Here is a 115,343-nt window from a genome sequence, read left to right on the forward strand (position 1 = left end):
TTCGAGAATTGCCAGGGTCATGACCCGCACCTGATCACGCAGGAACAGGCGCATGTCATTCGCTGACTGATCGTTGCGTGAACGGCCTGCACGCAATTTGCCGCCCAGTGTGCCAAGGCGTTCTGTCAGCAGACGCTCAATGAACGTATGCACATCTTCGTCGGCGGCAATCGGCTCAATGCTGCCCGCAGCGAAGTCCACATCGATGGTGCGCAGCGCTTCAACGATGCGTGCAGTTTCGTCGGTGTCCAGCAGCCCGGCGCGGTTCAATTCATTGGCATGCGCCTTGGAGCCAGCAATGTCGTACGGCGTCAAACGGAAGTAGGCGCGTGGCGAGCGTGACAGGTTTGCCATGGCTTCTGCCGGGCCGGTTTTGAAGCGCGCGCCCCAAAGGCGATCAGTTGCGTCAGACATGTAAATTCTCCGTTGGCACGTTGATTGCTCAAACCCTTTTGTGTGTTATCAACTGCGATGTGAAGATCGCGGGGCGAGCAAGGAATAAGTGGGCTTACACTTAACGTTGAATCGATCAATTGGGAGGGATGCTAGAAAAAACCAACGCGCGGGGAAATGTTTTAAATGGCAAGTCAACTTACTGAAACTGGAAACCTGCCAAAAAGAAGTGGTGAAGCGGCGATGTCAATGGCCAGCGCCATGGACTTGAAACTCTTCAAGGTTTTTAGGGCAGTGGTTGAAGCGGGAGGGTTTACCGCCGCACAGGTAGAACTGAATATCAGCCTGGCGGCAATCAGTAAGCAGATATCGGATCTTGAAATTCGATTGGGCATGCGCCTATGTACGCGAGGGCGGGAAAAGTTCTGCCTGACCGAACAAGGCAAGATCATTTATGACGCCAGCCTTGACCTGTTCATGGCGCTGGACAACTTTCGTGATCGCCTGGGTAATGTGCGTGGTGAGTTACTGGGTGATTTGAACATCGCGGTCATTGATAACACCGTTTCAGACCCGGACTCTCCCTTGATTGAAGCTCTGAAAGCCTTGCAAATAAAGGCTCCAAAGGCCAAGGTGCGTCTCAATGTGGCGCCGCTGGACGAAATCGAACAAGGTATTCTGAAGGGCCGTTTTGCGGTGGGCATTGTGCCGGTTTACAGCGGCAAAGATGACTTTCAGGTGATGCCGTTGTACGACGAAATATCGGAGCTTTACTGTTCGAGCGGTCATCCATTTTTTGCCATGAATGATGAAAATATCGATGAGCAGTGCCTGTCTCAGGCAGAAATCGTTGAGCACGCTTATGCGGTTCATGCAGGCAAGCCGAAACTAATGAGTAGCCGCGAAGTGACCGCGGTGGCCACTCAGGTTGAGGCCGTGGCGATCCTGATTAAAACCGGTCGTTACCTGGGTTATTTGCCTGTTCATTGGGCGAGAAGTTACGTTGAACGTGGTGAGATGCGCGCCATAAAGAGGCAGAAATTTGCCATAGCCACACCAGTGAAATTGTTGTACAGGCAACAGGTGCCACGTAATCCTTTAGTGGATGCTTTTCTACAGATAATGCAGGAAAGTTCAGCTGTTAATAACAAAAGTTAATAAAGCTTAAATAAGTGCACGCTGTCGGTGCGCGTTACTTAAATACCCGTTTATTGTGCACCTTAACTGAACATTATGGGGTGGATTGGCTGTTACTCGACGCTTCGCGCAGGCGTTGCAGGAAAACCGATTCGGCTTTTGTCAGGCGTTGTTCCTGATTCCACAGCAGGCTGATGTCCACGGAGCCAACGCCGTCTTCAGGCGGCAGGCGCCACAGATGCCCGGCACTCAATTCTTTCTGGCAGATGTGCTGCGGCAGGCAGGCGATGCCAAAACCCGCCAGCACCAGACGTAACACCTCCTGGGTATTGGCTGACGAGGCGACGATTTGCCCGGTCAACTGATGCAGGTCGCGAAACTCGGCCAGCGATGACAGCGTGCCGCCCAGCAGATCCCCGGTGAAAATAATCAACGGCTCGTTACGCAGGTCCGGGAGGCTAAGGTCCTCACGTCCATATAAAGGGTGCGCGTCGCTGCAATAAAACGCGTAGTGCTCTTGAGTCAGGCACTGCTGGCCGAGCCAGGCAGGGGCGCTACGGTTGACCGCAAGGCCGACACTGGCGGTTTTCTGAGCGAGAGAACTGAGAATCGCATCGCTTGATTGCACGTCGATTTCCAGGGTGATGCCAGGATAGTCGCGATGCAGCTCCAAAAGAAATCTGTCGTAGGCCGGGCAGCGAATGCCGCTCACCGTGAGCAGGCGAACTTTGCCCACCACCTGATCGCTGCTGCGTTCAAGGGCCGCATCCAGTTGCGTGAAGTGGCCTTGCACTTCGGCCGCCACACGCAGTGTTTCGATACCTGACTGGGTGAGCAGAAAGCGTGGCCCACGGCGCTCGATCAGCGCCGCACCGAGTTGCTCTTCCAGGCGTTTGATCGCCTGGCTTACCGCAGGCTGGGACAGGTGCAGACGCACTGCGGCGCGGCTGATACTCAGCTCCTGTGCCACGACCTGAAATGTACGCAACAGATTCCAGTCCAGTCGCTCGCCCAATGGTCGCGAAGAGGGGCGGGGGACGGCTACCGGGCTAGTTGATTGAGTCACTGCACAGCCTTTATTGGTGAAAAAAATAATGAATATAAGTAATGGCGAATTGAACTGCGTTGCCCTTTGCTCTTAAAAAGGCTGCACAAATTGCGCCATGACCTTTTTGATGGAACCCACGATGTCCGCTTCTGCCAGCCACAATCGGCTACCGCTGCACATGCCCGAGACCGAGCGCGCCGCCCGTTGCGAGCTCGCTGCGCTTTATCGTTTGCTGGCGTACTACCGCATGACCGACCTGATCGATACGCATATTTCCTTGCGGCTGCCGGGCGACAGCGGGCACTTTCTGATCAACCGCTATGGCACCTTGTTCGAGCGCATGAGCGCCAGCACGCTGGTGAAGATCGACAGCGAGGGCAACGTCGTCGACGAGTTCTACCCCGAGCATCGCGTCAACCGTGCAGGCTTCGTCATTCATTCGGCGATTCATGCCGCGCGCCCCGATGCGCACTGTGTGATTCATACCCACACCGCAGCGGGCATTGCAGTCTCTGCGCAACTGGCGGGGCTGTTGCCGTTGAGTCAGCATGCCTTGAAGTTCTACAACCGCCTGAGCTATCACACCTACGAAGGCATCGCCCTTGATGTCGCCGAGCGTGAGCGTCTGGTGGCCGATCTGGGCAGTACCAATGCAATGATTTTGCGTAATCATGGTTTGTTGGTGGCAGGTAGTTCTGCGGCTGAAGCGTTCTCCAATATTTACTTTCTGGAGCGTGCCTGCCAGGCGCAGGTTCAGGCGTTGGCTGGCGGTACCGAATTGATACAGCCCGATCCTCATGTGTGTGAACACACCGCGCAGCAGTTCGAGGCCGATGACAGCGATGGCATTACTGACCTCGCCTGGGAGGCTGCACTGGAACTGATCGCCAGCCAGCGTCACGAGTATTGCTCATGAAGCCCCTGGTACTGCTTGGATCAGGCGGCGGCCTGGGTCGGGTTCGTGAACATCTTCTGGCGCTGGATTCGTCGCTGACGATTTTGCGGCCGCGCGAAGCGGGTGCGCAGGAGGCTGAAGTTGCACTCTGCTGGAACCCGTCAGCGGGCGATCTGGGAATGTTCCCTCACTTGCGTCTGATTCATTCCATTGCTGCCGGTGCTGATCAGATCTTCAAGGACCCGAGTCGGCCCGCACACGTTCCTGTCTGCCGCATCATCGATCCAGACCATCGGCTGGGCATGATTGAGTACGTGTTATGGGGTGTTTTGCACTACCACCGTGGCTTTGATCAGATGCTGAAAAATCAGGCCCGTGTGCTGTGGGACCGGCCAGGACAGCAACCTGCCAAGCAAACCCGAGTGGGCGTTATGGGGCTTGGCGAGCTGGGCCGCGCCGTTGCGGTGCAACTGGCGGGGCTGGGTTTCGATACGCGGGGCTGGGCACGCCGTCCGCAGCAGATTGAAGGTGTAAAAACCTTCCAATTAGCTGAATTCAATGAATTTTTGAGCGGTTTGGACATCCTGGTCTGTTTATTGCCTCTTACCACAGAGACAGTCGGCATTCTGAATCGCGAGACCTTCGCACTCATGACGAAAGGCTCGGTGGTTATTAACTGTGGTCGTGGCGAACATCTGCGTTGCGATGACTTGCTGGCTGCGCTGGACAGCGGTCAGTTGCGTAGCGCTTTGCTGGATGTTTTCGAGCAGGAACCGTTACCCAAGGAAGATCCATTCTGGCGCCATCCGCAGATATGCGTGACGCCGCACATTGCTTCATCCGCTTCCTACGAAGTGATAGCTGAACAGATTCTGGGGAACCTGAAACGCCTTGATGCGGAGCTACCCTTGGCGAATCAGGTGAACTCGGAACAGGGCTACTAGGGAGAGTAGTAACAAGCCAGACCTGGAGGGGGCTTCTTGGGGAGAAGAAGCCGGGGCTGGCTGTGTGTGTCTACAAGCTGCTTATCCAATGAGCTTCTTGATAATAAGAAAGCCATCGCGAATGTATTGGCGAAAGAAACATTCCCTTCTGAATCTGCCAATAAATGTCCGCTCGCCCAACGAAGGCAGGCGGATGCGATAACCAACGGAGCAGCAGTAATGAATGTTTGCAAACTAAGTGTCATTGCCTTGGCAGTGGCAGCGGGATCTGTGCAGCCGGTTTTTGCTGAATCGCAGGCAGACGCCAAGGGGTTTTTGGAAGGCACCAAGCTGAACGTCAAGGCGCGCAACATGTATATGAACCGTGACAACCGCGCAACTAACGCGACCAAAGCTTACGGCGAAGAGTGGGCGCAGGGCTTCATTGGTAACTTCGAGTCCGGCTTTACCCAAGGCACCGTAGGTTTCGGTCTTGATGCCATTGGCCTGTACGGCATGAAGCTGGACACCGGCGGTGGTCGTTTCGGCGGCGGCACCGGTTTGTTGCAACCCACTAAAGATGGCCAGGGCGTTAAAGACAACTACGGCTATGCGGGCGCAGCAGTGAAAATGCGCATCTCCAAAACCGTACTCAAATTTGGTGATCAGGTCGTCAACAACCCTGTGTTCGCCACCTCTGACAGCCGTCTGCTGCCGGAAACGGCTCAAGGTCTTTTGGTCACCAGCAACGAGGTTGATAACCTCACGCTGCAAGGCGGCCACTTCACTGCACTGAGAAGTCGTAACCAGAGTTCCCACGATAACGCGGGCCTGGATGTGATCAATTTCGGCGGCGGTTCTTACAAGTTCAACAAGAACCTGTCGACCAGCGCTTACTACTCCAACGTCGAAGATATCTGGCGCAAATACTACGGCAGCCTGACCTATGCGTTAGCGCTGACGCCGCAAGATGCTGTGAAGTTTGACCTCAACGCTTACGACACCAAGAGCATTGGCAAAGAAGAGTTGGGCAAATACGACAACACCATCTGGAGCCTCACGGCGTCGTACAGCATTGGCGCGCACACCTTCCAGGTGGGTCGTCAGGTAGTTAACGGCACCAAAGGCTACGACTACGGTATCGACGGTAATAGCACCATCTTCCTCGGCAACTCTGTTCAGTATTCCGACTTCAACCATGAAGACGAGAAGTCCTGGCAGGCTCGTTACGACCTGAACATGGCGACCTATGGCGTGCCGGGTCTTAGCTTCATGACGCGGTATGTGAAAGGTACCGACTTCAAAACCGCAACCAGTGATGATGCCAAGGCCTGGGAACGTGACGTTGAAGTCAAGTACGTCTTCCAGTCCGGTCCTGCCAAGGATCTGAGTTTGCGTGTACGTGCCGCCAGCTACCGTAGCCCGTCTTCTGATGGCGCCGGTAAAGTCGATGACACTCGTCTGATCATCGAATACCCGATCAGCATCCTGTAATCCATTTCGATCCCCATCGAAAGGTCGCCCGCCCCGGATTCATCCCCGGGGCGGGCTTTTTATTGGTGCGCTTTCAAGTATTCAGCATGCGGTAGTCACGACCGCTTTTGATCAGCGCATCAATGCTTGCCAGGCGCGGCGTCCAGCCGAGCAATCGGCGTGCTTTCTGCGAGTCAACCTCCAGCGATGCACACAGCGTCGAATACATCGGGCCTCTACCTAATAGCCTGGCTCCGTGGCGCAATAACGACTCAGGCACAGGCACAAGTCGGGCGGTGGAACCCATTCCGTTCGCCAGGTGCGTCACCAATTGAGCGGTGGACATGTCAGCGCCGTCGGACACCAGAAAAAGCTCGTTGGCCGCCGCCGGGTGCTTGATACACAGCGCAATGAAGTCCACTAGATTCTCCAGGGCAATCATGCTGCGCCGGTTATGGATGGCGGCAAACGGCATGGGTACACCCGAATGAACCCATTGCATCAATCGTGAGAAATTCCGCGGAGCGTGTCCTGCGTAAACCAGTGGCGGGCGGATGATCACCCACTCCATGGCTGTCCCTTGTAACAGCTTTTGCAACGCGTGCTCAGCTTCAAGCTTTGACTGTGCGTAGTCATCCGTCGGGGCGGGCAGGGATATTTCGTTGAACGGGGCGTGGTGGGTTGTCGAGCCATTGACGCCGACTGAACTGATGAAAATGAAACGTCGGGTGCCTGCCGATAACGCCTGCCGTGCCAGGGCCAGTGTGCCGTCGACATTGGTACTTCTGAGTTCTTTAAGCGAAGTGCCGGGTGCGGCGAGATGGGCAGCAACATGAATGACGGTATCTACGCCTTGCAGAGCGGCGGACCAGTCGGTCGCTGCATTCGCTGTGCCTACGTGAATCAGGGACGCCGCTGATGGCTCCCGGTTTTCGTGACGTGTCGAACCTGTCACTTGGTATTCAGAGTCCGTGGCAAGCCTGTGCAGTAGTGCTTTACCGATAAAACCTGTTGCGCCTGTGACGAGAATTTTCATGGTCTTCCTGACATGTCATGTGCAATAGCTGGAAGCAGAATAGTCGCAAGATCGGGTATTGCTGATTGTTGGCGGCACAGACCCGTTGCCAAATGTGTAGCGGTGGCGTATTTCAATTTCCGGCGCCCAGGCCTTTCATGCTCAACGCCTCCAGCAATGCCGCCGCATACCCTGGCAACGCATCGAAATCCAGCGCGCACAGGAGCAATTGCCGGTCGGCCCATGCGTCGCTCAACGGCACACTTTTGAAGTCATGCTGCCCTTGCCAGCGTTGCACTGCTGCTTGCGGCACGATGCTCAATCCTGCGCCGTGGCTAGCCATTCGGATCGCTGCGTCAAAGCCTTCAGCTCGCACCCTGATGCGCAGCCGCTTACCGACATGCAACGCTTGCGCCTCCAGGTGCAGCGCCAGCGCACTGTTGGCCGACAGGCCAACGAACTCGTAATCCAGCGCCTGGCTGAAATACAGGTGCTCTTCAAGCGCCAATGAATGATTCAGCGGCATGATCAGGCTCAATGGGTCCGCTCGAAACGGTCGGGTTTGCAGGTCACTGGCGTCGATTGCGTCGGAAATAATCCCGATGTCGGCCGTGCCATTGCGCAACGCATGAAGGATGCGCAGGCTGGATTGTTCATCGACATCGATGTCGATGTTCGGATGGCTGACCAGGAAGTTCGCCAACAGCTCTGGCAGATGCTCGCTGAGGGTTGAGCTGTTGCACAGCAGGCGCACTTGTCCCTTGAATCCCTTGGCATAGTCCGCGAGATCAAACTGCATGCGCTCGACCTGTTGCAGGATCAGTCGTGCGTGTTGTGCCAGCGCCTTGCCCGCAGGCGTGGGCGTAACGCCGCGCCGACCGCGTTCTAGCAGCGGAATGTTCAGCGAGGTTTCCAGCCCGCGAATGCGCGCACTCGCTGATGCCAATGACAGATGACTGCGCGCTGCTCCGGCGGTGATATTGCCGCTTTCCAGCACATTCAAGAACAGGCGTAGGTCAATCAGATCGAAGTGCATGTGGGGTTTTCCGGTATGGCTCATCTCAAAACAAAGCAAACCACCGCATGGAAATACATTTTTCTGTAGGAACTGCCGAAGGCTGCGAAGCGTTGACCCTGACACGAAGCCATCGCAGCCTTCGGCAGCTCCTACAGGTAATCAGACAGCGGCAAGTAAATACAGCCTCTGTCACTGCCTGAGGCTGGCTCAGTATATGGCGAATTTTCCAATACGGTCTGTGCTGCCAATATAAAGCCATGAACGACATTATCGAGCACTACCAAACTCTCGGCTGGACCTTGTCAATACTGGTGATAGGGACTTTTCTGCTGGCCGGAACCGTGAAGGGTGTAATCGGCCTTGGCTTGCCGACTGTGGCCATGGGATTGCTCGGGATGGTTATGCTTCCGGCGCAGGCAGCCGTATTGCTGATTATTCCTTCGACCGTGACCAATGTCTGGCAACTGATGACTGGCGGTCATCTGACCCCTTTGCTCAAGCGGCTTTGGCCCATGTTGCTGATGATTACTTCAGGCACAGTTTTGGGGTCCATGGTCATTGGCATCAGCAGCGGCCCATTGATGACCCGGGCGTTAGGCGCGGCCTTGTTGCTTTACGCCTTGAGCGGGCTCTTTTTACCGACGCTGCGCATTGCGCCACGTCATGAAGTCTGGCTTGGCCCTGTTTGCGGTTTTGTCACCGGCGTGATCACCTCGGCCACCGGGGTGTTTGTGATCCCGGCCGTGCCTTACCTGCAAGCATTGGGTTTGGAGCGCAACGCGTTAGTGCAGGCGTTAGGGCTGTCGTTCACAGTCTCGACGCTGGCGTTGGCCGGTGGCCTGTTCTGGAATGGCGCACTGGGTGGCGGCGAGCTGGGCGCTTCTGTTCTGGCGCTGATCCCCGCGCTGCTGGGCATGTGGATTGGGCAATGGCTGCGTCAGCGGATCAGTGCGCAGACGTTCAAGCGCGTGTTCTTTATCGGCATGGGAATATTGGGTTTGCATCTCATGCTCAGCTAGTAGCGTTCAATAATGAAGGGCTTATTCGTGCTTGTGGGTCAAAAGTTATTTGATCTCGTCGGCCTTATTCTGACAAGCCTCAGCCTGTATCTTTCGCCCATCAAATTTAATGACCCTCCCTTTTACTTGATGGGGTAACGCATGAAAAAGATTCTGTTGTTGAACGGCGGCAAACAATTCGCTCACTCCGATGGTCGGTACAACGCCACCCTGCACGAAGCGGCGGTGGCTTATCTGGATCGCTCCGGGTTCGACGTCAAAGAAACTTTCATCGATGGCGGTTACAACATCGCGGATGAAGTGCAGAAGTACCTGTGGGCGGACGTCATCATTTATCAAATGCCAGGCTGGTGGATGGGCGCGCCGTGGACCGTCAAGAAGTACATCGATGAGGTCTTCACTGAGGGGCATGGTTCGCTTTACGCCAACGATGGCCGTACCCGATCCGATGCGTCGCAGAAATACGGCAGCGGCGGCTTGCTCAAGGGCAAGCAGTACATGATTTCTGCAACCTGGAACGCGCCACAGCAAGCGTTTGAAGACCCGACTGATTTCTTCGAAGGCAAAGGTGTGGATGCGGTGTACTTCCCGTTCCACAAAGCCAACGAGTTCCTCGACATGACCGCCTTGCCGACTTTCCTGGCCGTGGATGTCATGAAGATGCCGAATATTGAAGCCGACGTGAAGCGTTACGAAGCGCACTTGGCGCAGGTTTTTGGGTTGTAAGGCTGATTGAAAACTCTGTAAAGCCTCGCTCCAACAGTATTTGCACAGTCGGCATTAAACGCCTGCTCAAATTAGCGCTACTATCCCGCGTATTTTCGAGCGGAGTACAAGGATGAAAGCCCGGTCTGACGAATTACAGGTATTTGTTTCAGTCATCGAAAGCGGTTCAATTTCTGCCGCTGCCGAGCAGATCGGGCAGACGCCATCGGCCATCAGCCGCACGCTGTCGCGCCTTGAGGCCAAGCTGGAAACCACCCTGATCAACCGCACAACGCGGCGCATGGACCTGACCGAGGAGGGCAAGTATTTCCTTGAGCAGGCCCGGCAGATCCTGGCGCAAATGGAAGACCTCGAAGAGCGCCTGTCACTGCGTCACCAGACCCCGGCCGGGCGTTTGCGGATCAACGCGGCATCGCCATTCATGTTCCATTCGGTCGTGCCTTACGTGGCCGAGTTTCGCCAGCGTTATCCGGAGATCCAGCTGGAGCTCAACACTAACGATCTGATCATTGATCTGCTGGAGCAAAGTACCGACGTCGCCATCCGGATCGGCAACCTCGCTGATTCAACCTTGCATGCCCGCTTTCTGGGCAGCAGCCCGCTGAATATTCTGGCCAGCCCGGCTTATCTTGAGCGTCATGGTCAGCCGAAAACGGTGGCAGCTCTGGCCAGTCATACACTGCTGGGCTTTACCCACACCGAAACCCTCAATCACTGGCCGTTACGCCATGCCGAAGGTGATCGTTTACTGATCCAGCCAACTATTTCCGCGTCCAGTGGCGAGACCCTGCGCCACCTGGCGCTAGCGGGTGAGGGCATCGTTTGTCTGTCGCACTTCATGACCCACGAAGACATCCGGCTGGGCCGCCTGAAAGTCATCCTGCCGACCGCCAACAGCGGTCACCGCCAGCCGATTCATGCGGTGTACTACCGCAACTCACAGCTGGCGCTGAGGATTCAATGCTTCCTGGATTTCATTCAGGAGAAAATGGCGGGGTATGTGGTTTAGCGGGCCCTGCAAATGACCTCGCGGCTGAAGCCGCTCTCATAAAACAAATAACTATCTGAATTAAAAAGCTTTTTCTGTAGAAGTGAGCTTGCTCGCGATAGCGGTAGATCAGTTAATAAAATGTCGTCTGACTGACGCTATCGCGAGCAATGTGGATCGCCACCCCGGTCACTCCTACAGGTTTCATGTTTGCTGCGTGAAGGGAGCACCTCCATTTGCGTTTATGCGCGCTCTGGTCATTAATCAATCTCGTCTGACCTTCACATTAAGGAAGTCTCATGCGAGTGGTTATGTTCAAGACACTGGCTTTGTCAGTGGCAATCATCAGTTCCTCTTCAGTATTCGCCGTCACGCTGGAAGGCGGTGCGGTGGCGTCGCCTGATGAGTACGGCGCCAAGGTCGCGGCGGATGTGCTGCGCAAAGGCGGCAACGCGGTGGATGCCGCCGTCGCTACGGCGTTCACGCTCGCCGTGACCTACCCAGAGGCGGGCAACATTGGTGGCGGTGGTTTCATGACCTTGTTCATGGATGGCAAACCGTATTTCCTCGATTACCGCGAGACTGCACCTAAAGCTGCCAGCCGCAACATGTACCTCAACGAAAAGGGCGAGGTCATTGAAAACATGAGCCTCGTTGGCGCTCGCGCAGTGGGCGTGCCGGGCACGGTCATGGGGCTTTGGGAAGCGCATCAGAAATTCGGCAAGCTGAAGTGGGCTGAACTGCTGACACCTGCGATTGGCTATGCGCAGAACGGCTTCAAGGTCGCTGAAAAACAGTACATGTACCGCCAGGAAGCCTTGGAGCTTTTCAAAGGCACGACCAATTTCAATGACTATTTCGGCAGCATGAAGGTGGGTGAAACCTTGCGCCAACCTGAGCTGGCCAAGACCCTGGAACGCATCGCCAACAAAGGTGCGGATGAGTTCTATAAAGGTGAAACCGCTGATCTATTGGTCAAGCAGATGGAGCAGGACAAAGGCCTGGTGACCAAACAGGACCTTGCTGATTACAAAGCGCTTTGGCGCAAGCCGCTGCACGTCAATTGGCAAGGCAACACCTTGTATACCGCGCCGCTGCCCAGCTCTGGCGGTGTGGCGTTGGCGCAGCTGATCGGCATCAAAGAGCAGCGGGCTGACGATTTCAAAGGCGTGGCGCTGAATTCCGCCAAGTACATTCATCTGCTGGCGGAGATCGAAAAACGTGTATTTGCCGATCGCGCTGATTACCTGGGCGACCCGAACTTCACCAAGGCACCCGTTGCAGAGTTGATCGACCCGAGTTATCTGGTCAAGCGCGCGAATGAGATCAACCCGGCCGCAATTTCCCCGACCGAAAACGTCAAACCGGGGCTGGAACCGCATCAGACCACGCACTTTTCCATCGTCGACAAACAGGGCAACGCGGTCAGCAACACTTACACGCTGAACTGGGATTACGGCAGCGGCGTGGTGGTGAAGGGCGCGGGCTTCCTGCTCAACGACGAGATGGACGATTTCAGCTCCAAGCCGGGCGTCGCCAACGCGTTTGGTGTGGTCGGTGGCAGCGCCAATGCCATTGAACCGGGCAAGCGCATGCTGTCGTCGATGAGCCCAAGCCTGGTAACGCGTGACGGTCAGGTAACGCTGGTGCTGGGCACACCCGGTGGCTCGCGGATTTTCACTTCGATCTTTCAGGTGCTGAACAATATTTACGACTACAAGCTCCCGCTGAAGGAAGCCGTAGGGGCGCAGCGCGTGCATCACCAGTTATTGCCCAAGGACACCATTTACTACGATTCCCACGCACCGCTGACCGGCAAAGTTGCCGACGAGCTGAAAGCAATGGGTTACACGCTCGAAGACCAGGGCTGGGAGATGGGTAACGTGCAGGCAATCAAAGTGGACGGCACGAAGCTGGAAACAGCCTCGGATCCGCGGGGCAGGGGAGTCGGGATGGTGGTGCGGTAAGAGGGCGCTCTGCCTTTGGTAGGAGTGAGCTTGCTCGCGATGACGTTTTAACAGACAGCATCACCCTGGCTTAATTAACGCTCCCGCGAGCAAGCTCACTCCTACAGGAACCAATGATGACGTGGGACCGGCTTTAGCCGGGAAGAGGCCGGAGCAGACGCTGAATCATCTGCAGAAACACCGCCTTCCCGGCTAAAGCCGGTCCCACGTCGTCAATCAGCTTGCGGACAAACATAGAATCCCCACAGGTATTTCAGCGCCTGTGAGAGCGGCGCTTTTACTTAATGATGCTCACGCGTCGCGCGGAATTTCACGTCTGCCCAGCGCTCTTCCATCAAGGCCAGGTTAACCCGTGTTGGCGCGAGGTAGGTCAGGTGACCGCCGCCGTCCATTGCCAGGTTTTCCACGGCTTTGACTTCAAACTCTTCAAGCTTCTTCTTGTCCGCGCAATCGATCCAGCGGGCCGAGTAGACAGTGATTGGCTCGTAAGCGCATTCGACTTTGTATTCTTCCTTCAGGCGGCTTGCTACCACATCGAACTGCAGCACACCCACGGCGCCGAGAATGATGTCGTTGCTGCGCAGCGGGAAGAACACCTGCGTGGCGCCTTCTTCGGCCAGTTGCTGCAAGCCCTGACGCAATTGCTTGGACTTGAGCGGATCCTTCAGGCGCACGCGACGGAACAGTTCCGGGGCGAAGTGCGGGATACCAGTGAAGCCCAGGCTTTCGCCTTCGGTGAAGGTATCGCCGATCTGGATCGTGCCGTGGTTGTGCAAACCGATGATGTCGCCCGCGTAGGCTTCTTCGAGCATTTCACGCTCGGAGGAGAAGAAGGTCAGCGCGTCGCCGATGCGCACGTCTTTGCCCAAGCGGACATGGCGCATTTTCATGCCCTTGTCGTAGCGGCCCGAACAGATACGCATGAACGCGATACGGTCGCGGTGTTTCGGGTCCATGTTCGCCTGGATCTTGAACACGAAGCCGGTGAATTTCTCTTCAACCGGTTCAACGGTGCGCTCATTGGCAACACGGGCCAGAGGCTTGGGTGCCCAATTCACAACCGCATCCAGTACGTGGTCAACACCGAAGTTGCCCAGCGCCGTACCGAAGAACACCGGGGTCAGTTGACCGTTGATGAACTCTTCCTGATTGAACTCGTGGCAGGCGCCTTGCACCAATTCCAATTGCTCGACGAAACGGTCGTACTCGTCGCCCAGGTGAGCGCGGGCTTCGTCCGAATCCAGCTTCTGGATGATCTTGGTTTCAGTGCGCTCGTGGCCATGGCCTGCGGTGTAGACAATGATGTAGTCGTCAGCCAGGTGGTAAACACCCTTGAAGTCGCGGTAGCAACCAATCGGCCAGGTCACTGGCGCAGCCTTGATTTTCAGGACCGCTTCGATCTCGTCGAGCAACTCGATAGGGTCGCGAATATCGCGGTCGAGCTTGTTGATGAAGCTGACGATCGGCGTGTCACGCAGACGGCAAACGTCCATCAGCGCGATGGTCCGAGGCTCAACCCCTTTACCACCATCGAGCACCATCAGCGCCGAGTCGACGGCAGTCAGGGTGCGATAGGTATCTTCGGAGAAGTCTTCGTGGCCCGGGGTGTCGAGCAGGTTGATCATGTGATCGCGATACGGGAACTGCATGACCGAAGTGGTGATGGAGATGCCGCGTTGCTTCTCCATTTCCATCCAGTCGGATGTCGCGTGACGATCTGATTTACGAGATTTCACCGTGCCAGCGACGGAAATGGCCTTGCCCATCAACAGCAGTTTTTCTGTGATGGTGGTTTTACCCGCATCCGGGTGGGAAATAATGGCGAAAGTGCGGCGTTTCGCGACTTCGGCGGCCTGTTGGGTCATGGGAAATCGCCTGGCAGGTGAGTCAAAAAAGGGCGCAGATTATAGCCTAAGTCGAGGCAATAACCGTACCGTTGAGTAGATGCGCGGTGGCCAATTAGCATCTTTCATGGGAACCTTTCAGGTCGTGGAGACGTCCATTCCCCCGTCAAGGCCAGTAAAACGGCCAACGTCAGGGGCTGATTCATCAGCATTGTTGGCTTGACGAAGCTGCGCTAATGGCTTGTGTTTTCGCCGAGGGCAACCTCAATGGCGACCCACCCGCTGCTCTTCGCGAACGTTATTCCTGATCACCTGCAAGGGTCGGTCAACGGCAACGCGTTCGCCGACTGAAATAAGGAGTCCGCCTGTGGCTAATCGCTATGGCAAGGGGCTGATTGGAGGTGCGGTTGTAATCGCACTCCTGGCCCTGCTGATCCACTGGATCGGCATCAGTACTATCAAGCAATACCAGGATGACCTGCTTTTCTATCTGCAAGCGCACCTGGTTCTGGTTCTGGTTTCAATGTTGGCGGCCCTTGTGGTCGGGATCCCGGCGGGCATTGCCCTTAGCCGACCCAGTATGGTTGGCCGCGCCGAACGCTTCATGCAGATCTTCAACATTGGCAACACCGTTCCACCTCTCGCCGTTCTGGCCATTGCCCTCGGGATTCTCGGGATCGGTAGTGGACCTGCGATCTTCGCGCTGTTCCTCGCCTCGCTGTTGCCCATCGTGCGCAACACCTATGAAGGCCTTAAAAACGTTCAGGGTTCACTCAAAGAAGCGGCTGTCGGCATCGGCATGACGCCGCGTCAGGTTTTGTGGCGGGTGGAATTGCCCAACGCCGTGCCGATCATCGTCGGTGGTGTGCGTGTCGCGCTGGCCATCAACGTGGGGACTGCACCGCTGGCCTTCCTGATCGGCGCCAACAGCCTCGGCAGCCTGATCTTCCCGGGCATCGCCTTGAACAATCAGCCGCAACTGGTGCTGGGCGCAGCGTGTACCGCTCTGCTGGCATTGCTGCTCGATGGTCTGGTGACACTCGCCAGTCGTACCTGGCTGGAACGCGGCCTGACTCGCTGAGCGAAAGGATTACCGATGAAAAAATTATGCTTGTTTCTAGGCTTTGCCATGCTGTTCCCGGCATTTGCCCAGGCAGCGGACAAACCGCTGCTGCGCATCGGCGCTCGTGTGTTTACCGAGCAGACCATGCTCGCTGAACTCACCGCGCAGTACCTGCGTACCAAAAACTACGACGTGCAAATCACTGGCGGTCTGGGCAGCAACCTGGCCCGTAGCGCACAGGAAAGCGGTCAGCTGGATCTGCTGTGGGAATACACCGGCGTTTCGCTGGTGGCTTACAACCACATCGATGAAAAGCTCGACAGCGAACAAACCTACGCACGGGTGAAAGAAGTCGACGCCAAGAAAGGCCTGGTCTGGCTTTCGCCGTCGAAATTCAATAATACCTACGCCTTGGCGTTGCCGCAGAAAGTGGCGGACAAATACCCGCAGGTCAACACCATGACCGACCTGACCAAAGTCCTCAAAGACGAAGCCAAAGAGGGTCATGTCGTAGCGCTGGACACCGAGTTCGCCAACCGTTCCGACGGTCTGATCGGCATGGTCAAGCATTACGACATGAATCTCGGTCGTGAAAACACTCGGCAGATGGACGCAGGCCTGGTCTACACCGCGCTGCGTAACGGCCAGGTATTTGCCGGGCTCGTCTACACCACCGACGGCCGCTTGAACGCCTTCAAGCTCAAAGTGCTGGAAGACGACAAGCATTACTTCCCGGACTACACCGCCGCCCCGGTGATCCGTCAGGAGTATCTGGACAAGCATCCGGAAATTGCCACGTTGCTCAAGCCGCTGGCTGATCTGCTGGACAACCAGACCATGATCGACCTCAACGCCCGTATCGACGTTGGTCATGAAAGCCCATCCACGGTTGCCGCAGATTTCCTGCGTCAGCACCCACTTAACTAAGGAAGGAGACGATATGAGTATTTTTAGCGCCTTCTCCCACCTGGATTGGGCACAGGTCATTCAACTGACCTGGCAGCACATCACGCTGGTCGGCATTGCCGTGACACTGGCCATCGTTGTCGGTGTTCCACTGGGTGTGTTGATGACCCGCTTCCCGGCGCTCGCTGGCCCGCTGCAAGCCAGCGCCACCGTGCTGCTGACCGTGCCATCGATTGCACTGTTCGGCCTGCTGCTGCCGTTCTACTCCAAGTTCGGCCAGGGCCTTGGCCCGATGCCCGCTATTACCGCCGTGTTTCTGTACTCCCTGCTGCCGATCATGCGCAACACGTATCTGGCACTCACAGGTGTGGAACCGGGTATCCGCGAAGCCGCCAAAGGCATTGGCATGACCTTCGGCCAGCGCTTGCGCATGGTTGAACTGCCTATCGCCGTACCGGTGATCCTCGCTGGCGTGCGTACTGCCGTGGTGATGAACATCGGCGTCATGACCATTGCCGCCACCATCGGTGCTGGCGGTCTGGGTGTACTTATTCTTGCTTCAATCAGCCGCAGCGATATGTCGATGCTGATCGTCGGCGCGGTACTGGTCAGCATTCTGGCCATCATCGCTGACCTTCTCCTGCAATGGCTGCAACGTGCGCTGACTCCAAAAGGATTACTGAAATGATCGAACTACAGAACCTGTCCAAGACTTTCCAGAGCAACGGCAAAGAAGTGAAGGCTGTCGATTCGGTCAGCCTCACCGTCAACGAAGGCGAGATATGCGTCTTCCTTGGTCCTTCGGGTTGCGGCAAGTCCACCACGCTGAAAATGATCAACCGACTGATCATGCCGACCTCCGGCAAGGTGCTGATCAACGGTGAAGACACCACTGATCTGGATGAAGTGACCCTGCGTCGCAACATCGGCTACGTGATTCAGCAGATCGGTCTGTTCCCGAACATGACCATCGAAGAAAACATCGTAGTGGTCCCAAAACTCTTGGGCTGGGACGCCAAGCGTTGCCACGACCGTGCTCGCGAACTGATGAGCATGATCAAGCTGGAGCCCAAGCAGTACCTGCATCGCTACCCGCGTGAACTGTCCGGTGGTCAACAGCAGCGTATTGGTGTGATCCGTGCTCTTGCCGCTGACGCGCCTTTGCTGCTGATGGACGAACCGTTCGGTGCGGTCGATCCGATCAACCGCGAGATGATCCAGAACGAATTCTTCGAAATGCAGCGCGCGCTGAACAAGACCGTGATCATGGTCAGCCACGACATCGACGAAGCCATCAAGCTGGGCGACAAAATCGCGATCTTCCGCGCAGGCAAACTGCTGCAGATCGACCACCCGGACACCTTGCTGGCGCACCCGGCAGACGAGTTCGTGTCGAGCTTCGTCGGCCAGGACAGCACCCTCAAGCGTCTGCTGTTGGTCAAAGCCGAAGACGCTGCGGACAACGCCCCATCGGTCAGCCCGGAGACCCCGGTGGCCGATGCGCTGGAAGTGATGGACGAAAACGACCGTCGCTACATCGTCGTCACCGATGCCGAGAACAAGGCCATGGGCTATGTGCGTCGTCGCGACCTGCATCGCCAGACCGGCGACTGCCTGCAGTTCCTGCGTCCGTTCAACGCCACCGCGGCCTACGACGAACACCTGCGCATCCTGCTGTCGCGCATGTACGAGTTCAACCGCTCATGGCTGCCGGTGCTGGACGCCGAGAATGTGTTCCTGGGTGAAGTGACTCAGGAATCGATCGCGGAATACCTGAGCTCGGGTCGTTCACGTGGCGGCAAGACCAGTATCGTTTCGCCGGCTGAGATTGCGGCTGACGCTCAGGCCTGATGTAAAAGCCCCGCGCTGCAATGGCGCGGGGCTTGTGGACTTGAGTTGAAATACTCTCTCTGTAGGAGCGCACGAGCCCCGCGAGGCCGCGATGGCGGTGTATCAGACAGATCGCGATCGCTGCCTCGAGGGGCTCGTGAGCTCCTTCAGAGTCGTCATATATCATCGACTGCTCTAATGACCTAGAAGACCACTTTGGTTATAGACGAATTTGGCTATTTTATTTTTTGTCATAACCTCCAGCTGCATTTTTCTTATATTGCGTACCGCAGGGGTCATTATAAGAATTTCTGCATCCAATCGTGCTTTCTTGAGGACCATCCCAGCGGCCTGACGCCTCAATAGAGCCTGATGGTGGAATGCGCAGGAGTTCGTAGCTGCGTTTCTCAACGATGTCGAGCAAATACTTCCTCTGGTAGCTGTCACTAAAAAGATAACGTACGCCATCGGTGTTCTTTAGATCAAAACCCTGGAAGTCGTCATCTCGACCGGACATGAAATCATTGGTTTCGAACAGGATTACAGGGGTGCTCTGCGCACCGGCTGAATTGAGACAGCTGTTAAAAGCTGCGGATCGCTCTTTCCCTGAAATCCAGATCTGACTGAAACTCTCGTCCTCAAACTCAATGTGTCCCGCAGTTTCGGACGGGGAAGTTCTCAACGACTGGACACATTCTTCGACCTTTTCGGTTCCAGCGTCAGCGGCGTTGGCTGAGGTAGAAGCGAGTATTGGTAAGCCGGTCATGACCAGACCAAGGTAAAGTAATTTTGCAGTGCTCATGAGGCTTCTCCTGTCCATGGATCATCCTGCGATGATGCGTATCGAGTTAGATTCCTGTAAGCCTTAATGGCTTATGAATACTGTGATAGCGGGGGAGATATTTTTCTACTGTCAGAAGTGACAGGTTTTCCGTGATTCCATTACCGGCTGTCTGTATTTGGATGCGCAGCGCCGATGCTCCCAGAAGATGAACTGATGACGTAACGGGATTAACGCAATCCCCCGTGGGAGCGAGGCTTGCCCGTGATTCAGGTGCCAGATTTAGCAGGCCCACCGCGTTATCGTTTATCGCGGGCAAGCCCTGCTCCCACATGGATCGCAGCTTCGCAATTAAATTGTTTCCATGCCAACCAACGATCTTTCAACTAACCCCTGCGCAATCTCGACCAGATGCACCACCGAAAATGCCAGGTCGCTCTCACACGGTGAGATGGTCGCTGGATTCGTAGGCGGTGGCGGCTGCGCAGCGCAGAAGTTCGCTGGCGCGTTGGAGGTCTTGTTCGAGAGTGGTGTTCGTCATGATGTTTTCCCTTGTCAGGTTGGAGCCATCACTTGTCGCTCTCACACGGAAGTGGGTGGCAGCTATGTACAGGGTGAGAGACCAGTCAAAGGGAAACCGGCCAGACCTAAGTCTGCCTGCACACAGCCGCCATATCTGGCAGGCTGATGCACCCTTTTTTGCAACCGGGCTCTCACACCCGACCACTGATTTACAGTGGCGGAGCGCAGGCTAGTTCCGGGCAATGGCGGGCGCAAGCGGGTTTGAGTTTCTAGGAAACTTCACACGGGAGATAGGGACGAGGCCTGCGCAATCGTCACATTTTTTGTAGGAAACCTGGCCCCTGTAGGGGTGAGCTTGCTCGCGATAGCGGTATATCTATGAAAAAGGATGCCCCTGATCAGACGCCATCGCGAGCAAGCTCACTCCTACAGGTCTATGTGATATTCACGATCAAATCGTGTCCAGAATGAACATCAAGCTGTCACACGGGTCCGTTACTACAGTGGGGCATACGTGTCGATTCGGCAGAAACGTCTGCAAATGCGACATTTTTTGTTGATCTCTAACCCCTCAGGTCCTAAAGTTCGCGCCGAACGTCCAAGCTGGAAACGATCCATCCGGCTCAAGTACTGACGACGAGACAGCAAGGCCACGGGAGGCGACCTCCAGATGGCCTTTTTTGCTTTCGGCGGACATGCCTTGGGAAGTAGGCGAACCAAAGTGGGGATACACACGGAGGACGTTCATATGCACCCATTTATTCATTTGTTTGCCCAGTGGAGTCCGTAGCATGCCGATCCAGGTCGAAGACTATTTCCAGCGCGACACCTTCAACAAAATGAAGGCGTTTGCCGACAAGCAAGAAACCCCGTTCGTGGTTATCGATACCGCGATGATCAGCCAGGCCTACGATGACCTGCGCGCAGGTTTCGAATTCGCCAAGGTGTACTACGCCGTCAAAGCCAACCCGGCGGTCGAAATCATCGACCTGCTCAAGGATAAAGGCTCGAGCTTCGACATCGCGTCGATCTATGAGCTGGACAAGGTCATGGACCGCGGTGTCACTCCAGACCGCATCAGCTACGGCAACACCATCAAGAAATCCAAGGACATCCGCTACTTCTACGAGAAGGGCGTGCGTCTGTTCTCCACCGACTCCGAAGCTGACCTGCGCAACATCGCCAAGGCTGCACCGGGTTCGAAAGTCTACGTGCGTATCCTGACCGAAGGCTCGACCACGGCTGACTGGCCTTTGTCGCGTAAGTTTGGCTGCCAGACCGACATGGCCATGGATCTGCTGATCCTGGCTCGTGACCTGGGCCTGGTGCCTTACGGCCTGTCGTTCCACGTCGGTTCGCAACAGCGCGACATCAGCGTCTGGGACGCTGCGATTGCCAAGGTCAAAGTGATCTTCGAGCGTCTGAAAGAAGAAGACGGCATCACCCTCAAGCTGATCAACATGGGCGGCGGCTTCCCGGCCAACTACATCACCCGCACCAACAGCCTGGAAACCTACGCTGAAGAAATCATTCGCTACCTGAAAGAAGACTTCGGCGATGACTTGCCGGAAATCATTCTGGAGCCGGGTCGTTCGCTGATCGCCAACGCCGGTATTCTGGTCAGCGAAGTAGTGCTGGTGTCGCGTAAATCCCGCACCGCAGTAGAGCGTTGGGTGTATACGGATGTGGGCAAGTTCTCCGGCCTGATCGAAACCATGGACGAAGCCATCAAGTTTCCAATCTGGACCGAGAAGAAAGGCGAGATGGAAGAAGTGGTCATCGCCGGTCCGACCTGCGACAGCGCCGACATCATGTACGAGAACTACAAGTATGGCCTGCCACTGAACCTGGCCATCGGTGACCGCCTGTACTGGCTGTCCACTGGCGCGTACACCACCAGCTACAGCGCAGTAGAGTTCAACGGCTTCCCGCCGCTGAAATCGTTCTACGTTTAAGCGCCACGCTGAACAATAAAAACCCGCGAGTGATCGCGGGTTTTTTTATGAGTGCAGGTTCGTTCGCACGGACATGCGTGGGGTCAGCGTTCTGAATGTTTACAACGCCGCTTGAGCGTTATTAACCATGCCTTGGGCCTGGGTCAGGCGACTGCCCATCAGATTCATCTGGAGAATGAAGGTTCTCACATTGCTCTTGTCACTGATGAGCAACAGCTGTGTTCTGGAGTCGTTCAGGGTTTCGCGCAAGCGGATGCAGTAACCAAGCACATTACCGGCTGCTTCCAATGCAAAGGTATATTCAGCCCGTGAGGCGTCAAGGCTGCGATTGGCTAGATCCAGTTGTTTTTGCACTGGCCCGGAAAATGTTGAATCAGGTTTTCGATGCCGGGCTTCATGCTCTGCAACCTTGACCTTCATGAAGTCAACCGTGCGCGGGATAATGTCAGTGGCGCTTTGCTGAAGGAATTGAAGGTCCTTGACCGCTGTATAAAGCAAGCCATCAAAGTGGGTGAGCTTTTGCGACAGGAAATACGTGACATCGTAGGTTTTACTGGAAGGGCTGATGCCGAGTTTGCCGCTCATGTTGAATGGCTGCGCATGAAGCAACAAGGTATTCAGATTTTCTCGGACACTGTCGGTACCCTCTGGCCGCTTGTAGAGCTTGAGCTGGGTAACCAACTCGTTGGCGTCGCTGATAAGCAGGGTAATGTCCTGATGTAACTGGCGTAGCGCTTTTGCGTTCGCTGGCCATAACGGGATGTCGCGTTTGGCGCGTGCAGCAGTATCACTCATCGCTGGATGCTGGCCGCTGCCTGTTAGTGGCAGAGCAAGATTTTTCAAGAAGCTGTCGATGGAAGCGGAAAAGCCTTCAAGATAGAGTTTGAAGTTATTCAGCCCGACGACATCAGATTCACTAATTAACGCCATGGTTATGCTCGCTTATGTTGTGATGCTGGACGCAGATGCTCACCACAAGGAGGGCGCCCCCCCTTGCGGATCATCGTTTGAGTCGGTTTAGCGGAGGGCGGGCAAGTAACCCATGACTGCTTTGGCGTCTTCAATCCATTGCTGGACATAATCATCATCGCTGATTGTTGCCCGCGTGTACTTATTCACGAACGACTTCAACGACGTGACGATTTTCGAGTATTCCTGAGCATAGATAACGCGGTTATCGTCAAAGCCGTGGATAGACTCGATGAATTTGGTGCGCTGCCCCACCAGCCGCAGCTCTTCATTCTTCGCATTGATTTGCTGTGTTACTGCATCGATGCGCTTGTACAAATTGTTTCGCAGGCTTAACAGGCCGTAATAGTTCAAAGCGGCGTCAAGGTCAGCAAGGGACTTCTGCAACAGGTCAAGCGCTGCTTTGACAATAGCGGCGTGTGGTCCTGCCAGTTGAAGCGCAGCGAGTGCTTCGGCATTCAAGATGGTCTCTTCACCAATCTGGGCCAGGCCTTTGGATTCGAGCGCCTTGATCGCATCGTTCAAGGTGAGAAGTTCACCGTTCAGTCCGGTTTTACGTTCTGCAAGCGCGGCTATGTCAACGGGCAGCTGGGTGGCTTGGCTCTCAAGCCCGGCGAGGGACGTCAGGATTGATTGGCGGTTGAACGTCTCGTTAATTGACTTCAAATGATCGGCCATTGTTTTTGCTTCATCGTTTGTGGCGACGATCCCGGCCTCAATCACCTCCGAAATACGGTTGAGGATAAATTCCCGGTGATCGTCATCTTCAGCGTCTAAAAGCTCATCTTGGTACCGCGCGATATCGTCAACGGGGAACTCCAGGTTGTATGAAATTTTCTGGGCAGACTCCAACAAAACGAAGTGTGCCCGATTCAGCGTAGTGTTCAGGTTAGTGAACTTGCCAAAGAGGTTCGGCAGGTAATCCGTTTCGGTGTGATACACCGTGGCATCGACCATTTTTTCGTTGCAGGCGACTTTTGCATTGCGCATGGCTTGGGTATCGGGCTCATCAAGGGCCAGAGAATTTTTCATGATCATTAGGCTCCTGCCTTGTCGAGCTCCCTTTGGAGCATATTCTTCCTGGAATTCTTTATCGGCCTGAGCGAAGACTTCATACAAGCGCTCCGCTTCGACAGCTACCGTTTCCCAAGGCCGGACCACTGAGCGGAAGTGATGCATAAACTCGTACAGTCTGAGCGCGTCATTGATGGCATCGACACCTTGTTTGGAACGATCAATGTAAATAGTGATCTTGTTCCACACGTTGGCCAGATTCTGGGTGGCAATGTCTGCGTCAACGACAATGACATCCAGGTCCAGCAGATCCGCTCGTACGCGATGTAAGGAGGCGAGGACCTTGTCTTTGGTTCGCATTTCTGCGATTTTGGTTTCCTGCTCTTTGCGCAGTTTATTGCGGTCCGTGCGAAGTTTTTCCGCTTCAACTCCGTTGTAAATTGCGACGGCCACCCCGACAATATTCAATTTGGACGCTGCTTCGAGTGCCTCTCTCACGGATTTTTTGTAGGCGTCGTTGAGTTCCTGGATTCGAATCGCGCGATCTTCGATATCTTTACTGAGTATCTTTATGAGGTTGGCAAGGTTGCTGTTGTTAATTGCGCCAACCTTGTTCTTTATCTCGGGCAGGACTTTCTCAGCGAGCTCGCGGCTGAATATATCAAGACGTTTTTTAATGTTGTGCGCGTCGACTTGTTGCTGTCGCACGGCGTCGAGGATGTTGTTCAGGAATATGCTGAATAAACTAACGGTGTCCTTATCCGATGCGTCAAGATTGAACTCGCTGAGGCGGCCGCTGAGTTCATCTTTAAGGTTTCGAATGTCTTCGAGTGTTCTGATATTGTACGGGGCGAGTTTGTTCAGAGCCTTTACATCACTGCAGATATCGTCCATGGTAAGGGCATTGTTTTCGATATCACCGGCGAATATTTGCAGCTTGCTGGTTACTGCGATCAGGTCTGTCCGTAACGGGTTCCACGTCCGGGCGTGTTTGTTGATCAGCTCGAAGCTATCCCGGAAGTCCTTTGGTTCCAGGCCATTGCCTGCGCCTTCGCCTTCTTTGTAGCCAAGGTAGCTAATCACAGCACTCAACGTCGTTGGAAGCGCGAGGCCTGCCATTTCGTAAACTTTGATACTCTTGATCTGTTCTTTCGTCAGAATTAACCCAGGGGGGCGAGTTGAATCCTCCAACCGACCGAGGGATGCATCCATTAAAACTTGTGGCGCTTTGCCTGCTTCGTCGACTGTGGTGTCATCAGTCACTGGGGCATCAGTTTTATAAGCCATTTCATTAATCCTTTAATGAATAGAATGCTGGACAGTGTGTAGATGCTTTCAAGTGTGCAGTTTCCTGCTGCACACTCGCTAGGCTAGGTGCCCGGTGAGGGTTGGTCAAAACAGCAAGTAAGTCCAGATTTGTATTGAGTTAAGATTTAATGTTTCAACCGTTTACCATGTTCTCAATATCCGTATTCATCTCGCCGTTACAGTCCCTGAGTTAACGCCTTTTTGTTATTCAGACCCTCATTTTTGGCGAAGCGTCTTACCCAATTTGTCTGGACGGTCACCTCGTCTCTACGTTGTCTCCTACACGCTGCGTCGCCCAAGGCACGGCAGCGGGTAGATACAACCGTCCTCGCGTCTTTCAAGAACCAGATACAGATGAGAACTCATCCCTTTTAGGCGCATAATGCGCCGCATTGCGGGTCCATGAGGTCGTAAGGGTGCTGAAGAAGATTCTGTTTCAAGTCCACTGGTTCTTCGGCATCACGGCCGGGCTCGTGCTGGCGTTGATGGGTATAACCGGGGCTCTCTATTCGTTCGAGGATGAGATCCTTGAGTGGATCAACCCTGATGCGTTGATCATCGAGGTGCGTGGCACACCTTTGCCACCGGTAGAGTTGGTGCGCAAACTGGAAGCCGAAACGGGGCTGACCGTGGCGATCCTGCGCGTCCAGGTCGTGGGCGACAAAGCTGCACAGGTTTATTTCACGCCGCCACCCGGTGAGCGGCGCGGGCCGATGCGCAATTTCAACCCGTACACCGGTGAAGTCACGGGCGACGCTGCCGGTGCTGGTTTTTTTGATTTTGTTTTGCGCCTGCACCGATTCCTCGCCATGGGGGAATATGGCAAACAGGTGACCGCTGTCTGCACGCTGATTCTGATTTTCTTCTGTCTGTCCGGGCTTTATTTGCGCTGGCCACGCAAAGCGCTGAACTGGCGTATCTGGCTGACCATGGACTGGGCCAAAAAGGGTCGTAGCTTCAACTGGGACCTGCATTCGGTATTTGGCACCTGGTGCCTGCTGTTCTATCTGTTGTTCGCCGTCACCGGTTTGAACTGGTCTTACGACTGGTTCAGTAATGGTATGCACGCGTTGCTGGGTGATGCGCCAATAGGCGAGCAGCGGCGGGGTGGTGGTATGCGCCCTGTCGGTAAAAGCGAGCCAGCGCCGAAGGCTGATTATGTCGCGATCTGGAACAGTATTCAGGCGACGGCAGGTCCAGCATTGGCGTCGTACAACATTCGCCTGCCCAATACTGCCGGTCAGCCAGCGACCATTTTCTACCTGCTCAAGGATTCGCCACATCCACGGGCGCTCAACCAAATCACTCTCGACCCTGTTACTGGCAATGTCAGCGCGGTGTCCCGCTATGCCGAGAAAAGCTTCGGCGCGCAGTTGCTGGTCAGCAATTACAGCCTGCACGTTGGCAGTTATTTCGGCATGCCGGGTCGCATCATCATGACCGTGGCGTCGCTGATGATGCCGCTGTTTTTCATCACGGGCTGGTTGTTGTATCTGGATCGTCGACGCAAGAAGCGCGATGTGCGCAACGCCCGTGCGGGAGTCGCCAGCAACATTGAAGGGCCTGCATGGCTGATTGGTTTTGCCAGTCAGAGCGGGTTTGCCGAACAGTTGGCCTGGCAGACGGCCGGGCAATTACAGGCGGCCGGAATGCCGGTGAATGTTCAGCGCCTGGCGGATGTCACCGAACAGGATCTGAGCCAAAGTCGTAACGCGCTGTTTGTGGTCAGCACGTTCGGCGACGGTGAAGCGCCGGACAGCGCCCGGGCTTTCGAGCGCAAGCTGCTTGGCGCAGGGCTATCACTGGATAACCTCAATTACGCCGTGCTGGGGCTTGGCGATCGGCAGTATCAACATTTCTGTGCGTTTGCTCATCGCTTGCAGGACTGGTTGAAAGAGCGGGGCGGCCAGTCGCTGTTTGCCTCCGTGGAAGTGGACAGCGCCGACCCGGTCGCCCTGCAGCATTGGCAGCAGCAGTTGGGGCAATTGACTGGCAGTACGCCTGCGGTTCTCTGGCAAGCGCCCGCTTATGACAACTGGGTTTTGTCGCAGCGCGAACTGCTTAATCCGGGCAGCAGCGGTTCGAAGGTGTTTCTGCTGGGCCTGACACCGCCGCTGTTGAACACATGGGAGGCTGGCGACCTGGTGGAGGTGATGCCACGCAACAGCCCGCAAGCCGTCGAAGACTTTCTCGCCGGGCTGGGTATTGCGGTGAGCATGCATGTGCATATTGGCGGGTTGGAAGAACCCGTTGAAGTCGCACTGGCCAGCCGACAGTTGCCTCATCATCGGGCACATCTGGTAGGGCTGCATGCTCAAGCATTGATTGATGCATTGGTACCCTTGGCCCCGCGTGAGTACTCAATCGCGTCGATTGCCGAGGATGGCGTGCTGGAGTTGATCGTGCGTCAGGAGCTGCATCCGGATGGAGGTCTGGGGCTGGGTTCCGGTTGGCTGACGGAGCATGTTGCGCTCAACGAAGCAGTCAGCCTGCGAGTGCGGCGCAACAGTAGCTTCCATCTGCCCGCCGAGCCTCGACCATTGATCCTGCTGGGTAACGGCACCGGGCTGGCCGGGTTGCGCAGTCTGCTCAAGGCGCGCGTCGCACAGGGGCAGTTGCGCAATTGGTTGCTGTTTGGCGAGCGTCATCAGGCCCATGACTTTCATTGCGGTGACGAATTGCGGGCGTGGCTGGCGGCAGGAAAACTCACGCGGCTGGACCTGGCGTTTTCTCGTGATCAGGCTGAGAAGATTTATGTGCAGGATCGCTTGCTGCAAGCCGCGGACGAGTTAAAAGCGTGGCTTGCGGACGGCGCAGCGATTTACATCTGCGGCAGCCTGCAAGGCATGGCGGCAGGAGTGGATGCGGCGTTGATCGAAGTCCTGGGTGAGCAGGCGGTGGGAGAGTTGATCGAGGAAGGGCGGTATCGAAGGGATGTTTATTAGATTTATGGCCGGAGTGAGGACTTGTGGGAGCCGGGCTTGCCCGCGATGCATGAGGCGCAGGCAGTAGCCACACCGAGTAATCGTTCATCGCGAGCAAGCTCAGTCCCCACAGGTTCTGCGTGGACTCAGATAGTGACTGTAGGAGCCGGGCTTGCCCGCGATGCATGAGGCGCAGGCAGTAGCCACACCGCGTAATCGTTCATCGCGAGCAAGCTCGGCTCCCACAGGTTCTGCGTGGACTCAGATAGTGACTGTAGGAGCCGGGCTTGCCCGCGATGCATGAGACGCAGCCATAAGCCACACCGAGTAATCGTTCATCGCGAGCAAGCTCAGCTCCCACAGGTTCTGCGTGGACTCAGATAGTGACTGTAGGAGCCGGGCTTGCCCGCGATGCATAAGGCGCAGGCAGTAGCCACACCGAGTAATCGTTCATCGCGAGCAAGCTCGGCTCCTACAGGTTCATCATCAACCCTTAAATTTACGCCGCCACAAACTGCTCAGCGTAATGGCAGGCAACCTGGCGGTTGTCGACCAGACGCAGGGCCGGTTCTTCGGTGGAGCAACGCTCGGTCGCGTACGGGCAGCGCTTGTGGAAGGCGCAGCCGCTTGGCGGGTCGAGCGGGTTAGGCAGTTCACCGACGATCTTGATCTTCGGCTTCAGCGGATCCGGATGAATCGTCGGGGTCGCCGACAACAATGCCTGGGTGTACGGGTGCAGTGGACGGTTATAGATCTCTTCCTTGGGACCCATTTCTGCCGGGCGGCCCAGATACATCACCAACACCGTGTCAGCAACGTGACGCACCACCGACAGGTTGTGGGAGATGAACACGTAGGCCGTATTGAATTCCTGCTGCAGGTCCATGAACAGGTTCAGCACCTGTGCCTGAATCGACACGTCCAGCGCGGAAGTCGGTTCGTCTGCTACCAGCACTTTTGGTTGCAGCATCATGGCGCGAGCCAGGGCGATACGCTGACGCTGACCACCGGAGAACATGTGCGGATAACGCTGATAGTGCTCAGGGCGCAAACCGACCTGAGCCATCATCGCCTGCACTTTCTCCCGACGTTCCTTGGCAGACAGATTGGTGTTGATCAGCAACGGCTCGCCGAGCTGATCACCAATTTTCTGCCGTGGGTTGAGCGACGCGTAAGGGCTCTGGAAAACCATCTGCACGTCTTTGCGCAGTTGCTTGCGTTGATCCTTGGTGGCACCGGTAACTTCCTGACCGGCGATTTTCAACGAGCCGGAAGACGGCTCTTCAATCAGGGTCAAGGCGCGGGCCAGGGTCGACTTGCCACAGCCGGACTCACCGACCACAGCCAGCGTCTTGCCTGCTTCAAGTTCGAAAGACACGCCATTAAGGGCGCGTACCAGTGCGTGACCTTTGAACAGGCCACGGGAGACTTCGTAGTGACGGGTAAGGTCGCGGGCGGTAAGAACGACGCTCATTACGCCACCTCCTGATTCAACGGATAGAAGCAACGCGCCAGGCTGTGAGCTTTTGGATCAAGGCCTGGACGCTGGGTGCGGCATTTGTCCTGCACGTAAGGGCAGCGCGGCGAGAGCAGGCAGCCTTGAGGGCGGTCATAACGACCCGGAACCATGCCCGGGAGGGTCGCCAGACGTTCGGCGCCCATGCTGTGTTCCGGGATCGCCGCCAGCAGCGCTTCGCTGTAGGGGTGTCCCGGTACGTCGAACAAGCCCGGTACCTGACCCACTTCAACGGCCTGGCCTGCGTACATCACGCAGACACGCTGTGCGGTTTCAGCCACAACCGCCAGGTCGTGAGTAATCAGCACCAGCGCCATGTCCTGCTCTTTTTGCAGGCTTAGCAGCAGTTCCATGATCTGCGCCTGAATCGTCACGTCCAGTGCAGTGGTGGGTTCGTCAGCGATCAGCAGTTTGGGTTCGCCAGCAATCGCCATGGCAATCGCCACACGCTGGCTCATGCCGCCCGACAGTTGATGCGGGTACGCATTGAGACGCGATGCAGCGCCCGGGATTTCAACTTTCTGCAGCAGTTCAAGGGCACGTTGACGCGCCGCCCTGCCTGACAGGTTCAAGTGTTGACGCAGCACCTCTTCGATCTGGAAGCCCACGGTGTAGCTGGGGTTCAGTGCGGTCATTGGGTCTTGAAAGACCATTGCCAGGTCTTTGCCGATGATCTTGCGACGCTGCCGGGAGTTGAGCTTGAGCAGCTCATGGCCGTCGAAGTTCAGTGAGTCAGCGGTGATCACGCCGGGGTGATCGATCAGGCCCATCAACGCCATCATGGTCACGGATTTACCCGAACCCGACTCGCCGACGATGGCCATGACTTCGCCTTTCTCGACGCTCAACGACAGGCCGTCGACAACAGGCACTGCGCTGGCATCGCCGAAGCGGACGTTGAGATTCTTGATTTCCAGAAGTGACATGCGAATCTCCTCAGGCGGCATTTTTGAGTTTCGGGTCCAGCGCATCGCGCAGCCCGTCGCCCATCAGGTTGATTGCCAGCACGCTGAGCAAAATGGTCAGACCCGGCAGGCTCACTACCCACCAGGCGCGTTCGATGTAGTCGCGGGCCGAAGCGAGCATGGTGCCCCACTCAGGTGTTGGCGGTTGCACGCCCAAACCGAGGAAGCCCAACGCGGCGGCGTCGAGAATTGCCGAGGAGAAACTCAAGGTCGCCTGTACGATCAACGGCGCCATGCAGTTTGGCAGCACGGTGATGAACATCAGGCGCGGCAGGGTAGCGCCAGCCAGACGCGCAGCCGTCACGTAATCGCGGTTCAGTTCGCCCATCACCGCCGCGCGGGTCAGACGGACATACGAAGGCAGCGAAACGATGGCGATCGCGATCACAGTGTTGATCAGGCCAGGGCCGAGGATGGCGACAATCGCCACTGCCAGCAGCAGCGAAGGCAGGGCAAGCATGATGTCCATCAGGCGCATGATTGTCGGGCCGAGAATGCGCGGGAAGAACCCGGCCAGCAGGCCCATCAGAATGCCCGGAATCAACGACATGACTACCGACGACAAACCGATCAACAGCGAGAGCTGTGAGCCTTTGATCAGACGCGAGAGCAGGTCACGGCCCAGTTCGTCGGTGCCCAGCAGGAATTGCCATTGACCGCCTTCGAGCCAGACCGGCGGGGTCAGCAGGAAGTCGCGGTATTGCTCGCTCGGGTCATGCGGCGCGACCCAAGGGGCAAACAGCGCGCAAAACGCGATCATGATCATGAACAGCAGGCCGGCTACCGCGCCTTTGTTTTTCGAAAAGGCTAGCCAGAATTCTTTGTACGGCGAGGGGTAAAGCAGGCTTTGATCGACTGCTACCGCAGGAGTAGGTGTGCTCATAGGTAAGGATCTCAGCGCTGGTGACGGATGCGTGGGTTGGCAAAGCCGTAGAGGATGTCCACCACGAAGTTGACCAGGATCACCAGGCAGGCGATCAGCAGAATGCCGTTTTGTACCACTGGGTAGTCACGGGCACCGATCGCTTCGATCAGCCACTTGCCGATACCCGGCCAGGAGAAGATCGTTTCGGTCAGAACCGCACCGGCGAGCAGGGCGCCGACTTGCAGGCCGAACACGGTCAATACCGGGATCAGCGCGTTACGCAGGCCATGCACGAACACCACGCGAGCAGGCGACAGGCCCTTGGCACGAGCGGTCCGTACGTAGTCTTCACGCAGTACTTCCAGCATCGAAGAACGGGTCATCCGGGCGATCACCGCCAACGGGATGGTACCGAGCACGATGGCAGGCAGAATCAGATGATGCAGGGCATCAAGGAAGGCGCCTTCTTCATCGCTGAGCAACGTGTCGATCAGCATGAAACCGGTTTTTGGCGGGATGTCATACAGCAGGTCGATACGCCCGGAGACCGGTGTCCAGCCCAGCGTCACCGAGAAGAACATGATGAGGATCAGGCCCCACCAGAAGATCGGCATTGAATAACCCGCCAGGGAAATACCCATCACCCCGTGATCGAATAACGAACCCCGTTTGAGTGCCGCGATGACGCCCGCCAGCAAGCCAAGAATGCCCGCAAAGATCAGCGCTGCAATCGACAGTTCCAGAGTGGCCGGGAACAGCGCGGTGAATTCGGTCCACACGCTGGTCCGCGTGCGCAACGACTCGCCGAGATCGCCTTGGGCGAGCTTGCCGACGTAGTCGAGGTATTGCGCATACAGAGGTTTGTTAAGGCCAAGGCGTTCCATGGCCTGGGCGTGCATTTCCGGATCGACCCGGCGTTCACCCATCATGACTTCAACCGGGTCGCCCGGAATCAGGCGGATCAAGGCAAAGGTCAGCAAGGTGATGCCGAAAAACGTGGGTATCAACAACCCCACTCGGCGGGCGATAAAACTAAACATCTTTGTGTGTACCTCATCAGCCGGTTAGGCGTATTCCAGCGGGGCTCTGGTTAGAGCCCGCCGGATTATTTTTCTACTTCACCCTGGTAGTGGCGAAGTTGTTATTGGTCAGCGGGCTAATTTGGTAGCCTTCGACGTTGCTACGCATTGCAGTAAACAGTTTTGGATAAGCCAGGCTCAGCCAGGGTATGTCTTTGGCTACGATCTGCTGGGCTTGTTCGTAGAGTGCAGCGCGTTCAGCCGGGTCGGTCTTTTCCCGAGCCTTGGAGATCGCCTCTTCAAACGCCTTGTTACACCAGCGGGCGTAATTTTCACCATTCTTCGCGGCTTCGCAACTCAGGTTAGGTGTCAGGAAGTTATCCGGGTCGCCATTGTCGCCAGCCCAGCCTGCAAACACCATGTCATGTTCGCCTGCCTTGGCCCGTTTAAGCATCTCGCCCCATTCCATGACGCGCAGGTTTAGCTTGAGCCCGATTTTTGCCAGGTCCGCTTGCAGCATTTGCGCACCCAGAGCCGGGTTCGGGTTAGTCACTGCGCCGCCATTACGCAAGAACAGGCTGAACTCCTGACCTTCCGCTACGCCTGCTTCTTTAAGCAGTGCCCGTGCTTTTTCCAGGTCATGTGTCGGGTTTTTAATATCGTGGGCATAGCCGAGCAGGGTCGGAGGATACGGGTTTACCCCTTCAGTTGCCTTGCCTTCGCCGAACAACGCCTTGATATACGCTTTTTTGTCGAACGCCAGGTTGATCGCTTCACGCACACGCACATCGCTCAGGTACTTATGCGTCGTGTTGATGGCGATGTAGCTGGTCATCATGGCTTCCATCTCGTCGATCTTGAGCTTGGGGTCAGCCTTGATGGTTTCGATGTCATCCGGTTTCGGGTAAAGCGCAACCTGACACTCGTTGGCCTTGAGCTTTTGCAGGCGCACATTGCTGTCCAGTGTGATCGCAAAAATCAGCGCTTCACTGGGCACTGCACCCTTCCAGTAATCCGGGTTGGCTTTATAGCGAACTTGAGCGTCTTTGGCATAGCGAGTCAGGATGAACGGGCCTGTGCCGATGGGTTTGCTGTTCAGTTCTGCGGTTTTGCCCGCTTTGAGCAACTGGTCGGCGTACTCGGCGGAATAGATCGAGGTGAACGGCATGGCCAGGTCACGCAGGAACGGCGACTCAGGACGCGTCAGGGTGAATTTGACGGTGTGGTCGTCGATCTTTTCGATGCTCTTAAGCAGGTCATTGAAGCCCATGCTTTCAAAATACGGGTAACCGGTCAGAGATTTTTCGTGCCAAGGGTGCTTCGGGTCCAGCTGACGCTGAAAGCTCCAAAGGACGTCATCGGCGTTCATCTCGCGGCTTGGTTTGAAATACTCGGTGGTCTGGAACTTGACGTCTTTGCGCAGGTGGAAAGTGTAGGTCAGGCCGTCGTCACTGACGTCCCAGCTTTCAGCGAGGTTCGGTTCAGTCTCGGTGGTGCCGGGCTTGAAACCGACCAGTTTGTCGAGGAACGTTTCTGCCGTGGCATCAGCCGTGACAGCGGTGGTGTATTGAACGATATCGAAGCCTTCAGGGCTGGCTTCGGTGCACACCACCAAAGGCTTGGCCGAGACGCTCATTGCCGCACTGAGCAGTGCCAGAGCGATAGAGTTGCGTAGCGATAGCAGTTTCAATGGGAAACCTCCGTTGATTGAGCGTCAAAGACCGATCCGCCGCGGTGTTGGCCCCCGCGGCGGATCGGTCAGGTCACGAACTACAGGATGTTGAATGGAATCGTGGTTACCAGACGGAACTCGTTGATGCTGCCATCAGACTGGTTGGCGCTTGCACGGTGCGTCGTGTAGGTCGCGCGGATAGCGGTAGCTTTGAGCGGGCCGGACTGTACAGCGTACGAGGAGCCGATGCCGTACTCGTAGTGGGTCTCTCCGTCCATCGCGCGCACGTCGCTGTAGGCGGTGCCTTTGTAGTGGGTACCGTCGATGTCCCAGCCACGAGCCTGGTAGATGTTGAACTTCAGGCCTGGCACGCCGTACTCGGCCATGTTCAGCACGTAGGCGACCTGCAGGGATTTTTCGTTCGGGCCGTTGAAGTCCGAGAGCAGGGAGTTGGCCAGGAAGATGGCGTTGGTTTCGTGTGCGTAGTCGAAGTATTCGTTACCGGCAACTTCCTGGTAGGCGAGGCTCAGGCTGTGAGCTTTGTGCGTACCGGTGAAGGAGAGGCTGTAGGTATCGTTATCGATTGGACCCATTTTGCGCTGGCCCGAATCTTTGGTCTTGTAGTAGTTCAGGTTGGTGCTCAGGCCCACAACATCGGTGTCGCCCATTTCATGGGTGAAGCCGAAGTAGTACTGGTGCCAGAAGTCTTCAAGGTTCGACGCATAGAAGCTGGTGGTCAGGCTTTCGAACGGCTTGTAGTCGCCACCAAGCATGTCCAGACGATCAGAGGTCTGGCTGCGGTCGCCGTACTCGGAACGGAATTTTTGCTGGCTCTGTTCCATACGTGGCGACACGCGGTCGAAGCTACCGGCTTGCAGCGACAGGTTGTTGAACTCGTCGCTTTGTACCGCGAAACCCTGGAAGCTGGAAGGCAGCGCACGGTTGCCAATGTAGGCGATAACCGGGGTGTTAACCGACTGACGACCCATGGTCAGGGTAGTGTTGGAAACACGCGCCTTGACGTTGCCCAGACCCATTTTGCTCCACTGACCTACTGCATCGCCGTCGCTGTCGGCCAACGTGCGGTTGGAGCTGCCAGCGAAGTCGCCAGTGTCGCGATCCAGTGCAATGGCGTTGTACAAGGCCAGCTCGGTTCCGAAGCCAACAGTGCCCTGGGTGAAGCCCGAGGTGTAGTTGACGATGGTGCCTTGTTGCCAGTTGATACGACGCTCGGTGGTTTTACGCACGCCGTCATCGTTGTAGCCGAACGAGCCACCGCGACGCTTCAGTTCATTGGCATACCAGTTACGAGTCGTACCGGTCAGGTGTGAATCTTCAATGAAACCACCCGCCTCAGCCTGTGCACTTTTCGAGCTCAGTTGAGTTGGCACGAATGCCTGACTGACGGGTTCTGCCTGGGCTATTGCGCTCAATGAAGCAATAGACAAAGCGACTGCTGCGGTACTGACTTTTCTCACGATTGAAGCTCCCTTTACTACTTTATAGTTGCCAGTTTTTTTGGTCTGGCTCTGGTTGTATGAGGCTTTCTGCCCCGTTTTTTTTGGATACATCTGCTAACAAAACGAATTTCTGGAACGGTGATACTCACCGCCCCTGGTCAAGGGCAGTGAGTGTCTGTTGGTCTTTTGCTTAGTCGGCGACGCTGACGCCGGTGAAAGTGTTACGTCCGAACGGGCTGACTTTGAAACCCTGCACTTCTTTACGCAGCGGCTGGTTAACCGTGGAGTGAGCGATCGGCGTGATTGGCACTTGCTGTTTCAAGTACTGCTGGGCCTGTTTGTACAGGTCGGTACGCTTCTCTCTGTCCGCGGTGGCAACAGCGGCCTTGACCAGTGCGTCGTATTTCTCGTCGCACCACATGGAGTAGTTGTTACCGCCAATGGCCGCACAGCTATACAGCGTGCCCATCCAGTTGTCCGGATCACCATTGTCACCAGTCCAGCCGATTAGCGAGATATCGTGCTCACCCGCCTTGGTGCGCTTGAGGTATTCGCCCCACTCGTAGCTGACGATCTTGACCTTGATACCCACCTTGGCCCAATCGGCCTGGAGCATTTCAGCCATCAGTTTGGCGTTGGGGTTGTAAGGACGTTGTACCGGCATTGCCCAGAGGGTCAGCTCGGTACCTTCCTTGATGCCCGCAGCGCGCAGCAGCTCTTTGGCTTTTTCAGGGTTGTACGGGTTGTCCTTGATGGTCTCGTCGTAAGACCACTGGGTCGGCGGCATCGCATTGACGGCCAGTTGGCCAGCGCCCTGATACACGGCGTTGATAATCGCCTGCTTGTTGACGGCCATGTCCAGCGCCTGACGCACTTCCAGTTTGCCCAATGGCTCATGGCGCACGTTGTACGAGATATAACCCAGGTTGAAGCCAGCCTGTTCCATCACCCTCAGGTCTTTGTCTTCCTTGAGCTTCTGGATATCGGCCGGGCGTGGGTTGAGCGAAACCTGGCACTCGTTGGCCTTGAGCTTCTGCATCCGTACCGAGGCGTCGGTATTGATGGCGAAAATCAGGTTGTCGATTTTGACGCGGCTCGGGTCCCAGAACTCTTTGTTGCCCTTGTAGCGAATTTGCGAGTCTTTCTGGTAGCGCTGGAATACAAAGGCGCCGGTACCGATAGGCTTCTGGTTGATGTCGTGCAGGTTGCCGGACTTCATCAACTGGTCTGCGTATTCAGCGGACAGGATCGAGGCGAAGTTCATCGCGACGTTCTGGATGAACGCGGCATCAACCTTGTTCAGGGTGAAGACCACGGTCAGCGGATCGGTTTTTTCCACCGACTTGATGTTCTTGTTCAGGCCCATGCCGTTGAAGTACGGAAATTCGGTCGGGTAAGCGACACGAAACGGGTGATCCTGTTTGAGCATGCGGTTGAACGTGAACAGCACGTCATCGGCGTTGAACTCGCGGGTTGGTTTGAAGTACGGCGTGGTGTGGAACTTCACCCCTTCGCGCAAGTGGAAGGTGTAGGTCAGGCCGTCTTCGGAAACATCCCACTTGGTGGCCAGTGCCGGGATGACTGCTGTGCTGCCCTGTTCGAATTCTGTCAGGCGGTTGTAGATCGGTTCGGCGGCGTCGTTATCGGTGCCGGCCGTGTACTGGGCGATGTCGAAACCTGCCGGGCTGCCTTCCGAGCAAAACACCAGATTGCTTGCGGCTTGAGCCGCAGGCGTCATGGCCAGCAAACCAAGGCTGAACAACGACGACATGGCAATGGTTTTACGCATGATGATCCTTATCCTTCAAGTGAGTAGTTAATGCCCAACAATTGCCAGGCAAAGCATTGCCTGCAAGCTGGAAGCCTTCTCGACTGCTCAGTAACAAAATGAAATAGCTTGGCCCGCGCCCTCGAAGGTATGTCCGTTGGGCGAGACTGTATGTAGTACCTGGTGCCTAAAAGCGCGTGGGAAACTTCTGTATGTAGTTAGCGCACTTTATGTAGGAGCTGCCGAAGGCTGCGATAGCGTTATATCTGACGCACCGCGATTCGCAGCCTTCGGCAGCTCCCACAGGGAAATACGAATATTTATATATCCGACAAAAGGAGGTAACTGCGCTGTTTGACAGCGCAGTTACTTGGTCTTACTTGCCGGTAACGCTAACGCCGTAGAACGAGTTCAGACCAAACGGGCTGATCTTGAAGTCCTGTACGGAAGTGCGCATTGGTTGGTAAACCGTCGAGTGCGCGATAGGCGTCATTGGCACGGCCTCTTTGAGGAGGTGCTGTGCCTGTTTATACAGTTCGGTACGCTTGGCCTGATCGGTCGTTTCCTTGGCCTGGTGGATCAAGGTATCGAACGGCTTGTCACACCATTTGGCAAAGTTGTTGCCGTTGATGGCGTCACAGCCAAACAGGGTGCCGAGCCAGTTGTCCGGGTCACCGTTGTCACCGCTCCAGCCAATCAGCATTGCGCCGTTTTCACCGGCTTTGGCGCGCTTGATGTACTCGCCCCACTCATAGCTGACGATCTTGGCGTTGATACCGATTTTCTTCCAGTCGGACTGGAGCATCTCGGCCATCAGTTTGGCGTTCGGGTTGTAAGGACGCTGAACCGGCATCGCCCACAGGGTGATTTCGGTGCCTTCCTTGATGCCAGCCTGCTTGAGCAAGGCCTTGGCTTTTTCAACGTCAAACGGCGCATCTTTGATAGTGGTGTCGTAAGACCACTGGGTTGGCGGCATGGCGTTCACAGCCAGTTGGCCCGCGCCCTGATACACCGCATCAATGATGCCTTGCTTGTTCACGGCCATGTCCAGGGCCTGACGAACTTCCTTGATGGCCAGAGGGTTTGGCTGATCGCTACCCTTGATCTTGTCCATGGTGTTGTAAGCGATGTAACCCAGGTTGAAGCCTGCCTGATCCGGCATCTTCAGGTCCTTGTCGGCCTTGAGTGGAGCAAGGTCGGCAGGGCGAGGGTAAGCGGTGATCTGGCATTCGCCTTTCTTGAGCTTCTGTGCACGAACCGAAGCGTCGGTAGTGATGGCGAAGATCAGGTTGTCGATTTTGACGTCTTCAGGCTTCCAGTAGTCCTTGTTCCCGGTGTAACGGATATTGGAGTCTTTCTGGTAGCTCTTGAAGACGAAAGGACCGGTGCCGATAGGCTGCTGATTGATCAGCTCCGGCTTGCCTTCCTTGAGCAGCTTGTCAGCGTATTCAGCAGACTGGATGGAGGCGAAGCTCATGGCCAGGTTCTGGATGAAAGCAGCGTCGACTGTGCCTAGCGTCATCTTGACTGTGTGGGCATCAACCTTCTCGATCTTGGTGATGTTGGTGTCCATCGCCATGTCGGTGAAGTACGGGAACTCGGTCGGATAGGCTTTGCGGTACGGCATATCCTTGTCGATCATGCGATTGAACGTGAACAGCACGTCATCAGCATTGAATTCGCGGGTTGGCTTGAAGTACGGGGTGGTGTGGAACTTGACGCCTTCACGCAGGTGGAAGGTGTAAGTCAGGCCATCCGGGGAGACGTCCCAGCTAGTGGCCAGGCCTGGTACTACAGCGGTACCGCCACGTTCGAACTGGCTCAAACGGTTGAAAACCGTTTCCGCTGCTGCGTCGAAGTCAGTACCAGTGGTGTATTGGCCTGGGTCGAAACCGGCCGGGCTGCCTTCGGAGCAGAACACGAGGTTCGATGCCGCTTGAGCGAAAGGAGCTGCAGTGATCAAGCCTGCACTGAGTAGAAACGGAATGACCGCGTGTTTGAGCATGGTGGCCTCAGGTTGTTGTCATTTTTAAAATAGAGGATCTGACCTTGTGAGCCGATCTTGCCGATACTTATGCAGGGGCCATACCCAAAGCAAGATGTTGACGCCAAGGAAGTCTCAAAGTGTGGCACGACCGTACAGGAATGTCGCATAAGTGTAATTTCTGACGCATTTGATCGTTTGCGCGTCGCATTCGGGAAGGTTTTGCGCACCAATCGTGCGCAGTCAAACGTGTTGAATGCACTCGATTGGCGCGGCAGTGTTACCAATTTTTCGAATGGTCCGGTTATTTGGTCAGGCTTACACCATAAAACGGCGTGAGGCCGAAGGGGCTGAGTTTGAAGTTCTGTACTTCCTTGCGCATCGGCTGGAAGACCCGGGAGTTGGCAATCGGTGTGATCGGCACTTGCGCCTTGAGGATCTGCTGCGCCTGTTGATAAAGCTTGATGCGCTCGTCGCGATCGGTTGTCAGCTTGGCTTTCTGTACAAGTTTGTCGTAGGCGGGGTCGCACCACTTCGCGTAGTTGCTGCCTTTCACGGCTGCGCAGCTGTACAGCACACCGAGCCAGTTGTCCGGGTCGCCGTTGTCACCCGTCCAGCCGTAGATCATTGCATCGTGCTCGCCAGCCTTGGCGCGCTTGATGTACTCGCCCCACTCATAACTGACGATATTGGCTTTGATGCCGACCTTGGCCCAATCGGCCTGAATCATCTGGGCCGACATGCGTGCGTTGGGGTTGGAAGCGCGTTGTACGGTCATCGCCCACAGATTGATCTGCGTACCCGGTGCTATCCCGGCTTCCTTGAGAAGCTGTTTGGCTTTTACCGGATCGTGCGGTGCATCCTTGATAGTCGGGTCATAACTCCATTGGCCCGGAGGAATGGCGTTCTGAGCCAGTTGCCCGGCACTTTGGTAAACGGCCTTGATGATCGCCGGTTTATCAATGGCCATGTCCAGCGCCTGGCGCACTTTGAGTTGATCCAGTGGCGGATGGGTCACGTTATAGGCCAGGAAGCCGAGGTTGAAGCCCGGCTGGCTAATGACTTTGAGGTTTGGATCCTTCTCCATCTGCTCAATGTCCTGCGGACGCGGATAACCGCTGACCTGGCACTCGCCTGCCTTGAGTTTCTGCAGCCGAACCGCTGCATCGCCGTTGATGGAGAAGATCAGGTGATCAAGCTTCACATCTTCGGGTTTCCAGTAGGTGGTATTGGCGTCATAGCGAATTTGCGCATCTTTCTGGTAGCGCTTGAAGACGAAGGGCCCTGTGCCAACAGGCTTCTGATTGAGCTCTTCAGCTTTGCCCTGCTTGAGCAACTGATCCGCATACTCCGCCGATTGCACGGATGCAAAGCTCATGGCCAGGTTCTGCACGAACGCTGCATCGACGTTGTTGAGGTTGAACTTCACGGTCTGGTCATCGACTTTCTCGACGCTCTTGATCGTGGTGTTCATCCCCATATCAGTGAAGTAAGGAGACTCTGACGGGTATGCCTTGCGGAACGGGTGGTTGGCGTCCAGCAAGCGCTGGAAGGTGAACAGTACGTCGTCGGCGTTGAAGTCCCGGGTGGGCGTGAAGTAATCAGTGGTATGAAATTTCACGCCGGGACGCAGGTGAAAGGTGTATGTCAGGCCGTCGTTGGAGACGTCCCAGCGTGTCGCCAACCCCGGCTCGACCTCAGTGCCGCCGCGCTTGAACTGCGTCAGGCGGTTGAACACCGTTTCTGCTGAGGCATCGAAGTCTGTGCCGCTGGTGTACTGGCTTGGATCAAACCCCGCCGGGCTGGCTTCTGAGCAATAGACCAGCGTGCTCGCTGCGTGAGCCAATGGCGCGCAGGCCAGAAGGGCGGTGGTCAAAAGCAGTGGTTTGAATACATGTTTTCCCATGGAACCCTCGCGAGTGCGGCAGTGGCTGCCTGACTTTCATCAGGCAGTTGGACAGCGCAGGATGTCGTACTGTCGTGCCGCTCACAAGCCTCGCATGTCGAGAGTCGAAATTGCTTCCGATAACTGTTTTAAGCCTCTTTGCTACTGCCCATCGCCTTGGCGCTTTGGCGTTGTTTTATCTCTGCGACATCCTTGAGCCCGATGGCGCTACCGAGTTTCTTGAGATAGTCCCACGAGTTCAGACTTTCCTTCGCAAAGGCCTGGAACCTCGTGTGTACGACTTCCTGAAGTTCCTTGTGCAGTCTTTCGAGGTCAGTCAAAGAGCTGGCCCGTTTGATTTGCTCGGGGTTTTTGCTCGCCCAATCAAGAAAGATATCGTCCAGAAGGTAGGTGTCCTCCGGGTGTACAAAATAGCTGAGGGCGATATCGGTCGGTTTCATCTCCGAGCCAAACCGCCAGTAATTGAGCATGGCGCCCGCCACCTGCTTGATAGCGCTGGAAGCGCAGCTCGCCGCCAGTTTATGCAGCGGATGATCGGCATGATCTTTGGACAACTGGGAGTGCGTGGGATCTGTGGACCCGGTTCGATGGGGATCGGCCACGGTATGGGTCTGTATATCGTCGATACTGTTGCCGATGATTTGCAGTATTCCCTGGAAAATCGTGCTATAGGCGTTGCCCGCTAAACGCAAGGGGCTGGAGATGACCCAGTAGTAGAGTTCAAGCAGATTGAAGCCGGGATTAGCGCTGGCCTTGTCACGGGCGGCAAGGAAGTCTTGAAACGTCTCCAGCAACCACGCTTCGTTATGTTCATTGAGCAGAATCAGCAGCATTTGCTCCGACTCGGAGCGATCGCCGGGCTTGGTCGGGGCGAAATCCCATATCTGGCCTGGTGCCAGGAGCTTAGCGATAGGGCCTGCCAGGCTGGCGATTATGTCAGTGCCTCCAAATGTACCGGTCACTACTGGGAGTTTGTGTTTGCAGTCGGCCGGGCCTGTCCACGGCAGTACGTCCTTATGATTCAGGGCAATGAGGTTTAACTCGACAAAGTTGGAGTGCGCGAAAAAGTCTTCGAGTATATGCAGCGCTCCGCCCAGCTTGCGCAAACCTTCGGGGGTGTAACCCTCTTTCATGGCGGCGTACAGTTCTCTGTACATCTTCGCGCCTGAACGATGTATGTACGACTTCATCGATGTGTCGTAGTCGACTTCCAGCAGTGGATCATCTTCCAGCACCCAGGCTTCAAACTCCGGATCGCGCTCAGTGGGATCCGCCGGATAGGGATTTTTGACTTTCGGGTTGTCGATGTGATGGCTAGGGCGGTAGACCCCCAGTTTCTGCTCGGTCACTCTGTAGCTGGAATTGTCTTGGGCCCTTAACTCGGGAAATTTTCTGGCGGCCATTACATCGACCACCGCGGTCAGTGCTTCGCGCGACATGACCGCGGGGAAGTCTTTCTTCTGATCTTTGCCCCGGACGATCTTGGGATCCAGTAATTGCGCATGATCCCGAAGCCAGTTACCGAAATACATGGCTCGCAGGTCTTCTTTGGCAAAGCCAACCGCCTCCAGGCCTGCTTCGATTCGTTCGTGGCTGAAAAGGCCGTTGCCGCTGCCATCTGCTTCAAATGCTTCGCGGTCGGGGTCCATCGCGTCGCTCTCCAGCCGCACGATGTCACTCTGTCTTTCCCGTACCGCTTGCATGCCCTGGGCGTAATTGATTTTGATGAGGTGTTCGGCTTTATCCCCCTCGACGTAGAGGCCGAGGATCAGGTCGTCTTCTTCCTGCTGCCTGGCCCCTGCCATGTGCAAAGCAAAACGGGAGCCTTCTTCGCCGGCGGAATCCGAATGCAGAGACGCTGTGCTGGCTGCGTGGCGGGGGGCAATGTCCCGGCGGATTACATCGTCCAGGTGGTGCCCGAACTCATGAAGCAGCACGGCCAGCAGCTCCCAGGTGGCATCGGGGTGTTTGACGATGTGCTGCATTGCCGCCGCATGAATCCTGATGGTCCGGTCGCGGTTGTTGTAATCGGCTGGATAGGTACCCGACGAGACAATCTCGTAGCGAGGGAGGGGGACGGTCCCTGCGATCAGAGCTTTCTGCAGTTCCAGATACACCCTGGGAGGGATGTCCACGCCAAAAACACTCGCCATTTCCATGATGAATTGAGGCGCAGCGTACGTTCGGGCCAAACCGGTCAGGAGCCTCAGGGCAAAGGTACTGTCCAGGCGCTGTCGGCTCGTGCCTGATGAAGAGGCGAATGCGTTTTTGCCGACCGCCTCGCTGCCATGCATCAGGTGATTAATGTAGCGGGTGTTTTTTTTCGGTGAGGCAGTTTGAGGATTCATCCGTGAGTCCTTGGGGGGGGGCAGACGCATAAGGTCGCGTCGCATTGAAATGATTTGGGTGAGGCCGGATGAAGTTTATAGACGGGGCCTGACCGAAAAAGCAGGACCTGCCTTCAATTGCTGTAGGTGGGGGATTCAAGCGGGGTACGAGTGGTGAGCGATGATCCGGAGAGGTGGCGGCAACCTGGGGCTGCCGCCGGCTTATCAAGCAATAGTTATCAAGGGATGGCGACTTCGATTACGCCATCAGCAGTCACTGTTACATCGCTGGTGCCCGCTTCGACCTCAGGCGTCGGCGCTGCCGAGTCGCGAGCTGCTTTCATCATCATGACGGGAGCACGCAGATAGGGCTGTGGGTAACCGGACGTGTTGAAGTTCAGGTTGACCACTTTGTAGCCCGTGCCGCCCAGTGCCTCGGTGACCAGTTGGGCCCGTGCGCGAAACGCCGTGACGGCTTCCTTGAGCAGGGTGTCTTCACTGGCCTTGCGGGTAGGTTTGGAGATAGAGAAGTCCATACCACCCATCTTCATATCGCCGAGCAGTTCACCGGTCAATTTGGACAGCGCGGCGAAGTCGGCGCTCTCCAGGCGTAGCTCGGCGCGCTCGCGCCAGCCGGTGATCTTCTGGCCCTTGTCGTCGTAAATCGGGTAGCTGTTGCGATTACCCTGGCGAATGGTGACGTCCTTGACCTGACGTGCCTGGCCAAGCGCCTTGTTCAGGGTTTCGGTAATTTCGGCCGCCAGTTTGGCCGGGTCGGTATTCTGCGCTTCGCTGTACAGCGTGACGTTCATCAGGTCACGGGTGACCTCCTGATTGACCTCCGCATGCACAGAAACCTGGTTGTAGTTAACGCTGTCTGCCAGGGCTGGAACGCTGGTCAGGGCAGCGGCGCCGAGGGCGAGCAGGGCGGCGGTAGAGCGAAGGCTGAACATTGGAAACTCCTTGTTATGAGGCGTGTCGTTGTCGAACAGGCCTGCACCGCAGGTTGCTGCGGCGCAAAGCTTTAAGACTGTGAGTAAGGAATGTGGTTCCGGCAGCGTCATGGCTGCCAGCCACCTGATCGCCGAAACGAAAGGTAAATTATTCATGAAACCTGTGGTGGTTTGCCGCAGTTTGCGCAGTTTTTGTTGTTGCTTGGTTATACTCGCTGCGATCCGCCTGGAGCACTCATCAGGAGAGCTCATGCTCGCCCCCGTTCAAATGTTGTCCGCTACGCGCCAGAATCTCTGGCGTCTGACGTTTATCCGCACGCTGGTACTGGCTGCCCAGGCCGGCTCCGTGGGCATTGCGTACCTGTTCCATTTGTTGCCACTGCCGTGGATGCAACTGGCGATTACCCTCGGATTCTCGATGATCTGGTGTGCGGTGACGGCAGTTCGCCTGCGCACGTCGTTGCCAGTGACCGAGCAAGAGTACGCCGTGCAGCTGGCTTTCGACCTGTTTATTCACAGCGCGCTGCTGTATTACTCGGGCGGTTCAACCAACCCCTTCGTTTCTTACTACCTTGTGCCGTTGACCATTGCGGCGGTCACGTTGCCATGGCGCTATTCGCTGATGCTGTCGGGCATCGCGCTGGCGCTGTACAGCTGGCTCCTGGGGCATTCCTTTCCGCTGGACACCTATCCGATCTCCCGGGAAAACATGCAGATCTATGGCATGTGGCTGAGCTTTGCCCTGGCCGCAGCCGTCATCACTTTTTTTGCGGCAAAGATGGCCGAGGAGTTGCGACGTCAGGAGCAACTGCGCGCCGAGCGCCGTGAAGAAGGGTTGCGCGATCAGCAATTGCTGGCTGTGGCGACGCAGGCAGCCGGTGCGGCCCATGAGCTGGGCACACCGCTGGCGACCATGAGCGTACTGCTCAAGGAAATGCGCCAGGACCACAATGACCCTGCGTTGCAGGATGATCTGGAAGTCCTTCAGGAACAGGTCAAACAGTGCAAGCAGACCCTGCAGCAACTGGTGCGTGCCGCAGAGGCCAACCGCCGTCTGGCAGTGGAAATGCAGACCGTCAGCCATTGGCTCAATGAAGCGCTTGATCGTTGGCACTTGATGCGCCCTGAGGCCAGCTACCGGTTTCAGTTGCTTGGCAAGGATGCAGCGCCCATGCTTGCGCCGCCGCCTGACCTGACTCAGGCGCTGCTCAACCTGCTTAATAATGCTGCCGATGCCTGCCCCGAGGGCCTGGAAGTGAATCTGAACTGGGACAGTACGGAAATCTGTATCAGCATCCGCGACCATGGGCCCGGCGTGCCACTGGCAATCGCCGAACAAATCGGTAAACCTTTCTTTACTACCAAAGGTAAGGGCTTCGGCCTCGGCCTTTTCTTGAGCAAGGCCAGCGTGACCCGCGCAGGTGGCTCGGTAAAACTCTACAGTCATGAGGATGGCGGCACGCTCACCGAGCTGCGCTTGCCCCGTGACGCCCGAGGAGATGATGTATGAGCGATGAAACCCAGGTTGAAGGCGAAGAACTGCCGCATCTGTTGCTGGTTGATGATGACGCCACTTTCACGCGTGTAATGGCGCGGGCAATGTCCCGTCGCGGTTTCCGTGTGAGTACCGCCGGTTCCGCCGAAGAAGGTTTGATCCTGGCTCAATCGGACATCCCTGAATTCGCTGCGCTGGACCTGAAAATGGACGGCGATTCCGGTCTGGTGCTGCTGCCCAAGCTGCTTGAACTGGACCCGGACATGCGCGTAGTGATCCTCACCGGTTATTCGAGCATTGCCACGGCGGTCGAGGCCATCAAGCGCGGTGCCTGCAACTACTTGTGCAAACCTGCCGATGCCGACGATGTACTCGCAGCGCTGTTGTCGCAGCATTCGGACTTGGACACGCTGGTGCCGGACAACCCGATGTCGGTTGATCGCTTGCAGTGGGAGCACATCCAGCGTGTGCTGACCGAGCACGAAGGCAACATTTCCGCTACCGCCAGAGCGCTGGGCATGCACCGCCGTACCTTGCAGCGCAAGTTGCAGAAACGCCCCGTACGCCGCTAACAGTTGCTGTTTGTCATGGATGATCGCGCAGTGCGTCCGCCGCTAACGCCCGGACGCTGAACTTCACCAGAAGTCGAGTCGTCACCATGAGTAGCAATGCCGAGTATTCCACTGTCAATGACAGCGTGCGGGAGAAGTTCTTCTCTCGCGTCTGGAAACTGATCACCCCTTACTGGCGAAGCGAAGAAAAGCGCCTGGCCTGGGTTCTTTTGATCGCCGTGATAGTCCTTTCGCTGTTCAGCGTGGCCATTTCCGTGGTGCTCAACAGCTGGTATCGGGACTTCTATAACGCACTGGAAAAGAAAGACCTCGCGGCCTTCACGCAGTCGATTCTGTATTTCTGCGGCATCGCCACCGTCGGGATTCTCGGTGCCGTATATCGCCTGTATCTGACGCAAATGCTCACGATTCGCTGGCGGCGCTGGCTCACCGAGCAGCATTTCACCAAATGGCTGAGCCATAAAAGCTATTACCAGCTGGAACAGAACGGTTACACCGATAACCCCGACCAGCGTTTGTCCGATGACCTCAACCAATTCACCAGCAACACATTGAGCCTGGGCCTTGGCTTGATGAAGACGGTGGTCAGTCTGGTGTCCTTTTCTATCATTTTGTGGGGCGTCTCCGGCAGCATCGAAGTGCTCGGCGTCACGATCCCGGGCTACATGTTCTGGGCTGCGTTTCTCTACGCGGTGGTGGGCAGTTGGCTCACACACGTGATCGGTCGCCGGTTGATTCCCCTGAGCAACCAGCAGGAGCGTTATGAGGCAGACCTGCGTTTCTCACTGGTTCGCGTGCGGGAAAATGCCGAGAGCATCGCGTTGTCTGATGGCGAGCCCAACGAGAACCAGCGCCTGAGTTCACGCTTCGGCATGGTCTGGAGCAACTTCTGGTCGATGATGCGCGTGCAAAAGCGCCTGACGTTCTTTACTGCGGGTTACTCACAGATTGCGATCATCTTCGCCTTTGTCGTGGCTGCACCGCGCTACTTTGCCGGCAAGATCGAGCTGGGCGAACTCATGCAGATCAACTCCGCCTTCGGCAGTGTGCAAGAGAACTTCAGCTGGTTCATTGACGCCTACGCCACGCTCGCGTCGTGGCGTGCGACATGTGATCGTCTGCTGAGCTTTCGGCAGGCCCTGGATCAGAACGAAGCTCATGTTTCAGCCATCGAAATCAGCCATGCCGGTGACTCGCTGAGTCTGGCCGGGCTGGCGCTGCAACTTGGCGCAAGCCGACAGTTGCTGAACAACACGAGCCTGAACGTTGCAGCCGGTGAGCGGGTCATGGTGGGCGGCCGCTCCGGCAGTGGCAAAAGTACCTTGTTGCGGGCACTGGGTGGGTTATGGCAGGACGGCAAAGGGCATATTCAGCTTCCCGCTGAACGTTATTTATTCCTGCCGCAGAGGCCTTATCTGCCCATCGGCACCTTGCGTGAGGCCATGAGTTACCCACAGGCCGTGGAAATCTACCCGGCAGAGCGCTTCGCGCAGGTGCTGAAGACCTGTCGGCTGGAGCATCTCGTGTCGCGTCTTGATGAGAGCAATCACTGGCAACGCATGTTGTCTCCAGGTGAGCAGCAGCGGGTGGCCTTTGCTCGCGCGCTATTGTTCAAGCCTCGCTGGCTTTATATGGATGAAGCCACGTCGGCCATGGACGAAGAAGACGAGGCTTTGCTGTATCAGGCGCTGATTGATGAGTTACCGGATGTAACCCTGATCAGCATCGGCCATCGCAGCAGCCTGAAGCGTTTTCACAGGCGGCTGCTGCGAATCGAGGGCGGGGATTTACGCGAACAGCCGCATTCTCTGCCTGTTGTATGATCGGTTCGTACTATTCAGTCGTTTTTACGAATGTGATCGTATAACCCGGTGAGCTATCATCACTTCTTTCATTGCTTGAGATTGACGTTGGATATGGAAAATCAAAGCGCACTGCCTCGCGCACGCCGCAAGCACCGCAGCCTTGCGCAAGAGCTGGTTACTGAACTGTCCGAGCGGATTCGCAGCGGGCTGCTCAAGCGTGGCGACAAGCTACCGACCGAATCGGCCATCATGGAAGAGCAGGGCGTCAGCCGCACGGTGGTGCGTGAAGCCATTTCACGTCTCCAGGCATCCGGCCTGGTAGAAACCCGTCACGGCATCGGTACCTTTGTGCTGGATACGCCGAGCCCCAGTGGTTTCAGGATAGACCCGGCGACCATCGTCACCTTGCGTGATGTGCTGGCGATTCTCGAGTTGCGTATCAGCCTTGAGGTCGAATCGGCCGGGCTGGCGGCGCAGAGACGTACTGACGAGCAATTGCTGGCGATGCGTCAGGCGCTGGACGCATTGAATGAAAGTGCTTTGCATGCCACTGATGCGGTGGGTTCGGACTTCCAGTTCCACCTGCAGATTGCGCTGTCGACAGGCAACCGCTATTTCACTGACATCATGACCCACCTGGGTACCAGCATCATCCCGCGTACCCGCCTGAACTCGGCGCGCCTTGCGCATGACGATCAGCAGCATTACATGAACCGTCTGAGCCGTGAGCACGAAGAAATTTACGATGCTATCGCTCGCCAGGACTCCGACGCCGCCCGCGCCGCGATGCGCCTGCACCTGACCAACAGCCGCGAACGCCTGCGCCATGCCCATGAAGAGGCAGAATCGCAAAGGGCTTGATTGAGTGCTGCTGGATGGCGCGCCTCAATACCTGTGGGAGCAGAGCTTGCTCGCGATAAGGCTGGATGCGGTTCATTTCAGATCGCATCCAGCCTTATCGCGGGCAAGCCCAGCTCCCACAGAACTTGCGTAGTCCGGCAGGGCCGCTCGCCCAGGTGATCATACGACCTTAGTCTATTCAATTTCCCGCCAAGGCCCATTCTTCCGGGGCCTGCGCTACCATCTGCTACCGCTCACGGAAAAAACCGAAAATCCCTGTTGAGTGATTTTATTATCAGTTGTACGATGACTTACGACATCGGCAGACGACCGGTGATCCATTCACAATAAATGCTCCCAGGGTGTTCGAATAATGAATCCACAAGAACTGAAGTCCATCCTTTCCCACGGTCTGCTGTCCTTCCCGGTTACCGACTTCAATGCGCAGGGCGACTTCCATCGCGCTGGCTACGTTAAACGTCTTGAGTGGCTGGCCCCGTACGGCGCAAGCGCTCTGTTCGCTGCCGGCGGTACAGGTGAGTTCTTCTCCCTGGCAGCCAGCGAATATTCCGAAGTAATCAAAACCGCGGTCGATACCTGCGCTACCAGCGTGCCAATCCTGGCTGGCGTTGGCGGTTCGACCCGTCAAGCCATCGAATACGCTCAAGAAGCAGAGCGTCTGGGCGCCAAAGGCCTGCTGCTGCTGCCGCACTACCTGACTGAAGCCAGCCAGGACGGCGTTGCTGCCCACGTTGAAGCCGTTTGTAAGTCGGTGAAAATCGGCGTGGTTGTTTACAACCGTAACGTCTGCCGCCTGACTGCCCCGCTGCTGGAGCAACTGGCTGAGCGCTGCCCTAACCTGATCGGCTATAAAGATGGCCTGGGTGATATCGAACTGATGGTTTCGATCCGCCGTCGTCTGGGCGATCGCTTCTCGTACCTGGGTGGTTTGCCGACCGCTGAAGTCTATGCTGCTGCCTACAAAGCGCTGGGCGTTCCGGTGTATTCCTCGGCAGTTTTCAACTTCGTACCGAAGCTGGCGATGGACTTCTACCACGCTATTGCCAAAGACGATCACGTTGCCGTTGGCAAATACATCGACGATTTCTTCCTGCCATACCTGGACATCCGTAATCGTAAGTCCGGTTATGCCGTCAGCATCGTCAAGGCGGGCGCGAAGATCGCTGGTTATGACGCAGGTCCAGTGCGTACACCACTGACTGACCTGACTGCCGAAGAGTACGAAATGCTCGCCGCGCTGATGGACAAGCAAGGTAAGCAGTAACACACCACGGAAACAAAGCCGCTGAGCGATCAGCGGCTTTGTGCCATGGGCGGTTTGCCAGCGACACAAGGGCTGATGAAGTCTGCATCGGCTTGTAAGGAAGCGCATTAACTGTGGGTGGGGAGCGTCGTACACACGACCATTTCCAAGGGGCCGACAGGCGCAAGCAGCGTAAAAAATAGATTTACCCGCGTAAAAAAAATAATTAGTGGGAGTTCACACACATGCAACAGTCCAAGCCGACTCACGTCCGCTATTTGATCCTGCTCATGCTTTTTCTGGTGACCACGATCAACTACGCCGACCGCGCCACCATCGCTATCGCGGGCTCCAGCCTGCAAAAAGACCTTGGTATCGACGCCGTCACTCTCGGGTACATCTTCTCTGCTTTCGGCTGGGCCTACGTGGCTGGTCAGATTCCAGGCGGCTGGCTGCTCGACCGTTTCGGTTCCAAGAAAATCTACGCATTAAGCATCTTCACCTGGTCGCTGTTCACCTTGCTGCAAGGCTATGTAGGTGAATTCGGCGTCGGCTCCGCCGTCGTTGTGCTGTTCATGCTGCGTTTCATGGTCGGTCTGGCCGAAGCGCCTTCCTTCCCTGGCAACGCGCGTATCGTGGCAGCCTGGTTCCCGACCGCTGAACGCGGCACGGCATCTGCCATCTTCAACTCCGCGCAATACTTCGCCACCGTACTGTTCGCTCCGCTCATGGGCTGGATCGTCTACAAGTTCGGCTGGCAGCATGTGTTCGTCGTGATGGGTGCTATTGGTATCGTGTTCTCGGCGATCTGGATGAAAGTCATCTACAGCCCGCGCCAGCACCCGCGTATCAACAAGGAAGAGTTTGATCACATCGCCAACAACGGCGGCATGGTCGACATGGATCAAGACCAGGGCAAAGGTAAAGGCAAGAGTGGCGGCCCTAAATGGGACTACATCCGTCAGTTGCTGACCAACCGCATGATGCTCGGTATCTATCTGAGCCAGTACTGCATCAACGGCATCACCTACTTCTTCCTGACCTGGTTCCCGGTGTATCTGGTTCAAGAACGTGGCATGACCATCCTCAAGGCGGGCATCATTGCCTCCCTGCCAGCGATCTGTGGTTTTATCGGTGGTGTATTGGGCGGTGTGATTTCCGACTACCTGCTGCGCAAAGGCCACTCGCTGACCTTCGCTCGCAAGGCTCCGATCATCGGCGGCTTGCTGCTGTCGACGACCATCGTTGCCTGTAACTACGTTGATATCGAGTGGATGGTCGTTGGCTTCATGGCCCTGGCATTCTTCGGTAAAGGTGTAGGCGCGCTGGGTTGGGCTGTTATGTCCGACGCTTCGCCGAAGCAGATCGCCGGTTTGAGCGGTGGCCTGTTCAACACCTTCGGTAACATCGCTTCGATCACTACTCCTATCGTGATTGGTTACATCATCAGCTCCACTGGCTCGTTCAAATGGGCTCTGGTGTTCGTGGGTGCCAACGCTGTGGTAGCGGTGTTCAGCTATATCTTTATTGTTGGCGAGATCAAACGCGTTGAACTGAAAGAGCCTCCAACCAAGGGGCCACTGACTGGCGAAGACGCCAGCGAACTTTCTCAAGCTAAATCCTGAGGAAACCGTGATGAACCTGATTCAACATGCCGACTCCCCACGCTACATCAGGCTGCATGAGCTGGATAACGTGGTGGTAGTAGTTAATGATCAAGGTGTGCCTGCCGGTACTGAATTTGATAATGGTCTGGTGACCGTCGATAACGTTCCGCAGAGCCACAAGGTCAACACCGTCGATATCGCTGAAGGCGAGCCGATCATTCGTTATGGGCACACCATTGGGTATGCCCTGCAGCCGATTCCACGGGGCAGTTGGGTCAGGGAAGATCAACTGCGTATGCCATCGGCACCGGCTCTGGACAGCCTGCCGATGTCAGACGCGGTGCCGGAAAGAGGCGCACCGCTGGAAGGTTTTACCTTCGAAGGTTATCGCAACGCCGACGGTACTGTCGGCACGCGCAACATTCTGGGCATTACCACCACCGTGCAGTGCGTGACCGGGGTGCTTGACCATGCGGTCAAGCGCATCCGCGAAGAGCTGTTGCCCAAGTACCCCCATGTCGATGATGTGGTGGCACTTACTCATACTTACGGTTGTGGTGTGGCAATTACCGCGACCGATGCTTACATCCCGATCCGTACCGTGCGTAACCTTGCGCGTAACCCGAACCTGGGTGGCGAAGCGCTGGTGATCGGTCTGGGCTGCGAAAAACTGCAGGCCGGGCAAGTCATGCATGAGGACGACCTGTCCGTCGATCTCAGTGATCAGTGGATGTATCGCCTGCAGGACTCCAGCCATGGCTTCAATGAAATGATCGAGCAGATCATGGAATTGGCCGAAGTGCGCTTGAAGAAGCTGGATCTGCGTCGCCGTGAAACCGTGCCAGCCTCGGAGTTGATTCTCGGCATGCAGTGCGGCGGCAGCGATGCGTTTTCGGGCATCACCGCCAACCCGGCGCTGGGTTACGCCTCGGATTTGCTGCTGCGCGCAGGCGCAACGGTGATGTTTTCGGAAGTGACCGAAGTGCGCGACGCCATCTACTTGCTCACCTCCCGCGCGGAGACGCAGGAAGTGGCCGAGGAACTGGTGCGGGAAATGGACTGGTACGACCGTTACCTGGCAAAAGGCGAGGCTGATCGCAGCGCCAACACCACGCCAGGCAACAAGAAGGGCGGTCTGTCGAACATTGTCGAGAAGTCCCTGGGATCGATCGTCAAGTCCGGCAACAGCGCTATCAATGGCGTGCTTGGCCCCGGCGAGCGCTTCAAGCGTAAAGGCCTGATTTTCTGTGCAACACCGGCCAGTGACTTTGTCTGCGGCACGTTGCAATTGGCAGCCGGGATGAACCTGCATGTGTTCACCACCGGTCGTGGTACGCCGTATGGCCTGGCAATGTCACCGGTGGTCAAGGTGTCGACCCGTACAGAACTGGCGCAGCGCTGGCCTGATCTGATCGACATTGATGCTGGCCGTATCGCGACTGGCCGTGCTTCGATTGAAGACCTGGGCTGGGAGCTGTTCCACTTCTACCTGGACGTGGCCAGCGGCAAGAAAAAGACCTGGACCGAGCATTATCGTCTGCACAACGACATCACCTTGTTCAACCCGGCGCCGATTACATAATCTCCCGGTTTCTGTAGGAGCCAACTTGTTGGCGAAGGGCCTGACGCGGTGTTGTGTCAGGTACGCTGCGCTCGCGAACAAGTTCGCTCCTACCCGGCCTGCGGCTCACTATTTTCAAGGTAGGAGGCAACTTGTTGGCGAAAGGTCCTGACGCGGTGTTGTGTCAGGTACGCTGCTTTCGCGAACAAGTTCGCTCCTACCGGTCCAGGGCATCGTTACGTCGCCGCTGGTCTTCTCACTTTCAGGTCCTCTGAACTTACATCTTCCCGTCGCTCTCACTTGTTAGGTCCGGGCATTTTTGCCCCCTTGGTTCTCATCGCCTGCAAGGAGAGAAAAATGCGCGCACTGACTTATCACGGCGCTCACGATGTACGAGTCGATACCGTCCCTGATCCGGTCATTGAAGAAGTCGATGACATTCTGTTGAAAGTCACCGCAACGGCCATTTGTGGCTCGGATCTGCACTTGTACCGCGGCAAGATTCCGGCAACAGAGTCGGGCGATATTTTTGGCCATGAGTTCATGGGCATCGTCGAAGAAGTTGGCTCTCAGGTGACAACGGTCAAGCCTGGCGACAGGGTGGTTATTCCGTTTGTGATTGCCTGTGGCAGTTGTTTCTTCTGCCAGCTGGATCAATTCGCAGCCTGTGAAACCACGAATACCGGGCGTGGCGCGATCCTCAATAAGAAGTCCATTCCACCGGGTGCGGCATTGTTCGGTTTCAGCCATCTTTATGGCGGTATTCCGGGCGGTCAGGCTGAGTATGTGCGGGTGCCCAAAGGCAACACCGGGCCATTCAAAGTCCCTGGCACGCTCTCCGATGAAAAGGTGCTGTTCCTTTCCGACATCCTGCCTACTGCCTGGCAAGCGGTGCTCAACAGCGGGGTGGGTCAAGGCTCAAGCCTCGCCATCTATGGCGCTGGGCCGGTAGGTCTGCTCAGCGCAGCCTGTGCGCGAATGCTCGGCGTTGAAAAAATCTTCATGGTCGATCACCACCCGTACCGCCTGAGTTACGCGCAAAGTACTTACGGCGTGATCCCGATCAACTTCGACGAAGACGATGACCCGGCTGACACCATCATTCAGCAGACGCGTGGCATGCGAGGCGTGGATGGGGTTATTGATGCTGTGGGGTTCGAAGCCAAGGGCAGCACCACCGAAACCATTCTGGCGACGCTGAAACTGGAAGGCAGTAGCGGCAAGGCCTTGCGCCAGTGCATCGCGTCGGTACGCCGTGGCGGTGTCGTGAGTGTGCCGGGGGTGTATGCCGGTTTCATTCATGGCTTCCTGTTCGGCGACGCGTTCGATAAAGGCCTGACGTTCAAGATGGGGCAGACCCATGTGCAGCGCTATCTGCCTGAACTGCTGGAGCACATTGAAAGTGGCGCGCTGGCACCAGAGGCGATCATTACTCATCGCATGTCGCTGGAAAATGCCGCCGAGGGCTACACACTCTTCGACAAAAAGCAGGAGGAGTGCCGCAAGGTGATTCTGGTGCCGGGGCTTAATGGTCCGGAGGGCGATTGATTCTGCGGGAGATTCTATGTTTGCCCGAAGCTGATATGGGGCCGACCGCCATTCCGAAGACACAGGCGTCTCGGCCCGTCAGACATACGGTGTCATCGTTCATCGCGAGCAAGCTCAGCTCCCACAGAATCCAAGGATCCCGCTTGGGCAGTCCTGCGAGGTCAAGAGCAACAACCTTCTGCTCCCACAGCAAATAACCTCCCGCTGGTGTGCACCACTGGGAGTTTATTTGCTGTGGGAACGAGGCTGTTTGTGTCTCAGGAATACTTCGCCGAATGGTGCGGGTAATCCACAAGACGGGCACCGATCACCATTTCGCTGATCCAGTTAGTCAGCATCGAACTGTAAATACTTTGGCTCAGATCACTGCTCAACGCATGGTCAGCACCATCCACCAACCGATAGGTGAGGGAGTGGGCCAGCTCGAATGCGCCACGATAGCTCATCAGCGTAGCGTGCGGCACATAGTCATCCTGCTCGGACTCGATCAGCAGCACGTCGCCCTGAAACTCTTTACAGGCCGCCAATGCACGGTTGTCCGCGGCGGTCACGGCTGAGCGGCGATAGTGCGCAAGCTTGTCGCGGTCCAACTCTTGTTTGGGCATTTCCCAATCTGCGTCCCAGTACAGCGCAGGCACCCGCAAGGCGAGCCATTTGACGGGGCGCATGGAGCTGAGGATGGTTGCCAGATAGCCGCCGTAACTGCTGCCGATGACAGCAATGGCTTCGTTGTCGACAGCCGGGTGACTGACCAGTCGGTCGTAGGCGGCGAGCAAGTCGGTCAGGCTCTGCTCACGCGATACTTTGCCGCGCATCTCGTGAGTGCGTTCGTGCCCGCGCAAATCGAAGGTCAGGCAGACACAACCCAGGCCGGTGATGTTCTTGGCGCGCGCCAGGTCTCGTTGCTGGCTGCCGCCCCAGCCGTGGACGAAAAGAATGCCGGGAATTTTTGCGCCGGGGGTCAGAATCGTCCCGGAAATCGATTGGCCATCGACTGCAATCTCAATGCTTTCACTGCTCACACTCATAAGGTTTGACCTTTGTGAATTTGCTGATGAAACCAACGTCGGGGTCGTCGCCTTCGTAAAGTACGCTGGCATCCGCCGGGATCGTGGTCTCGCCATAGATTTCGTGAGTCGACGCGCAGATGCGTTGCAACGCCGGATCTGCAGCAAAGGCGAGAAGCGCCTCTACTTCGGCAGGGCTCGCACCGCCAATTCGCCAGGACTGTTCGAGCACACCCGAGCAGCGTTCGCCCTTGGCATTGGTGCCTTGTGCGATGTCGTAGTTGCGCCGAGAGGCGATGAAGTCCGGGAAGTGCTCAAGGGCGGCATTTTCATAATGCATGGCCTGGCTGACGGCGCGCCGGACCGGCTCCTCCAATTCCAGCGCAAGCAGCGCTTCATAACCGCCGCGCACCACCCACAGGGTAGAGCCGCCGTAGACCGTTTCACCGTTGTTGTCTTCGGTCAGGCATTGAGTTCCGTGATAGCTGGCGGTGATTCCGGCGACCTGAACCTGGCCAACACTCAGTGTGATGACGTCAGTGAGGTCTTCCTCGATCACCAGGCCCCACGTTGCAACCTCCTCCATGTTTTGCTCGGCGAGAGCGGCGTTGAGCTCACCTTGATCGGTGGCAACGATTTGCCCGCGTCCTGCTGTGGCTAACACCGGCTTGATCCGCGCAGAGCCGTTGGCCAGAACCAGTTTGCCTGCGCGCATCGCGTCCGCTTCATTGAAGACGGTAAAGCCCGCGAGAACCGAATCGGCGGCCTCCTCATGAATCTGCCGCGACCAGCCCGGCGGCTGCGCCGTGGCATCGTCAAGCAGCGGATGGGAGATGGCTTTGGTGGCCATGAAAGGCTCGGCAATCAAACCGCCGAACAGATCGTCGGCAGACTGAATGTTCAGCGCGCTGTTTTCCTGCTTGCCAATCAACGTGTCAGACGGGATGAAGTAAAGGCTCATGCCCTTGTGGATGGCGCTGTCGTACAGACCGAGAAACTCGCAGCCTAATAGTGTCGCGATTTTCTCTGCCAGTTTTTGATGGACAACCACTTCGTGGGTCGCGAGTTTTTTATGGGTGGGCAGAAGAACTACTGCAGCTTTTTCAGTGCTCGTTCCGGATCCGCTCATGGACGACTCCCTGTGTACGCCGGTGGCTCGCTACGCGGTTTTTTATGCGTCGACTTCATGTTCTATGAATCGCGGTGCCGCTCGAGAGTTCCCGTCGGCTGATCACCGGCCTCCTGATCAAAGCTGGCTTTTAGCGGTTGCTCCCAGCGATTCACTATCGCCAATGGCGCTGTATTCCTTACGCAGCGCGCGGAGCTCTTTATGGTCCAGCTTATCCAGGCTCAACAGTGCGTTCTGTGCGTCCTTGGTCACGCGAAGCAACTCATCGATTTTGATGTGCAGCACATCGTTGTCGCGGTTCTGGGTGTTCTGGATCAGGAATACCATCAGGAAGGTGATGATGGTAGTGGAGGTATTGATGATCAGTTGCCAGGTGTCGTTGTAATGAAACCAGGGGCCGGTGATGGCCCACAGGCAAATAAGGGCAATGGCCGCGATGAATGTTCGTGCGCTTCCAGCCCACTTGGATAAACCTTGGGCAAATCGGGAAAACTTCATGCTGTGCAGCCTTTCATGGATTCTGTTCACTTAGAGACCACACATGAATCATGAAATTTCTTCTTACAAATACTTTCATCCAGACCAACGGCGAAAACTTCATCTACAGTGAAATTGTTTTGCAACGCTGAAGTGTTTACATCCCCGTATCAAGTGAGTGACAGGAGAGATGTTATGCCGATGATCGCGAGATGGGCCCTGCAAGGGATCGCACTGTTCCTGTTTGCCTGGATGGCGGCGATGGCAGGGCAGTGGAGCAGCAAAATTATGGATGGCACTCGCTCGGACCGGCTTGCGGTAGTGGCTGAAGGTGCGCTGATGAATGAGAAGACAGTCGCCAGCAATGAGACGGCGAGCAGCGCGCACTAGACCTTAGGGTTTCTACAACCTGCTGAATTTAAATGATTTTATTGAGGGGTGGCGGCTGTGCTTTATCGCTACCGCAGTCTCGCAGCCAACAGGGATCCGTAGGAGCGAGGCTTGCCCGCGAACCGAACGACGCGGTATTACAACCCACCGCATTATCGTTCTTCGCGGGCAAGCCTCGCTCCTACACGTCCGATGCCTGCTGCGTGACTGCGCACAGAAGGCGTCTCCCGCATTAAATCGCAGGCAAAAAAAGACCCGCTACGAGGCGGGTCAGGAGATTCAACAGGAGTGACGCTAGGTTAAAAGCGATCCCGTGAAAATCATGTGAAAAGGATGTCGTAGAAACGAAAAGCCCGGCAATTTAGCCGGGCTTGTTTATTTTCCGTGTTTATCGCTTTCGCTTAACGCGCATGTGCCGCCGTTTGTTTAACCGAGGTAGCAGTAAACTGCCCTGGCAATGTATGAGGGGCATTAATGCGTGATGTCATTTTGTTAGCAAATTCACGTGCTTCGTCCAGGCTGCGACATTTAACCGGGTAATTGTCCAGCTTCACGACCCAATTGGCGCCGTGAGTCCCTTCTTCTATTTGGATAAGCATAAGCAAGCATCTCCATCAGTGAGGTGAACGAAACGCCGATCAACGGCGGCTGAAAACGTCGGGAAAATCCTGCACCGAAAATGGCAAGTGAGCTACACAAAAATTACCAAACCGATGAACGTAACGTGCCCGTATTTATTGACCGAAACACCCTTTATCCAGACGACAAAAACGCCGCTCTGCCTATGCGCAGTAGCGGCGTTTTAGTATCAGGTTTTAACTGATGCTTAGTTCAAGTGTGCCTTCAACTCAGTACCGGCCTGACGCATCGCGGCTTGTACTTGCGGAATCTGGCTCAACGGGTTGAGCAGGCCGTAGTCGTGGATCATGCCGTTGTAACGCACGGTGGTTACAGCAACACCGGCAGCATCCAGTTTGCGGGCGTAGGCTTCGCCTTCATCACGCAACACATCGGCACCTGCGGTCTGTACCATCGCTGGCGGCAGGCCGCGCAGTTGTTCGATTGTCGCTTTGAGTGGCGAGGCGTGGATCTGCGCCCGCTCGGTGGCGCTGGTGGTGTAGTTGTCCCAGAACCATTTCATCATGCCCTTGGTCAGGAAGTGACCTTCAGCAAATTCGTTGTACGAACCGGTCTCGAAGTTCGAGTCGGTCACCGGCCACAGCAACAGCTGGAAGCGTAGTTTCGGGGTGTTCTGTTCCTTGGCCATCAGGCTGACCACGGCTGCCATGTTGCCGCCGACGCTGTTACCGGCCACTGCCAGACGCGAGCCATCAACGCCTATTTCCTTGCCGTGCTCTGCTACCCATTTGGTTGCGGCGTAAGCCTGATTGATGGCAGTCGGGTAGTGCGCTTCGGGAGATGGCGTGTAGTTGACGTACACCGCTACCGCGCCGGAGTTGACCACCAGATCATGGATCAGGCGTTCGTGAGTGGCGAAGTCGCCCAGTACCCAACCGCCACCATGGAAGAACATGAACACCGGCAGATCACCTTTGACATTGGCCGGGCGGACGATTTTCAGATCAATCGATTCGCCTGCCACTTTGATGCTGCGGTCGCTGACTTGCACACCCGACAGATCAACCTTTACCGATTGCTGTGCGCCGGTGAGCACGGCGCGTGCATCTTTGGGGCTCAACTGTTCAAGCGGCTTGCCGCCACCTGCGGCCAGGGCGTTGAGGAAGCCTTGGGTCTGGTGCTCGATGTACGGGGTTTCAGCAGCGAAAGCGGTGTTGATAGACAGAGCGAGTACGGTCAGTGCAGTGGCTTTTTTGATGATGTTCATGGCAATAGTCCTTTGAATGCTAATGGTCGTCAGAGTCGTTCGATGTTGATCAGGCGATAGCCAGTGTTTTGCGGCTGCGTGCATCCAGGCTGAAAGCCCCTGCGCCGTTGGCAGCGATCTGCAGCAGGCCACCAGCGATGGCGACGTTTTTCAGGAAGTTGATCAACTGGCCCTGATCAGCGAAGTTGTTGTGGAAGACCACTGCGGTAACCACGGTGAAACCGGCCATCAGCAGTGCAATCAGGCGCGCCTTGTAGCCCAGCACCAAAGCCGTGGCGAAGCCGATTTCAACGATCAGTGCCGCGATGAACGCCAGGTCCGGAAAAGGCATGCCGCTGGCGGCGATGTAGCCTTTGGTTGCTGCCGGTGCGGCCAGCTTGCCGAAGCCGCTGAACAGAAACAGAGAGGCGAGCAGTGCGCGGCCAGCCAGAGAAGTGAAAGCTGCTTGAGTGTTGGTGTTCATGGTTGTTGCTCCAAAGTCGAATCAGTCAGATTTGTGTGCTGGGGGTCTGTGTCAGCACCATGGAGCGAATAGTAGAGATGCATCGAGATGTGATAAATCGGCTGGAAACGGTTTTACTGTCAACTAAATAGAGACAGTTGCCAGGTGTGTGTTGTAGGAGCAGAGCTTGCTCGCGATGATGTTGGTCGCGATCTGAAGTGAACCGCGTCCAGCGTTATCGCGAGCAAGCTCGGCTGCTACAAATCTCAGTCGGCCTCACCGCTGTAAATCCTCCGGGATCATGCCGAAACCGACTGATATCCGGAGTAAAGGTCGTTTGGTATTGCCCTTGCATCAGATCAAGAATGAGTCAGGTTTTTTCGTGTTCAGTTCGGGCGGGGATTAAGTCGAGATGGATCAGTTGCGTGAAGGGTGTCTGTGGGAACAAGTCACGACTCGTCAGATTCAACCTGTTGCCCTGAGTGAGTCGCTCAAGGTCGATGTATGCGTGATAGGCGGCGGTATCACCGGCTTGTCCGCCGCCCTGCATCTGCTGGAAAGCGGCAAGTCTGTCGCGCTGCTCGAAGCCTCGCGTATTGGCACTGGTGGTTCGGGGCGCAACGTCGGGCTGGTCAATGCCGGTAGCTGGATTGCACCTGATGACGCTGCCGCGATTCTTGGCCCCGGCGTGGGCGAAAAATTCAATACGGTCATGGGCCTGGCCCCTGCGCTGGTGTTCGACCTGATCGAAAAATACGGCATCGATTGCCAGGCGCGTCACGACGGTACTTTGCACATGGCGCACAACGCCAATGGCGCCAAAGACATCGAAGCGCGCCACGACCAGTGGAAGCGCCGTGGTGCCGATGTCGAGTTGCTGACGGGCGCCAAGTGCCGAGAATACTGCGGCACCGATAAAATCCCGACCGCGTTGCTCGACCGGCGTGCCGGCACGATTAACCCGATGGCGTACACCGTTGGCCTTGCCGAAACTGTGCTCAAGCTTGGCGGGCAGATCTTCCAGAACTCGCCCGTGCAAGCCGTTACTCGTGAAGGCTCGGCTTGGGTCGTCAGCACCGTCGGTGGTGCGGTCACGGCTGACAAAGTCGTGGTCTCCACCGGTGCTTACACCGAGGGCGAGTGGGCCGGTATCAAACAGAATTTCTTCAAGGGCTATTACTACAACGTCGCCTCCGAGCCGTTGACCTCAAGCGCTGCGGATGAAGTGCTCAAGCACGGTCAGGGCTCTTGGGACACGCGCATGGTGCTGAGCAGTATTCGTCGTGATAACGAAGGTCGTCTGATCCTCGGCAGTATGGGCAAGATGAATAACAAACCTGACTGGTTCATCCGCAGTTGGGCGGACCGTATTCAGAGCCATTACTTCCCGCAACTGGGCAAAGTCCAATGGCAAATGCACTGGACGGGCTGCATCGACTTCACCCCTGATCACATGGTCAAACTCTTCGAACCTGCGCCGGGGCTGGTAGCTGCCAATGGCTATAACGGACGCGGCAACACCACCGGGACTGTCATGGGGAAGGCTTTCGCAGACTTTCTGGTCAAGGATGACCCGAGCGTGCTGCCCATCCCGTTCGCGCCAGCCCACGAGCTGAAAAGCGCAGGCGTGCGCGCGCTGGCCTATGAAACCGGCTTCAACCTTTATCATGCGGGGCAGTGTCTGCGCGTTATTCTTTAAGGCAGGAGTGGCGGTTCTGTAGGCGCGAATTCATTGGCGAAAGGGCCATTACATCCGGTACATTTTCGATTCTTCGCGAATAAATTCGCTCCCACAGGTTCTCCATCGACTTCAGGACTTCCCAATGCCTACCGACTGGCACAGCAACGCCATCACCCGCGCCACTCCTGTCGATAAGACCTACAAGAACACCCAGAACGTGCGGCGTTTCATGCTTGAGCAGTGCGGGGACGGGTTCAAGTTTGATCGGGATTTCATGGCCTGGATTCGCAACGAAACCCCTAAGACCATGGGCGATGTTGCCGATGAGTGGCACCGCCGGCAGGGCTGATCAGTCCGCCCGGAAGCCCCAGACAATTTCCACCACCCGTACCGCGACAATCAAATACAGCAGGCAAAAGAACACCTGCAGCAGGACGTGATAGCGCAGTTTGGCTAGCCGATGCAGACCGTCGCTGATATTCATCAACATCAGCACGGTGGACACTACGATCAGCCCCAGCCCCGTCACCTGCGATCCCCATAACCCCATGAAAACCTGGTGATTACCGTTCAGGGCGCTGCTGCCTGCGGCAAATAGCAACGCGCAGACCAGCAGGTTTTTGACGTTGTCGAACACCTTGGTATTCAGATCGTGGTCCAGCAGATCCAGATACCGCCTCCATAACTTGCTCATGTTTCGTCACCTTTGCTGACGCAGCAGACGGGGGAACGCTTGAGCAAGGATAGGTCGTCAGACACCACATCACTCTCTGATCGGTAACGGATTCCCCATCAAACAGACGGCATCTTCCAGATTGCCCCCTATTCTGTAGGAGCTGACGAGCAGCGCGAGGCTGCGATGGCGGAGTATCAGACAGACCGCTATCGCAGCCTCGCGCTGCTCATCAGCTCCTACAGGGCAACAGAGCAACGTGTACGGATCACGCCAGCGGCGCGATCCCCAATGCTTGCGAGCACTCCAGCAATGAGCGGCGCTGGGTGTCGGCGTAGAGCTTGAGTTCGTTGATGGTGCTGCGCCCCAGTGCGCGTTCGAAGTCCTGCTGATTCGAACTGGTGCCGTAATGGGACTGCGCGTCATCGCCCAGGTTGGACTGGAAAATCCCCGCCGCGCTGACGGGCAGGAAGTCCTCGTAGACCAGCGGCTCGAAGTGCACGTAACCCGCCTCGATCAACTGCTCAAGCTCGGCGCTCTGCTGCACGCCTGCGCCCATCGCCACACCCTTCTCTGTAGCAAAGTAGCGGAAGTAAGCCAGATCCTGCGCCCGCATCTGTTCGTAGCTGTCCGGGAACGCCGTGAAGGTTTTCCCCAACAGTTCGGCATAGCGCACCGCGTTACCTTCGTTGGGGAATTCACCCAGCGCGTCCCGGGCCTCGTTCAGCAACTGGTCGTACAGCTCGCGGCCTTTAGGCGTCAGCGCTGCGCCACGTTGCTCTATCTCACCAAAGCGGGCTGAGTGGCTGCCTGCTTCAGTGGCGGATTGACCGGCAAACGTAATGGCTTCTTCCAGCGCTTTGAAACTGGTCTGGCGCAGCAGAATAGGGCACTCACGACGCGGTGGACCTTCCACCACGGCCTTGGGCGTGATGCCTTTTTTCGGCATGCCGTCCTGCACCGTGTCGATGTCCAGCGTGCGCGGCGTCAGGTGATTGATGTGCGGGCCGCGAAACGCCACCACGTCAGCAATCAGACGATGTTGGGCGTTGAGCTGTTTGTACTGCTCCAGGCTCACCGTTGCAGTGCTGTGCCAGCGGAACGTTTCCAGCGCCTGCTCAACGAAGTCCAGCGCGTCGGCTTCATTCAGACCACCGTCCAGTTCCGATTTTTCAATCAGCTCCAGTGCGCGAGGAGTGAAGATGTTGCGCTTGCTCAGCACCTGACTGGCGAAATCCCGCAGCTCGGTATTGTCGATCAGCTCCAGGCGCAGCAGCGAGGTGAATACCCGAAACGGGCTGACTTGCAGCGCGTGTTCATGCACGGCGCGAAAAGCCGTGGAATGCACGGGCACGCCCGCAGGGGTCAGGTCGTAGTAGCCCACGGGCTCCATCCCCATGATCGCAAACAGACGACTTAATGTGGCCAGTTCGGTCGCGGTGCCGACGCGGATTGCGCCATGGCGCTCCATGTCCAGACGCTGGATTTCGCCGGTCTGCTTCAAGCTCTGCGCAACCTGAGCGTTGCGCGCCAGCACGCCTTCGTTGGTCTCTGCGACCAGATCCATCAACGTCCCGTAGAGCGGCACTTCGGTTTTGTACATGTCCGACATCGCACGGGAAAAGCGGGCGCGGATCTCGTCACGGTTAGCGAAGCTTGAAGCTGTCATTGCAGGGATTCTCCTATTATTCGCAATCAGGCCTTGCTGGCCTTTATCGGCGCAATCCACGGTCGCAGGTATTGGCATGGCGTTTATGTGGGAGCAGAGCTTGCTCGCGATTCAGACACCTCGGTTTGCCTGATGCACCGAGTTGCCAGAATCGCGGGCAAGCCTCGCTCCCACATAGGTCGCGCAATACTCGGTGTCGTGATCAACCATTGAGCTTGCAGGCTAAAAGGTACTCATACATTCCAAAGGCTAGCTGGGAGGGCGTTTTATCCACTGATGATTATTCCAACCCAGCCAGACACCGCTCAAAAATATCCAGCCCTTCGCGCAACACCTCTGGCTCAATCGTCAACGGTGCCAGCAGGCGGATGATGTGCCGCGACTTGCCACTGGGCATCAGCAACAGCCCCGCGTTACGAGCCGCTTCCAGCAATTGCGCCAACTGCTGTGTGCCGGGCGCGCCGTCGGCGGTGATCAATTCGATACCGCGCATGGCGCCAACGCCTGTCAGCCGTCCAAGATACGGCGACAGTTTGTTGGCCTGCCATGCTTCGTAACGGCTGACGATCATGTTTTCCTGCATCTCGCCCCAGGCCGAAAGGTTCTCGTCGTTCAACTGGTCAAGGCTGGCGATACCTGCCGCGCAGGCAATCGGGTTGCCGGAGTACGTACCGCCAAGGCCACCTTTAGGCAGCGTATCCATCAATGCCCGGCGCCCGACAACAGCGCCCATCGGGATGCCGCCCGCGATGCTTTTGCCCAGCAAGATCAAGTCGGGTTCTATACCCAGCCTCGTAAAAGCAAAGCGCTGCCCGGTACGCCCGAAGCCTGACTGGATTTCATCAGCAATCAGCAGGATGCCCTTGTCGTCACAGAACCTGCGCAAGGCCTGAGCGAATTCGGGCTGCATGGCTAGAAAGCCACCTTCACCCTGAACCGCCTCGAAGATGAAACAGGCCACATCGTTGACGTCGATTTCAACGCTGAACAACCGATCGAGTGCCTTGAGTGCCTGCTCGGTAGTGACGTCGTTGTCTTTGCTCGGATAGGGAATGTGAAACACCGGGCCAGGCAACACGCCGACTTTTTGTTTGTACGGCGCGACTTTTCCATTGAGGTTCAACGTGGCCAGCGTGCGCCCATGAAAACCGCCATCAAAGGCGATAACCGCCGTCTTGCCCGTTGCACCGCGCACGATCTTCAGCGCGTTTTCGGCCGCTTCAGCGCCGCTGTTGGTGAGCATGCCGCTGAGTGGATAAGACACCGGGACAAACTTCTCCAGCTTGTCCATGAACTTGACGTAGGGCTCATGAGGCACAGCGTTGAAGCAGTAGTGCGTGAGCCGGGTGGCCTGATCCTGAATGGCGGCCACTACCTGAGCATTGGTATGCCCTAGATTGAGCACACCAATGCCGCCAACAAAGTCGATGTAGCGCTTATTGTCGGTGTCCCATACTTCGGCGTTTTTACCGTGGGAGAGCGTCAGCGGATGAACATGAGAAATCGACTGACTGATGTTTTCGCGACTCATTATCAATGTCTGCCCAGAGAGAGTGCGCCTATATAAGCGAGTAAAGCCAATCACTCACAAGCGAAATAAACTCGCGGCGTTATTCCAATAATTCGGGACGTGTTCATGATTGACAACCGCGTCTGTAGGAGTGAGCTTGCTCGCGATGCTTTTCTCCATACAGAGAACGACTCCTTGGCAGGACGCCATCGCGAGCAAGCTCACTCCTACAGGTGATCACTTAACCTGCGGAAGCGAGGCAGGGACTGGGCCGCATCCGGACGATGAACAATGACGCGATATGTCTGATGCCCAACTCAAATCCACACATCATTAACCGCCGTCCGGTCACTCTCCTCATGCCCGGTATTCAATACTCCGCGCGGCTCGATCAGCAGCAGTTTCACTTCCTGTTCGGCATAGGGTTTGTGCTCGATGCCTTTGCCGACGACATACATCTCACCGGCAGCCACCGTGACAAACCCGTCACGAAAATCGATGCGCAGTTCGCCTTCCAGAATAATGAACGTTTCATCGGTATCGGCATGGGTGTGCCAGATAAAGTCGCCCTGGATCTTCACCACTTTGAACTGATAGTCGTTCATTTCGGCCACGACTTTCGGCGTCCATTGCTCATTGAACAGCGCATATTTAGCGGCGAAGTTAACCGGGGTGTAGGGCGGGGCAGAGCAGGTGCTGGTCATGGTCGGTGCTCACGGTTGATTGAGAGGCCACAACCTTAGCGAGCCACACATAACCCGTATTGCATGATCGTGCAGCTTTGGCGGGCGCTGTCAGCTGCGGCCGAGCATCTTCAGCCAGCGGGCGGGCGAGATGCCAAACGCCTGGCTGTACTGGCGCGTCATGTGGCTCTGATCAAAGAAACCACAGGCCAGTGCAGCCTCACTCAACGGTTGGCCTGCAACCAGCAAACGACGCACTTCGGCCAGTCGCCGCTGGGTGATGTAGCGGTAGGGACTGGTGCCATACAACGCACGGAAATCCCGCGACAGACTCCAGCGATCACGCCCGCTGGCCTGCACCAGATCGTCCAGCGTAATAACCTGATCCAGCGCGTCATGAATGTAAATCCGCGCCCGCTCTGCCGCTGCATAGTCCAGCGCCCGCCGACCACGCTTATTGCCCGCAGCCACATCCAGCGCCTGCGCCAGGTCGTAAATGGCGTCCTCTTCTTCAAGTGGATCCAGCGCGTTATCCATGCTCTGCAGCAAAGCACTGGTCGCCGCGAACAAGCGTGGATCGCTGGACAAACCACCCGCCACAAAGGGCAGCGACTTGCCGCCCAATACTTGTTGAATCAGTGAGGGCTCGATGTAAAACATTCGGTAGTGAAAGCCTGCATCGGTCCCGGCCTCGCCGTCATGGACTTCATCCGGATGCAAAACCATCGTGCCACCGGCCAGGCTGTGGCGGTAATCATTGCGGTAATGAAAGCTCTGCACCCCGGCCAATGTGCGCCCGATGGCGTAGGTGTCGTGACGATGAGGCGTGTAGCCGTGCCCGCCGAAGTAAGCCTCGATCCGTTCCATCTTCCGCGACTGCGGCGCGCGCACCAGCCAGTCGCGTTTGTTTTGTGTGGTCATGGACGTCTGAACCTGCACCCTGAATCGCCCTACGATATACGGCAATCGCCGCGAATGGCAGGGTGCTCGGCTCACAGGGCAAATCGAGACACAAGCCTGTTCAAACCGACGGCCAGCTTCGACAGCTCATTGCTGGCGATAGACGTCTGGCTTGCTGCTGAAGAACTCTGGATCGACAGGTCTCGAATACTGACCAGATTCTGATCCACCGATCGCGACACATGAGCCTGCTCTTCAGAGGCTGTAGCAATCAGCAGATTGCGTTCATTGATGTCAGACACCGCCGACGCGATGTCGCCGATGGCGATATTCGCCTCCTGCGCAATGGTCAGTGTCATGACAGCCTCGCTGTTGCTCTGCACCATCGAGTGCACCGCTTTGGCCGAGCCGGTCTGAATGCCTTTGACCATCTGCTCGATTTCCAGGGTTGATGTCTGCGTGCGATGCGCCAGCGCACGAACCTCATCAGCGACCACGGCAAAGCCTCGACCTTGCTCACCAGCGCGGGCGGCCTCAATGGCTGCGTTAAGAGCCAGCAGGTTGGTTTGTTCGGCAATCGAACGGATTACGTCCAACACCTTGGCAATGTCCTGGGTTTGCGTCGCCAGGCCTTCGATCTCAACGGTGGTCTGCTGCACGGTCTGGCTGAGCTGCTTGATCGATTGGATAGTTTCCGCGACTTTGCCTTTACCGATTGCGGCAGATTTTTCCGAGTCCTGGGTGTACTGCGAAGCGGCCACCGCGTTGCGTGCGACTTCTTCAACGGCTGCGGTCATTTGGTTGACGGCGGTCGCGGCTTGCTCGGTCTGCATGTTTTGCTTCTGGATGCCGGACAGTGATTCTTCAGTGATGGAGCTCATTTCTTCCGCCGCCGCTGCCAATTGGCCGGAGGAGTCCGAGATGTGCTGAATCGTACTCTTGAGGCTCTGAAGCATGGCATCGGTAGACAGTTGAAGTTCTGTCAGCTCATCTTTGCCGGAAACCTCGACGGCGGACCGCAAGTCACCTTCTGATATGTGTTTGATGGATTGCACCAGTTTCCTCACCGGCGAAGTAATGCTTTGAGTAAAGATAAACGCAATCAGCATCGACAGAATAATAGTGCCAATCATGATCGCGATGGTGAAGGTAAAACCTTGGTCATATTGGGTCTGTGCGGCGACGCCTGATTGCGTGGCCCCGGTATCATTGACACTGATCAGGCGATCAATAGAGTCTTGCAACGCATTGGCCAAAGGCACAGTCACTGTATTAATAAAGGCAGTTGACTCTTGTGTTGTGCGCGTGTCGCTTTGAGCGATCAATATATCCAGTTTCTCTTCATAACTTCTAAGCCCTTGCATCACGTCGTTGTAGATACGTTGTTCCTCGGGCCCGGATACCAAACCGGTGTAGTCGTTTGCCTGTTGGTCCAGTTCTTTCTTCAGTTGACCAATCTTGATGATCGATGCAGCCTTTTTATCGTCTCCATCTGCGGTGTAGTGCAGCGCTTCAAGCCGCAGGCGCAGCAGCGTAGCGTCTACCTTTCCCGCCTGGCGGATGCTGGGCAGCCAGTCGGTCTCCAGCTCAACCGTTGATTTGTGAACCTCGCTGATCTTGTAAAGCGAGAGGGTACTCAGGCCCAGCATCAGCACACAAATGGCACCAAAGCTGACCAGCGCGCGGGGCGTTAGTTTTAAATTTCTCATGAACATGAGATCACCTATAAGAAAGGGCAGGAACGTCTGAATGACTTAATGTCCATGTGCCATCATTCTTGGTGCCAAGATGTGGAAAGTCTGTTTTTAAAGCAAGTGTTTTTGGAGGAGTGGTAGTGGCAGAGCTAAATCGCCAAATGATGGTTCCGTTAAGTTTTTTTAACGTTAGCAGGGTGGGTTTTTTTGACGCCATTATTCTGGTTTTTCTGGACTTTGATTTGCTTGAGTTTTTTAGGACGCCGGTTGAGGGTGGTACTTATTATTTGACTTGCTCATACGAAAGTATTAAGTAGTTGGTATTCCGGGCGGAGGATTATTAACGATGAAGTTGTTCAGCTTTTATTCAGGAAGTGCAGTTGGTTCAATACACGTCTCTGATTAGTTGTTGGGACAGGCTTGGCCTCCCCCACAGAAGTAGCCTGAAGTTAAATCTTCAGCTTAGCCATTCAGCCTGCTTGCGATCCAGCAACCCATCCACCATCGCTTGCGCCATTTCCACCAGATGCATCACGGACATGGCGTGGTCGCGTTGTGCGCCGTGCAGGTTGTCGGCGGCTTCGTAGGCGGTGCTGGTGGCGCAGCGCAGCAGGTCGGCGGTATGGGACAGCACATCTTCTGCGCTGAGGTCCGGGCGCATGGAAAAGAAACGGTGGGTGGCTGAAACTGCGGCGGGGGTGTTCTTCACCTTGTTGATCTCCTTATGCGTTCAGGTAGCGGCAACCTTCATGGGGCATGAATAGGTGGCAGCTGTGCGTGGGTTAGTCGACCGGCCTCCAGAGAAAAACCAGCGCACTCGAAAGTGCCCCGCGCGCACAGCCGCCATAACACAAGCAGGAGCGTGAATTTCTCTGTAGGGATCAGGCGACTAAACCCGGTCACTGATGTGCAGCGACGGGCGGGAGGTTAGAGGAGCGATTTCCCGCAAACAACCCAGCGGACGGCATTGGCAGAAATTAAGACCGATCCTACAAAGCCTCGCGCTGGTGGATGACACGACGAGGTAACGTATGATTGCCGTCTTATCGAAATCACCCAAGGACCCAGCCATGCCGACGTTGAGCAAACGCGATCAGGCCCGTATCGAACGTCGCCTGGCGTCTACCCTGACCGAAGCGTGCGAAACCGCAAAAGCGGAAATCGTTGGTTTCTCCTGGCTGACCCACGAAGTGGATTACGCGGCATTCCCCGCCAGCCTGCGCGTGGTTTGGATCTTCGATACACAAGCGCAAAAAGATCAGGCCCTCGCCACTGGCCAGCGTGAGCGCATGGTTGAGCTGACTGCCCAGGCATTGGAAGAGGCAGAAATCGTCATTGCCGATGTGAGCAAACGCGTGCAATTCGACAGCGAAGAGCAATGCCAGCGCGCCAACGGCGGCAACTGGCAACAACGCCTGGCTCGGGGCTGAAGCATGGCCAAGGACATCGAGAACCCCTGTACCTCTGTTTGCCAGTTGAGTGGCGATTTATGTGTGAGCTGCGGCCGCAACAAAGAAGACATCCGCAAATGGCGGCGAATGAACCGTCCCGAGAAAATGGCAGCCGTGCAGCGCGCCAGTCAGCGACTGAAAAGCCTGAATAAAAAGAAAGGATAGGCACGCGTGGTCAGGCGCTGTGAAAGCCGCTGCCCTCTGCAATACTTCTTGAAAATCGTCACCCGACTTGTCGCCAGGGAAAATCATGAAAACAAAAAGCCTGATGTTCTTGTGTCTGCTCAGTGTGCTCGGAGCCTTGCAGGCGAACGCCGCGGATAAATCCTGTGCTGAGGCCATTGGCGACAAGCGCTCGGCACTGCTCGTGAAGCAATGCACCAGCGTGTCGCCCGCCACACATCCACCGTGCAACGCGGCCAACAGCTGCGAAATGATCAACAGCGAAGTCGAACGCGGCTGCGGCATGTTGAGCGACGACGCCAGCGCGCCGGACTTCTGCACATTTGCCCTCACAAAACCAGAAACCTTCCAGGGCGCCTTAATTTCCGGCAGCGGAATCGAGGACCATACCGTCACCGTGCTGCTCAACGACGGCCGCCGTTTCACCGCCTATTGCGACGGCAAATGCGGTTCGTGGTTTATCGCCGAAGACGAAGGGGAGGCCACCTTGCTGCCCAATATCGTGGGCCGCAACGTCAAAGTCACCGTGGCGAGTGAGCCCAACAAAGACCGCATTGCCGGGCCTGCAGAAGATGAGAAGTTGGTGTTTGTGAAGAAGATTGAGTTGGTTAAGTAACAGGCCGACTCTGCGATTTGCGATGCGCCAGGATTGACGCCTTCGCAGCCTTCGGCAGCTCCTACAAAAAATATATTTCATATAGGGGTTGATGGCGCTAAGGCTGCGACTGCGGCTAACCTCTACTTCTGCGGCTCAAACGCCTCAAGCCGCGCCTGCACCGCATCGTCGAAAATCATGTACAGCGCTTCAACATCACTCGGTCGCAAGCGCTTGGCCGTCTCCAGCCCAAGGATAAAAGCGATCTGTAACTCGCCCTCGCTCTCAATATCTTCACGAGTACTGGCAGCATCCAGAGAGCGAAGCAGCTTATCAATCGGCCCACGAATAGGCTTTGGCAGCCTTAACAGGTCCAGCCGTTCTTGTGGCATTACGCCCTCCTGGCCTTCGACGGGGTCAAGGGCGGTTAGTAAGCCGACCATAGTGGGCCAAAACGGGCGGGAAGAGGATAGAAAAAGCGACGTAATGTTTGGGGCAGCCCCACAGCGCAAATTCTTCGGTTGCTGTCTTTGTGCCCATGGCGCCACGCTGTCGGGCGGCAGATACAGGACCGGTGGGGCCGGATTCATCCGGGAAGAGGCCAGTGCATCCGCCACATCATCGTTGTGTGGAATGCAGCCTTCCCGGATGAATCCGGTCCCACCGGTTCTGTGTAGCTTCAGATAATTAAGTATTGTTGGCAGGAGTGACCGCAGCAGTGTTTGCTACGCACCCGGCTTCACCCGCTCTATCAAATCATTCAGCACATACGTGTCCAGAAACGCCTTCACCTGCGTGATCTGCCCGTCCTTGAATGTCAGGTGCCAGAGGTAATTATTTCGGTACGGCTGCTGATCAATGGCTGTGGCTTCACCGTTCCACAGCACAACCACCACATTGCCTTCAGCCACGATGCTCAAAACGGTGGGTTTGATAGGGGTGGCCAGTCGCGCGCTGATCGGCTTTACCGCTCGCTCCAGAAAGTCCTTTTTACCTTGGTACACGCCAGAGACAGGGCTGGACCCGGCGACGGTCCACTCAGCGTCAGGCGTCAACAGGTCGAACGTTGTGCCCTTGCCTTGCTGCCAGTTCACAAACGATTGGCGGACCAGCTCGGCGTTTGAATGCGTAGCTGATTTGTCCGTCGCCCATGCTGCGCTCGTTAAAAACACAGCAAGCAGAGCAGCAGCCTGAACTCGAAAAACCGTTTTCACCCATGCAGTCATGACCATTCACTCCATTGCGGTTGTAGGGACTCTTGTCTAGAAGACCCTAACCCGCAGGTGCGTTGGTGAAGTAGCTCGATACTGCCTTGAGATTGCCTGATGCTGCGTTCCTGGGCGAAAGGCCGGTGACCCCACGTTGCGATGAGGTGTTTGCCTTATCGGTCTCGCCCGCTTATCTCCAGGTGACCATCACAACTCATTAAAGCCATAAGCTTCTTTTGCCCGATGTCGAACGGGACAATCCACCAGTTCGTTCTGGAGTCATACGATGCGCCTGGCTGCAGTTCATAGGGCGTTGTTTTCACCTGCTGAGGGTGTCGTAAGAAATAAGCATCCAGTGATTGCAGCCAGAACTGCTCACCGTAATCGGGACAGGACATTTCAGGTCGCTCTTCGCATCCGGCAAGCACGACCGGCAGCAAAATCGCCAAAGTTTTAAAGCAGGATTTCATTGGCTGTTCCTTGGGAAGTCGGGCTAAGCCTAACAGAGCTGCTTGTTTGATAGGCTGCGTGATGGAAGCAACACCCTTGTCGCTAGAGCCACTGCCCGCCCGAAATATCAAAAGTCGTCCCGTTAGCCGCGCCATGTCATCGGACAGCATGGCCGACACCGCCCCACCGATACCCTGCGCCACACCGCGGCCAAAGTCGTCGGCAAAAAGGTAGGAGCGAACTTGTTCGCGAAGCGGCAGAACTGACTCACCGCGTGAAACTGCTCGCCAATAAGTTGCCCCTTATCTGATACCTCGCCAAACGGTTGGAGCAACCGTGACGTAGACAAATCGCCTTCTACAGAAACTGCTTAGCCATTGTTCACGTAGCATCTCTCGGACAGGGCGCGCTGTGGCTGAACTTCACGGCGTCCTCCATTTTGCATCGCGCCATTTCAATCAAATGCACCACTGAAAATGCGTGATCACGCTGGCTGCCGTTCAGGCTGTCAGCACTCTCATAAGCCGTCGCCTTGGCACAGCGAAGCAGCTCGTCTGTGTCATTGAGCAGTTGTTCGAGGGTTGGGTGATTAGTCATGTTTTGCTCCTGGAGTAATGGAGCTGCCAGAGGCCTTCCTACGGGCTTTGGGTGGCAGCTGTGCGCAGGGTAGGAATACCGGAACTCTAGGAACCCGGCCACGCCGAAGCGTGCCCACGCACAGCCACCATGATTGACCGGGAAACGAACAGCGTTTTCCAGTCGCAACGGTTGGCATGTGCATACCTAGATAGTTCCGGGTTCCTACACCCAGGCCGCTGAATTGGCAGCGGCGGAAGGAAGGGTATCGGGGTGGGGAGGGGCGAGCAAGGATAAATTGGGGGTTGGTTCGGCGGTAGAAAGGAAGGTCGACAAGCCTTGGTCGTGTCGACCGCAGAGTTCAACGAACCTCCAAATCACAAAGCAATATCTTTCCTGTGTAGTGGCACGTTGCTACAGTGCGCGCTTCGTTTACTCTAGGAAGGAGACTCCAATGAAAGGTTTGCAATTTTTGGCGCTAGCAACAGTGGTCGCGCTGATGAGCGGTTGTGTTGTTCAGAGTTCCTACAGCAAGACTATTGCAGTCACTAAGGACGCGCAGGGTAAAGTGATTCAAACCGTTGAAAGCGAAACAGTCGTTCAAGGGGCTCAGGGCTATCCAATGCGCTTGGAACTCATCAAGGGCGTCCAAGCCAACTGAAATGTTCAAGCTTGCAGAGAGCCCGCCCAGCGCGGGTTTCTCGCTTGAGAGTGTGCCTACTGCAACCACTCCGCTATTCGGCGGGGAACGTCATACCCCTGTCGATCCGCATCTTCCGAGATGATCTGAGGCAGCTTTTCACGGATTGTGTGTTCTTGGCCAAGCGAGCTTGCTGACAGGCGCTTACCAAATCCCATCCACAAAAAAAGACGCCCTAAGGCGTCTTTTTTATGGGGATTTGGTGGAGCCGGGGGGATTTGAACCCCCGTCCGCCAGTACTCCGCTGTCGGTCCTACATGCTTAGCCGTGTCTATTAAGTTAACCCTCAGCGACCCGACGGGCAGGGTGCTTTGGGCGAGCTGTGTAAGTTTTAGCCGATTCGTCCACAGCGTACTGCACGGCGATTCTGTTCTATATGACAATCATTTTGGGTTTACAGACATCCCCTGATGATTGCTGGAGCCGAAGCTACCAGAAGTGCGGCTAGGCTGCTTACGCAGCTAGTTGAGCACCGTAGTTATCGTCATTGGCAACTATAGAAAGTTGCAACAGTGGATTTACGACTTCTGTTACCAAGTCGGCATGCACCTAAAGTTTCATCACCGGCGTCGAATCCTAATCGGCCCCAGGTGACTGCTTTCGCAGTCAGGTCGCGGAGTGTACTCCAATGAGTCCCTCGCGTCGACCTTCTGACGCAGCCCGGTTTTGGCCAGCCGCAGGGCCGGCCGTGATGGGGCTATTACTTGCCAGCACCTTCGCTGCCCGAGCCAATTTGTTTCAGCTGTGTAATGGCTTTGGTGGTGATCTCGATGCATTTCTTCTCATCGCCAGCCGCTTTGGCGGCAAGTGCTTCTTTTTCATTTTTTTCGACCGACATTTTGGTGTCGGCGGCCAGGTTGGTGCCTGACGAAACCTGCGCATCTTTCAGAGCCTGCAGGTTGGTGTCACAAAGATCATCGGCGGCAAATGCCGGGGAACCCAACAGGGCGGCGGTGAGGAACAATCCAGTAAGTGCTGTGCGCTTCATGTGTATCTCCTTTTAAGCCTGTGGACTCGGTGTGGCCGGTCGATGAGGCCTGTCGCCGAGGTCTGTGAGTAAGCCCGACTACAGAATTGGCGGGCTCACAGAAACTGACTGTCCACAAACGCAGGGGTTCTATTTTTTTTCATCCTCATGTGAAAAAGCCATATTTCGTGATAAAGGCACCAAAATGGGGCGATTGCCGCTGCCAGGTCGCGATCAGGCAGTTTTGGCCTGTGTGACGCGATCTACCAGATACACCAACCCGTGGTAGTCGATACCGCCATGTTGTGAGAGGCCGATCTCGCATGTGCGGCTGGTCGAAATGCCTTCGTTGCATTGCTGGACCGCTTCTTTGAGGGTGCGCAGCGAGTGGGCGTTCAGTTCGGGCGTGGTGAAGCCTTTGTCCCCCGCAAAGCCGCAGCAGTGGATGCCTTCAGGGATGACGACGTTGATGCTGCACAGGCGCGCCAGCTCGATCAGCGCCTGGCTTTCACCCAGATGCTGGGTGCTGCACGTGACGTGCACGGCGATCGGTTCTTGCTGTGGCGTGAAGGTCAATTTGTCGAGCAGATGCGTGCGGATAAAGCGCACGGGATCGTACAGATCGAGGCCTGTTTCCTTGAGGTTCTCAACCAGGCGCAAGGTGCAGGGGCTGGTGTCGCAATAGATGGGGTCGAGCCCGCCTCGACTGGCTTTGCCGAGCGCGGCGAGCAGTTGCTCACGTTTGCTGTCGGCTTGCTCCTTGTAACCTTTTGACGCAAAAGGCTGGCCGCAGCACAGGTTGTCCTGATCTTCGGGGAATACCACTTGGTAGCCTGCTTTTTCGAGCAGGCCACGGGTTTTATCCAGTAGCGACATTTGTTCTTTATCACCCGCTGCGGGGCCCATCACCCGGGATACACAGGCTGCGAGGTAAACCACTCGCGGGCGTTGGTCTTCAACGGGCGGGGTAAAGCGTATCGCTTGTTCAGGCTGCGGCATGGCGGGGGACCATTGCGGCACTCGACCGGCCGAGGCTTTGCTCAGCGCGGCGGAAATTTTGGCGAGACGCGGCGCACCGAGCAGCATGCGTGCGCCATTGGCGGCATGCAGGGTGAAGCGCGCGCCATGCAGCATGGTCTTGAAGTGATTGGCCATCCAACCCGCAGCCTGTGCATGGCTGGCCTCTTGGCCGCGCAGTTTCTTGATCAGTTCGCCGGTGTTGATCCCGACCGGGCAGCGCTGTGCGCACAGACCGGTGGCGGCGCAGGTTTCGATGCCTTGATAGTGGTAGGCCTTTTCCAGTTCATCGGTGTTGGTGCCCGCTCGTTTGCGCGCCTGAATGTCTCGCCAGATGACGATGCGTTGTCGCGGGCTGAGGGTCAGACCTTTGGAGGGGCAGACCGGTTCGCAGAAGCCGCACTCGATGCACTTGTCGATGATTTCGTCGGCTGCGGGTAAAGGCTTGAGGTGCTTGAGATGGATCTGCGGGTCCTCACTCAGGACCACGTCAGGGTTGAGAATGCCGTTGGGGTCGAGCAGCCGTTTGAGTTGCCACATCAGTTGATAAGCATCGTGACCCCATTCCAGTTCGACGAAGGGGGCCATGTTGCGGCCGGTGCCGTGTTCGGCTTTGAGCGAGCCGCCAAACTCGACCGCCACCAGTTGCGCCACGTCTTCCATGAACGCCTGATAGCGGGCGACTTCTTCCGGGTTGTTGAAGCCCTGAGTGAACACGAAGTGCAGATTACCTTCCAGGGCATGGCCGAACAGGATGGCTTCGTCGTAGTGGTGTTTGTCGAACAGCGCAATGAGGCGGCGCACGCCGTTGGCCAGTTGCTCAACGGGGAAGGTGACGTCTTCGATGATCACCGTGGTGCCGGTTTGCCGCACGGCGCCGACGGCGGGGAAGGTGTCTTTGCGGATGGCCCACAGGCGGGCGTTTTCCAGCGGGTCTTCGGTGAAGTCGATCTGCTTCTCCACCGGGAACGACGCCAGAGAAGTCATGATCTGCGCCAGTTGCTCGTGCAGCAGCGGGCTGGATGCCGCGCGGGCTTCGATCAGTAGCGCGCAGGCACTTGTCGACAGTTCACGTACGAATGCGGGCATACCGGGTTTGTTCTGCACCGAGCGCATGCTGCGTCGGTCGAGTAACTCGACGGCGGCTACAGGTTGGCTTTTCAAAACGGTGACGGCGTTGCAGCAGGTTTCCACATCCGGGAAAACGATCAGTGCCGAGGCTTTATGCGGGTGGTCGACGACGGTGTCGTACGTCACCGCGCTGATGAAGCCCAGCGTGCCTTCGGAACCCACTAGCAGATGGCTGAGGATATCCAGTGGCTCATCGAAATCCACCAGGGCGTTGAGTGAAAGGCCAGTGGTGTTTTTCAGGCGGTATTTGTGGCGAATTTTGGCGGCCAATTCGGTATTGGCACGGGTCTCGCGGCTCATTCTGGCGAGTTGTTCCAGCAGGTCGGCGTGACTGATGCGAAAGGCTGCCACGCTGTCGGGGTCTTCAGTGTCGATGCGCGTACCGTTGGCGAGCACCAAACGTATGCCAGCCAGCGTGTGATAGGTATTTTGCGCCGTACCGCAGCACATGCCGCTGGCATTGTTGGCCACGATGCCACCGATTTTGCAGGCATTGATGGACGCCGGATCTGGCCCGATCTTGCGCCCGTAAGGTGCGAGCCAGGCATTCGCCTGTGCGCCGATCACGCCGGGTTGCAGGCGTATCTGGGTGCCGTGTTCGCGTACTTCGCGGCCATTCCAGTTATCGCCGAGTACCAACAGCACCGAATCGCTGATGGCCTGGCCCGAAAGGCTGGTGCCTGCTGCGCGAAAGGTCAGCGGTACGTTTTCTCGCTGGGCCAGTTTCAACAGGCTGACCACTTCGTCTTCGGACTCAACGCGAATCACCAGTTTGGGGATCAAGCGGTAGAAGCTTGCGTCCGTGCCGAATGCCAGCGTTGAAAGCGGATCGTCGAAGCGTCGCTCGGCGGGGATCAGCCGAGCGACATCAGTCAGGAAGGGGGCAGGGAGGTTCACACGGTCTTCCTCATGCAATCAGCTTTAGGGTGCCGCAGCATCTGGCGTGCCGCGTGCTTGCTGCTTCAGGTTGTACGGGCTTAAGCGCCCAGCTCACGGACCAGTGAATCGCGAGAAATCTCGCTGATGGATTTGGCTCCGGTCAGGACCATGGCCACGCGCATTTCCTTTTCAAACAGGTCGAGCAGGTTTTTCACTCCCGCTTCACCGTGGGTGGCCAGGGCGTAGATAAACGCACGGCCAATCAGCACCGCATCGGCACCGAGGGCGATCATGCGCACCACGTCCAGCCCACTGCGGATCCCTGAATCTGCGAGGATTCTCAAGTCGCCCTTCACCGCGTCGGCAATGGCGGGCAAGGCACGGGCGCTGGACAGCACGCCATCGAGCTGGCGGCCGCCATGGTTGGAAACGATGATGCCGTCTGCGCCGAATTTCACGGCATCGCGGGCGTCTTCGGGGTCAAGAATGCCTTTGATGAGCATCGGCCCGTCCCAGGTTTCGCGAATCCATTCCAAGTCTTTCCAGGAAATGGACGGATCGAAGTTATTGCCCAGCCAGCCAATGTAGTCGGCGAGCCCGGTGGGATTGCCGCGGTAGGTGGAAATGTTGCCAAGATCGTGGGGGCGACCGTTGACGCCAACATCCCATGCCCATTGAGGATGCGTCATGGCTTGCAGCACCCGGCGCATCGGGCCGTTTGCGCCGCTCATGCCATGGTGGGCGTCGCGGTAACGAGCGCCGGGCACCGGCATGTCGACCGTGAACACCAGCGTCTTGACTCCGGCAGCCTTGGCCCGCTCAAGGGCGTTGCGCATGAAGCCGCGGTCTTTGAGCACGTACAGCTGAAACCAGATGGGGCGGTCGATGGCGGGAGCGACTTCTTCAATCGGGCAGACCGACACCGTGGACAAGGTAAACGGGATGCCTTTGGCTGCTGCCGCACGCGCCGCCTGCACTTCGCCTCGCCGTGCATACATGCCGCACAGGCCGATAGGTGCCAGGGCCATGGGCATGCTCATGGACTCGCCGAACAACGTGGTGTTCAGGCTCAGTTCCGACATGTTTTTCAGGACGCGCTGGCGCAAGGCAATGCTGGCAAGGTCCGAGACGTTATGGCGCAACGTGTGCTCGGCGTAGGCGCCACCGTCGGCGTAATGAAACAGGAAGGGCGGCAGTTTGCGTTGCGCCGCAGCGCGGTAGTCAGTGGAGGCAGAAATAATCATGGGCTCTCACAACGTCGAGTAAGTGGGGCGAAGGCCGGGCGCACCTGAGCGCGCCCGACGCTCGTTTCATCAGTGCACCAGCATGCCGGTGAACCAGTACGCCTGGGCGTAGGTCATGCAGCCAATAATCGTGGCGAAGAAAATGCTGTGCTTGAGGGTGAAGCGGAACAGGTCAGACTCTTTGCCGACCAGCCCGGTTGCTGCGCAAGCCACGGCGATGGACTGCGGCGAAATCATCTTGCCTGTCACGCCGCCGGTGGAGTTCGCCGCCACCATCAGCACATCGCTGACGCCAACCTGATGCGCGGTGGTCGCTTGCAGCGAGCCAAACAGCGCGTTGGACGATGTGTCCGAGCCGGTCAGGAACACGCCCAGCCAGCCGAGGAATGGCGAGAAGAACGGGAAGGCTGCACCGGTTCCGGCCAATACCAGCGCCAGCGTCGAGGACATGCCCGAGTAGTTCATGACGAAGGCAAAGGCCAGCACCATGCCGATGGAAATGATTGCCCAGCGCAGCTCTTTGAGGGTTTCCTTGAACGTGGTCAGGCCCGTCATTGGAGTGATCCGCAGCACGAGCATCGCGAGGATGGCCGAGAACAGGATCGCGGTACCCGAGGCGGCGATCAGGTCAAACTTGTAAACAGCAGGCATGGCTGTCGCGTTGGCAACGATAGGTGCAGTTTTCATCACCAGTTGATCGAGGTGCGGAATGGGAATGTTCATCGTCCACGCCTGCATCGCGCCGCCAGCGGCAAACATGGCCTTGAAGGGCTTCAGTGTCCAGATGGTGACCATCACCGTGAGTATCAGGAAGGGAGACCATGCCTTGATGATTTGCCCGATGGTGTAGGGCGATTTAACCGATGTGCGGGGCTGACCAAAACCGCCAGGGCTGCCCATGACTGCTGCACCGCCGGACTGGCTGATTTCGGTTTCCCCGGCTTTTTTGGGCTGCCAGACTTTGAGGAACAGGGTCAGCGATACCATGCTGACCAGTGCCGAAGTGATATCGGGTAGTTCCGGGCCAATATAGTTGGAGGTGAGGTATTGGGTGATGCCGAAACTCACGCCTGCGACCAGCGCAGCAGGCCAGGTCTCTTTGACCCCTTTAGCGCCATCCATCATGAACATCAGCCAGAACGGCACGAAGACCGACAGGAACGGCAATTGCCGACCTGCCATTGCACCGATCTTGAAGGCATCAATGCCGGACACCTGGCCCGCCACGATAACCGGGATCCCCAATGCGCCGAAGGCGACAGGCGCAGTGTTGGCGATCAGGCACAGGCCTGCTGCGTACAGCGGGTTCAAACCAAGGCCGACCAACAGGGCAGCAGTAATCGCCACTGGTGCGCCAAAGCCTGCTGCCCCCTCCAGAAACGCCCCAAAACAAAACGCGATCAACAGCACCTGGATGCGCTGGTCATCGGTGATGGACATGACCGAGCTGCGGATGATCTCGAACTGACCACTCTTCACCGTCAGTTTGTAGAGAAACACCGCCGCGACAATGATCCATGCGATGGGCCATAACCCGTAGGCAAATCCATAACCGGCGGCAGCGAGTGCCATGTCAGCAGGCATCTGGAAAGCAAAGATCGCTACCAGTATCGACAACACCAACGTAATGCTCCCGGCGACATGCCCTTTGAGCCTGAATACGGCGAGCGCCAGAAAGAAAAACACAATCGGTATGAGCGCAGCGGCGGCCGAAAGGCCAAGACTGCCCAGGGGGGTGTAGAGCTGTTGCCAGGTTTGCATATGGGTGGCCCCTAATTGTTTTTGGATAGGCCCGGTATTCCGTGTCTTACGTGCGAGGCTTCGAGCTGACGCCCAAGGTGGCAGACGTCGTGCCGATGCTGACGAACGAATCGCACAGCTCACCAGTTCAAGCCTTTCATCATTGCGAAAGGTACTTGCAGCGCAGCAGAGGTTAGCCACTCACGCTGGCATTGGATAATTGGTAATACCAATTTACAATGTCTAGTCGCTAGCGTAGAAGCCTCTCTATTGGTGTGTCAATTTGCGGTCGTGCAACTTTCGTAGGAGAACCCTTTGAAAGTAGCTTCTGATACGGCATTTCAGGGGTTATCTGGTGGGTGCCTGAGTGGCGGCAATCAGCCAGAATACGCAGGCCCGGTAACGCGATCGGGGATGTGGAGTGAGAGTGATGGGCTTTGATCAGGTGCGTCAGCGCCGTTTGTCCGACGATATTGTCGAGCAGTTGGAACGAATGATTCTTGAGGGCACGCTCAAGGCAGGTGGGCGACTGCCTGCCGAGCGGGCCCTGGCCGAGCAGTTTGGTGTTTCCCGGCCTTCTTTGCGTGAAGCCATCCAGAAATTGACCGCCAAAGGCTTGTTGATCAGCCGTCAGGGTGGCGGCAATTATGTGGTCGAGAATATCGGCTCGACCTTCAGCGACCCGCTGCTGCATTTGCTGGAGAGCAGCCCGGACGCTCAGCGCGACTTGCTGGAGTTCCGCCATACGCTTGAAGCCTCTTGTGCGTATTACGCGGCCATGCGCGCGACTGATGTAGACCGCGAGCGTCTACGTCAGGCTTTCGACACTTTGCAGGACTGTTATGGCCGTGAAGGGGAAGTCAGCCGGGCAGAAGAGGGCGCTGCTGATGCGAGCTTTCACATGGCGATCGCTGAAGCCAGCCACAACGCTATTTTGCTGCACACCATTCGCGGTCTGTTCGACCTGCTCAAGCGCAACGTGGTGATCAATATCGGCGGGATGTACAAGCAGCGCAGCGAAACCCGCGACATGCTGATCCGTCAGCATCAGGAGCTTTACACGGCAATTATCGAAGGGCGAGCGGACGACGCGCGTGATGTTTCCAGTCGTCACCTGCTGTATGTGCAGGAAGTGCTGGAAGAGGTTCGGCAGCAAGTGCAGCGCACGGCTCGGGCTGAGCGGCGTAACGGGATGTGATTTGACGCTAAACCGTGGGGGCGAATTCATTCGCGAAAGCGTGGGTACAGCCGATGAAGGTCTATCGACTGTACTGGCCTCTTCGCGAATGAATTCGCTCCTACCGGTCGAGCCAGAAGGGCAGGGGAATCAGGTGTTAAGTCTAATCATCCTTGCCTTTGGTCCGCACGGCCCGTTGCAGCTCGCGATCAGAATCACGTTCACGCTCGGTATGGCGCTTGTCGTATTCCTTCTTACCTTTGCCCAGAGCAATTTCGCACTTGATCAAGTGCTGCTTCCAGTAAAGGGAAAGCGCGACGCACGCATAGCCTTTTTGCTGGACCGATGAGGTCAGCTTTTCAAGCTCGCGTGCATTGAGCAGCAGTTTGCGGGTGCGTGTCGGATCAGCGATGACGTGCGTGCTGGCAGTCGTCAGTGGCGAAATATGGCTACCCATCAGCCAAGCCTCACCATCTTTGAGCAGCACGTAACTGTCGACCAGCTGTACCTTGTTGGCACGCAGACTTTTTACTTCCCAGCCAGCCAGGACCAGACCGGCCTCGAACTTGTGTTCGATGAAGTAATCGTGACGCGCTTTTTTATTTTGCGCGATGGTCCCTGTAGGGTGTTTCTTGAGCTTAGCCATAGGCGACGCATTATAGGGACTCGCTTCGATGTCGGCTACGGGGAACCGCACGCTTGAGCGCGATGATTGAATCCCGGACAATGCGCCTGGTTCTGCGCCGTATTCAGGGGTGCGAAGCGAAGGTGACTTTTATTTCATTCGAACCGATGCTGGCTTGCCAGGGTCGATGTGTTCATCACGCCGTTCACCGAGGTGAGGCGTGTTTGCAGTATCCGCAGGTTGGGTGACGGGCCTTGGCGCTCCTTGCTTTGACGTTTTTTTGATGCGCTATGTGGCGCCGTTCGGCATTCATGTTGTGTTTGCCGCTCAGCTTTGGAATTGACGCTGACATGACTACGCATATCCAACGTTCCGCTCTTTTGCCTTACCCGGCCAAGGCTCTCTATGACCTGGTCAACGATGTAGAGCGCTACTCCGAATTCTTGCCCTGGTGCTCTGAAGCTAAAGTGCTGGAGGTGGGCGAGGAGCACATGCGTGCCAGCCTGGAAATCGCTAAAGGCGGTCTGAGCCAGCATTTTGTTACGAAAAACACGCTGGTGCCGGGGCAGTCCATCGTAATGGATCTGGTTGAAGGGCCGTTCGAGCAGTTGCATGGTGTCTGGACGTTCAAGGCGCTGGGCGAGAAGGCCTGCAAGATCAGCCTCGATCTGTCGTTTGATTACGCTGGCCCTATCGTTCGTGCCACGCTTGGCCCGTTGTTCAATCAGGCTGCTAATACGTTGGTGGATGCTTTCTGCCAGCGAGCGAAAGAGTTGCATGGCTGAGGCGCTGATCACGGTCGAGGTGGTGCACGCCGGCGTGGATCGGCAGTCGCTACGTGCTGTTGATGTGCCGGTGGGGTCGACTGTTCAGCAGGCATTGCTGATTTCAGGCGTAGGCAATGAGTTTCCTGAGCTGGATCTGGTTCATTGCCCTGTGGGTATCTTTGGCAAGGCGGTCAGGCATGAGCGTGTGCTGGAACACGGGGACCGGATTGAGATCTATCGCCCGCTGCTTGCCGACCCCAAAGAGGTTCGACGCCTGCGGGCAGCCAAGGCCGCAAAGGCTCGAAAGGACAGCGAGCGTTAGGCGCGTTGTTTTTTCTTTAACCCGCAGACAGCAAAAAGCCCGGCATGCCGGGCTTTTTTTGTAGCTGCAGTATTGTTACTGCGGAGACACTTCCAGTGGTTCCTGAGTCGGAACAGGAACGGTCTCGACTTTGTCGACGTCCTTCTGGATCTGGTCCAGCAGCGACCCTGGCTTGGCAGGTTCTTCTTTAGGCTGCTGTGGCGTGACGGTAGAGCCACCGTCGTTGCCAAGGATGGCTTCATCACGGCTTACGCCTGGCATGAAGTCGCCCGACAGGCTGACCAGTTGGTCGTTGCCATTGAAGATCAGCGAGACACGCTCCTGCTGGCGTTCACCGCCACCTGGCTGCAGGCTGTACAGGTAATCCCAGCGATCGGCATGGAAAGTATCGGTCAGCAGAGGGTTGCCCATGATAAACCGTACTTGCCGTCGGGTCATTCCCGGCCTTAACTGGTCTATCATGTCCTGCGTGACGACATTGCCTTGCTGGATGTCGATTTTGTAAACCCCGGGGAATGAACAACCGGCGAGTGCGAGCAGTCCCACAAGGGTGAAACTGGTTAGCAGGAGCTTGGTGTTTTGCATCGGTGGGCGACTTCCACTATCTTGGCTGGGACAACGTAAACCCCGATCATACCTGCATTAAGAGAAGCTGCGAAGCAGCGTCTGCGAGAAAGCTGACCATGGTTGAAAATAGCGAACTACGAAAAGCCGGACTTAAAGTGACCCTGCCACGGGTCAAAATACTACAAATGCTCGATTCCGCCGAGCAGCGCCACATGAGTGCCGAGGATGTTTACAAGGCACTGATGGAAGCTAGCGAGGACGTCGGACTGGCCACGGTTTACCGTGTCCTGACCCAATTCGAAGCTGCCGGATTAGTGGTTCGCCACAATTTCGACGGTGGACATGCGGTATTCGAACTGGCTGACGGCGGCCACCACGACCATATGGTCAACGTGGAGTCCGGAGAAGTGATCGAATTCTTCGACGAAGAAATCGAAAAGCTTCAAAAGGCCATTGTCGAGCGGCACGGTTTCGATTTGGTGGATCACAATCTGGTGCTGTACGTGCGCAATAAGAAGGCGTAAGTCTTTTTGATGCATCAGCAAAGGCGACCGTAGGGTCGCCTTTGTGCGTTTTTGGATGTGAATAAGTCTTGGGGCGGGGCTGAGGGCGCGAGTCGGTAGGAGCGAATTCATTCGCGAAGACGGCATTCCTTCCGATGCAAATATGGCGGCTGTACCGGCCCATGCGCGAATGAATTCGCGCCCACGGGGATTTTGTTTGCAGGCCGTTCTTCCACGGGTTTGAGGTCGTCGTTGAGTCTGGAAGCTGTTCTGAATTATGTAGGAGCTGCCGAAGGCTGCGAATGGCGGCCATTGCTTCGCAGCCTTCGGCAGCTCCTACACTGAAAGCGGCAGCCTTCAGCTCTTAGCCGTAACGACCATCTTCTTCGCGTGGGCCAAAGACTCTTTGGTCAGGTCTATGCCGCCCAGCATCCTCGCGACTTCTTCTATACGTTCGTTCTTGCTCAGTTTTGATACAGCGGTGCGCGTGGCGTCGCTGTCCCGGACTTTGTGGACAAACAGGTGTTGATGCCCCTGTGCGGCCACTTGCGGAAGGTGAGTGACGGTCATGACCTGGCCGCGATCACCCAGACGTCGCAAGAGCTGACCAACGATTTCGGCCGTTGGTCCGCCGATCCCGACGTCCACCTCGTCGAATACCAGTGTTGGCACACGTGAGGTTTGCGCGGTGATCACCTGAATCGCCAGGCTGATCCTTGAAAGCTCACCGCCCGAAGCCACTTTCGCCAGTGCTTTTAGCGGCTGGCCCGGGTTGGCGCTAACCAGTAGTTCGACCTGTTCCAGCCCGTTGGGCAGTAATTCTTTTTCGGGATTGGCTTTGAGCTCGATGCTGAACCGCCCACCCGGCATGCCCAGGCGCTGGATTTCATGCTCAACGGCGGCTGCCAGTTCCGGTGCTGCGCGATGGCGCATGTCACTCAGTTCCCGGGCCTTTTCCTTGTAGTGACGTGCGAACGATGCCACTTCATTTTCCAGGCGCTCGATTGCCTCGTCGTTGGCATTCAGTGTTTCGATCTCGTCCAGCAGCTTCTGTTGAAGTGTCGCGACTTCAGTGGGCTGGATGCGATGCTTGCGCGCCAGGGTATAGATAGCGTCCAGGCGTTCTTCGATCTGCTGCAGACGGGCTGGATCGGCGTCGAAGTGATCAAGGAAGCGATTGAGTTCGCCAACCGCTTCTTCTACCTGAATCTGTGCACTGGACAGCAGGTTGGTGGCTTCGCTCAAGGCGGTAGGGGAGTCATTGACGCTGCCCAGTCGATGCAGGCTCGCGGTCAGTGCGTTCAGCACATTACCTGAGTCATTTTCGCTGCATTGCTCGACAACCTGACGGCAAATGCTCAGCAGGCTTTCGGCGTTGGTCAGGGTTTTCTGTTCCTGCTCAAGATGTTCCAGTTCGTTTTCGCCAAGGCTCAGGCTTTCGAGTTCTTCAAGCTGGTAACTCAGGAGCTGATGACGTGCGCGCTGCTCGTCGCCGGAGTTGGAGAGTCTGTCGAGTTCCTGGCGAGTCTGGCGCCAGCGTTGGGCGGCCAGTTGTACCTGACGAGCCAGATCGGTAGCACCAGCGTATTCATCCAGCAGACGACGGTGTGTGTCAGTCTTGAGCAGCGACTGATGCTCGTGCTGGCTGTGTATGTCTATCAGCAGCTCGCCTAGTGCTTTCAAGTCACCTTGAGGGCAGGGCGTGCCATTGATATAGGCGCGTGAGCGGCCTTCTGCGGTGATGACACGGCGCAGAATGCAGGGGCCGTCGTTGTCCAGGTCACGCTCCTGCAGCCAGGTTTGCGCTTCAGGAATGTCGCCGAGGTCGAACGTCGCCAGGATGTCCGCCTTTTCCGCACCGGGGCGCACCACGCCACTGTCGGCCCTGTCGCCAAGGGTCAGGCCGAGGGCGTCGAGCATGATTGATTTACCAGCACCGGTCTCACCGGTGATCACGCTCATGCCACGGTCCAGCTCGAGGTCGAGATGTTCAACGATGGCGTAGTTATGTACGGAAAGGTGCACCAGCATGGAGTGGCTCCCAAGCGATAAGTCTGGTTATTTATACAGTGTTTTGTTCGCGGGTGACAATGCCTTGGTTTAGCTCGATTCGTTCGGAAATGCGCTTTTTTTAGTTCATTTGGCGATTTGTTCAAGCGCGATAAGGGCTTGGCTTTGGCCGGAAAGTTTGTGAGGACTTTTGTCGATCTGCTGAAATTTGCTCTTGAAGCTGAAAATTCCGCTCCCATATAGGGGGGCAGAAGCGCGATTTGAGGTCGCGGACGTATTTGAAAGGAGAAATCTATGGCTGACGAACAGAATCTGGATGCGCAGACCCAGGACCAGGCTGCCGAAGCGGTTTCCGGTGAAGATTTGGTAACCCGCGTGCAAGTGCTCGAAGAGCAACTGGCTGCGGCGCAGGACCAGTCCCTGCGAGTGGCTGCGGATTTGCAGAACGTCCGCCGCCGTGCAGAACAGGATGTAGAAAAAGCTCACAAGTTTGCGCTTGAGAAGTTTGCGAGTGACTTGTTGCCGATCGTGGACAGCCTTGAGCGTGGTTTGGACTTGTCCAATCCGGACGATGAAAGCATTCGTCCAATGCGCGAAGGTATCGAGCTGACGCTGAAAATGTTTAGCGACACCCTCAAGCGTTACAACCTCGAAGCGATTGATCCGCATGGACAGCCATTCAATGCCGAGCATCATCAGGCGATGGCCATGCAGGAAAGCGCTGACGTTGAACCAAACAGTGTTTTGAAAGTGTTCCAGAAGGGCTACCAGCTCAATGGTCGTCTGCTGCGCCCGGCTATGGTCGTGGTCAGCAAGGCACCATCGCCTGTTCAGCCATCAATTGATGAGCAGGCTTGAAATCAGCTGTCTGGCCCCCATTTATAGGCCAAGCGTTTAAGAGCTACCGCAATTTGTAAACGCAGTTGCGGCAACCAAATTCAAAATTTCGGGAGATTCACAGATGGGCAGAATTATCGGTATTGACCTGGGGACCACCAACTCTTGCGTCTCCATTCTGGAAAACGGCAGCGTCAAGGTTCTGGAGAACGCCGAAGGCGCTCGTACCACGCCTTCGATCATTGCTTATGCCAACGACGGTGAAATCCTCGTCGGCCAGTCGGCCAAGCGCCAGGCGGTCACCAACCCGCATAACACGCTGTACGCGGTAAAGCGTCTGATCGGTCGTAAGTTCGAAGAAGAAGTCGTTCAGAAAGATATTCAGATGGTCCCTTACAAAATCGCCAAGGCTGACAATGGCGATGCGTGGGTTGAAGTCAACGGCAAGAAAATGTCGCCTCCTCAGATTTCTGCTGAAATCCTGAAGAAGATGAAGAAAACCGCTGAAGACTATCTGGGCGAAGCAGTGACCGAGGCGGTAATCACCGTTCCGGCCTACTTCAACGACAGTCAGCGTCAGGCCACCAAAGACGCCGGTCGCATTGCCGGTCTGGACGTAAAACGTATTATCAACGAACCAACCGCAGCCGCTCTGGCTTACGGTATGGACAAAGCGAAGGGCGACCACACTGTCATCGTTTATGACCTGGGTGGCGGTACTTTCGACGTTTCGGTTATCGAAATTGCTGAAGTTGATGGCGAGCACCAGTTCGAAGTGCTGGCAACCAACGGTGACACGTTCCTGGGTGGTGAAGACTTCGACATCCGTCTGATCGACTACCTCGTTGACGAATTCAAGAAAGAAAGCGGCATGAACCTTAAAGGTGACCCGCTGGCCATGCAGCGCCTGAAAGAAGCCGCTGAAAAAGCCAAGATCGAGCTGTCTTCGAGCAATTCGACCGACGTTAACCTGCCGTACATCACCGCAGACGCGACCGGTCCTAAGCACTTGAACGTCAAGATCTCCCGCGCCAAGCTGGAATCGCTGGTTGAAGACCTGGTTCAGCGCACCATCGAACCTTGCCGTATTGCTCTGAAAGACTCCGGTATCGACATCAGCGCCATCAACGACGTGATCCTGGTCGGTGGCCAGACTCGTATGCCGTTGGTACAGCAGAAAGTGACCGAGTTCTTCGGCAAAGAAGCGCGTAAAGACGTTAACCCGGACGAAGCAGTTGCCATGGGTGCTGCTATCCAGGGCGCAGTATTGGCCGGTGATGTTAAAGACGTTCTGCTGCTCGATGTTAGCCCGCTGACTCTGGGTATCGAAACCATGGGCGGCGTGATGACTGCGCTGATCGACAAGAACACCACGATTCCTACCAAGAAATCGCAAGTGTTCTCCACTGCCGACGACAACCAGAACGCCGTGACCATTCACGTGCTGCAAGGTGAGCGTAAGCAGGCTGGTCAGAACAAGTCTCTGGGCAAGTTCGACCTGGCTGAGATTCCACCAGCACCACGTGGCGTTCCACAGATCGAAGTGACCTTCGACATCGACGCCAACGGCATCCTGCACGTGGGCGCCAAAGACAAGGCAACCGGCAAGCAGCAGTCGATCGTGATCAAAGCCAACTCCGGTCTGTCGGATGAAGAAATTCAGCAAATGATCCGTGATGCTGAAGCCAACACTGAAGAAGACCGTAAGTTCGAAGAGCTGGCGACTGCTCGTAACCAGGGTGATGCGCTGGTTCACTCGACTCGCAAAATGATCTCCGACGCTGGCGACAAAGTCACCGCGGAAGAGAAGACTGCGATCGAAGCTGCACTGGTTGCTCTTGAAGCTGCAGTCAAAGGCGACGACAAGGCTGCCATCGACGCTAAAGTCGAAGAGCTGTCCAAGGTCTCCGCGCCAGTGGCTCAGAAAATGTACGCCGAGCAGGCCGAGCAACCACAAGCGGGGGCTCAGGCGGCGAAGGAAGAAACCAAGCCTGCTGACGACGTTGTCGATGCAGAGTTTGAAGAAGTAAAAGAAAACAAGTAAGCGCAGGCTCACTTGCAAGCCAGTTGACCGTTTTCGGGCGGTCGCTGGTAGGATGTCGCCGCGCGGGAGCTTGCTCCCGCGTTGGCGTGTCTGGAATAGACGAAATTTTTGCGGCCTGCGGTATCTACCGCAAGCTGCTGTGGCAAGGTCGTCATGCTCCTGCATGGTGGCTTGTTCTGCCGCTTTCCCGGTCAGCCTGGCCGGTGAAATGAAGACCAGGATCGTTGAATTGACGTGAGTTGGGTCCGGGGCCTGTATGGGGCTCAACGAGTTTGGCAAAGCTCAGGAGGGTTTTGCCGGACGTCCTCAAGAGTGCGGAAGAATTTATGGCAAAGCGTGACTATTACGAAGTTTTGGGGGTGGAGCGAGGCTCCAGCGAGGCTGATCTGAAGAAAGCTTATCGTCGTCTGGCGATGAAGCATCACCCTGATCGCAATCCTGATGACAAAGCATCGGAAGAGCTGTTCAAAGAAGCCAATGAGGCTTACGAAGTTCTGTCCGATGCGAGCAAGCGTGCGGCCTATGACCAATACGGTCACGCTGGCGTCGACCCAAGCATGGGTGGCGGCGGCTTCGGCGGCGGTGCTGGCGGTGCGAACTTCTCCGATATCTTCGGCGATGTATTCAGTGACTTCTTCGGCGGTGGCCGGGGCGGTGGCGGTGGTCGTGGTGGCGCTCAGCGCGGTAGCGATCTGCGTTACACCCTTGAGCTGAACCTCGAAGAAGCCGTGCGTGGTACCTCGGTTAATATCCGGGTCCCGACGCTGGTCAATTGCAAACCTTGCGATGGTTCGGGTGCCAAGAAAGGCTCCTCGCCGGTTACCTGCCCGACGTGCGGCGGTATTGGTCAGGTTCGCATGCAGCAAGGTTTCTTCTCGGTGCAGCAAACCTGCCCGCGCTGCCACGGTAACGGCAAGATCATTTCCGATCCTTGCGACTCGTGCCACGGCGAAGGTCGTGTCGAAGAGTACAAGACGCTCGCTGTGAAAGTGCCGCCTGGAGTGGATACCGGCGATCGCATCCGTCTCTCCGGCGAAGGCGAAGCGGGTACGCAAGGTGGGCCAACGGGCGACCTGTACGTGGTGATCAATGTGCGCGAGCACGCGATCTTCCAGCGTGACGGTAAGCATCTGTTCTGCGAAGTGCCAATCAGCTTCACCGATGCCGCACTTGGTGGTGAGCTTGAAGTGCCAACGCTGGATGGTCGCGTCAAACTGAAGATTCCTGAAGGTACCCAGACGGGCAAACAGTTCCGCTTGCGTGGCAAGGGCGTAGCGCCGGTACGTGGCGGTGGCGCAGGGGACTTGATGTGCCGTGTGGCTGTCGAGACTCCGGTCAATCTGGGTCGTCGTCAGCGTGAACTGCTCGAAGAGTTCCGCTCAACGCTTGAAGGCGATAGCTCTCACTCCCCGAAAGCCACTGGCTGGTTTGACGGTGTGAAGCGTTTCTTCGGCGATTTGTAACGGGAGCAGGACATGCGACGTATTGCAGTGATGGGCGCCGCCGGGCGCATGGGTAAAATTCTGATCGAGGCCGTTCAGCAGGCGCCTGGCGCTGGCTTGACTGCGGCTATTGATCGTCCCGACAGCACGCTGGTCGGTGCTGATGCGGGCGAGTTGGCTGCGCTGGGTCGGATCGGTGTTCCGCTGTCGGGTGATCTGGCTCGGGTGGCTGACGAATTCGATGTGTTGATCGACTTCACGCACCCTTCGGTAACGCTGAAGAACCTGGCGTTCTGCCGCAAGGCTGGCAAGGCGATGATCATCGGCACTACAGGTTTCAGTGCTGAAGAGAAGCAGCGTATCGCCGAGGCGGGTAAAGAAATTCCGATTGTTTTCGCGGCTAACTTCAGCGTCGGTCTGAATCTCTGTCTGAAGCTGCTCGACACCGCTGCTCGCGTGTTGGGCGATGATGTCGATATCGAAATCATCGAAGCGCATCACCGTCATAAGGTCGACGCGCCATCAGGTACTGCGTTGCGCCTGGGTGAAGTGGTTGCCAATGCGTTGGGTCGTGATCTGGAAAAAGTCGCTGTCTACGGCCGTGAAGGTCAGACCGGCGCACGTGATCGCGAAACCATTGGCTTCGCGACGATTCGTGCAGGTGACGTGGTGGGTGATCACACGGTCTTGTTCGCCTCCGAAGGCGAGCGCGTCGAGATCACGCACAAGGCGTCCAGCCGCATGACCTTCGCCAAAGGTGCGGTTAGAGCTGCAATGTGGCTTGAAGGCCGCGAAGCGGGTCTATATGACATGCAGGACGTGCTTGATCTGCACTGATTGACCGCTGCAAGAGAGGCGTAACCCCTGAGATAAAGGGTTTGCGCCTTTGTTTTATCCTGTCTCGGGAACTTCTGTCGCATTCCCTCGTCTTTTCGCCTCATTGGCGGTAGACCAAAAAAGCCTTTTTCTGTAAGCTACAGCTTTAGTGTGTCCACTAAAAGCGCGCAGATGATTCGATAAGAAAGCGGGGTGACGTAACTACGTCATTCCGCTTTTTTGCAACCTGCGAACGCCCTTTCAGGCTTTACTTACGGGAGGTCTTCTTGACTAAGCCAGCCATACTCGCCCTTGCTGATGGCAGCATTTTTCGCGGCGAAGCCATTGGAGCCGACGGTCAAACCGTTGGCGAGGTAGTGTTTAACACTGCCATGACCGGCTATCAGGAAATCCTTACCGATCCTTCCTATGCCCAGCAAATCGTTACTCTGACGTACCCGCACATCGGCAACACCGGTACCACTCCTGAAGACGCTGAGTCAGATCGCGTCTGGTCTGCCGGTCTGGTCATTCGTGATCTGCCACTGGTTGCCAGCAACTGGCGTAACAAGCTGTCGCTGGATGAATACCTGAAAGCCAACAACGTCGTAGCAATCGCTGGCATCGACACCCGTCGCCTGACCCGCATCCTGCGTGAGAAAGGCGCACAGAACGGCTGCATCATGGCCGGTGACAACATTTCCGAAGAAGCTGCAATTGCTGCCGCGCGTGGCTTCCCGGGTCTGAAAGGCATGGACCTGGCGAAAGTCGTCAGCGTCAAGGAAGCGTACGAGTGGCGCTCCAGCGTCTGGTCGTTGAAGACTGACAGCTGCCCGGAAATCGCCGCGTCCGAATTGCCTTACCACGTTGTAGCCTATGACTACGGCGTCAAGGTCAACATCCTGCGCATGCTGGTTGAGCGCGGTTGCCGCGTGACCGTGGTCCCTGCGCAAACGCCTGCCAGCGAAGTACTCGCGTACAAGCCTGACGGTGTATTTCTGTCCAACGGCCCTGGCGACCCGGAGCCGTGCGATTACGCCATCAAGGCGATCAAGGAAGTGCTGGAAACCGACATTCCGGTATTCGGTATTTGCCTGGGTCACCAACTGCTGGCGCTGGCTTCCGGTGCCAAGACAGTGAAGATGGGCCATGGCCACCACGGTGCCAACCACCCGGTACAGGATCTGAAAACCGGCGTTGTGATGATCACCAGCCAGAACCACGGTTTTGCGGTGGATGAATCAACACTGCCGGCCAATGTTCAGGCGATCCACAAGTCGCTGTTCGACGGCAGCCTGCAGGGCATCGAGCGTACCGACAAGGACGCGTTCAGCTTCCAGGGTCACCCTGAAGCAAGCCCGGGCCCGACTGACGTGGCTCCGCTGTTTGATCGCTTTATCGAAACCATGGCCAAGCGACGCTGAACGGTTGCCTTGAGAATGTAACGCGCAGCGCTGGGCTGGACCTGGATGAACGTCCGGCGAAGACCGCCCAGCCGCTGCAAAGAAGTTCAAGACGGCTTGCCGACTGACCTACGGATTTGAGTGACAAACCCATGCCAAAACGTACAGACATTAAAAGCATCCTGATTCTCGGCGCCGGTCCTATCGTGATCGGTCAGGCCTGTGAATTCGACTACTCCGGCGCTCAGGCCTGTAAAGCCCTGCGCGAAGAGGGTTACCGCGTCATCCTGGTGAACTCCAACCCAGCGACCATCATGACCGACCCGGCAATGGCCGACGCGACCTACATCGAGCCGATCAAATGGCAGACCGTTGCCAAGATCATCGAGAAAGAGCGTCCAGACGCCGTGCTGCCAACCATGGGAGGTCAAACCGCTCTGAACTGCGCACTGGATCTGGAGCGCGAAGGCGTTCTGGCCAAGTTCGGCGTTGAGATGATCGGTGCAAACGCCGACACCATCGACAAGGCTGAAGACCGTTCGCGTTTCGACAAAGCCATGAAATCCATCGGTCTGGACTGCCCACGCTCGGGTATTGCCCACACCATGGAAGAGTCCTACGCGGTTCTGGAAAAGCTCGGCTTCCCGTGCATCATCCGTCCATCATTCACCATGGGCGGCACCGGTGGCGGTATCGCGTACAACCGTGAAGAGTTCGAAGAAATCTGCACCCGCGGTCTGGACCTGTCTCCGACCAAGGAACTGCTGATCGACGAATCGCTGATCGGCTGGAAAGAATATGAGATGGAAGTTGTCCGCGACAAAAAGGACAACTGCATCATCGTCTGCTCCATCGAAAACTTCGACCCGATGGGCGTCCATACCGGCGACTCGATCACTGTTGCGCCAGCGCAAACGCTGACCGACAAGGAATACCAGATCATGCGTAACGCCTCTTTGGCGGTACTGCGTGAAATCGGTGTGGAAACCGGTGGTTCCAACGTTCAGTTCGGCATCTGCCCGAACACTGGTCGTATGGTCGTGATCGAGATGAACCCGCGTGTATCGCGTTCCTCGGCACTGGCTTCGAAAGCGACCGGTTTCCCGATCGCTCGCGTAGCCGCCAAACTGGCTATCGGTTACACCCTCGATGAGCTGCAAAACGAAATCACCGGCGGCAAGACCCCGGCGTCTTTCGAGCCTTCGATCGACTACGTCGTGACCAAGCTGCCACGCTTTGCCTTCGAGAAATTCTCCAAGGCTGACGCTCGCCTGACCACGCAAATGAAGTCGGTCGGTGAAGTCATGGCAATCGGCCGGACCTTCCAGGAATCCCTGCAGAAAGCTTTGCGCGGTCTGGAAGTGGGTGTGTGTGGTCTCGATCCGAAGCTGGACCTGAGCAACCCGGAAAGCATGAGCACCCTCAAGCGGGAGCTGACCGTGCCGGGTGCCGAGCGTATCTGGTACGTGGCTGATGCGTTCCGCGCCGGCATGACGGTCGAAGAAATCTTCGCCATGAACATGATCGATCCGTGGTTCCTGGTACAGATCGAAGATCTGATCAAGGAAGAAGAGAAGGTCAAGACTCTGGGGCTGTCGGCTATCGATCACAGCCTGATGTTCCGCCTCAAGCGTAAAGGCTTCTCCGATGCACGTCTGGCCAAGCTGCTGGGCGTTACCGAGAAGAACCTGCGCACTCATCGCCACAAGCTGGAAGTGTTCCCGGTCTACAAGCGTGTTGACACGTGTGCCGCCGAGTTCGCTACTGACACCGCTTACCTGTACTCGACGTACGAAGAAGAGTGCGAAGCTGCACCGACAGGTCGTGACAAGATCATGATCCTGGGTGGCGGTCCTAACCGTATTGGCCAAGGCATCGAGTTCGACTACTGCTGTGTACATGCGGCTCTCGCCCTGCGCGAAGACGGGTACGAGACCATCATGGTCAACTGCAACCCGGAAACCGTATCCACCGACTACGACACCTCTGATCGCCTGTACTTCGAGCCGGTAACTCTGGAAGACGTACTGGAGATCGTCCGTGTCGAGAAGCCTAAGGGCGTTATCGTTCAGTACGGTGGTCAGACGCCTCTGAAACTGGCTCGCGCTCTTGAAGCGGCCGGTGTGCCAATCATCGGCACCAGCCCTGATGCTATCGACCGTGCAGAAGACCGTGAGCGCTTCCAGCAAATGGTTGAGCGCCTGAACCTGCGTCAGCCGCCTAACGCCACTGTGCGCAGCGAAGACGAAGCGATTCGCGCTGCTGCAAAAATCGGTTATCCGCTGGTTGTGCGTCCGTCCTACGTGTTGGGCGGCCGTGCGATGGAAATCGTTTATCAGGAAGACGAGCTCAAGCGCTACCTGCGCGAAGCTGTTCAAGTGTCCAATGACAGCCCGGTGCTGCTGGACCACTTCCTGAACTGCGCCATTGAAATGGACGTCGATGCCGTTTGTGACGGTACTGACGTGGTGATCGGCGCGATCATGCAGCACATTGAACAGGCTGGCGTTCACTCCGGTGACTCCGCATGTTCGCTGCCTCCGTACTCGCTCCCGGCTCATATCCAGGACGAAATGCGCGAGCAGGTGAAGAAGATGGCGCTGGAGCTGGGTGTGGTCGGTCTGATGAACGTGCAGTTGGCGTTGCAGGGTGAAGACATCTACGTGATCGAAGTGAACCCGCGTGCCTCGCGTACCGTGCCGTTCGTTTCCAAGTGCATCGGTGTTTCCCTGGCGATGATCGCTGCGCGCGTCATGGCCGGTAAAACCCTGAAAGAGCTGAACTTCACCAAAGAAATCATCCCGAATTTCTACAGCGTGAAAGAGGCGGTGTTCCCGTTCGCCAAATTCCCTGGCGTAGACCCGATCCTTGGCCCAGAGATGAAGTCGACCGGCGAAGTCATGGGTGTGGGTGATACGTTCGGTGAGGCATTCGCCAAGGCTCAGATGGGCGCCAGCGAAGTACTGCCGACCGGTGGCACTGCGTTCATTAGCGTGCGTGACGACGACAAGCCTTTGGTGGCTGGCGTTGCTCGTGACCTGATCAACCTCGGTTTCGAAATCGTTGCCACTGCCGGTACTGCCAAGTTGATTGAAGAGGCGGGCCTGAAGGTTCGTCGTGTCAACAAAGTGACCGAAGGCCGTCCGCACGTTGTCGACATGATCAAGAATGACGAAGTCACGCTGATCATCAACACCACCGAGGGGCGTCAGTCGATCGCTGATTCCTACTCTATTCGTCGTAATGCCTTGCAGCACAAAATCTACTGCACCACGACCATTGCTGCGGGCGAGGCCATCTGCGAAGCGCTGAAATTCGGTCCGGAAAAGACCGTGCGTCGCTTGCAGGATCTACATGCAGGATTGAAGGCATGATCAAATACCCAATGACAGTTCAGGGCGCTCGCGCCCTGGAAGAAGAGTTGACCCACCTGACCAAGGTGGTTCGCCCGAAGCTCAGCCAGGACATCGGTACTGCGCGTGAGTTGGGTGACCTGAAGGAAAACGCTGAGTACCACGCTGCCCGCGAGCAGCAAGGTATGGTTGAGGCGCGTATCCGTGATATCGAAGGCCGCATGCAGAATGCTGTGGTCATCGATGTCACCACGATCCCGCATACCGGCAAAGTGATTTTCGGCACCACAGTGGAAATCGCCAACGTCGAGACTGACGAATCTGTGAAATACCAGATCGTCGGTGAGGACGAGGCAGACATCAAACAGGGCAAGATTTCGGTCGGCTCACCCATTGCACGCGCCTTGATTGCCAAGGAAGAGGGTGATGTGGTGGTGGTCAAAACGCCAAGCGGCGTGATCGAGTACGAGATTGTTGAAGTCAGTCACATTTGAACAACGTCGCCCGTTTTCGACGGGCGCATTGACCTGGCAGCTTGCCCAGACTTTTTGGGTGGGCGGCTTGGTCTTGTTGCATCTGGCGATGCTCGCAGTACTTGATCAGACCGGCCTTGCGCCGTTATTGATCAGTGAGCTCACCAGTTTTTCCGGCGCGTTACTGGTAGGGATTGCAGTGTTATGTGCGACCCTGCAGTTGGCAGTTTTGGTGAGTTTCAAGCGGTCGGCAGGTATCTGGCGTGATTTGCGCGGACAATTGCTGATCATTGCGATTCTGTCGGCGGGCGGCTACTTCGCCTTGCGGCTGTGGTTGCCGGATGCGATTAGCTGGCAGTTGCTGAGCTACACGATTTTGGGAATGTCCGGCCTGCTGCTGGTTTTACAGCCTGTGCCGGAGAGTAGCGCCAGGGCACGCTGATGCGGCCCTGGGCTGGTGATATCAAACTGCGCGGTGGACGTTGGAAAGCTGCTTGTTTACCTTTGGGTTCTTGCGGTAGATCAACGCCATTTTGCCGATGACCTGCACAAGATCCGCAGATCCGGCCTTGCACAGTTCGGCAATGGCTTGAAGGCGGCTTTCGCGGTCCAGGATGTTGAGTTTGATCTTGATCAGCTCGTGATCGCTCAGTGCGCGCTCCAGTTCGGCGAGCACACCTTCGGTCAAACCATTGTCAGCCACGATCAATACCGGTTTCAGGTGGTGGCCAATGGATTTGTACTGTTTCTTCTGCTCTTGAGTGAGCGGCATAATCTGACCTCTGCGTCTGATCTTGTAAAAAGCGGCGGCCAGTTTACCCGAGCGAGTCCGGGACCGCCCACTTAATCACGACTCGATTATTTTTGAGGTGCCCCGTGGCCCGTTCCAAGACAAGCCATAACTGGCTCAAAGAACACTTCGACGACAAATACGTCAAAATGGCGCAAAAGGACGGCTACCGTTCACGCGCCAGCTACAAGCTGCTCGAGATTCAGGAAAAGGACAAAATCATTCGTCCTGGCATGACCGTCATTGACCTCGGCGCTGCGCCCGGAGGCTGGTCGCAAGTGACCAGTCGTCTGATTGGGGGTCAAGGTCGGCTGATTGCGTCTGACATACTGGAAATGGACAGCATCCCTGATGTCACCTTTATTCAAGGGGATTTCACCGAGGACGCGGTCCTTGCACAAATTCTGGAGGCTGTCGGTAATACACAGGTAGACCTTGTGATTTCCGATATGGCCCCCAATATGAGTGGACTGAGTGCTGTCGACATGCCGCGCGCAATGTTTCTTTGCGAGTTGGCACTCGATCTTGCTGGACGGGTTTTGCGCCCAGGTGGTGATTTTCTGATCAAGGTTTTCCAGGGTGAAGGCTTTGATGTGTACCACAAGGACATTCGCAAGCTGTTTGACAAGGTCCAGATGCGCAAGCCGTTGTCATCGCGTGATCGCTCCCGCGAGCAGTATTTGTTGGGGCGTGGTTTCCGCGGTATTGAAGGTTCGGCGAGCGATGAGCGCCTTTGAGGTGCAGCGATAGTTTTTTTTAAATGGCCTTGTCGATGCAGCATCACCGAGCATCGTGTAGTCAAAGTTTCACAAAGGGTTACAGACGGCGCCTGCCACATCTGTAGGTTCTGTAGTAAGTTAGGCCGGTGAATATCATGCGAGGCACGCTCTGCGTGGAGCTTGCTTCAGAGGGTAGCTAATTGAACGATATGGCAAAGAATTTGATCCTGTGGTTGATCATCGCAGCTGTCCTGGTGACGGTGATGAACAACTTCTCCAGCCCTAACGAGCCGCAGACCCTCAACTATTCCGAGTTCATCCAGCAAGTGAAGGATGGCAAGGTCGAGAAAGTTGCTGTGGATGGCTACGTCATCACGGGCAAGCGCAGTGATGGCGACACCTTCAAGACCATTCGTCCGGCGATTCAGGACAATGGTTTGATTGGTGATCTGGTCAACAACAACGTGGTTGTTGAAGGCAAACAGCCTGAACAGCAGAGCATCTGGACCCAGTTGCTGGTAGCCAGCTTCCCGATTCTGGTGATCATCGCTGTCTTCATGTTCTTCATGCGCCAGATGCAAGGTGGTGCGGGAGGCAAGGGCGGGCCGATGAGTTTCGGCAAGAGCAAGGCGCGCCTTCTCTCTGAAGATCAGGTAAAGACCACGCTGGCTGACGTTGCGGGTTGCGACGAAGCCAAGGAAGAAGTGGGCGAGCTGGTTGAGTTCCTCCGCGATCCGGGCAAATTCCAGCGTCTGGGCGGTCGTATTCCTCGCGGCGTGCTGATGGTTGGCCCGCCGGGTACCGGTAAAACCTTGCTGGCGAAAGCCATTGCGGGTGAAGCGAAAGTACCATTTTTCACAATTTCCGGTTCTGACTTCGTGGAAATGTTCGTGGGTGTTGGCGCAAGCCGCGTTCGCGACATGTTCGAACAAGCCAAGAAACATGCTCCCTGCATTATCTTCATCGACGAAATCGACGCTGTAGGTCGCCATCGTGGTGCAGGCATGGGCGGTGGTCACGACGAGCGTGAGCAGACTCTCAACCAGTTGCTGGTAGAGATGGATGGTTTCGAAATGAATGACGGCATCATCGTCATCGCTGCGACCAACCGTCCTGACGTACTCGACCCCGCGCTGCTGCGTCCAGGCCGCTTTGACCGTCAGGTTGTAGTGGGTCTGCCGGATATTCGCGGTCGTGAGCAGATTCTCAAGGTTCACATGCGTAAAGTGCCGATGGGCGACGACGTCAACGCGGGTGTTATCGCGCGTGGTACGCCTGGCTTCTCCGGTGCTGACCTTGCCAACCTGGTCAACGAGGCATCGCTGTTCGCTGCCCGTACCGGTAAGCGCATCGTCGAGATGAAAGAGTTTGAACTCGCCAAAGACAAAATCATGATGGGCGCTGAGCGCAAATCCATGGTCATGTCCGAGAAAGAGAAGCGTAATACGGCTTATCACGAAGCGGGTCACGCAATCGTGGGTCGTGTGGTGCCAGAGCATGATCCGGTTTACAAAGTGTCGATCATCCCTCGCGGTCGTGCGCTGGGTGTCACTATGTTCCTCCCTGAGGAAGATCGTTACAGCCTGTCCAAGCGTGCCCTGATCAGTCAGATCTGCTCGTTGTATGGCGGTCGGATTGCTGAAGAGATGACCCTGGGTTTTGACGGTGTTACCACTGGCGCTTCCAACGACATCATGCGAGCCAGTCAGATTGCCCGGAACATGGTTACCAAGTGGGGTCTGTCCGAGAAACTGGGTCCTCTGCTGTACGGTGAAGACGAAGACCAGGGCTACCTGGGTCGTGGCGGCGGTGGCACCAGCAGTGGTTTGTCGGCTGACACCTCGCGTTTGATCGACTCTGAAGTGCGCAGCATCATCGATCAGTGCTATGGCACCGCCAAACAGATCCTCACCGACAATCGTGAGAAGCTCGACGCGATGGCAGATGCGTTGATGAAGTACGAAACGATTGATGCTGAGCAGATCGACGATATTATGGCTGGCCGTACTCCGCGTGAGCCGCGCGATTGGGAAGGTGGTTCGGGTACTCCAGGTACACCGGTGACACCTCCGGACGTTCGTCCGGAAGCCCCGATCGGTGGCCCTGCTGCTGAACACTAAGGCCTGACATGAACGCTGTGCTGTACCCAACCCGGTTGCCTTGCGGCAACCGGGTTCTTGATTTGTCCCGTACGCATGTTATGGGCATCCTCAACGCAACTCCCGATTCCTTCTCTGATGGTGGTCGCTACACCCATCTCGATGCTGCGTTGAAACACGCACAGGCGATGGTTGCTGCGGGGGCTACGCTGATTGATGTCGGGGGCGAATCAACTCGCCCTGGCGCGCGTGCCGTCTCGCCCACTGAAGAGCTTGAGCGTGTTGCGCCTGTCGTAGAAGCCTTGAGTCGTGAGCTGGATGTGATCATTTCGGTGGACACGTCAACGCCTGCGGTTATTCGCGAAACAGCGCGTCTCGGCGCCGGACTGATCAACGATGTTCGTTCGTTGCGTCGTGATGGTGCGCTGGATGCGGCTGCCGCTACGGGGTTGCCGGTGTGCTTGATGCACATGCGCGGCGAGCCGGGTGACATGCAGGATGATCCGCAGTATGGCGATCTGGTCGCAGAGGTCAGCGGGTTCTTGCGCGAGCGAATGGACCAGTGCGCAGTTGCCGGCATTCCCGAAGAGCGCATTATTCTTGATCCGGGTTTTGGCTTCGCCAAGAGCCTCGATCACAATCTGAGCTTGTTCAAGCATATGCAGGAGCTGCATATGCTGGGGCGTCCGCTATTGGTTGGCGTCTCGCGCAAGAGCATGATTGGCGGTGCGCTGGGTCGCCCGGTGGGTGAGCGCCTTTATGGTGGTCTTGCCCTTGCCGCGCTGGCGATGACCAAGGGCGCAAGAATTCTACGTGTGCATGATGTGGCCGAAACGGTTGATGTCGTGCGGATGATTGCCGCAGTTGAAGCGGCGCAATAAGAATATTGGAGCATCCATGATTACCAAGAAATACTTCGGAACCGACGGCATTCGTGGTCGAGTGGGGCAGTTCCCTATCACTCCAGAATTCATGCTGAAGCTCGGTTGGGCAGCAGGCATGGCGTTTCGTCGTCTTGGCGCCTGCCGCATTCTGGTCGGCAAGGACACGCGTATTTCAGGTTACATGTTCGAGTCTGCGCTTGAGGCGGGTCTCTCTGCTGCGGGCGCTGACGTCATGCTGCTCGGACCAATGCCTACGCCTGCAATTGCTTATCTGACCCGTACTTTCCATGCAGAAGCCGGGATCGTGATCAGCGCGTCGCACAATCCGCACTACGACAACGGCATCAAGTTCTTTTCCGGCCAGGGCACGAAACTGCCTGACGAAATCGAACTGATGATCGAAGAGCTGCTCGATGCGCCAATGACGGTCGTCGAATCTGAAAAGCTCGGCAAGGTTTCGCGTATCAACGACGCTGCGGGCCGCTATATCGAGTTCTGCAAAAGTAGTGTGCCAACCAGTACCGACTTTGCCGGCCTCAAGCTTGTGATCGACTGTGCTCATGGTGCGACCTATAAAGTCGCCCCGAATGTATTTCGTGAGCTGGGCGCGCACGTCACGGTGTTGTCCGCGCAGCCTGACGGCCTGAACATCAACGAAAATTGCGGCTCCACTCATATGGGTGCACTGCAGGCGGCGGTACTGGCTGAACACGCAGACCTGGGTATCGGTTTTGATGGTGATGGCGATCGCGTGTTGATGGTGGATCACACCGGCGCTGTCGTTGATGGCGATGAGCTGCTGTTTATCATCGCTCGTGATCTTCACGCGCGTGGTCGTCTGCAGGGCGGCGTTGTGGGTACCCTGATGAGCAACCTCGGCCTGGAGCTGGCGTTGGCTGATCTGGATATTCCGTTCGTGCGTGCCAACGTAGGTGACCGTTATGTGATCGCCGAACTGCTGGAACGTAACTGGCAGGTTGGTGGTGAAAACTCGGGGCACGTGGTTTGCTTCCAGCATACGACCACCGGCGATGCAATTATTGCTGCGCTACAGGTGCTGCTGGCTCTGCGTCGTAATGGCGAGAGCCTTGCGCAGGCGCGTCAGGCGCTTCGCAAGTGTCCACAAGTGCTGGTTAACGTTCGGTTTTCGGGTGGTGTTGACCCGGTTTCGCACCCTGCAGTCAAAGAGGCGTGTGACCGTGTTACCGCCGCTATGGAAGGGCGTGGTCGCGTGTTGTTGCGCAAGTCCGGGACCGAACCGCTGGTGCGTGTCATGGTTGAAGGTGAGGACGAAGTGCAGGTTCGCGGTTATGCCGATGAGCTGGCAAAACTGGTTGCTGAAGTTTGCGCCTGATTTCGGCTTGCCAGTGTTGAAACTGTTGGGTAACATCTGCGCCCACTTTGACCGACGAGGTACAGCATGCGTCGCCCTATGGTAGCTGGTAACTGGAAGATGCACGGTACCCGCGCCAGCGTCGCTGAGCTGATCGAGGGCCTTGCTGAGCAGGTCCTCCCTGGCGGTGTTGATGTGGCGGTATTTCCGTCGAGCCTGCACATAAGCCTGGTGATCGAAGGTTTGCAGGGTAAATCGATTTCCGTGGGTGCGCAGAATTGCGCCCATGAAGCAGGACAGGGTGCTTTGACCGGGGAAGTGTCTCCGAGTCAATTGGCTGATGCGGGTTGCAAGCTGGTACTTGTTGGGCATTCGGAGCGTCGCCAGATTATGGGCGAAAGCGATGATGTTCTTATTCGCAAGTTCGCTGCAGCTCAGGCAAGCGGCCTGACGCCGGTGCTGTGCATTGGCGAAACCCTTGAAGAGCGTGAAGCTGGCAAAACGCTTGAGGTTGTCGGGCAACAACTTGACAGCATCATCGCGGCGCTGGGTATCAAGGCTCTCGTAAATGCAGTAATCGCTTACGAGCCAGTCTGGGCCATTGGCACCGGGCTGACCGCTTCGCCTCAACAGGCGCAGGACGTGCACGCAGCCATTCGTGCGCAGTTGGCGAAAGAGAATGCTGAGGTCGCACAAGGCGTGCGACTTCTTTATGGCGGCAGCGTGAAGGCGGCCAATGCGGCCGAACTGTTCGGCATGCCGGATATCGATGGGGGGCTCATTGGTGGTGCCTCCCTGAATGCAGCTGAGTTCGGTGCGATTATTCGCGCCGCGGGAAACTGAAAAAATGCTGGAAACAGTCGTAGTCGTTTTTCATCTGTTGGCCGCTCTGGGCGTTGTTGTCCTGGTTTTGCTGCAGCAGGGTAAAGGTGCGGACGCTGGTGCGTCTTTCGGAGCAGGTGCATCAAATACTGTGTTCGGAAGCCAAGGTTCCTCTACCTTTCTTAGTAAGTTTACTGGTATACTCGCCGCAGCTTTTTTCATAACCAGCTTGGGGTTAGGTTACTTTGCTAAAGAGAAAGCTCATGAGCTGACTCAAGTAGGTTTGCCAGATCCAGCGGTAATGGAAGTGAAGCAAAAGCCGGCAGCAGATGATGTTCCGGTGCTCGAAGGGCAAAAGCCAGCTGTTGTTCCAGCTGACGTACCTCAAGCTCCAGAGCAGAAGTAAGGTTTCAACGGCAGTGAAGTTTGAGGCTGCAAAAGATGTATTGCCGAGGTGGTGGAATTGGTAGACACGCAACCTTGAGGTGGTTGTGCCCATAGGGTGTAGGGGTTCGAGTCCCCTTCTCGGTACCAATTATCAGGAGAGCCCGCTGTTGCGGGCTTTCTTGTAGGTGGAAGGTTACATTGACCCTGCAAGGGATCGGTCGTATACTTCCGCCCCAGCTTTGTCGCGGGGTGGAGCAGTCTGGTAGCTCGTCGGGCTCATAACCCGAAGGTCGTCGGTTCAAATCCGGCCCCCGCAACCAGTTTAAGGAGCCCCTTTTAAGGGGCTTTTTGTTAGCTGGACACTTTCAACGCCGCTGTTCGACGGCGTTTCAAGGATGGGCGTTTCGCCCATTTTTTTATTTTGCATAGCATGCACATACATGCACGAGGGGGTTCAGGTGTCGAGCAAGCTAGAAGAGTTGCAGGCCTTGCTGGCCCCGGTGGTCGTGGCCCTGGGCTATGAATGCTGGGGTATTGAGTTTTCGGCTCAAGGTCGCCACTCAATGTTGCGCGTTTATATTGATAAGGAAGGCGGCGTGCTGGTGGACGATTGTGCCATCGTGAGCCGTCAAATCAGCGGTGTTCTGGATGTTGAAGATCCGATTTCCGTTGAATACACCCTTGAAGTTTCCTCGCCTGGCATGGAACGCCCACTGTTCACTATCGAGCAGTTTGCACAATTTGCCGGTGCACAAGTGAAGATCAAGCTGCGTTCGCCTTTCGAGGGGCGACGCAACTTTCAGGGCCTTCTGCGTGGTGTAGAAGAGCAGGACGTTGTGGTGCAGGTAGAAGACCATGAGTTCCTGTTGCCGATCGATATGATCGACAAGGCCAACATTATTCCCACGTTTGACTGATACGTGCCAAATACTGCGGATCCCGCGGATCCAATGGCTTGCGAAAGGCGAGGCGTACGATGAGCAAAGAAGTACTGCTGGTTGTTGAGTCGGTGTCCAATGAAAAGGGCGTCCCGGCAGGTGTTATTTTTGAAGCGCTGGAACTGGCTCTGGCCACAGCGACAAAAAAACGCTTTGAAGATGAAGTTGAGCTGCGTGTAGAGATCAACCGTCAGACGGGTAACTACGAGACGTTCCGCCGCTGGACAGTGGTCGAAGACGAAGACCTTGACGATCCAGCATACGAGCTGGCCGTCGATCAGGCTCAAGAGAAAAGGCCAGGCGCTGTAGCCGGCGACCTGATCGAAGAAAAAATCGAATCCATCGAGTTCGGCCGCATCGCTGCGCAGACTGCCAAGCAAGTCATTGTGCAGAAGGTTCGCGAAGCTGAGCGTGCCCAAGTGGTTGACGCCTATCGTGAACGATTGGGCGAAATCATTTCCGGTACTGTTAAAAAGGTCACGCGTGACAACGTCATCGTTGATCTGGGTAACAACGCTGAAGCGCTGTTGGCTCGTGAAGACATTATTTCCCGCGAAACCTTCCGCGTAGGTGTCCGTCTGCGGGCTCTGCTGAAGGAAATTCGTACAGAAAACCGTGGTCCGCAGTTGATCCTGTCGCGTACAGCGCCAGAGATGCTGATTGAGCTTTTCCGCATTGAAGTGCCGGAAATCGCTGAAGGTCTGATCGAGGTGATGGCTGCCTCTCGTGACCCGGGTTCGCGTGCAAAAATCGCTGTTCGCTCCAAGGACAAACGAATCGATCCGCAAGGCGCCTGTATCGGCATGCGTGGTTCGCGAGTTCAGGCTGTTTCGGGCGAACTGGGTGGCGAGCGAGTGGATATCGTCCTGTGGGATGACAATCCGGCTCAGTTCGTCATCAACGCGATGTCCCCGGCTGAAGTGGCGGCAATCATCGTTGATGAAGACGCCCATGCAATGGACATTGCGGTCGGTGCCGACAACCTGGCTCAGGCCATCGGCCGCGGCGGTCAGAACGTGCGTCTTGCCAGCCAGTTGACTGGCTGGACCCTGAACGTAATGACCGAATCCGACATCCAGGCCAAGCAGCAAGCAGAAACCGGCGACATCCTGCGCAACTTCATCGACGAGCTGGAAGTCGACGAAGACCTGGCGCAAGTGCTGGTAGATGAAGGCTTCACCAGCCTGGAAGAGATTGCCTACGTACCGGTGGAGGAGATGCTCAACATCGACGGCTTTGACGAGGAAACCGTCAACGAGCTTCGTGCTCGGGCCAAGGATCGTTTGTTGACCAAAGCCATCGCTACAGAGGAAAAGCTGGCAGACGCCCATCCGGCCGAAGACCTGCTCTCGCTTGAGGGTATGGACAAGGATTTGGCGATGGAACTGGCGGTGCGCGGCGTAATTACCCGCGAAGACCTGGCCGAGCAGTCTATTGACGATCTGCTCGACATCGACGGCATTGATGATATTCGTGCCGGCAAGTTGATCATGGCCGCCCGAGCCCACTGGTTCGAGTAATTAGGCGCGGCCTGAGGAGAGAAGTGCATGACGCAAGTCACGGTGAAACAACTGGCCGATGAGGTCAAAACACCGGTAGAGCGCCTGTTGCAGCAGATGCGTGAGGCAGGTCTGCCGCACACCGCCGCCGAAGAACATGTGACTGACAGTGAGAAGCAATCGTTGCTGACTCACTTGAAGAGCAGCCACAAGGCGAAAGTGGAAGAACCACGCAAGATCACGCTGCAGCGTAAAACCACCAGCACCCTGCGTGTTGCTGGCAGCAAAAGCATCAGCGTTGAAGTACGCAAGAAGAAAGTGTTCGTGCAGCGCAGCCCGGAAGAAATCGAGGCCGAGCGCAAGCGCGAGCTTGATGAACGTCGCGCCGTAGAAAATGCTGCCCGTCAAAAGGCTGAAGAAGAAGCCAAGCGCCGCGCCGAAGAAGAAGCGCGTAATCAGCCTTCAGCTCCTGCCGCCGTTGCTACTGAAGCAGCAGCGCCAGCTCCGGCTGCCGAACCTGTTCAGGAAGCACCTGTTGCTGCTCCTGCTCCGGCTCCGGTTGCTGAAGTTCGCAAGCGTGACGAACAGCGTCGTCCGGACAAGCCGCGCAGCGATGATCGCAATGCTCGTGGTGGTGACGGTGATCGCAAGAACGCCCCGCATCGCGCCTCTGTTAAAGAGAAAGCTCCAGCGCCACGCGTTGCCCCGCGCACTACTGACGAAGAAAGCGATGGCTTCCGTCGTGGTGGTCGTGGCAAGGCCAAGCTGAAGAAGCGTAATGCTCACGGTTTCCAGAGCCCTACCGGCCCTGTGGTTCGTGACGTGAAAATCGGTGAGACCATCACTGTCGGCGACCTGGCACAACAAATGTCGGTCAAGGCAGCTGAGATCATCAAGTTCATGTTCAAGCTGGGTACTCCAGCCACCATCAACCAGGTTCTGGATCAGGAAACTGCTCAACTGGTTGCTGAGGAGCTGGGCCACAAAGTGACCTTGGTCAGCGATACAGCCCTGGAAGATTCCCTGGCAGAATCGTTGAAGTTCGAAGGTGAAACGTTCTCCCGTGCTCCTGTTGTGACCGTAATGGGTCACGTTGACCACGGTAAGACTTCCCTTCTCGACTACATTCGTCGTGCCAAGGTTGCTGCTGGCGAAGCCGGTGGTATCACCCAGCACATTGGTGCATACCACGTTGAAACCGAACGCGGCATGGTCACCTTCCTCGACACCCCGGGTCACGCCGCGTTTACCGCAATGCGTGCTCGTGGTGCCAAGGCCACTGACATCGTGATCCTCGTTGTTGCTGCTGACGACGGCGTGATGCCACAGACCATCGAAGCCGTGCAACACGCCAAGGCTGCCGGTGTTCCGCTGGTCGTTGCAGTGAACAAGATCGACAAGCCGGGCGCTGACCTGGACCGCATCCGCAGTGAACTGTCGGTTCACGGCGTGACGTCCGAAGAGTGGGGCGGTGAAACGCCGTTCGTTTCGGTCTCCGCGAAGATGGGTACCGGTGTTGATGACCTGCTCGAAGCAGTTCTGCTGCAGGCTGAAGTCCTGGAACTGACTGCAACACCTTCGGCTCCTGGCCGTGGTGTTGTTGTTGAGTCGCGTCTCGACAAGGGCCGTGGTCCGGTCGCAACTGTTCTGGTTCAGGACGGTACGCTGCGTCAGGGCGACATGGTGCTGGTTGGTTCGAACTATGGCCGCGTTCGCGCCATGCTCGACGAGAACGGCAAGCCAATCAAGGAAGCAGGTCCAGCCATTCCGGTCGAAATTCTCGGCCTGGACGGTACGCCGGACGCTGGTGACGAGATGAGCGTTGTTGCTGACGAGAAGAAAGCCCGTGAAGTGGCTCTGTTCCGTCAAGGCAAGTTCCGCGAAGTCAAACTGGCCCGTGCTCACGCTGGCAAGCTGGAGAACATCTTCGAGAACATGGGGCAGGAAGAGAAGAAGACGCTTAATATCGTCCTCAAATCCGACGTCCGTGGTTCCCTGGAAGCTCTGCAGGGCGCATTGAACGGCCTGGGTAACGACGAAGTGCAAGTGCGCGTTGTCGGCGGCGGTGTCGGTGGTATCACCGAGAGCGATGCTAACCTGGCGCTGGCTTCCAACGCTGTACTGTTCGGCTTCAACGTGCGTGCTGATGCTGGCGCTCGCAAGATCGTCGAGCAGGAAGGTCTGGATATGCGTTACTACAACGTAATCTACGACATCATCGAAGACGTCAAGAAAGCCCTTACCGGTATGCTTGGCAGCGATGTTCGGGAAAATATCCTGGGTATTGCTGAAGTCCGCGACGTGTTCCGTTCGCCGAAGTTTGGCGCGATCGCTGGTTGCATGGTTATCGAAGGCGTTGTCTTCCGTAACCGTCCGATTCGTGTACTGCGTGAAGACATCGTTATCTTCGAAGGCGAGCTGGAATCCCTGCGTCGCTTCAAGGATGACGCTTCCGAAGTTCGTGCCGGCATGGAATGTGGTATTGGCGTCAAGAGCTACAACGACGTCAAAGTCGGTGACAAGATCGAAGTCTTCGAGAAGGTCCAAGTGGCTCGCAGCCTCTAAGTCGCGAGCTATAGGAGCCATGGCAGGTCTTCGCATGCAAATGCCGCAGACCCTGTCATGGGCTCAACACGCAACGCCCGGTCCGACATCTGTCAGGCCGGGCGTTTGCCGCTTTCAGACCGCGAGGGTTTCGCCCCCGGTCAGTATCAGGTAGCAAAACATGGCAAAAGAATATAGCCGTACCCAACGCATTGGCGATCAGATGCAGCGCGAGCTGGCTCAACTGATCCGTCGCGAAATCAAGGACCCGCGCGTAGGTCTGGTCACCATCACTGCTGTTGATGTCAGCCGTGACGTCGGTCACGCCAAGATTTTCATGACCGTCATGGGTCAGGACAGCGCAGAAGAGATTTCGCAGACCATCAAGGTGCTGAACTCCGCTGCAGGCTTCCTGCGGATGCAGCTGGCCCGTGAAATGAAACTGCGCAGCGTGCCTCAGTTGCACTTCCACTACGACGAGAGCGTCGTGCGTGGTGCGCACCTTTCGGCCCTGATCGAACGTGCTGTTGCCGAAGACGGCCAGCATGCCGGTGACGCGCCGCAGAGCACCACCAAGCCAGAAAGCAACGAGGAATAAGGCGTGGCTCAGGTCAAGCGCATTCGTCGTAACGTCAGTGGGATCATCCTGCTCGACAAACCTCTGGGCTTCACTTCCAACGCCGCCTTGCAGAAGGTGCGCTGGTTGCTCAATGCCGAGAAGGCTGGCCACACCGGCAGCCTCGATCCGTTGGCCAGTGGCGTACTGCCGTTGTGCTTCGGCGAAGCCACCAAGTTCTCGCAATACCTGCTCGACTCAGACAAGGCCTACGAAACACTGGCGCAATTGGGTAGAACCACGACTACCGGCGATGCCGAAGGCGAGGTTTTGCAGACGCGTCCAGTGACCGTTGGTCGTAACGATATCGAAGCGGTATTACCGGGATTTCGCGGTGAAATCAGTCAGATACCACCGATGTACTCCGCTCTCAAGCGTGACGGGCAACCCCTGTACAAGCTGGCACGTGCCGGGGAAGTAGTGGAGCGCGAACCGCGTTCTGTTACTATTGCGCGCCTGGAATTGCTCGAATGTGATGCAGACACTGCACGCTTCTCGGTCGATTGCAGCAAAGGTACATATATACGTACCCTGGTTGAAGATATTGGTGAGAAACTGGGCTGCGGTGCTTATGTCGCGCAATTGCGCCGTACACAAGCCGGACCTTTCAGCCTGGCCCAGACGGTCACTCTGGAAGAGTTGGAGCAGGTGCACGCCGACGGCGGTAATGAAGCAGTTGATCGCTTCCTGATGCCATCGGACAGCGGTTTACAGGACTGGCCGGTATTGCAGTTTTCGGAACACAGTTCGTTTTACTGGCTGCATGGTCAGCCGGTAAGAGCACCGGACGCGCCGCAATTTGGCATGGTTCGGGTGCAAGATCACAATGGTCGCTTCATCGGTATCGGTGAAGTGAGCGAAGACGGGCGGATCGCGCCACGTCGTTTGATTCGGTCAGAATGACCGAACCTCGGGTCATGTGAATGATCCGGGAGAGGATGGCTGTTAACAGGCACGGTCATTCCTCATCTTTTAATACAAGGGTTTGCCCTTGGCCTGTTGAAACCGCTCTTTGGAACGGTTTCCTGATAAAAGGATTGCCCACATGGCACTCAGCGTTGAAGAAAAAGCTCAGATCGTAACCGACTACCAGCAAGCTGTTGGTGACACTGGTTCGCCAGAAGTGCAAGTTGCACTGCTGACCGCCAACATCAACAAACTGCAAGGCCACTTCAAGGCCAACGGTAAAGATCACCACTCGCGTCGTGGTCTGATCCGTATGGTAAACCAGCGTCGTAAGCTGCTGGATTACCTGAAAGGTAAGGACGTTAGCCGTTACAGCGCCCTGATCGGTCGTCTGGGTCTGCGTCGCTAATAACGACTCGGATAGAGGTTGGTTGTCTGCCATCGTCTTACCGTTTTTCGGTAAGGCTGGCAGGCTCCCAGCCTCTAGTTGTATCTGGACAGTCGTGGGGCCGATTCCCCGCACCGCCCAAGAATTCGTAAGAAACCAGTTCCCCAAGAGCCACAAAGAAGGTAGGAAACCGTGAACCCGGTAATCAAGAAATTTCAATTCGGTCAATCGACCGTAACCCTCGAGACTGGCCGCATTGCCCGTCAAGCTTCGGGTGCTGTATTGGTCACCGTTGACGATGACGTCACCGTACTTGTGACTGTGGTCGGCGCCAAGACAGCAGACCCAAGCAAAGGCTTCTTCCCACTTTCCGTGCACTACCAGGAAAAAACCTACGCTGCAGGTAAAATCCCTGGTGGCTTCTTCAAGCGTGAAGGTCGTCCTTCCGAGAAAGAAACCCTGACCTCGCGACTGATCGACCGTCCGATCCGTCCGCTGTTTCCAGAAGGCTTCATGAACGAAGTGCAGGTTGTCTGCACCGTCGTTTCCACCAGCAAGAAAACCGATCCGGACGTCGCTGCGATGATCGGTACTTCGGCTGCTCTGGCAATCTCCGGCATTCCTTTCGATGGCCCGATCGGCGCAGCTCGCGTTGCTTTCCACGAAAGCACCGGCTACCTGCTGAACCCGACTTACGAGCAACTCAAGGCTTCGAGCCTGGACATGGTTGTAGCCGGTACCGAAGAAGCCGTTCTGATGGTTGAATCGGAAGCCAAAGAGCTGACTGAAGACCAGATGCTGGGTGCAGTACTGTTCGCCCACGACGAATTCCAGTCGGTGATCAAGGCTGTTAAAGAACTGGCTGCCGAAGCTGCCAAGCCTACCTGGGCCTGGACGCCGAAGCCTGAAGCTACTTCCCTGCTGGGCGCTATCCGTGCCGAGTTCGGTGAAGCGATTTCCCAGGCTTACACCATTACCGTAAAAGCTGACCGTTACGCGCGTCTGGGCGAGCTGAAAGATCAGATCGTTGCCAAACTCGCTGTAGAAGAAGGCAGCCCGTCTGCCAGCGAAGTCAAAGCAGCGTTCGGTGAAATCGAATACCGCACCGTTCGTGAAAACATCGTTAACGGCAAGCCACGTATCGACGGTCGCGACACTCGCACCGTACGTCCGCTGAACATCGAAGTCGGCGTTCTGCCGAAGACTCACGGTTCGGCTCTGTTCACCCGTGGTGAAACTCAGGCACTGGTTGTTGCCACCCTGGGTACCGCACGTGACGCGCAGCTGCTCGACACCCTTGAAGGCGAGAAAAAAGACCCGTTCATGCTGCACTACAACTTCCCTCCGTTCTCGGTGGGCGAGTGTGGTCGCATGGGTGGTGCTGGCCGTCGCGAGATCGGTCACGGCCGTCTGGCTCGTCGTTCGGTTCAGGCCATGCTGCCTGCTGCTGACGTATTCCCGTACACCATCCGTATCGTTTCGGAAATCACCGAGTCCAACGGTTCCAGCTCCATGGCTTCCGTTTGCGGTGCTTCCCTGGCACTGATGGACGCTGGTGTACCGATGAAGGCACCTGTTGCCGGTATCGCCATGGGTCTGGTTAAAGAAGGCGAGAAATTCGCCATCCTGACCGACATCCTGGGTGACGAAGACCACCTGGGCGACATGGACTTCAAAGTAGCCGGTACCGCTAAAGGTGTTACCGCGCTGCAGATGGACATCAAGATCAAAGGCATCACCGAAGAAATCATGGAAATCGCTCTGGGCCAAGCCCTGGAAGCGCGCCTGAACATTCTCGGTCAGATGAACCAGATCATTGGTCAGTCGCGTACCGAGCTGTCGGAAAATGCTCCGACCATGATCGCGATGAAAATCGACACCGACAAAATCCGTGATGTTATCGGTAAAGGTGGCGCAACCATCCGTGCAATCTGTGAAGAGACCAAGGCTTCGATCGATATCGAAGACGATGGCTCGATCAAGATCTTCGGCGAAACCAAGGAAGCCGCTGAGGCAGCACGTCAGCGCGTTCTGGGTATCACTGCTGAGGCCGAGATCGGCAAGATCTACGTGGGCAAGGTTGAGCGCATCGTCGACTTCGGCGCATTCGTCAACATCCTGCCTGGCAAGGACGGTCTGGTTCACATCTCGATGCTGAGCGATGCTCGCGTTGAGAAAGTGACCGACATCCTGAAAGAAGGCGAGGAAGTCGAAGTGTTGGTACTGGACGTCGACAACCGCGGCCGTATCAAGCTGTCGATCAAAGACGTTGCTGCTGCGAAAGCATCGGGCGTCTGATCTGTCGATCAGTTAGCTGCTCAAAAAGGGATCCTTCGGGATCCCTTTTTTATGTGTCTAATTAAGTAGTTACGGAACTTTCGTGCGTAATAATCAAAGCATGCATCTTGCACGCGAAAGTTTCGACGAGCGGGCAATCTGCACGATTTCAAAAAATTGATTTTTTCATAACCTATTGTTTTTAAAGAATTTATAGCTATTCTCAATGTTGGCATACGGCTTGCGATATATACCATTAACCCTGCTGCCACTTGCTGGCGCAGTTTCTGAGAAAAACAGGAGTTACTCGTATGAAGAAGTTCGCTATTGCTGCTGCCACCGCTACTGCACTGACTCTGACTATGGCCAACGCTGCCTTCGCTCAGACTTCCGCTACCCCAATGGTTGTAGCTGCCAACACCACTACTCAAGAAGTGAAAGAAGACACTTCTGATACCTGGATCACCACCAAGGTCAAAGCTGACCTGCTGACTGAGAAAGGCATTCCAGGTTCGGACATCAAGGTTGAAACCAACAAAGGCGTGGTTTCCCTGTCCTCTATGGTCAAAGTGACCGAAGCTCAGAAAAATACTGCCGTCGCTATCACCAAGAAAATCAAAGGTGTTAAAGACGTATCGGCTGCTGGCCTGAAAGCTGAGTAATCAGACATTCGTCGCTGAACGAGTTAAAGATTGGTGGGCAACCTGGATGGGTAACCGCTGATTCTGGAAGGTTCATGCGAAAGACCACAAGGATGTGGTCATTAAAAGCCCCGGCGGAAACGTCGGGGCTTTTTCTATGGGTCTAAAATGCAGTCCCTCGATTGAAATCCATCACCTGTATGCTCCCCCGCCGTCGTGCAGACGCTGCTCTGTCTTGCAGTAAATATGGGCCCTTTAGGAGTGAGCTTGCTCGCGATAGCGGCAGATCTATAAAGAAGATATCGTCTGACCTTACGCTATCGTGAGGAAGGTGGAGAGCCACCCCGGTCACTCCTACAGAAAAAGCATTTTAATTCAGATAGTTATTTTATGGTTGATAAGAGAGCACTCCCTCAATTCCCGCGTCTGCTATCAATCCTCACCAGCCGACCGCCTTCAAAGCGCAGGTATTGATACATACCGTGGTCCGGGCCGTAGATCCATTCTTCGATCCTCACCTGCTCAGACTGACGGTAATTGCCGCTGTAGGTCTCCTTCGAGCCAATGACTTCCTGGCTTACAGGCACACCACACTTTTGCTGCACTTCAAACGCGCGATCACCGGCGCTGATGAGCTGGCTGCCACAACGCAGGGTTGCCGCTTGAGATGCGCTGGCAAAAGCCAACAAGACCAGGCTGGGAATCAAATACAGGCGCATGCAGTTACTCGCTGTCCAGATGCAATGGGCTGATCACGCTGCCGTCCTTTTCTGCCTGACCCAATTTGGCGTCGACGAAATAGACTCGCTCATCTTCGAGTTTGCCCTTGTCCACCAGGTAATCCTTGATGCTGCTGGCGCGATTCTGGCCGAGCTCACGTAACAATACCTCGTTGCTACTCCAGAATTGAATGATCTCGCTACGCATCTTGTTGGCGCGTTCTTCTTTGCCCAGGTCAGTCCACTGCGCCAGCGGTTGTTTTTTCAGGCGTGCGCGATAGATACCCTCAAGCATCGGTGCCTTCTCGCTATCCGGTACCTCAACCATCGCAGCTCTGGCCGGGACCTTGTCGCC

General features: G+C 56.3%; 101 protein-coding genes, 2 tRNA genes and 1 other RNA gene (2 of these 104 running past the window's edge). 57 read left to right on the forward strand and 47 right to left on the reverse strand.

What is annotated here, in order from left to right; genetic code table 11:
• On the reverse strand, positions 1–414 hold the 5' end (the start) of the coding sequence (gene argH / locus ACYASS_RS23590; protein ID WP_463587913.1) for an argininosuccinate lyase. Its footprint begins 1,014 nt before the window's first position; 414 of the gene's 1,428 nt are visible here — the first part of the coding sequence; it begins with the start codon at positions 412–414; the stop codon falls past the left edge of the window.
• A 165-nt stretch (positions 415–579) separates the two neighbouring features.
• On the opposite strand from argH, the gene ACYASS_RS23595 reads away from it, so the two are divergent.
• Positions 580–1,551 carry a LysR family transcriptional regulator gene (locus tag ACYASS_RS23595; RefSeq protein ID WP_463587914.1) on the forward strand — a complete coding sequence of 324 codons (972 nt, stop codon included), beginning with the start codon at positions 580–582 and terminating at the stop codon, positions 1,549–1,551.
• Between the two features lie 73 nt (positions 1,552–1,624).
• On the opposite strand, the gene ACYASS_RS23600 is transcribed toward ACYASS_RS23595, so the two are convergent.
• Entirely contained in the window at positions 1,625–2,596 is a 972-nt protein-coding gene (locus tag ACYASS_RS23600; RefSeq protein WP_463587915.1) for a LysR family transcriptional regulator, read from the reverse strand.
• Between the two features lie 121 nt (positions 2,597–2,717).
• Here ACYASS_RS23600 and ACYASS_RS23605 point away from each other — a divergent pair, with 121 nt between their 5' ends.
• From ACYASS_RS23605 to ACYASS_RS23615, 3 genes are all read left to right on the forward strand, one after another.
• Positions 2,718–3,494 (forward strand): class II aldolase/adducin family protein, encoded by a 777-nt coding sequence (locus ACYASS_RS23605; protein WP_463587916.1) that lies wholly within the window; start codon positions 2,718–2,720, stop codon positions 3,492–3,494.
• Complete coding sequence (locus ACYASS_RS23610) at positions 3,491–4,417, forward strand: 2-hydroxyacid dehydrogenase (RefSeq protein WP_463587917.1); 927 nt, start codon at positions 3,491–3,493, stop codon at positions 4,415–4,417. Before ACYASS_RS23605 ends, ACYASS_RS23610 begins: the two co-directional genes overlap by 4 nt.
• A gap of 219 nt (positions 4,418–4,636) precedes the next feature.
• Positions 4,637–5,890 carry an OprD family porin gene (locus ACYASS_RS23615; RefSeq protein ID WP_463587918.1) on the forward strand — a complete coding sequence of 418 codons (1,254 nt, stop codon included), beginning with the start codon at positions 4,637–4,639 and terminating at the stop codon, positions 5,888–5,890.
• A gap of 73 nt (positions 5,891–5,963) precedes the next feature.
• Here ACYASS_RS23615 and ACYASS_RS23620 read toward each other — a convergent pair whose 3' ends face one another.
• Together ACYASS_RS23620 and ACYASS_RS23625 are read right to left on the reverse strand one after the other, a co-directional pair.
• Positions 5,964–6,905, reverse strand: coding sequence for an NAD-dependent epimerase/dehydratase family protein (locus ACYASS_RS23620; RefSeq protein ID WP_463587919.1), 942 nt, complete (start codon positions 6,903–6,905; stop codon positions 5,964–5,966).
• Positions 6,906–7,017: 112 nt separating this feature from the next.
• Positions 7,018–7,920, reverse strand: a complete 903-nt coding sequence (locus tag ACYASS_RS23625; RefSeq protein WP_463587920.1) for a LysR family transcriptional regulator — start codon at positions 7,918–7,920, stop codon at positions 7,018–7,020.
• A 239-nt stretch (positions 7,921–8,159) separates the two neighbouring features.
• Here ACYASS_RS23625 and ACYASS_RS23630 point away from each other — a divergent pair, with 239 nt between their 5' ends.
• The 4 genes from ACYASS_RS23630 (at position 8,160) to ggt (ending at position 12,602) form a co-directional block, all read left to right on the forward strand.
• Positions 8,160–8,921: a sulfite exporter TauE/SafE family protein gene (locus ACYASS_RS23630; RefSeq protein ID WP_463587921.1), complete on the forward strand. Its 762-nt coding sequence runs from the start codon at positions 8,160–8,162 to the stop codon at positions 8,919–8,921.
• A 141-nt stretch (positions 8,922–9,062) separates the two neighbouring features.
• A complete protein-coding gene (mdaB, locus tag ACYASS_RS23635; RefSeq protein ID WP_463587922.1) occupies positions 9,063–9,647 on the forward strand; it encodes an NADPH:quinone oxidoreductase MdaB in 585 nt (194 codons plus the stop codon).
• 112 nt (positions 9,648–9,759) lie between these two features.
• Positions 9,760–10,656: a LysR substrate-binding domain-containing protein gene (locus ACYASS_RS23640; protein ID WP_463587923.1), complete on the forward strand. Its 897-nt coding sequence runs from the start codon at positions 9,760–9,762 to the stop codon at positions 10,654–10,656.
• A gap of 278 nt (positions 10,657–10,934) precedes the next feature.
• Positions 10,935–12,602 (forward strand): gamma-glutamyltransferase, encoded by a 1,668-nt coding sequence (gene ggt, locus ACYASS_RS23645; RefSeq protein WP_463587924.1) that lies wholly within the window; start codon positions 10,935–10,937, stop codon positions 12,600–12,602.
• Between the two features lie 281 nt (positions 12,603–12,883).
• On the opposite strand, the gene ACYASS_RS23650 is transcribed toward ggt, so the two are convergent.
• A complete protein-coding gene (locus ACYASS_RS23650; protein ID WP_463587925.1) occupies positions 12,884–14,467 on the reverse strand; it encodes a peptide chain release factor 3 in 1,584 nt (527 codons plus the stop codon).
• Positions 14,468–14,813: 346 nt separating this feature from the next.
• Here ACYASS_RS23650 and ACYASS_RS23655 point away from each other — a divergent pair, with 346 nt between their 5' ends.
• The 4 genes from ACYASS_RS23655 to ACYASS_RS23670 are packed head-to-tail and all read left to right on the forward strand — an operon-like array spanning position 14,814 to position 18,266.
• Positions 14,814–15,527, forward strand: coding sequence for an ABC transporter permease (locus ACYASS_RS23655; RefSeq protein ID WP_122666789.1), 714 nt, complete (start codon positions 14,814–14,816; stop codon positions 15,525–15,527).
• Positions 15,528–15,542: 15 nt separating this feature from the next.
• Positions 15,543–16,436, forward strand: coding sequence for a glycine betaine ABC transporter substrate-binding protein (locus tag ACYASS_RS23660; RefSeq protein ID WP_122666788.1), 894 nt, complete (start codon positions 15,543–15,545; stop codon positions 16,434–16,436).
• 13 nt (positions 16,437–16,449) lie between these two features.
• Complete coding sequence (locus tag ACYASS_RS23665) at positions 16,450–17,103, forward strand: ABC transporter permease (protein WP_087266619.1); 654 nt, start codon at positions 16,450–16,452, stop codon at positions 17,101–17,103.
• Positions 17,100–18,266, forward strand: coding sequence for an osmoprotectant ABC transporter ATP-binding protein OsmV (locus ACYASS_RS23670; RefSeq protein WP_243247166.1), 1,167 nt, complete (start codon positions 17,100–17,102; stop codon positions 18,264–18,266). The genes ACYASS_RS23665 and ACYASS_RS23670 overlap by 4 nt, the downstream gene beginning before the upstream one ends.
• Positions 18,267–18,486: 220 nt before the next feature.
• Here ACYASS_RS23670 and ACYASS_RS23675 read toward each other — a convergent pair whose 3' ends face one another.
• Positions 18,487–19,047: a hypothetical protein gene (locus tag ACYASS_RS23675; protein ID WP_463587926.1), complete on the reverse strand. Its 561-nt coding sequence runs from the start codon at positions 19,045–19,047 to the stop codon at positions 18,487–18,489.
• A gap of 1,292 nt (positions 19,048–20,339) precedes the next feature.
• Between ACYASS_RS23675 and ACYASS_RS23680 the strand changes: the two genes are divergently transcribed.
• Positions 20,340–21,503 (forward strand): type III PLP-dependent enzyme, encoded by a 1,164-nt coding sequence (locus ACYASS_RS23680; RefSeq protein ID WP_243247167.1) that lies wholly within the window; start codon positions 20,340–20,342, stop codon positions 21,501–21,503.
• A gap of 99 nt (positions 21,504–21,602) precedes the next feature.
• Here ACYASS_RS23680 and ACYASS_RS23685 read toward each other — a convergent pair whose 3' ends face one another.
• Both ACYASS_RS23685 and ACYASS_RS23690 read right to left on the reverse strand, forming a co-directional pair.
• Complete coding sequence (locus ACYASS_RS23685; RefSeq protein ID WP_463587927.1) at positions 21,603–22,433, reverse strand: hypothetical protein; 831 nt, start codon at positions 22,431–22,433, stop codon at positions 21,603–21,605.
• Positions 22,434–22,520: 87 nt separating this feature from the next.
• Entirely contained in the window at positions 22,521–24,773 is a 2,253-nt protein-coding gene (locus ACYASS_RS23690; RefSeq protein WP_463587928.1) for an alpha-xenorhabdolysin family binary toxin subunit A, read from the reverse strand.
• A 440-nt stretch (positions 24,774–25,213) separates the two neighbouring features.
• Here ACYASS_RS23690 and ACYASS_RS23695 point away from each other — a divergent pair, with 440 nt between their 5' ends.
• The gene (locus ACYASS_RS23695; RefSeq protein ID WP_463588000.1) at positions 25,214–27,739 is read left to right on the forward strand and encodes a PepSY domain-containing protein; all 2,526 of its coding nucleotides are present in this window, start codon (positions 25,214–25,216) and stop codon (positions 27,737–27,739) included.
• Between the two features lie 478 nt (positions 27,740–28,217).
• On the opposite strand, the gene ACYASS_RS23700 is transcribed toward ACYASS_RS23695, so the two are convergent.
• The 11 genes from ACYASS_RS23700 to ACYASS_RS23750 all read right to left on the reverse strand — a co-directional run bounded on the left by ACYASS_RS23700 (position 28,218) and on the right by ACYASS_RS23750 (position 44,153).
• Positions 28,218–29,192: a peptide ABC transporter ATP-binding protein gene (locus tag ACYASS_RS23700; protein WP_243247171.1), complete on the reverse strand. Its 975-nt coding sequence runs from the start codon at positions 29,190–29,192 to the stop codon at positions 28,218–28,220.
• Positions 29,192–30,160: an ABC transporter ATP-binding protein gene (locus tag ACYASS_RS23705; RefSeq protein ID WP_463587929.1), complete on the reverse strand. Its 969-nt coding sequence runs from the start codon at positions 30,158–30,160 to the stop codon at positions 29,192–29,194. The genes ACYASS_RS23700 and ACYASS_RS23705 overlap by 1 nt, the downstream gene beginning before the upstream one ends.
• A 10-nt stretch (positions 30,161–30,170) precedes the next feature.
• Positions 30,171–31,082, reverse strand: coding sequence for an ABC transporter permease subunit (locus ACYASS_RS23710; RefSeq protein WP_463587930.1), 912 nt, complete (start codon positions 31,080–31,082; stop codon positions 30,171–30,173).
• An 11-nt stretch (positions 31,083–31,093) separates the two neighbouring features.
• Entirely contained in the window at positions 31,094–32,104 is a 1,011-nt protein-coding gene (locus ACYASS_RS23715; protein WP_027901137.1) for an ABC transporter permease subunit, read from the reverse strand.
• A gap of 73 nt (positions 32,105–32,177) precedes the next feature.
• Positions 32,178–33,773, reverse strand: a complete 1,596-nt coding sequence (locus ACYASS_RS23720) for an ABC transporter substrate-binding protein (protein WP_463587931.1) — start codon at positions 33,771–33,773, stop codon at positions 32,178–32,180.
• Between the two features lie 80 nt (positions 33,774–33,853).
• Positions 33,854–35,233, reverse strand: a complete 1,380-nt coding sequence (locus ACYASS_RS23725; RefSeq protein WP_463587932.1) for an OprD family porin — start codon at positions 35,231–35,233, stop codon at positions 33,854–33,856.
• Positions 35,234–35,405: 172 nt separating this feature from the next.
• On the reverse strand, positions 35,406–37,004 hold the full coding sequence (locus ACYASS_RS23730; RefSeq protein WP_463587933.1) for an ABC transporter substrate-binding protein: 1,599 nt from the start codon (positions 37,002–37,004) through the stop codon (positions 35,406–35,408).
• Positions 37,005–37,359: 355 nt separating this feature from the next.
• On the reverse strand, positions 37,360–38,988 hold the full coding sequence (locus tag ACYASS_RS23735) for an ABC transporter substrate-binding protein (RefSeq protein ID WP_463587934.1): 1,629 nt from the start codon (positions 38,986–38,988) through the stop codon (positions 37,360–37,362).
• 283 nt (positions 38,989–39,271) lie between these two features.
• Positions 39,272–40,873, reverse strand: a complete 1,602-nt coding sequence (locus tag ACYASS_RS23740; protein WP_463587935.1) for an ABC transporter substrate-binding protein — start codon at positions 40,871–40,873, stop codon at positions 39,272–39,274.
• A gap of 128 nt (positions 40,874–41,001) precedes the next feature.
• Positions 41,002–43,221: an HET-C-related protein gene (locus tag ACYASS_RS23745; RefSeq protein ID WP_463587936.1), complete on the reverse strand. Its 2,220-nt coding sequence runs from the start codon at positions 43,219–43,221 to the stop codon at positions 41,002–41,004.
• Between the two features lie 218 nt (positions 43,222–43,439).
• Positions 43,440–44,153: an SIMPL domain-containing protein gene (locus tag ACYASS_RS23750; protein WP_463587937.1), complete on the reverse strand. Its 714-nt coding sequence runs from the start codon at positions 44,151–44,153 to the stop codon at positions 43,440–43,442.
• Positions 44,154–44,403: 250 nt separating this feature from the next.
• Here ACYASS_RS23750 and ACYASS_RS23755 point away from each other — a divergent pair, with 250 nt between their 5' ends.
• The 8 genes from ACYASS_RS23755 (at position 44,404) to ACYASS_RS23790 (ending at position 54,845) form a co-directional block, all read left to right on the forward strand.
• Positions 44,404–45,663 carry an ATP-binding protein gene (locus ACYASS_RS23755; protein ID WP_243247181.1) on the forward strand — a complete coding sequence of 420 codons (1,260 nt, stop codon included), beginning with the start codon at positions 44,404–44,406 and terminating at the stop codon, positions 45,661–45,663.
• Positions 45,660–46,220 (forward strand): response regulator transcription factor, encoded by a 561-nt coding sequence (locus ACYASS_RS23760; protein WP_122395569.1) that lies wholly within the window; start codon positions 45,660–45,662, stop codon positions 46,218–46,220. Before ACYASS_RS23755 ends, ACYASS_RS23760 begins: the two co-directional genes overlap by 4 nt.
• A gap of 86 nt (positions 46,221–46,306) precedes the next feature.
• Complete coding sequence (locus tag ACYASS_RS23765; protein ID WP_463587938.1) at positions 46,307–48,043, forward strand: ABC transporter ATP-binding protein/permease; 1,737 nt, start codon at positions 46,307–46,309, stop codon at positions 48,041–48,043.
• 93 nt (positions 48,044–48,136) lie between these two features.
• Positions 48,137–48,886, forward strand: a complete 750-nt coding sequence (locus ACYASS_RS23770) for a FadR/GntR family transcriptional regulator (protein WP_122666767.1) — start codon at positions 48,137–48,139, stop codon at positions 48,884–48,886.
• Positions 48,887–49,238: 352 nt separating this feature from the next.
• Positions 49,239–50,150: a 5-dehydro-4-deoxyglucarate dehydratase gene (kdgD, locus tag ACYASS_RS23775; RefSeq protein ID WP_027901126.1), complete on the forward strand. Its 912-nt coding sequence runs from the start codon at positions 49,239–49,241 to the stop codon at positions 50,148–50,150.
• 224 nt (positions 50,151–50,374) lie between these two features.
• On the forward strand, positions 50,375–51,754 hold the full coding sequence (locus ACYASS_RS23780) for an MFS transporter (protein WP_463587939.1): 1,380 nt from the start codon (positions 50,375–50,377) through the stop codon (positions 51,752–51,754).
• A 10-nt stretch (positions 51,755–51,764) separates the two neighbouring features.
• Positions 51,765–53,318 carry a galactarate dehydratase gene (gene garD, locus ACYASS_RS23785; RefSeq protein ID WP_122666765.1) on the forward strand — a complete coding sequence of 518 codons (1,554 nt, stop codon included), beginning with the start codon at positions 51,765–51,767 and terminating at the stop codon, positions 53,316–53,318.
• A gap of 336 nt (positions 53,319–53,654) precedes the next feature.
• A complete protein-coding gene (locus ACYASS_RS23790; protein WP_463587940.1) occupies positions 53,655–54,845 on the forward strand; it encodes a zinc-dependent alcohol dehydrogenase in 1,191 nt (396 codons plus the stop codon).
• Positions 54,846–55,102: 257 nt separating this feature from the next.
• On the opposite strand, the gene ACYASS_RS23795 is transcribed toward ACYASS_RS23790, so the two are convergent.
• From ACYASS_RS23795 to ACYASS_RS23805, 3 genes are all read right to left on the reverse strand, one after another.
• Positions 55,103–55,873, reverse strand: a complete 771-nt coding sequence (locus tag ACYASS_RS23795) for an alpha/beta hydrolase family protein (protein WP_463587941.1) — start codon at positions 55,871–55,873, stop codon at positions 55,103–55,105.
• Positions 55,857–56,981 carry a DUF3182 family protein gene (locus ACYASS_RS23800; RefSeq protein WP_463587942.1) on the reverse strand — a complete coding sequence of 375 codons (1,125 nt, stop codon included), beginning with the start codon at positions 56,979–56,981 and terminating at the stop codon, positions 55,857–55,859. The genes ACYASS_RS23795 and ACYASS_RS23800 overlap by 17 nt, the downstream gene beginning before the upstream one ends.
• A 117-nt stretch (positions 56,982–57,098) precedes the next feature.
• On the reverse strand, positions 57,099–57,479 hold the full coding sequence (locus tag ACYASS_RS23805; protein ID WP_463587943.1) for a low affinity iron permease family protein: 381 nt from the start codon (positions 57,477–57,479) through the stop codon (positions 57,099–57,101).
• 174 nt (positions 57,480–57,653) lie between these two features.
• Here ACYASS_RS23805 and ACYASS_RS23810 point away from each other — a divergent pair, with 174 nt between their 5' ends.
• Positions 57,654–57,848, forward strand: coding sequence for a hypothetical protein (locus ACYASS_RS23810; RefSeq protein WP_463587944.1), 195 nt, complete (start codon positions 57,654–57,656; stop codon positions 57,846–57,848).
• Positions 57,849–58,249: 401 nt separating this feature from the next.
• Here ACYASS_RS23810 and ACYASS_RS23815 read toward each other — a convergent pair whose 3' ends face one another.
• The 3 genes from ACYASS_RS23815 to ACYASS_RS23825 form a co-directional block, all read right to left on the reverse strand.
• Positions 58,250–58,447, reverse strand: a complete 198-nt coding sequence (locus ACYASS_RS23815) for a hypothetical protein (RefSeq protein WP_463587945.1) — start codon at positions 58,445–58,447, stop codon at positions 58,250–58,252.
• Positions 58,448–58,674: 227 nt separating this feature from the next.
• A complete protein-coding gene (locus ACYASS_RS23820; RefSeq protein WP_463587946.1) occupies positions 58,675–59,694 on the reverse strand; it encodes an alpha/beta hydrolase in 1,020 nt (339 codons plus the stop codon).
• 49 nt (positions 59,695–59,743) lie between these two features.
• Positions 59,744–60,157 (reverse strand): DoxX family protein, encoded by a 414-nt coding sequence (locus ACYASS_RS23825; RefSeq protein WP_463587947.1) that lies wholly within the window; start codon positions 60,155–60,157, stop codon positions 59,744–59,746.
• 391 nt (positions 60,158–60,548) lie between these two features.
• On the opposite strand from ACYASS_RS23825, the gene amaA reads away from it, so the two are divergent.
• Together amaA and ACYASS_RS23835 are read left to right on the forward strand one after the other, a co-directional pair.
• The gene (gene amaA, locus ACYASS_RS23830) at positions 60,549–61,835 is read left to right on the forward strand and encodes an L-pipecolate oxidase (protein WP_463587948.1); all 1,287 of its coding nucleotides are present in this window, start codon (positions 60,549–60,551) and stop codon (positions 61,833–61,835) included.
• Positions 61,836–61,959: 124 nt separating this feature from the next.
• On the forward strand, positions 61,960–62,166 hold the full coding sequence (locus tag ACYASS_RS23835; protein ID WP_463587949.1) for a DUF6434 domain-containing protein: 207 nt from the start codon (positions 61,960–61,962) through the stop codon (positions 62,164–62,166).
• Here the strand turns inward: ACYASS_RS23835 and ACYASS_RS23840 are convergent, their stop codons facing one another.
• The 7 genes from ACYASS_RS23840 to ACYASS_RS23870 all read right to left on the reverse strand — a co-directional run bounded on the left by ACYASS_RS23840 (position 62,167) and on the right by ACYASS_RS23870 (position 69,655).
• Positions 62,167–62,511, reverse strand: coding sequence for a hypothetical protein (locus ACYASS_RS23840; RefSeq protein ID WP_463587950.1), 345 nt, complete (start codon positions 62,509–62,511; stop codon positions 62,167–62,169).
• Positions 62,512–62,758: 247 nt separating this feature from the next.
• Positions 62,759–64,159 (reverse strand): 2-oxoadipate dioxygenase/decarboxylase HglS, encoded by a 1,401-nt coding sequence (hglS, locus tag ACYASS_RS23845; RefSeq protein WP_463587951.1) that lies wholly within the window; start codon positions 64,157–64,159, stop codon positions 62,759–62,761.
• Positions 64,160–64,439: 280 nt separating this feature from the next.
• Positions 64,440–65,690 (reverse strand): 2-aminoadipate transaminase, encoded by a 1,251-nt coding sequence (locus tag ACYASS_RS23850; protein WP_463587952.1) that lies wholly within the window; start codon positions 65,688–65,690, stop codon positions 64,440–64,442.
• Positions 65,691–65,986: 296 nt separating this feature from the next.
• Positions 65,987–66,373 carry a cupin domain-containing protein gene (locus ACYASS_RS23855; RefSeq protein ID WP_463587953.1) on the reverse strand — a complete coding sequence of 129 codons (387 nt, stop codon included), beginning with the start codon at positions 66,371–66,373 and terminating at the stop codon, positions 65,987–65,989.
• Positions 66,374–66,463: 90 nt separating this feature from the next.
• A complete protein-coding gene (locus ACYASS_RS23860) occupies positions 66,464–67,273 on the reverse strand; it encodes an AraC family transcriptional regulator (RefSeq protein ID WP_463587954.1) in 810 nt (269 codons plus the stop codon).
• 71 nt (positions 67,274–67,344) lie between these two features.
• Positions 67,345–68,967 carry a methyl-accepting chemotaxis protein gene (locus ACYASS_RS23865; protein WP_463587955.1) on the reverse strand — a complete coding sequence of 541 codons (1,623 nt, stop codon included), beginning with the start codon at positions 68,965–68,967 and terminating at the stop codon, positions 67,345–67,347.
• A gap of 436 nt (positions 68,968–69,403) precedes the next feature.
• Positions 69,404–69,655 (reverse strand): DUF6124 family protein, encoded by a 252-nt coding sequence (locus tag ACYASS_RS23870; RefSeq protein WP_463587956.1) that lies wholly within the window; start codon positions 69,653–69,655, stop codon positions 69,404–69,406.
• A gap of 361 nt (positions 69,656–70,016) precedes the next feature.
• Between ACYASS_RS23870 and ACYASS_RS23875 the strand changes: the two genes are divergently transcribed.
• The 3 genes from ACYASS_RS23875 (at position 70,017) to ACYASS_RS23885 (ending at position 71,196) form a co-directional block, all read left to right on the forward strand.
• Positions 70,017–70,376, forward strand: coding sequence for a hypothetical protein (locus ACYASS_RS23875; RefSeq protein ID WP_463588001.1), 360 nt, complete (start codon positions 70,017–70,019; stop codon positions 70,374–70,376).
• Between the two features lie 3 nt (positions 70,377–70,379).
• Complete coding sequence (locus ACYASS_RS23880) at positions 70,380–70,562, forward strand: DUF1289 domain-containing protein (protein ID WP_027901417.1); 183 nt, start codon at positions 70,380–70,382, stop codon at positions 70,560–70,562.
• Between the two features lie 85 nt (positions 70,563–70,647).
• Positions 70,648–71,196, forward strand: a complete 549-nt coding sequence (locus ACYASS_RS23885; protein WP_463587957.1) for a hypothetical protein — start codon at positions 70,648–70,650, stop codon at positions 71,194–71,196.
• Positions 71,197–71,318: 122 nt separating this feature from the next.
• Here ACYASS_RS23885 and ACYASS_RS23890 read toward each other — a convergent pair whose 3' ends face one another.
• The 4 genes from ACYASS_RS23890 to ACYASS_RS23905 all read right to left on the reverse strand — a co-directional run bounded on the left by ACYASS_RS23890 (position 71,319) and on the right by ACYASS_RS23905 (position 73,430).
• Complete coding sequence (locus ACYASS_RS23890) at positions 71,319–71,567, reverse strand: hypothetical protein (RefSeq protein ID WP_122666747.1); 249 nt, start codon at positions 71,565–71,567, stop codon at positions 71,319–71,321.
• A gap of 333 nt (positions 71,568–71,900) precedes the next feature.
• Entirely contained in the window at positions 71,901–72,401 is a 501-nt protein-coding gene (locus tag ACYASS_RS23895; RefSeq protein WP_463587958.1) for a nuclear transport factor 2 family protein, read from the reverse strand.
• A gap of 155 nt (positions 72,402–72,556) precedes the next feature.
• Positions 72,557–73,003, reverse strand: a complete 447-nt coding sequence (locus ACYASS_RS23900) for a hypothetical protein (RefSeq protein ID WP_463587959.1) — start codon at positions 73,001–73,003, stop codon at positions 72,557–72,559.
• Between the two features lie 211 nt (positions 73,004–73,214).
• Positions 73,215–73,430: a DUF6124 family protein gene (locus ACYASS_RS23905; RefSeq protein ID WP_463587960.1), complete on the reverse strand. Its 216-nt coding sequence runs from the start codon at positions 73,428–73,430 to the stop codon at positions 73,215–73,217.
• 433 nt (positions 73,431–73,863) lie between these two features.
• Between ACYASS_RS23905 and ACYASS_RS23910 the strand changes: the two genes are divergently transcribed.
• The gene (locus tag ACYASS_RS23910; RefSeq protein ID WP_463587961.1) at positions 73,864–74,070 is read left to right on the forward strand and encodes a hypothetical protein; all 207 of its coding nucleotides are present in this window, start codon (positions 73,864–73,866) and stop codon (positions 74,068–74,070) included.
• A 239-nt stretch (positions 74,071–74,309) separates the two neighbouring features.
• Here ACYASS_RS23910 and ssrA read toward each other — a convergent pair.
• From ssrA to ACYASS_RS23935, 5 genes are all read right to left on the reverse strand, one after another.
• Positions 74,310–74,697: a transfer-messenger RNA gene (gene ssrA / locus ACYASS_RS23915) on the reverse strand.
• Positions 74,698–74,809: 112 nt separating this feature from the next.
• A complete protein-coding gene (locus ACYASS_RS23920) occupies positions 74,810–75,097 on the reverse strand; it encodes a hypothetical protein (RefSeq protein WP_463587962.1) in 288 nt (95 codons plus the stop codon).
• 213 nt (positions 75,098–75,310) lie between these two features.
• Positions 75,311–78,121 (reverse strand): FAD-binding and (Fe-S)-binding domain-containing protein, encoded by a 2,811-nt coding sequence (locus ACYASS_RS23925; RefSeq protein WP_463587963.1) that lies wholly within the window; start codon positions 78,119–78,121, stop codon positions 75,311–75,313.
• Between the two features lie 80 nt (positions 78,122–78,201).
• Positions 78,202–79,347, reverse strand: a complete 1,146-nt coding sequence (gene lldD, locus ACYASS_RS23930; RefSeq protein ID WP_463587964.1) for an FMN-dependent L-lactate dehydrogenase LldD — start codon at positions 79,345–79,347, stop codon at positions 78,202–78,204.
• Between the two features lie 69 nt (positions 79,348–79,416).
• A complete protein-coding gene (locus ACYASS_RS23935; RefSeq protein ID WP_463587965.1) occupies positions 79,417–81,108 on the reverse strand; it encodes a lactate permease LctP family transporter in 1,692 nt (563 codons plus the stop codon).
• Between the two features lie 409 nt (positions 81,109–81,517).
• Here ACYASS_RS23935 and ACYASS_RS23940 point away from each other — a divergent pair, with 409 nt between their 5' ends.
• Positions 81,518–82,285, forward strand: coding sequence for a GntR family transcriptional regulator (locus ACYASS_RS23940; protein ID WP_243247211.1), 768 nt, complete (start codon positions 81,518–81,520; stop codon positions 82,283–82,285).
• Positions 82,286–82,427: 142 nt separating this feature from the next.
• Here the strand turns inward: ACYASS_RS23940 and smpB are convergent, their stop codons facing one another.
• Complete coding sequence (gene smpB / locus ACYASS_RS23945; protein ID WP_122666702.1) at positions 82,428–82,910, reverse strand: SsrA-binding protein SmpB; 483 nt, start codon at positions 82,908–82,910, stop codon at positions 82,428–82,430.
• 329 nt (positions 82,911–83,239) lie between these two features.
• Between smpB and ACYASS_RS23950 the strand changes: the two genes are divergently transcribed.
• Positions 83,240–83,674, forward strand: coding sequence for a type II toxin-antitoxin system RatA family toxin (locus ACYASS_RS23950; RefSeq protein ID WP_463587966.1), 435 nt, complete (start codon positions 83,240–83,242; stop codon positions 83,672–83,674).
• Complete coding sequence (locus ACYASS_RS23955) at positions 83,667–83,978, forward strand: RnfH family protein (RefSeq protein WP_463587967.1); 312 nt, start codon at positions 83,667–83,669, stop codon at positions 83,976–83,978. The genes ACYASS_RS23950 and ACYASS_RS23955 overlap by 8 nt, the downstream gene beginning before the upstream one ends.
• 75 nt (positions 83,979–84,053) lie before the next feature.
• Here the strand turns inward: ACYASS_RS23955 and ACYASS_RS23960 are convergent, their stop codons facing one another.
• On the reverse strand, positions 84,054–84,563 hold the full coding sequence (locus ACYASS_RS23960) for an outer membrane protein assembly factor BamE (RefSeq protein WP_122666700.1): 510 nt from the start codon (positions 84,561–84,563) through the stop codon (positions 84,054–84,056).
• Positions 84,564–84,661: 98 nt separating this feature from the next.
• Between ACYASS_RS23960 and fur the strand changes: the two genes are divergently transcribed.
• Positions 84,662–85,069, forward strand: coding sequence for a ferric iron uptake transcriptional regulator (gene fur / locus ACYASS_RS23965; protein ID WP_002555142.1), 408 nt, complete (start codon positions 84,662–84,664; stop codon positions 85,067–85,069).
• 336 nt (positions 85,070–85,405) lie between these two features.
• On the opposite strand, the gene recN is transcribed toward fur, so the two are convergent.
• Complete coding sequence (gene recN, locus ACYASS_RS23970; protein ID WP_243247214.1) at positions 85,406–87,079, reverse strand: DNA repair protein RecN; 1,674 nt, start codon at positions 87,077–87,079, stop codon at positions 85,406–85,408.
• Between the two features lie 273 nt (positions 87,080–87,352).
• On the opposite strand from recN, the gene grpE reads away from it, so the two are divergent.
• From grpE to ACYASS_RS24010, 8 genes are all read left to right on the forward strand, one after another.
• Positions 87,353–87,916, forward strand: coding sequence for a nucleotide exchange factor GrpE (gene grpE / locus ACYASS_RS23975; protein ID WP_463587968.1), 564 nt, complete (start codon positions 87,353–87,355; stop codon positions 87,914–87,916).
• Between the two features lie 103 nt (positions 87,917–88,019).
• Entirely contained in the window at positions 88,020–89,939 is a 1,920-nt protein-coding gene (gene dnaK, locus ACYASS_RS23980; protein ID WP_463587969.1) for a molecular chaperone DnaK, read from the forward strand.
• A 326-nt stretch (positions 89,940–90,265) separates the two neighbouring features.
• Positions 90,266–91,402: a molecular chaperone DnaJ gene (gene dnaJ, locus ACYASS_RS23985; RefSeq protein ID WP_087266764.1), complete on the forward strand. Its 1,137-nt coding sequence runs from the start codon at positions 90,266–90,268 to the stop codon at positions 91,400–91,402.
• 12 nt (positions 91,403–91,414) lie between these two features.
• A complete protein-coding gene (gene dapB, locus ACYASS_RS23990) occupies positions 91,415–92,218 on the forward strand; it encodes a 4-hydroxy-tetrahydrodipicolinate reductase (RefSeq protein WP_122666697.1) in 804 nt (267 codons plus the stop codon).
• Positions 92,219–92,484: 266 nt separating this feature from the next.
• A complete protein-coding gene (gene carA, locus ACYASS_RS23995) occupies positions 92,485–93,621 on the forward strand; it encodes a glutamine-hydrolyzing carbamoyl-phosphate synthase small subunit (RefSeq protein ID WP_463587970.1) in 1,137 nt (378 codons plus the stop codon).
• A gap of 131 nt (positions 93,622–93,752) precedes the next feature.
• Positions 93,753–96,974, forward strand: a complete 3,222-nt coding sequence (gene carB, locus ACYASS_RS24000; RefSeq protein WP_243247218.1) for a carbamoyl-phosphate synthase large subunit — start codon at positions 93,753–93,755, stop codon at positions 96,972–96,974.
• Positions 96,971–97,447 (forward strand): transcription elongation factor GreA, encoded by a 477-nt coding sequence (greA, locus tag ACYASS_RS24005; protein WP_122666694.1) that lies wholly within the window; start codon positions 96,971–96,973, stop codon positions 97,445–97,447. The genes carB and greA overlap by 4 nt, the downstream gene beginning before the upstream one ends.
• Positions 97,425–97,868: an MFS transporter gene (locus tag ACYASS_RS24010; RefSeq protein ID WP_463587971.1), complete on the forward strand. Its 444-nt coding sequence runs from the start codon at positions 97,425–97,427 to the stop codon at positions 97,866–97,868. Before greA ends, ACYASS_RS24010 begins: the two co-directional genes overlap by 23 nt.
• Before the next feature lie 21 nt (positions 97,869–97,889).
• Here ACYASS_RS24010 and ACYASS_RS24015 read toward each other — a convergent pair whose 3' ends face one another.
• Positions 97,890–98,198 (reverse strand): YhbY family RNA-binding protein, encoded by a 309-nt coding sequence (locus tag ACYASS_RS24015; RefSeq protein WP_027900317.1) that lies wholly within the window; start codon positions 98,196–98,198, stop codon positions 97,890–97,892.
• 104 nt (positions 98,199–98,302) lie between these two features.
• On the opposite strand from ACYASS_RS24015, the gene rlmE reads away from it, so the two are divergent.
• The 16 genes from rlmE (at position 98,303) to ACYASS_RS24095 (ending at position 114,290) form a co-directional block, all read left to right on the forward strand.
• Positions 98,303–98,953, forward strand: coding sequence for a 23S rRNA (uridine(2552)-2'-O)-methyltransferase RlmE (gene rlmE, locus ACYASS_RS24020; RefSeq protein ID WP_037015133.1), 651 nt, complete (start codon positions 98,303–98,305; stop codon positions 98,951–98,953).
• 191 nt (positions 98,954–99,144) lie between these two features.
• A complete protein-coding gene (gene ftsH / locus ACYASS_RS24025; RefSeq protein WP_087266497.1) occupies positions 99,145–101,055 on the forward strand; it encodes an ATP-dependent zinc metalloprotease FtsH in 1,911 nt (636 codons plus the stop codon).
• A gap of 8 nt (positions 101,056–101,063) precedes the next feature.
• Positions 101,064–101,915: a dihydropteroate synthase gene (gene folP, locus ACYASS_RS24030; protein ID WP_463587972.1), complete on the forward strand. Its 852-nt coding sequence runs from the start codon at positions 101,064–101,066 to the stop codon at positions 101,913–101,915.
• 19 nt (positions 101,916–101,934) lie between these two features.
• Positions 101,935–103,272, forward strand: a complete 1,338-nt coding sequence (glmM, locus tag ACYASS_RS24035; RefSeq protein ID WP_243247259.1) for a phosphoglucosamine mutase — start codon at positions 101,935–101,937, stop codon at positions 103,270–103,272.
• Between the two features lie 66 nt (positions 103,273–103,338).
• Positions 103,339–104,094, forward strand: coding sequence for a triose-phosphate isomerase (gene tpiA / locus ACYASS_RS24040; RefSeq protein WP_463587973.1), 756 nt, complete (start codon positions 103,339–103,341; stop codon positions 104,092–104,094).
• A 4-nt stretch (positions 104,095–104,098) separates the two neighbouring features.
• On the forward strand, positions 104,099–104,479 hold the full coding sequence (gene secG / locus ACYASS_RS24045) for a preprotein translocase subunit SecG (RefSeq protein ID WP_243247222.1): 381 nt from the start codon (positions 104,099–104,101) through the stop codon (positions 104,477–104,479).
• A gap of 42 nt (positions 104,480–104,521) precedes the next feature.
• Positions 104,522–104,607, forward strand: a tRNA-Leu gene (locus ACYASS_RS24050).
• A gap of 96 nt (positions 104,608–104,703) precedes the next feature.
• Positions 104,704–104,780 (forward strand) — tRNA-Met (locus tag ACYASS_RS24055).
• A gap of 138 nt (positions 104,781–104,918) precedes the next feature.
• Positions 104,919–105,377, forward strand: coding sequence for a ribosome maturation factor RimP (gene rimP / locus ACYASS_RS24060; protein WP_162874006.1), 459 nt, complete (start codon positions 104,919–104,921; stop codon positions 105,375–105,377).
• Positions 105,378–105,436: 59 nt separating this feature from the next.
• Complete coding sequence (gene nusA / locus ACYASS_RS24065) at positions 105,437–106,918, forward strand: transcription termination factor NusA (RefSeq protein ID WP_122666689.1); 1,482 nt, start codon at positions 105,437–105,439, stop codon at positions 106,916–106,918.
• A gap of 27 nt (positions 106,919–106,945) precedes the next feature.
• On the forward strand, positions 106,946–109,462 hold the full coding sequence (gene infB, locus ACYASS_RS24070) for a translation initiation factor IF-2 (RefSeq protein WP_122666688.1): 2,517 nt from the start codon (positions 106,946–106,948) through the stop codon (positions 109,460–109,462).
• A 160-nt stretch (positions 109,463–109,622) separates the two neighbouring features.
• Positions 109,623–110,039: a 30S ribosome-binding factor RbfA gene (rbfA, locus tag ACYASS_RS24075; RefSeq protein WP_463587974.1), complete on the forward strand. Its 417-nt coding sequence runs from the start codon at positions 109,623–109,625 to the stop codon at positions 110,037–110,039.
• Positions 110,040–110,042: 3 nt separating this feature from the next.
• Complete coding sequence (gene truB, locus ACYASS_RS24080) at positions 110,043–110,960, forward strand: tRNA pseudouridine(55) synthase TruB (RefSeq protein ID WP_463587975.1); 918 nt, start codon at positions 110,043–110,045, stop codon at positions 110,958–110,960.
• A 142-nt stretch (positions 110,961–111,102) separates the two neighbouring features.
• The gene (gene rpsO, locus ACYASS_RS24085; protein ID WP_002555121.1) at positions 111,103–111,372 is read left to right on the forward strand and encodes a 30S ribosomal protein S15; all 270 of its coding nucleotides are present in this window, start codon (positions 111,103–111,105) and stop codon (positions 111,370–111,372) included.
• A 171-nt stretch (positions 111,373–111,543) separates the two neighbouring features.
• A complete protein-coding gene (gene pnp / locus ACYASS_RS24090; protein WP_463587976.1) occupies positions 111,544–113,649 on the forward strand; it encodes a polyribonucleotide nucleotidyltransferase in 2,106 nt (701 codons plus the stop codon).
• 290 nt (positions 113,650–113,939) lie between these two features.
• Positions 113,940–114,290 carry a BON domain-containing protein gene (locus tag ACYASS_RS24095; protein ID WP_243247224.1) on the forward strand — a complete coding sequence of 117 codons (351 nt, stop codon included), beginning with the start codon at positions 113,940–113,942 and terminating at the stop codon, positions 114,288–114,290.
• Positions 114,291–114,682: 392 nt separating this feature from the next.
• On the opposite strand, the gene ACYASS_RS24100 is transcribed toward ACYASS_RS24095, so the two are convergent.
• Positions 114,683–114,988 (reverse strand): DUF2845 domain-containing protein, encoded by a 306-nt coding sequence (locus tag ACYASS_RS24100; RefSeq protein WP_463587977.1) that lies wholly within the window; start codon positions 114,986–114,988, stop codon positions 114,683–114,685.
• Positions 114,989–114,992: 4 nt separating this feature from the next.
• Positions 114,993–115,343: the final stretch of a DUF748 domain-containing protein gene (locus ACYASS_RS24105; protein ID WP_463587978.1), read on the reverse strand. Its footprint extends 2,634 nt past the window's final position; only the last 351 of its 2,985 coding nucleotides appear in the window; its start codon lies off the right edge, out of view — the gene reads right to left on this strand; the stop codon is at positions 114,993–114,995.

Source organism: Pseudomonas sp. HP_14 (assembly GCF_055283875.1).

Bases quoted from the DNA above. Each gene is read 5' to 3' on its own strand.
- ACYASS_RS23595 (WP_463587914.1), top strand. From the start codon at position 580: ATGGCAAGTCAACTTACTGAAACTGGAAACCTGCCAAAAAGAAGTGGT.
- ACYASS_RS23605 (WP_463587916.1), top strand. From the start codon at position 2,718: ATGTCCGCTTCTGCCAGCCACAATCGGCTACCGCTGCACATGCCCGAG.
- ACYASS_RS23610 (WP_463587917.1), top strand. From the start codon at position 3,491: ATGAAGCCCCTGGTACTGCTTGGATCAGGCGGCGGCCTGGGTCGGGTT.
- ACYASS_RS23615 (WP_463587918.1), top strand. From the start codon at position 4,637: ATGAATGTTTGCAAACTAAGTGTCATTGCCTTGGCAGTGGCAGCGGGA.
- ACYASS_RS23620 (WP_463587919.1), bottom strand. From the start codon at position 6,905: ATGAAAATTCTCGTCACAGGCGCAACAGGTTTTATCGGTAAAGCACTA.
- ACYASS_RS23625 (WP_463587920.1), bottom strand. From the start codon at position 7,920: ATGCACTTCGATCTGATTGACCTACGCCTGTTCTTGAATGTGCTGGAA.
- ACYASS_RS23630 (WP_463587921.1), top strand. From the start codon at position 8,160: ATGAACGACATTATCGAGCACTACCAAACTCTCGGCTGGACCTTGTCA.
- mdaB (WP_463587922.1), top strand. From the start codon at position 9,063: ATGAAAAAGATTCTGTTGTTGAACGGCGGCAAACAATTCGCTCACTCC.
- ACYASS_RS23640 (WP_463587923.1), top strand. From the start codon at position 9,760: ATGAAAGCCCGGTCTGACGAATTACAGGTATTTGTTTCAGTCATCGAA.
- ggt (WP_463587924.1), top strand. From the start codon at position 10,935: ATGCGAGTGGTTATGTTCAAGACACTGGCTTTGTCAGTGGCAATCATC.
- ACYASS_RS23650 (WP_463587925.1), bottom strand. From the start codon at position 14,467: ATGACCCAACAGGCCGCCGAAGTCGCGAAACGCCGCACTTTCGCCATT.
- ACYASS_RS23660 (WP_122666788.1), top strand. From the start codon at position 15,543: ATGAAAAAATTATGCTTGTTTCTAGGCTTTGCCATGCTGTTCCCGGCA.
- ACYASS_RS23665 (WP_087266619.1), top strand. From the start codon at position 16,450: ATGAGTATTTTTAGCGCCTTCTCCCACCTGGATTGGGCACAGGTCATT.
- ACYASS_RS23670 (WP_243247166.1), top strand. From the start codon at position 17,100: ATGATCGAACTACAGAACCTGTCCAAGACTTTCCAGAGCAACGGCAAA.
- ACYASS_RS23675 (WP_463587926.1), bottom strand. From the start codon at position 19,047: ATGAGCACTGCAAAATTACTTTACCTTGGTCTGGTCATGACCGGCTTA.
- ACYASS_RS23680 (WP_243247167.1), top strand. From the start codon at position 20,340: ATGCCGATCCAGGTCGAAGACTATTTCCAGCGCGACACCTTCAACAAA.
- ACYASS_RS23685 (WP_463587927.1), bottom strand. From the start codon at position 22,433: ATGGCGTTAATTAGTGAATCTGATGTCGTCGGGCTGAATAACTTCAAA.
- ACYASS_RS23690 (WP_463587928.1), bottom strand. From the start codon at position 24,773: ATGGCTTATAAAACTGATGCCCCAGTGACTGATGACACCACAGTCGAC.
- ACYASS_RS23700 (WP_243247171.1), bottom strand. From the start codon at position 29,192: ATGAGCGTCGTTCTTACCGCCCGCGACCTTACCCGTCACTACGAAGTC.
- ACYASS_RS23705 (WP_463587929.1), bottom strand. From the start codon at position 30,160: ATGTCACTTCTGGAAATCAAGAATCTCAACGTCCGCTTCGGCGATGCC.
- ACYASS_RS23710 (WP_463587930.1), bottom strand. From the start codon at position 31,082: ATGAGCACACCTACTCCTGCGGTAGCAGTCGATCAAAGCCTGCTTTAC.
- ACYASS_RS23715 (WP_027901137.1), bottom strand. From the start codon at position 32,104: ATGTTTAGTTTTATCGCCCGCCGAGTGGGGTTGTTGATACCCACGTTT.
- ACYASS_RS23730 (WP_463587933.1), bottom strand. From the start codon at position 37,004: ATGCGTAAAACCATTGCCATGTCGTCGTTGTTCAGCCTTGGTTTGCTG.
- ACYASS_RS23735 (WP_463587934.1), bottom strand. From the start codon at position 38,988: ATGCTCAAACACGCGGTCATTCCGTTTCTACTCAGTGCAGGCTTGATC.
- ACYASS_RS23740 (WP_463587935.1), bottom strand. From the start codon at position 40,873: ATGGGAAAACATGTATTCAAACCACTGCTTTTGACCACCGCCCTTCTG.
- ACYASS_RS23745 (WP_463587936.1), bottom strand. From the start codon at position 43,221: ATGAATCCTCAAACTGCCTCACCGAAAAAAAACACCCGCTACATTAAT.
- ACYASS_RS23750 (WP_463587937.1), bottom strand. From the start codon at position 44,153: ATGTTCAGCCTTCGCTCTACCGCCGCCCTGCTCGCCCTCGGCGCCGCT.
- ACYASS_RS23755 (WP_243247181.1), top strand. From the start codon at position 44,404: ATGCTCGCCCCCGTTCAAATGTTGTCCGCTACGCGCCAGAATCTCTGG.
- ACYASS_RS23760 (WP_122395569.1), top strand. From the start codon at position 45,660: ATGAGCGATGAAACCCAGGTTGAAGGCGAAGAACTGCCGCATCTGTTG.
- ACYASS_RS23765 (WP_463587938.1), top strand. From the start codon at position 46,307: ATGAGTAGCAATGCCGAGTATTCCACTGTCAATGACAGCGTGCGGGAG.
- ACYASS_RS23770 (WP_122666767.1), top strand. From the start codon at position 48,137: ATGGAAAATCAAAGCGCACTGCCTCGCGCACGCCGCAAGCACCGCAGC.
- kdgD (WP_027901126.1), top strand. From the start codon at position 49,239: ATGAATCCACAAGAACTGAAGTCCATCCTTTCCCACGGTCTGCTGTCC.
- ACYASS_RS23780 (WP_463587939.1), top strand. From the start codon at position 50,375: ATGCAACAGTCCAAGCCGACTCACGTCCGCTATTTGATCCTGCTCATG.
- garD (WP_122666765.1), top strand. From the start codon at position 51,765: ATGAACCTGATTCAACATGCCGACTCCCCACGCTACATCAGGCTGCAT.
- ACYASS_RS23790 (WP_463587940.1), top strand. From the start codon at position 53,655: ATGCGCGCACTGACTTATCACGGCGCTCACGATGTACGAGTCGATACC.
- ACYASS_RS23795 (WP_463587941.1), bottom strand. From the start codon at position 55,873: ATGAGTGTGAGCAGTGAAAGCATTGAGATTGCAGTCGATGGCCAATCG.
- ACYASS_RS23800 (WP_463587942.1), bottom strand. From the start codon at position 56,981: ATGAGCGGATCCGGAACGAGCACTGAAAAAGCTGCAGTAGTTCTTCTG.
- ACYASS_RS23805 (WP_463587943.1), bottom strand. From the start codon at position 57,479: ATGAAGTTTTCCCGATTTGCCCAAGGTTTATCCAAGTGGGCTGGAAGC.
- ACYASS_RS23810 (WP_463587944.1), top strand. From the start codon at position 57,654: ATGCCGATGATCGCGAGATGGGCCCTGCAAGGGATCGCACTGTTCCTG.
- ACYASS_RS23815 (WP_463587945.1), bottom strand. From the start codon at position 58,447: ATGCTTATCCAAATAGAAGAAGGGACTCACGGCGCCAATTGGGTCGTG.
- ACYASS_RS23820 (WP_463587946.1), bottom strand. From the start codon at position 59,694: ATGAACATCATCAAAAAAGCCACTGCACTGACCGTACTCGCTCTGTCT.
- ACYASS_RS23825 (WP_463587947.1), bottom strand. From the start codon at position 60,157: ATGAACACCAACACTCAAGCAGCTTTCACTTCTCTGGCTGGCCGCGCA.
- amaA (WP_463587948.1), top strand. From the start codon at position 60,549: ATGGATCAGTTGCGTGAAGGGTGTCTGTGGGAACAAGTCACGACTCGT.
- ACYASS_RS23835 (WP_463587949.1), top strand. From the start codon at position 61,960: ATGCCTACCGACTGGCACAGCAACGCCATCACCCGCGCCACTCCTGTC.
- ACYASS_RS23840 (WP_463587950.1), bottom strand. From the start codon at position 62,511: ATGAGCAAGTTATGGAGGCGGTATCTGGATCTGCTGGACCACGATCTG.
- hglS (WP_463587951.1), bottom strand. From the start codon at position 64,159: ATGACAGCTTCAAGCTTCGCTAACCGTGACGAGATCCGCGCCCGCTTT.
- ACYASS_RS23850 (WP_463587952.1), bottom strand. From the start codon at position 65,690: ATGAGTCGCGAAAACATCAGTCAGTCGATTTCTCATGTTCATCCGCTG.
- ACYASS_RS23855 (WP_463587953.1), bottom strand. From the start codon at position 66,373: ATGACCAGCACCTGCTCTGCCCCGCCCTACACCCCGGTTAACTTCGCC.
- ACYASS_RS23860 (WP_463587954.1), bottom strand. From the start codon at position 67,273: ATGACCACACAAAACAAACGCGACTGGCTGGTGCGCGCGCCGCAGTCG.
- ACYASS_RS23865 (WP_463587955.1), bottom strand. From the start codon at position 68,967: ATGTTCATGAGAAATTTAAAACTAACGCCCCGCGCGCTGGTCAGCTTT.
- ACYASS_RS23875 (WP_463588001.1), top strand. From the start codon at position 70,017: ATGCCGACGTTGAGCAAACGCGATCAGGCCCGTATCGAACGTCGCCTG.
- ACYASS_RS23880 (WP_027901417.1), top strand. From the start codon at position 70,380: ATGGCCAAGGACATCGAGAACCCCTGTACCTCTGTTTGCCAGTTGAGT.
- ACYASS_RS23885 (WP_463587957.1), top strand. From the start codon at position 70,648: ATGAAAACAAAAAGCCTGATGTTCTTGTGTCTGCTCAGTGTGCTCGGA.
- ACYASS_RS23890 (WP_122666747.1), bottom strand. From the start codon at position 71,567: ATGCCACAAGAACGGCTGGACCTGTTAAGGCTGCCAAAGCCTATTCGT.
- ACYASS_RS23895 (WP_463587958.1), bottom strand. From the start codon at position 72,401: ATGACTGCATGGGTGAAAACGGTTTTTCGAGTTCAGGCTGCTGCTCTG.
- ACYASS_RS23900 (WP_463587959.1), bottom strand. From the start codon at position 73,003: ATGCTGTCCGATGACATGGCGCGGCTAACGGGACGACTTTTGATATTT.
- ACYASS_RS23905 (WP_463587960.1), bottom strand. From the start codon at position 73,430: ATGACTAATCACCCAACCCTCGAACAACTGCTCAATGACACAGACGAG.
- ACYASS_RS23910 (WP_463587961.1), top strand. From the start codon at position 73,864: ATGAAAGGTTTGCAATTTTTGGCGCTAGCAACAGTGGTCGCGCTGATG.
- ACYASS_RS23920 (WP_463587962.1), bottom strand. From the start codon at position 75,097: ATGAAGCGCACAGCACTTACTGGATTGTTCCTCACCGCCGCCCTGTTG.
- lldD (WP_463587964.1), bottom strand. From the start codon at position 79,347: ATGATTATTTCTGCCTCCACTGACTACCGCGCTGCGGCGCAACGCAAA.
- ACYASS_RS23935 (WP_463587965.1), bottom strand. From the start codon at position 81,108: ATGCAAACCTGGCAACAGCTCTACACCCCCCTGGGCAGTCTTGGCCTT.
- ACYASS_RS23940 (WP_243247211.1), top strand. From the start codon at position 81,518: ATGGGCTTTGATCAGGTGCGTCAGCGCCGTTTGTCCGACGATATTGTC.
- smpB (WP_122666702.1), bottom strand. From the start codon at position 82,910: ATGGCTAAGCTCAAGAAACACCCTACAGGGACCATCGCGCAAAATAAA.
- ACYASS_RS23950 (WP_463587966.1), top strand. From the start codon at position 83,240: ATGACTACGCATATCCAACGTTCCGCTCTTTTGCCTTACCCGGCCAAG.
- ACYASS_RS23955 (WP_463587967.1), top strand. From the start codon at position 83,667: ATGGCTGAGGCGCTGATCACGGTCGAGGTGGTGCACGCCGGCGTGGAT.
- ACYASS_RS23960 (WP_122666700.1), bottom strand. From the start codon at position 84,563: ATGCAAAACACCAAGCTCCTGCTAACCAGTTTCACCCTTGTGGGACTG.
- fur (WP_002555142.1), top strand. From the start codon at position 84,662: ATGGTTGAAAATAGCGAACTACGAAAAGCCGGACTTAAAGTGACCCTG.
- recN (WP_243247214.1), bottom strand. From the start codon at position 87,079: ATGCTGGTGCACCTTTCCGTACATAACTACGCCATCGTTGAACATCTC.
- grpE (WP_463587968.1), top strand. From the start codon at position 87,353: ATGGCTGACGAACAGAATCTGGATGCGCAGACCCAGGACCAGGCTGCC.
- dnaK (WP_463587969.1), top strand. From the start codon at position 88,020: ATGGGCAGAATTATCGGTATTGACCTGGGGACCACCAACTCTTGCGTC.
- dnaJ (WP_087266764.1), top strand. From the start codon at position 90,266: ATGGCAAAGCGTGACTATTACGAAGTTTTGGGGGTGGAGCGAGGCTCC.
- dapB (WP_122666697.1), top strand. From the start codon at position 91,415: ATGCGACGTATTGCAGTGATGGGCGCCGCCGGGCGCATGGGTAAAATT.
- carB (WP_243247218.1), top strand. From the start codon at position 93,753: ATGCCAAAACGTACAGACATTAAAAGCATCCTGATTCTCGGCGCCGGT.
- greA (WP_122666694.1), top strand. From the start codon at position 96,971: ATGATCAAATACCCAATGACAGTTCAGGGCGCTCGCGCCCTGGAAGAA.
- ACYASS_RS24015 (WP_027900317.1), bottom strand. From the start codon at position 98,198: ATGCCGCTCACTCAAGAGCAGAAGAAACAGTACAAATCCATTGGCCAC.
- ftsH (WP_087266497.1), top strand. From the start codon at position 99,145: ATGGCAAAGAATTTGATCCTGTGGTTGATCATCGCAGCTGTCCTGGTG.
- folP (WP_463587972.1), top strand. From the start codon at position 101,064: ATGAACGCTGTGCTGTACCCAACCCGGTTGCCTTGCGGCAACCGGGTT.
- tpiA (WP_463587973.1), top strand. From the start codon at position 103,339: ATGCGTCGCCCTATGGTAGCTGGTAACTGGAAGATGCACGGTACCCGC.
- secG (WP_243247222.1), top strand. From the start codon at position 104,099: ATGCTGGAAACAGTCGTAGTCGTTTTTCATCTGTTGGCCGCTCTGGGC.
- nusA (WP_122666689.1), top strand. From the start codon at position 105,437: ATGAGCAAAGAAGTACTGCTGGTTGTTGAGTCGGTGTCCAATGAAAAG.
- infB (WP_122666688.1), top strand. From the start codon at position 106,946: ATGACGCAAGTCACGGTGAAACAACTGGCCGATGAGGTCAAAACACCG.
- rbfA (WP_463587974.1), top strand. From the start codon at position 109,623: ATGGCAAAAGAATATAGCCGTACCCAACGCATTGGCGATCAGATGCAG.
- rpsO (WP_002555121.1), top strand. From the start codon at position 111,103: ATGGCACTCAGCGTTGAAGAAAAAGCTCAGATCGTAACCGACTACCAG.
- ACYASS_RS24095 (WP_243247224.1), top strand. From the start codon at position 113,940: ATGAAGAAGTTCGCTATTGCTGCTGCCACCGCTACTGCACTGACTCTG.
- ACYASS_RS24100 (WP_463587977.1), bottom strand. From the start codon at position 114,988: ATGCGCCTGTATTTGATTCCCAGCCTGGTCTTGTTGGCTTTTGCCAGC.